Annotated in this window: 97 protein-coding genes and 4 pseudogenes (2 of these 101 running past the window's edge); 65 read left to right on the top strand and 36 right to left on the bottom strand. The window is 70.2% G+C overall.

Annotated features, from left to right (window positions below; translation table 11 throughout):
* The 4 genes in view from OG194_RS11530 to OG194_RS11515 are tightly spaced (at most 45 nt apart) and all read left to right on the top strand, a layout consistent with a single transcriptional unit that may run on beyond the window.
* Positions 1-948: the final stretch of a sensor histidine kinase KdpD gene (locus OG194_RS11530; RefSeq protein WP_327400780.1), read on the top strand. The gene continues 1,605 nt to the left of window position 1, outside the view; the window shows 948 of its 2,553 coding nt (coding positions 1,606-2,553); the start codon falls outside the window, past its left edge; the stop codon is at positions 946-948.
* Positions 945-1,628, top strand: coding sequence for a response regulator (locus OG194_RS11525; RefSeq protein WP_327400779.1), 684 nt, complete (start codon positions 945-947; stop codon positions 1,626-1,628). Before OG194_RS11530 ends, OG194_RS11525 begins: the two co-directional genes overlap by 4 nt.
* 45 nt (positions 1,629-1,673) lie before the next feature.
* Positions 1,674-2,072 (top strand): OB-fold nucleic acid binding domain-containing protein, encoded by a 399-nt coding sequence (locus tag OG194_RS11520; RefSeq protein ID WP_327400778.1) that lies wholly within the window; start codon positions 1,674-1,676, stop codon positions 2,070-2,072.
* 3 nt (positions 2,073-2,075) lie between these two features.
* Positions 2,076-2,855: a DUF3159 domain-containing protein gene (locus OG194_RS11515; protein ID WP_327400777.1), complete on the top strand. Its 780-nt coding sequence runs from the start codon at positions 2,076-2,078 to the stop codon at positions 2,853-2,855.
* A gap of 78 nt (positions 2,856-2,933) precedes the next feature.
* Here OG194_RS11515 and OG194_RS11510 read toward each other — a convergent pair whose 3' ends face one another.
* Positions 2,934-3,611 carry a potassium channel family protein gene (locus OG194_RS11510; protein ID WP_200716254.1) on the bottom strand — a complete coding sequence of 226 codons (678 nt, stop codon included), beginning with the start codon at positions 3,609-3,611 and terminating at the stop codon, positions 2,934-2,936.
* Positions 3,611-4,282: a potassium channel family protein gene (locus tag OG194_RS11505; protein ID WP_019061075.1), complete on the bottom strand. Its 672-nt coding sequence runs from the start codon at positions 4,280-4,282 to the stop codon at positions 3,611-3,613. The genes OG194_RS11510 and OG194_RS11505 overlap by 1 nt, the downstream gene beginning before the upstream one ends.
* Positions 4,283-4,663: 381 nt before the next feature.
* On the opposite strand from OG194_RS11505, the gene OG194_RS11500 reads away from it, so the two are divergent.
* The 9 genes from OG194_RS11500 to OG194_RS11460 all read left to right on the top strand — a co-directional run bounded on the left by OG194_RS11500 (position 4,664) and on the right by OG194_RS11460 (position 13,697).
* Positions 4,664-6,715: an APC family permease gene (locus OG194_RS11500; RefSeq protein WP_327400776.1), complete on the top strand. Its 2,052-nt coding sequence runs from the start codon at positions 4,664-4,666 to the stop codon at positions 6,713-6,715.
* Between the two features lie 98 nt (positions 6,716-6,813).
* Positions 6,814-8,142, top strand: a complete 1,329-nt coding sequence (locus OG194_RS11495) for a class I SAM-dependent RNA methyltransferase (protein WP_327400775.1) — start codon at positions 6,814-6,816, stop codon at positions 8,140-8,142.
* 438 nt (positions 8,143-8,580) lie between these two features.
* Positions 8,581-8,778 carry a hypothetical protein gene (locus OG194_RS11490; protein ID WP_327400774.1) on the top strand — a complete coding sequence of 66 codons (198 nt, stop codon included), beginning with the start codon at positions 8,581-8,583 and terminating at the stop codon, positions 8,776-8,778.
* Positions 8,732-9,139: a hypothetical protein gene (locus tag OG194_RS11485; RefSeq protein ID WP_327400773.1), complete on the top strand. Its 408-nt coding sequence runs from the start codon at positions 8,732-8,734 to the stop codon at positions 9,137-9,139. The genes OG194_RS11490 and OG194_RS11485 overlap by 47 nt, the downstream gene beginning before the upstream one ends.
* Positions 9,140-9,230: 91 nt before the next feature.
* Entirely contained in the window at positions 9,231-9,773 is a 543-nt protein-coding gene (locus OG194_RS11480) for an RNA polymerase sigma factor (protein ID WP_442811533.1), read from the top strand.
* Positions 9,770-10,441, top strand: coding sequence for a hypothetical protein (locus tag OG194_RS11475; RefSeq protein WP_327400772.1), 672 nt, complete (start codon positions 9,770-9,772; stop codon positions 10,439-10,441). The genes OG194_RS11480 and OG194_RS11475 overlap by 4 nt, the downstream gene beginning before the upstream one ends.
* 36 nt (positions 10,442-10,477) lie before the next feature.
* Positions 10,478-10,720 carry a hypothetical protein gene (locus OG194_RS11470; protein WP_327400771.1) on the top strand — a complete coding sequence of 81 codons (243 nt, stop codon included), beginning with the start codon at positions 10,478-10,480 and terminating at the stop codon, positions 10,718-10,720.
* Between the two features lie 125 nt (positions 10,721-10,845).
* Positions 10,846-12,057 carry an AAA family ATPase gene (locus OG194_RS11465; protein ID WP_327400770.1) on the top strand — a complete coding sequence of 404 codons (1,212 nt, stop codon included), beginning with the start codon at positions 10,846-10,848 and terminating at the stop codon, positions 12,055-12,057.
* 20 nt (positions 12,058-12,077) lie between these two features.
* Positions 12,078-13,697: a vWA domain-containing protein gene (locus OG194_RS11460; protein ID WP_327400769.1), complete on the top strand. Its 1,620-nt coding sequence runs from the start codon at positions 12,078-12,080 to the stop codon at positions 13,695-13,697.
* A gap of 315 nt (positions 13,698-14,012) precedes the next feature.
* On the opposite strand, the gene OG194_RS11455 is transcribed toward OG194_RS11460, so the two are convergent.
* Both OG194_RS11455 and OG194_RS11450 read right to left on the bottom strand, forming a co-directional pair.
* The gene (locus OG194_RS11455; RefSeq protein ID WP_327400768.1) at positions 14,013-15,782 is read right to left on the bottom strand and encodes a thiamine pyrophosphate-dependent enzyme; all 1,770 of its coding nucleotides are present in this window, start codon (positions 15,780-15,782) and stop codon (positions 14,013-14,015) included.
* Positions 15,783-15,819: 37 nt separating this feature from the next.
* A complete protein-coding gene (locus tag OG194_RS11450; RefSeq protein WP_442811788.1) occupies positions 15,820-17,388 on the bottom strand; it encodes an FMN-binding glutamate synthase family protein in 1,569 nt (522 codons plus the stop codon).
* Positions 17,389-17,764: 376 nt separating this feature from the next.
* Here OG194_RS11450 and OG194_RS11445 point away from each other — a divergent pair, with 376 nt between their 5' ends.
* From OG194_RS11445 to OG194_RS11420, 6 genes and pseudogenes are all read left to right on the top strand, one after another.
* Entirely contained in the window at positions 17,765-18,115 is a 351-nt protein-coding gene (locus OG194_RS11445; protein ID WP_327400767.1) for a PRC-barrel domain containing protein, read from the top strand.
* A 196-nt stretch (positions 18,116-18,311) separates the two neighbouring features.
* Complete coding sequence (locus OG194_RS11440) at positions 18,312-18,560, top strand: hypothetical protein (RefSeq protein WP_327400766.1); 249 nt, start codon at positions 18,312-18,314, stop codon at positions 18,558-18,560.
* 219 nt (positions 18,561-18,779) lie between these two features.
* Positions 18,780-19,124, top strand: a complete 345-nt coding sequence (locus OG194_RS11435) for a hypothetical protein (RefSeq protein WP_327400765.1) — start codon at positions 18,780-18,782, stop codon at positions 19,122-19,124.
* A 52-nt stretch (positions 19,125-19,176) separates the two neighbouring features.
* Positions 19,177-20,142 (top strand): LLM class F420-dependent oxidoreductase, encoded by a 966-nt coding sequence (locus OG194_RS11430; RefSeq protein ID WP_327400764.1) that lies wholly within the window; start codon positions 19,177-19,179, stop codon positions 20,140-20,142.
* A gap of 16 nt (positions 20,143-20,158) precedes the next feature.
* Entirely contained in the window at positions 20,159-20,830 is a 672-nt protein-coding gene (locus OG194_RS11425; protein ID WP_327400763.1) for an HAD family hydrolase, read from the top strand.
* Between the two features lie 550 nt (positions 20,831-21,380).
* Positions 21,381-22,046, top strand: a pseudogene (locus OG194_RS11420) (SDR family NAD(P)-dependent oxidoreductase); the annotation flags it as partial.
* Between the two features lie 24 nt (positions 22,047-22,070).
* On the opposite strand, the gene OG194_RS11415 reads toward OG194_RS11420, so the two are convergent.
* Positions 22,071-22,559, bottom strand: a complete 489-nt coding sequence (locus OG194_RS11415; protein ID WP_327400762.1) for a flavin reductase family protein — start codon at positions 22,557-22,559, stop codon at positions 22,071-22,073.
* Positions 22,560-22,639: 80 nt separating this feature from the next.
* Between OG194_RS11415 and OG194_RS11410 the strand changes: the two are divergent.
* Positions 22,640-22,980, top strand: a pseudogene (locus OG194_RS11410) (iron-containing redox enzyme family protein); the annotation flags it as partial.
* A gap of 23 nt (positions 22,981-23,003) precedes the next feature.
* Positions 23,004-24,182 (top strand): AI-2E family transporter, encoded by a 1,179-nt coding sequence (locus tag OG194_RS11405; RefSeq protein WP_327400761.1) that lies wholly within the window; start codon positions 23,004-23,006, stop codon positions 24,180-24,182.
* A 379-nt stretch (positions 24,183-24,561) separates the two neighbouring features.
* On the opposite strand, the gene OG194_RS11400 is transcribed toward OG194_RS11405, so the two are convergent.
* The 4 genes from OG194_RS11400 to OG194_RS11385 form a co-directional block, all read right to left on the bottom strand.
* A complete protein-coding gene (locus OG194_RS11400; RefSeq protein ID WP_327400760.1) occupies positions 24,562-24,792 on the bottom strand; it encodes a DUF5133 domain-containing protein in 231 nt (76 codons plus the stop codon).
* 155 nt (positions 24,793-24,947) lie between these two features.
* On the bottom strand, positions 24,948-25,397 hold the full coding sequence (locus OG194_RS11395; RefSeq protein WP_327400759.1) for a response regulator: 450 nt from the start codon (positions 25,395-25,397) through the stop codon (positions 24,948-24,950).
* A gap of 813 nt (positions 25,398-26,210) precedes the next feature.
* Positions 26,211-27,167 carry an LLM class F420-dependent oxidoreductase gene (locus tag OG194_RS11390; RefSeq protein WP_327400758.1) on the bottom strand — a complete coding sequence of 319 codons (957 nt, stop codon included), beginning with the start codon at positions 27,165-27,167 and terminating at the stop codon, positions 26,211-26,213.
* An 81-nt stretch (positions 27,168-27,248) separates the two neighbouring features.
* Positions 27,249-27,929 (bottom strand): anti-sigma factor antagonist, encoded by a 681-nt coding sequence (locus tag OG194_RS11385; RefSeq protein WP_327400757.1) that lies wholly within the window; start codon positions 27,927-27,929, stop codon positions 27,249-27,251.
* 209 nt (positions 27,930-28,138) lie between these two features.
* Between OG194_RS11385 and OG194_RS11380 the strand changes: the two genes are divergently transcribed.
* On the top strand, positions 28,139-28,510 hold the full coding sequence (locus OG194_RS11380; RefSeq protein WP_327400756.1) for a helix-turn-helix transcriptional regulator: 372 nt from the start codon (positions 28,139-28,141) through the stop codon (positions 28,508-28,510).
* 555 nt (positions 28,511-29,065) lie between these two features.
* Here OG194_RS11380 and OG194_RS11375 read toward each other — a convergent pair.
* From OG194_RS11375 to OG194_RS11355, 5 genes are all read right to left on the bottom strand, one after another.
* Positions 29,066-29,707 (bottom strand): hypothetical protein, encoded by a 642-nt coding sequence (locus OG194_RS11375; protein WP_327400755.1) that lies wholly within the window; start codon positions 29,705-29,707, stop codon positions 29,066-29,068.
* A gap of 241 nt (positions 29,708-29,948) precedes the next feature.
* A complete protein-coding gene (locus tag OG194_RS11370; RefSeq protein ID WP_266732075.1) occupies positions 29,949-30,077 on the bottom strand; it encodes an LPFR motif small protein in 129 nt (42 codons plus the stop codon).
* Positions 30,078-30,183: 106 nt separating this feature from the next.
* Positions 30,184-30,750, bottom strand: coding sequence for a DJ-1/PfpI/YhbO family deglycase/protease (locus OG194_RS11365; RefSeq protein ID WP_327400754.1), 567 nt, complete (start codon positions 30,748-30,750; stop codon positions 30,184-30,186).
* Positions 30,751-30,804: 54 nt separating this feature from the next.
* Entirely contained in the window at positions 30,805-31,131 is a 327-nt protein-coding gene (locus OG194_RS11360; RefSeq protein WP_327400753.1) for a plasmid stabilization protein, read from the bottom strand.
* Positions 31,132-31,313: 182 nt separating this feature from the next.
* Complete coding sequence (locus OG194_RS11355; RefSeq protein ID WP_327400752.1) at positions 31,314-31,889, bottom strand: TetR/AcrR family transcriptional regulator; 576 nt, start codon at positions 31,887-31,889, stop codon at positions 31,314-31,316.
* A 74-nt stretch (positions 31,890-31,963) separates the two neighbouring features.
* On the opposite strand from OG194_RS11355, the gene OG194_RS11350 reads away from it, so the two are divergent.
* A complete protein-coding gene (locus tag OG194_RS11350; protein ID WP_327400751.1) occupies positions 31,964-33,013 on the top strand; it encodes a zinc-binding dehydrogenase in 1,050 nt (349 codons plus the stop codon).
* Between the two features lie 575 nt (positions 33,014-33,588).
* Positions 33,589-33,909 (top strand): hypothetical protein, encoded by a 321-nt coding sequence (locus tag OG194_RS11345; protein ID WP_327400750.1) that lies wholly within the window; start codon positions 33,589-33,591, stop codon positions 33,907-33,909.
* A 254-nt stretch (positions 33,910-34,163) separates the two neighbouring features.
* Here the strand turns inward: OG194_RS11345 and OG194_RS11340 are convergent, their stop codons facing one another.
* Entirely contained in the window at positions 34,164-34,454 is a 291-nt protein-coding gene (locus tag OG194_RS11340; RefSeq protein ID WP_327400749.1) for a hypothetical protein, read from the bottom strand.
* A gap of 36 nt (positions 34,455-34,490) precedes the next feature.
* Positions 34,491-40,721 (bottom strand): DNRLRE domain-containing protein, encoded by a 6,231-nt coding sequence (locus OG194_RS11335; protein ID WP_327400748.1) that lies wholly within the window; start codon positions 40,719-40,721, stop codon positions 34,491-34,493.
* Positions 40,722-41,876: 1,155 nt separating this feature from the next.
* On the opposite strand from OG194_RS11335, the gene OG194_RS11330 reads away from it, so the two are divergent.
* The 10 genes and pseudogenes from OG194_RS11330 (at position 41,877) to OG194_RS11285 (ending at position 51,533) form a co-directional block, all read left to right on the top strand.
* On the top strand, positions 41,877-42,269 hold the full coding sequence (locus OG194_RS11330) for a hypothetical protein (protein WP_327400747.1): 393 nt from the start codon (positions 41,877-41,879) through the stop codon (positions 42,267-42,269).
* A 353-nt stretch (positions 42,270-42,622) separates the two neighbouring features.
* Positions 42,623-43,570, top strand: coding sequence for a sensor histidine kinase (locus tag OG194_RS11325; protein ID WP_327400746.1), 948 nt, complete (start codon positions 42,623-42,625; stop codon positions 43,568-43,570).
* A gap of 57 nt (positions 43,571-43,627) precedes the next feature.
* The gene (locus OG194_RS11320; RefSeq protein WP_327400745.1) at positions 43,628-44,293 is read left to right on the top strand and encodes a response regulator transcription factor; all 666 of its coding nucleotides are present in this window, start codon (positions 43,628-43,630) and stop codon (positions 44,291-44,293) included.
* Positions 44,294-44,401: 108 nt separating this feature from the next.
* Positions 44,402-44,509: pseudogene (locus OG194_RS11315) on the top strand (VCBS repeat-containing protein); the annotation flags it as partial.
* 419 nt (positions 44,510-44,928) lie between these two features.
* Positions 44,929-45,771 (top strand): helix-turn-helix domain-containing protein, encoded by an 843-nt coding sequence (locus OG194_RS11310; RefSeq protein WP_327400744.1) that lies wholly within the window; start codon positions 44,929-44,931, stop codon positions 45,769-45,771.
* Complete coding sequence (locus OG194_RS11305; RefSeq protein ID WP_327400743.1) at positions 45,753-45,962, top strand: DUF397 domain-containing protein; 210 nt, start codon at positions 45,753-45,755, stop codon at positions 45,960-45,962. The genes OG194_RS11310 and OG194_RS11305 overlap by 19 nt, the downstream gene beginning before the upstream one ends.
* A 481-nt stretch (positions 45,963-46,443) precedes the next feature.
* Positions 46,444-46,689 carry a hypothetical protein gene (locus OG194_RS11300; RefSeq protein ID WP_327400742.1) on the top strand — a complete coding sequence of 82 codons (246 nt, stop codon included), beginning with the start codon at positions 46,444-46,446 and terminating at the stop codon, positions 46,687-46,689.
* 83 nt (positions 46,690-46,772) lie between these two features.
* The gene (locus OG194_RS11295; RefSeq protein ID WP_327400741.1) at positions 46,773-47,375 is read left to right on the top strand and encodes a restriction endonuclease; all 603 of its coding nucleotides are present in this window, start codon (positions 46,773-46,775) and stop codon (positions 47,373-47,375) included.
* Between the two features lie 64 nt (positions 47,376-47,439).
* Complete coding sequence (locus OG194_RS11290; protein WP_327400740.1) at positions 47,440-47,838, top strand: hypothetical protein; 399 nt, start codon at positions 47,440-47,442, stop codon at positions 47,836-47,838.
* Positions 47,835-51,533, top strand: a complete 3,699-nt coding sequence (locus OG194_RS11285; protein ID WP_327400739.1) for a caspase, EACC1-associated type — start codon at positions 47,835-47,837, stop codon at positions 51,531-51,533. The genes OG194_RS11290 and OG194_RS11285 overlap by 4 nt, the downstream gene beginning before the upstream one ends.
* Here OG194_RS11285 and OG194_RS11280 read toward each other — a convergent pair.
* From OG194_RS11280 to OG194_RS11270, 3 genes are read right to left on the bottom strand one after another with little or no spacing between them, the layout of a single operon-like run.
* Entirely contained in the window at positions 51,520-53,691 is a 2,172-nt protein-coding gene (locus tag OG194_RS11280) for a hypothetical protein (protein WP_327400738.1), read from the bottom strand. The genes OG194_RS11285 and OG194_RS11280 overlap by 14 nt on opposite strands.
* 3 nt (positions 53,692-53,694) lie before the next feature.
* Positions 53,695-54,516: a hypothetical protein gene (locus OG194_RS11275; RefSeq protein ID WP_327400737.1), complete on the bottom strand. Its 822-nt coding sequence runs from the start codon at positions 54,514-54,516 to the stop codon at positions 53,695-53,697.
* Positions 54,513-55,349, bottom strand: coding sequence for a vWA domain-containing protein (locus tag OG194_RS11270; protein WP_327400736.1), 837 nt, complete (start codon positions 55,347-55,349; stop codon positions 54,513-54,515). Before OG194_RS11270 ends, OG194_RS11275 begins: the two co-directional genes overlap by 4 nt.
* 343 nt (positions 55,350-55,692) lie before the next feature.
* Between OG194_RS11270 and OG194_RS11265 the strand changes: the two genes are divergently transcribed.
* The 4 genes from OG194_RS11265 to OG194_RS11250 are packed head-to-tail and all read left to right on the top strand — an operon-like array spanning position 55,693 to position 64,104.
* Positions 55,693-57,381 carry a TIGR02677 family protein gene (locus OG194_RS11265; RefSeq protein WP_327400735.1) on the top strand — a complete coding sequence of 563 codons (1,689 nt, stop codon included), beginning with the start codon at positions 55,693-55,695 and terminating at the stop codon, positions 57,379-57,381.
* The gene (locus OG194_RS11260; protein WP_327400734.1) at positions 57,378-58,613 is read left to right on the top strand and encodes a TIGR02678 family protein; all 1,236 of its coding nucleotides are present in this window, start codon (positions 57,378-57,380) and stop codon (positions 58,611-58,613) included. Before OG194_RS11265 ends, OG194_RS11260 begins: the two co-directional genes overlap by 4 nt.
* Before the next feature lie 8 nt (positions 58,614-58,621).
* Positions 58,622-62,833 carry a TIGR02680 family protein gene (locus OG194_RS11255; protein ID WP_327400733.1) on the top strand — a complete coding sequence of 1,404 codons (4,212 nt, stop codon included), beginning with the start codon at positions 58,622-58,624 and terminating at the stop codon, positions 62,831-62,833.
* Positions 62,830-64,104: a TIGR02679 family protein gene (locus tag OG194_RS11250; RefSeq protein ID WP_327400732.1), complete on the top strand. Its 1,275-nt coding sequence runs from the start codon at positions 62,830-62,832 to the stop codon at positions 64,102-64,104. The genes OG194_RS11255 and OG194_RS11250 overlap by 4 nt, the downstream gene beginning before the upstream one ends.
* A gap of 58 nt (positions 64,105-64,162) precedes the next feature.
* Here OG194_RS11250 and OG194_RS11245 read toward each other — a convergent pair whose 3' ends face one another.
* Both OG194_RS11245 and OG194_RS11240 read right to left on the bottom strand, forming a co-directional pair.
* Positions 64,163-64,834, bottom strand: a complete 672-nt coding sequence (locus OG194_RS11245; protein WP_327400731.1) for a TetR/AcrR family transcriptional regulator — start codon at positions 64,832-64,834, stop codon at positions 64,163-64,165.
* Complete coding sequence (locus OG194_RS11240; protein ID WP_327400729.1) at positions 64,831-65,526, bottom strand: DUF998 domain-containing protein; 696 nt, start codon at positions 65,524-65,526, stop codon at positions 64,831-64,833. Before OG194_RS11240 ends, OG194_RS11245 begins: the two co-directional genes overlap by 4 nt.
* Before the next feature lie 200 nt (positions 65,527-65,726).
* On the opposite strand from OG194_RS11240, the gene OG194_RS11235 reads away from it, so the two are divergent.
* From OG194_RS11235 to OG194_RS11220, 4 genes are all read left to right on the top strand, one after another.
* Positions 65,727-66,308 (top strand): hypothetical protein, encoded by a 582-nt coding sequence (locus tag OG194_RS11235; RefSeq protein ID WP_327400728.1) that lies wholly within the window; start codon positions 65,727-65,729, stop codon positions 66,306-66,308.
* A gap of 99 nt (positions 66,309-66,407) precedes the next feature.
* Positions 66,408-67,118, top strand: coding sequence for an alpha/beta fold hydrolase (locus tag OG194_RS11230; RefSeq protein ID WP_327400727.1), 711 nt, complete (start codon positions 66,408-66,410; stop codon positions 67,116-67,118).
* Positions 67,119-67,213: 95 nt separating this feature from the next.
* A complete protein-coding gene (locus tag OG194_RS11225; protein ID WP_327400726.1) occupies positions 67,214-68,620 on the top strand; it encodes a carotenoid oxygenase family protein in 1,407 nt (468 codons plus the stop codon).
* Between the two features lie 213 nt (positions 68,621-68,833).
* The gene (locus OG194_RS11220) at positions 68,834-69,796 is read left to right on the top strand and encodes an RNA polymerase sigma factor (protein WP_327400725.1); all 963 of its coding nucleotides are present in this window, start codon (positions 68,834-68,836) and stop codon (positions 69,794-69,796) included.
* Positions 69,797-69,804: 8 nt separating this feature from the next.
* Here the strand turns inward: OG194_RS11220 and OG194_RS11215 are convergent, their stop codons facing one another.
* The 4 genes from OG194_RS11215 to OG194_RS11200 all read right to left on the bottom strand — a co-directional run bounded on the left by OG194_RS11215 (position 69,805) and on the right by OG194_RS11200 (position 73,319).
* The gene (locus OG194_RS11215) at positions 69,805-70,401 is read right to left on the bottom strand and encodes a cysteine hydrolase family protein (RefSeq protein WP_327400724.1); all 597 of its coding nucleotides are present in this window, start codon (positions 70,399-70,401) and stop codon (positions 69,805-69,807) included.
* Between the two features lie 44 nt (positions 70,402-70,445).
* Positions 70,446-71,867, bottom strand: coding sequence for an MFS transporter (locus tag OG194_RS11210; protein ID WP_327400723.1), 1,422 nt, complete (start codon positions 71,865-71,867; stop codon positions 70,446-70,448).
* Positions 71,864-72,334: a MarR family winged helix-turn-helix transcriptional regulator gene (locus tag OG194_RS11205; protein WP_327400722.1), complete on the bottom strand. Its 471-nt coding sequence runs from the start codon at positions 72,332-72,334 to the stop codon at positions 71,864-71,866. The genes OG194_RS11210 and OG194_RS11205 overlap by 4 nt, the downstream gene beginning before the upstream one ends.
* 67 nt (positions 72,335-72,401) lie before the next feature.
* Entirely contained in the window at positions 72,402-73,319 is a 918-nt protein-coding gene (locus OG194_RS11200) for an alpha/beta hydrolase (RefSeq protein WP_327400721.1), read from the bottom strand.
* A gap of 155 nt (positions 73,320-73,474) precedes the next feature.
* Between OG194_RS11200 and OG194_RS11195 the strand changes: the two genes are divergently transcribed.
* Positions 73,475-74,359 carry a helix-turn-helix transcriptional regulator gene (locus OG194_RS11195; protein WP_327400720.1) on the top strand — a complete coding sequence of 295 codons (885 nt, stop codon included), beginning with the start codon at positions 73,475-73,477 and terminating at the stop codon, positions 74,357-74,359.
* Between the two features lie 10 nt (positions 74,360-74,369).
* On the opposite strand, the gene OG194_RS11190 is transcribed toward OG194_RS11195, so the two are convergent.
* Both OG194_RS11190 and nac read right to left on the bottom strand, forming a co-directional pair.
* Entirely contained in the window at positions 74,370-75,362 is a 993-nt protein-coding gene (locus OG194_RS11190) for a 2-hydroxyacid dehydrogenase (protein WP_327400719.1), read from the bottom strand.
* 121 nt (positions 75,363-75,483) lie between these two features.
* Positions 75,484-76,398 carry a nitrogen assimilation transcriptional regulator NAC gene (nac, locus tag OG194_RS11185; protein ID WP_327400718.1) on the bottom strand — a complete coding sequence of 305 codons (915 nt, stop codon included), beginning with the start codon at positions 76,396-76,398 and terminating at the stop codon, positions 75,484-75,486.
* Positions 76,399-76,706: 308 nt separating this feature from the next.
* On the opposite strand from nac, the gene OG194_RS11180 reads away from it, so the two are divergent.
* The 9 genes from OG194_RS11180 (at position 76,707) to OG194_RS11140 (ending at position 84,949) form a co-directional block, all read left to right on the top strand.
* Positions 76,707-77,486: a LamB/YcsF family protein gene (locus OG194_RS11180; protein ID WP_327400717.1), complete on the top strand. Its 780-nt coding sequence runs from the start codon at positions 76,707-76,709 to the stop codon at positions 77,484-77,486.
* 5 nt (positions 77,487-77,491) lie between these two features.
* Entirely contained in the window at positions 77,492-78,283 is a 792-nt protein-coding gene (locus OG194_RS11175; protein ID WP_327400716.1) for a 5-oxoprolinase subunit B family protein, read from the top strand.
* The gene (locus tag OG194_RS11170) at positions 78,276-79,262 is read left to right on the top strand and encodes a biotin-dependent carboxyltransferase family protein (protein WP_327400715.1); all 987 of its coding nucleotides are present in this window, start codon (positions 78,276-78,278) and stop codon (positions 79,260-79,262) included. Before OG194_RS11175 ends, OG194_RS11170 begins: the two co-directional genes overlap by 8 nt.
* A gap of 193 nt (positions 79,263-79,455) precedes the next feature.
* The gene (locus tag OG194_RS11165; protein WP_327400714.1) at positions 79,456-80,766 is read left to right on the top strand and encodes an MFS transporter; all 1,311 of its coding nucleotides are present in this window, start codon (positions 79,456-79,458) and stop codon (positions 80,764-80,766) included.
* 76 nt (positions 80,767-80,842) lie between these two features.
* Entirely contained in the window at positions 80,843-81,586 is a 744-nt protein-coding gene (locus OG194_RS11160) for an SDR family oxidoreductase (RefSeq protein WP_327400713.1), read from the top strand.
* Between the two features lie 5 nt (positions 81,587-81,591).
* The gene (locus tag OG194_RS11155; protein WP_327400712.1) at positions 81,592-82,806 is read left to right on the top strand and encodes an aspartate transaminase; all 1,215 of its coding nucleotides are present in this window, start codon (positions 81,592-81,594) and stop codon (positions 82,804-82,806) included.
* 16 nt (positions 82,807-82,822) lie between these two features.
* Positions 82,823-83,497: a 4-carboxy-4-hydroxy-2-oxoadipate aldolase/oxaloacetate decarboxylase gene (locus OG194_RS11150; protein ID WP_327400711.1), complete on the top strand. Its 675-nt coding sequence runs from the start codon at positions 82,823-82,825 to the stop codon at positions 83,495-83,497.
* Between the two features lie 94 nt (positions 83,498-83,591).
* Positions 83,592-84,227, top strand: coding sequence for a hypothetical protein (locus tag OG194_RS11145; protein ID WP_327400710.1), 636 nt, complete (start codon positions 83,592-83,594; stop codon positions 84,225-84,227).
* Positions 84,228-84,349: 122 nt separating this feature from the next.
* Positions 84,350-84,949 carry a sigma-70 family RNA polymerase sigma factor gene (locus OG194_RS11140; protein WP_327400709.1) on the top strand — a complete coding sequence of 200 codons (600 nt, stop codon included), beginning with the start codon at positions 84,350-84,352 and terminating at the stop codon, positions 84,947-84,949.
* 7 nt (positions 84,950-84,956) lie between these two features.
* Here the strand turns inward: OG194_RS11140 and OG194_RS11135 are convergent, their stop codons facing one another.
* A complete protein-coding gene (locus OG194_RS11135) occupies positions 84,957-85,448 on the bottom strand; it encodes a MarR family winged helix-turn-helix transcriptional regulator (protein ID WP_327400708.1) in 492 nt (163 codons plus the stop codon).
* Positions 85,449-85,570: 122 nt separating this feature from the next.
* On the opposite strand from OG194_RS11135, the gene OG194_RS11130 reads away from it, so the two are divergent.
* Positions 85,571-86,086, top strand: a complete 516-nt coding sequence (locus OG194_RS11130; protein WP_327400707.1) for a YceI family protein — start codon at positions 85,571-85,573, stop codon at positions 86,084-86,086.
* Positions 86,087-86,105: 19 nt separating this feature from the next.
* Here OG194_RS11130 and OG194_RS11125 read toward each other — a convergent pair whose 3' ends face one another.
* Together OG194_RS11125 and OG194_RS11120 are read right to left on the bottom strand one after the other, a co-directional pair.
* Positions 86,106-87,782: a hypothetical protein gene (locus OG194_RS11125; RefSeq protein WP_327400706.1), complete on the bottom strand. Its 1,677-nt coding sequence runs from the start codon at positions 87,780-87,782 to the stop codon at positions 86,106-86,108.
* Positions 87,783-87,980: 198 nt separating this feature from the next.
* Positions 87,981-92,003, bottom strand: coding sequence for a bifunctional nitrate reductase/sulfite reductase flavoprotein subunit alpha (locus OG194_RS11120; RefSeq protein ID WP_327400705.1), 4,023 nt, complete (start codon positions 92,001-92,003; stop codon positions 87,981-87,983).
* Positions 92,004-92,202: 199 nt separating this feature from the next.
* On the opposite strand from OG194_RS11120, the gene OG194_RS11115 reads away from it, so the two are divergent.
* The 4 genes from OG194_RS11115 (at position 92,203) to OG194_RS11100 (ending at position 95,042) form a co-directional block, all read left to right on the top strand.
* Positions 92,203-92,598 carry a cell division protein SepF gene (locus OG194_RS11115; RefSeq protein ID WP_327400704.1) on the top strand — a complete coding sequence of 132 codons (396 nt, stop codon included), beginning with the start codon at positions 92,203-92,205 and terminating at the stop codon, positions 92,596-92,598.
* Positions 92,599-92,696: 98 nt separating this feature from the next.
* Complete coding sequence (locus tag OG194_RS11110; protein ID WP_327400703.1) at positions 92,697-94,034, top strand: ATP-binding protein; 1,338 nt, start codon at positions 92,697-92,699, stop codon at positions 94,032-94,034.
* Positions 94,031-94,357: a nucleotide pyrophosphohydrolase gene (locus OG194_RS11105; protein ID WP_327400702.1), complete on the top strand. Its 327-nt coding sequence runs from the start codon at positions 94,031-94,033 to the stop codon at positions 94,355-94,357. The genes OG194_RS11110 and OG194_RS11105 overlap by 4 nt, the downstream gene beginning before the upstream one ends.
* 211 nt (positions 94,358-94,568) lie before the next feature.
* The gene (locus tag OG194_RS11100; protein WP_327400701.1) at positions 94,569-95,042 is read left to right on the top strand and encodes a DUF6099 family protein; all 474 of its coding nucleotides are present in this window, start codon (positions 94,569-94,571) and stop codon (positions 95,040-95,042) included.
* Between the two features lie 85 nt (positions 95,043-95,127).
* Here the strand turns inward: OG194_RS11100 and OG194_RS11095 are convergent, their stop codons facing one another.
* Positions 95,128-95,292: a hypothetical protein gene (locus tag OG194_RS11095; protein ID WP_327400700.1), complete on the bottom strand. Its 165-nt coding sequence runs from the start codon at positions 95,290-95,292 to the stop codon at positions 95,128-95,130.
* A gap of 211 nt (positions 95,293-95,503) precedes the next feature.
* On the opposite strand from OG194_RS11095, the gene OG194_RS11090 reads away from it, so the two are divergent.
* Positions 95,504-96,427 carry an LLM class F420-dependent oxidoreductase gene (locus OG194_RS11090; RefSeq protein ID WP_327400699.1) on the top strand — a complete coding sequence of 308 codons (924 nt, stop codon included), beginning with the start codon at positions 95,504-95,506 and terminating at the stop codon, positions 96,425-96,427.
* Between the two features lie 106 nt (positions 96,428-96,533).
* Here the strand turns inward: OG194_RS11090 and OG194_RS11085 are convergent, their stop codons facing one another.
* On the bottom strand, positions 96,534-98,012 hold the full coding sequence (locus OG194_RS11085) for an MFS transporter (protein WP_327400698.1): 1,479 nt from the start codon (positions 98,010-98,012) through the stop codon (positions 96,534-96,536).
* 174 nt (positions 98,013-98,186) lie between these two features.
* Between OG194_RS11085 and OG194_RS11080 the strand changes: the two genes are divergently transcribed.
* The 3 genes from OG194_RS11080 (at position 98,187) to OG194_RS11070 (ending at position 100,789) form a co-directional block, all read left to right on the top strand.
* Entirely contained in the window at positions 98,187-98,852 is a 666-nt protein-coding gene (locus tag OG194_RS11080) for a TetR/AcrR family transcriptional regulator (RefSeq protein WP_327400697.1), read from the top strand.
* A 160-nt stretch (positions 98,853-99,012) separates the two neighbouring features.
* On the top strand, positions 99,013-99,684 hold the full coding sequence (locus OG194_RS11075; protein ID WP_327407037.1) for an ABC transporter ATP-binding protein: 672 nt from the start codon (positions 99,013-99,015) through the stop codon (positions 99,682-99,684).
* Positions 99,685-99,784: 100 nt separating this feature from the next.
* Complete coding sequence (locus tag OG194_RS11070; protein ID WP_442811532.1) at positions 99,785-100,789, top strand: ABC transporter ATP-binding protein; 1,005 nt, start codon at positions 99,785-99,787, stop codon at positions 100,787-100,789.
* 22 nt (positions 100,790-100,811) lie between these two features.
* On the opposite strand, the gene OG194_RS11065 is transcribed toward OG194_RS11070, so the two are convergent.
* Together OG194_RS11065 and OG194_RS11060 are read right to left on the bottom strand one after the other, a co-directional pair.
* The gene (locus tag OG194_RS11065) at positions 100,812-103,670 is read right to left on the bottom strand and encodes a hypothetical protein (protein WP_327400696.1); all 2,859 of its coding nucleotides are present in this window, start codon (positions 103,668-103,670) and stop codon (positions 100,812-100,814) included.
* Between the two features lie 177 nt (positions 103,671-103,847).
* The gene (locus OG194_RS11060; RefSeq protein WP_327400695.1) at positions 103,848-107,237 is read right to left on the bottom strand and encodes an ABC transporter permease; all 3,390 of its coding nucleotides are present in this window, start codon (positions 107,235-107,237) and stop codon (positions 103,848-103,850) included.
* 211 nt (positions 107,238-107,448) lie between these two features.
* Between OG194_RS11060 and OG194_RS11055 the strand changes: the two genes are divergently transcribed.
* Both OG194_RS11055 and OG194_RS11050 read left to right on the top strand, forming a co-directional pair.
* Positions 107,449-108,912, top strand: coding sequence for a 3' terminal RNA ribose 2'-O-methyltransferase Hen1 (locus OG194_RS11055; protein ID WP_327400694.1), 1,464 nt, complete (start codon positions 107,449-107,451; stop codon positions 108,910-108,912).
* A complete protein-coding gene (locus OG194_RS11050) occupies positions 108,909-111,458 on the top strand; it encodes a polynucleotide kinase-phosphatase (RefSeq protein WP_327400693.1) in 2,550 nt (849 codons plus the stop codon). The genes OG194_RS11055 and OG194_RS11050 overlap by 4 nt, the downstream gene beginning before the upstream one ends.
* 68 nt (positions 111,459-111,526) lie before the next feature.
* On the opposite strand, the pseudogene OG194_RS11045 reads toward OG194_RS11050, so the two are convergent.
* Together OG194_RS11045 and OG194_RS11040 are read right to left on the bottom strand one after the other, a co-directional pair.
* Positions 111,527-112,389 (bottom strand): annotated as a pseudogene (locus tag OG194_RS11045) (hypothetical protein).
* Positions 112,386-113,432, bottom strand: a complete 1,047-nt coding sequence (locus OG194_RS11040) for an SPFH domain-containing protein (RefSeq protein WP_327400692.1) — start codon at positions 113,430-113,432, stop codon at positions 112,386-112,388. The pseudogene OG194_RS11045 and the gene OG194_RS11040 overlap by 4 nt, the downstream one beginning before the upstream one ends.
* Before the next feature lie 186 nt (positions 113,433-113,618).
* Between OG194_RS11040 and OG194_RS11035 the strand changes: the two genes are divergently transcribed.
* Complete coding sequence (locus tag OG194_RS11035; protein ID WP_327400691.1) at positions 113,619-114,842, top strand: arginine deiminase; 1,224 nt, start codon at positions 113,619-113,621, stop codon at positions 114,840-114,842.
* A 73-nt stretch (positions 114,843-114,915) separates the two neighbouring features.
* Positions 114,916-115,343, top strand: the 5' portion of a protein-coding gene (argF, locus tag OG194_RS11030; protein ID WP_327400690.1) for an ornithine carbamoyltransferase. Its footprint extends 580 nt past the window's final position; the window shows 428 of its 1,008 coding nt (coding positions 1-428); it begins with the start codon at positions 114,916-114,918; its stop codon lies beyond the right edge, outside the window.

The raw sequence follows: 115,343 nt of genomic DNA, 5'->3' as shown, positions 1-115,343 counted from the left end.
TGGACCTGCGCCGGACGCGTGGGTGTGGGGGCGCCGCTGGAGCGGCCCGAGGACGGTGATGTGGACATGCCGGTCGGCGACCACATGGCCCTCGCGCTGACCGGCCGCGTGCTGCCCGCCTCCGACCGTCGGGTCCTCGCCGCCTTCGCCGCGCAGGCCGCCGTCGTACTGGACCGCAGGCGCCTACGGGAGGAGGCCGACCAGGCCCGTGCGCTCGCCGAGGGCAATCGGATCCGTACGGCCCTCCTGGCGGCCGTGAGCCACGATCTGCGGACCCCGCTGGCCGGCATCAAGGCGGCCGTGTCGAGTCTGCGGTCCGACGACGTGGCGTGGTCCGAGGAGGACCAGGCCGAGCTGCTGGAGGGCATCGAGGACGGTGCCGACCGGCTCGACCACCTCGTGGGCAACCTGCTCGACATGTCCCGCCTCCAGACCGGTACGGTCACGCCGATCATCCGCGAGATCGACCTCGACGAGGTGGTGCCGATGGCGCTCGGCGGGGTCCCCGAAGGCAGCGCCGAACTCGACATCCCGGAGACGCTGCCCATGGTGGCCGTCGACCCCGGGCTCCTGGAGCGCGCGGTGGCCAACCTGGTCGAGAACGCGGTCAAGTACAGCCCGCCCGGCGAAACCGTCCTGGTGTCCGCCAGCGCCATGGCCGACCGCGTCGAGGTACGGGTGGTCGACCGGGGCCCCGGAGTCCCGGACGAGGCCAAGGACCGCATTTTCGAGCCCTTCCAGCGCTACGGCGACGCCCCGCGCGGCGCCGGAGTCGGACTCGGGCTCGCCGTGGCGCGTGGCTTCACCGAGGCCATGAACGGCACCCTGAACGCCGAGGACACGCCAGGCGGCGGCCTCACCATGGTGCTCACGCTCCGCGCGGCGGACGGCACCGTAGAAGACGCGCGTGACGTGTTTGACGTACAACCGGAAAGGCAGGCCTCATGACCAGGGTCCTCGTGGTCGAGGATGAGCCGCAGATCGTGCGCGCCCTCGTGATCAACCTCAAGGCGCGGAAGTACGAGGTCGACGCGGCCGCCGACGGCAAGAGCGCACTGGAGCTCGCGGCCTCCCGCCACCCCGACGTGGTCGTCCTGGACCTGGGCCTGCCCGACATGGACGGCGTCGAGGTGATCCGGGGGCTGCGCGGCTGGACCCGGGTGCCGATCCTGGTGCTGTCCGCGCGGCACTCCTCCGACGAGAAGGTCGAGGCGCTGGACGCGGGCGCCGACGACTACGTCACCAAGCCGTTCGGCATGGACGAGCTGCTGGCCCGGCTGCGGGCCGCCGTGCGCCGGGCCGAGCCCACCGGGGGCGGCGAGGACGACGTCCTGGTCGAGACCGAGGAGTTCACCGTCGACCTGGCCGCCAAGAAGGTCCACCGGGACGGGCGGGACGTACGGCTCACCCCCACGGAGTGGCATCTGCTGGAGGTGCTCGTGCGCAACACCGGGCGGCTCGTCAGCCAGAAGCAGCTGCTCCAGGAGGTGTGGGGGCCGTCGTACGGGACCGAGACGAACTATCTGCGCGTGTACATGGCACAGCTGCGGCGCAAGCTGGAGGCGGACCCCGCGCATCCCAAGCACTTCATCACGGAGCCCGGCATGGGCTACCGGTTCGAGCGCTGAGGCCGTGGGTACGTTGCTGTCAGTGGACCCCGGTACGCTTCAGATATGAGCGCTGTCCCTCGTTCCGAAAAGCCGGCCGGACGGTTCCGGCGCATGCTCGACCGGCTCTCCACCTCGCAGGAGGAGCTGGAGTCGGAGGAGCTGCGTGAGGACGCCGAGACAGAGGGCTGTGTCCGGATCGGCGACTGCCACGACCGACAGATCGTGACGGTTACTGGTACCTTGCGCACGGTCACGCTGCGCCCCCGGGCGGGAGTTCCGGCCCTGGAGGCCGAGCTGTTCGACGGTTCGGCCGCCCTGGACGTGGTGTGGCTCGGCAGGCGCTCCATCGTGGGGATAGAACCGGGGCGCAAGCTGATCGCGTCCGGCCGGATCTCGATGAGCAGAGGCCGCCGGGTGCTCTTCAACCCCAAATACGAACTGAGACCCCTCGGACGGGAGTAGCCGGTGACGTCGCTCGACAAGCCGACCGCGGACACCGTGGACGCCGACGACAGCGAGCAGGATGTCCGGGCGGTGACCGAGGCGGCCCTCTTCGAGGCGTTCGGCGGACTGCGCGGCATGATCGAAACGGTCCTGCCCGGCCTGCTCTTCGTCAGCATCTTCACCGTCAACAAGAACCTGCACTGGTCGGCGATCGCCGCGCTGGCCGTCGCGCTGGCCCTGGTCGTGGTCCGGCTGGTGAGCCGGGACACCGTCAAGCACGCCTTCAGCGGTGTCTTCGGCGTCGCCTTCGGTGTCGTCTTCGCGATGATGACGGGCAACGCCAAGAACTTCTACCTTCCCGGCATGCTCTACACGCTGGGCCTCGCGCTCGCGTACATCATCACGACGCTCGCGGGCGTCCCGCTGATCGGCCTGATCCTCGGTCCGGTCTTCAAGGAGAACCTCTCCTGGCGGACCCGCAACCCCGGCCGCAAGAAGGCCTACGCGAAGGCCAGTTGGGCCTGGGGTCTGATCCTGCTCGCCAAGTGCGCGATCCTCTTCCCGCTCTACTGGTGGGCCAACACCGCCCAACTCGGCTGGGTCCTGGTCGCGTTGAAGATCCCGCCCTTCCTCCTCGCCGTCTGGCTCACCTGGGTCTTCCTCGCGAAGGCGCCCGCGCCGATCGACGTGTTCGCGGAGATGGAGGCGGAGGAGCAGGCCGAGAAGGACCGCAAGGCCGCGGCCGAGGCCGCAGGCGAGACAGAGGACGCCACGTCGGGACGTCACCGGCGCGACGCATAACCTTCCCGATACTCCGCTACGACGAAGAGGGCGCCCTGAGATCTCAGGGCGCCCTCTTCGTCGTAGACGTCAGACGAATCAGCTCGCCGCATCGTCCCGGCGTACCGACAACAGGTCCTCCAGCTGCTCCTCGCGTGCCTGAGCCGCCACGAACAGCAGCTCGTCGCCCGCCTCCAGCGAGTCCTCGCGGGACGGGGTCAGGACGCGGGTGCCGCGGATGATCGTGACCAGGGACGTGTCCTCGGGCCATTCCACGTCGCCGACCTGGGTGCCCGCGAGGGCGGACTCCTCGGGGAGGGTGAGTTCGACGAGGTTGGCGTCGCCGTGGCTGAAGCGGAGGAGGCGGACGAGGTCGCCCACCGACACCGCCTCCTCGACCAGGGCCGACATCAGGCGGGGGGTGGAGACGGCCACGTCGACGCCCCAGGACTCGTTGAAGAGCCATTCGTTCTTGGGGTTGTTGACGCGGGCGACGACGCGCGGGACGCCGTACTCCGTCTTCGCGAGGAGGGAGACGACGAGGTTGACCTTGTCGTCACCGGTCGCGGCGATCACGACGTTGCAGCGCTGGAGCGCCGCCTCGTCCAGGGACGTGATCTCGCAGGCGTCGGCCAGCAGCCACTCCGCCTGGGGGACCCGCTCGACCGAGATCGCGGTCGGGGCCTTGTCGATGAGAAGGATCTCGTGACCGTTCTCCAGAAGCTCTCCGGCGATCGAACGTCCGACCGCGCCGGCTCCGGCAATGGCGACCCTCATCAGTGACCGCCCTCCTCTTCGGGACCCTTGGCGAACGCCGCCTCGACCTTGTCGATCTCGTCCGTACGCATCATCACGTGCACGAGGTCGCCTTCCTGCAACACGGTCTGCGAAGAGGGCAGCATGGCCTCGCCGAGCCGGGTGAGGAAGGCCACGCGGACGCCTGTCTCCTCCTGCAACTTGCTGATCCGCTGGCCGACCCAGGCGGCCGAGGCGTGCACCTCGGCGAGCTGCACCCCGCCGGTGGGGTCCCGCCACAGCGGCTCCGCGCCCGAGGGCAGCAGCCGGCGCAGCATCTGGTCTGCGGTCCAGCGGACCGTGGCCACGGTGGGGATGCCCAGGCGCTGGTAGACCTCGGCGCGGCGGGGGTCGTAGATACGGGCCGCGACGTTCTCCACGCCGAACATCTCGCGGGCCACGCGCGCCGAGATGATGTTCGAGTTGTCACCGCTGGAGACGGCCGCGAACGCGCCCGCCTCCTCGATGCCGGCCTCGCGCAGGGTGTCCTGGTCGAAGCCGACCCCGGTGACCCGGCGGCCGCCGAATCCGGGGCCCAGCCGACGGAAGGCGGTGGGGTCCTGGTCGATCACGGCGACCGTGTGCCCCTGTTGCTCCAGGGTCTGGGCGAGAGCGGAACCCACTCTGCCGCAGCCCATGATGACGATGTGCACGACCGTCCTTCCGGTGTCCTGAAATCAATGCTCAGCCCCATCAGGGTCTCAGACCGAGGCCAAAGTACACACGTCCGGTCCTTTGGGGGCACCCCTGTGCGTCAGCGGCGGCCGATGCTGCGCACGCTGGCCAGGGTGAGGATTCCGAGGCCGACGAGGGCGGCCAGGCCGCCGATCAGCTCTGCGGTCGCGGGCATGGGACCTCCAGGAGGCGGTGGGGAGCGGGGTTTTGTCATATAGACACGGAGTCGGCGATCTTGACGGAATCCGCGACTCCACTCGCCCCTCGTTTCACTCGTGAGGCAGATGACAGGGGTCAAGACGAGGTCAAGCCGGTGGCGAGTAGAGGATCGCCTGTTCGAAGGCCTACGATCCTCTGTTGTGTCCAAACTGACCGACGTGCCCAAGCGCATCCTCATCGGGCGCGCACTGCGCAGCGACCGGTTGGGCGAAACGCTCCTGCCGAAGCGCATCGCACTCCCCGTCTTCGCCTCCGACCCGCTGTCCTCCGTGGCGTACGCGCCCGGCGAGGTGCTGCTGGTCCTCTCCATCGCGGGCGTGTCGGCGTACCACTTCAGCCCCTGGATCGCCCTCGCGGTCGTGGTGCTGATGTTCACCGTGGTCGCCTCCTACCGGCAGAACGTGCACGCCTACCCCAGCGGCGGCGGCGACTACGAGGTGGCCACCACCAACCTCGGACCCAAGGCCGGTCTCACCGTCGCGAGCGCCCTGCTCGTCGACTACGTCCTCACCGTCGCCGTGTCGATCGCCTCCGGCATCGAGAACCTCGGCTCCGCGATCCCGTTCGTGATCGAGCACAAGGTGATCTGCGCGGTCGCCGTCGTGGTGCTGCTCACGCTGATGAACCTGCGCGGGGTGAAGGAGTCCGGCTCGCTGTTCGCGATCCCGACGTACGTCTTCGTCGCGGGCGTCTTCGTCATGATCGCGTGGGGCGCCTTCCGCGGCCTGGTCCTCGGCGACACCATGCGCGCGCCGACCGCCGCCTACCACATCAGGGCCGAGCACCAGGGCCTGGCGGGCTTCGCCCTGGTCTTCCTGCTCCTGCGCGCCTTCTCCTCCGGCTGTGCGGCGCTCACCGGTGTCGAGGCGATCTCCAACGGCGTCCCGGCCTTCCGCAAGCCCAAGTCGAAGAACGCGGCGACCACGCTCGCGGCGATGGGCATCCTGGCCGTCACGATGTTCTGCGGGATCATCGCGCTGGCCATGACGACCAAGGTCCGCATGGCCGAGAACCCCGGCACCGACCTGCTGCACAACGGCGTCGCGATCGGCTCCGGCTATGTCCAGAACCCGGTGATCTCCCAGGTCGCCGAGGCCGTGTTCGGCAAGGGCAGCTTCCTGTTCGTCGTGCTCGCCGCGGCCACCGCGCTGGTGCTGTTCCTGGCCGCCAACACGGCGTACAACGGCTTCCCGCTCCTCGGCTCGATCCTCGCCCAGGACCGCTACCTCCCGCGCCAGCTGCACACCCGCGGCGACCGCCTGGCCTTCTCCAACGGCATCGTGCTGCTCGCCGGCACGGCCGCACTGCTGCTGGCGATCTACGGCGCCGACTCGACCCGGCTGATCCAGCTGTACATCGTCGGCGTCTTCGTGTCGTTCACCCTCAGCCAGACCGGCATGGTCCGGCACTGGAACCGCCACCTGGCCACAGAGAAGGACCAGGCCAAGCGCCGCCACATGGTCCGCTCCCGGGCCATCAACACCTTCGGCGCGTTCTTCACCGGCCTGGTGCTGGTCGTCGTCCTGGTCACGAAGTTCACCCACGGCGCCTGGGTGGCGCTGCTCGGCATGTGCATCTTCTACGCCACGATGACCGCGATCCGTAAGCACTACGACCGGGTCGCCGAGGAGATCGCGGCCCCCGAGGGCCCGAGCGACGACAGCCTCCGCCCGTCCCGCGTCCACTCCGTCGTCCTGATCTCCAAGATCCACCGCCCGGCTCTACGGGCCCTGGCCTACGCCAAGTTGATGCGCTCGGACACCCTGGAGGCGCTCAGCGTCAACGTCGACCCGGCGGAGACCAAGGCGCTGCGCGAGGAGTGGGAGCGGCGCGGGATCGACGTACCGCTGAAGGTGCTCGACTCGCCGTACCGGGAGATCACGCGGCCGATCATCGAGTACGTGAAGGGGCTGCGGAAGGAGTCTCCGCGCGACGCGGTGTCCGTGATCATCCCCGAGTACGTGGTCGGCCACTGGTACGAACACCTCCTCCACAACCAGAGCGCCCTGCGCCTCAAGGGCCGGCTGCTGTTCACGCCGGGCGTGATGGTGACGTCGGTGCCGTACCAGCTGGAGTCCTCCGAGGCGGCGAAGAACCGGGCGCGGAAGCGGAGCGAGTGGAGTGCGCCGGGGGCGGTGCGGCGAGGGCCTGCGGAGGAGCGGCACAGCGAGTCCTCCAAGTCCAAGCTCTAACGTCGGTCGCTTTGTGGTGAGCGGCCGGGCGGGGTCCACGTAGACTGGTGGGCTGTTGTCCGGCCGTACCCCCTTTGACGTTGTGGAGTCACCCCGCCATGCAGGCAGAACCGAAGAAATCGCTGGTGGGGGAGGAGTACGAGGTCGAGGTGGGCCCCGTTGCCCATGGCGGGCACTGCATCGCCCGTACGTCCGAGGGGCAGGTGCTGTTCGTCCGGCACGCGCTGCCCGGTGAGCGCGTCGTCGCGCGGGTCACCGACGGCGAGGAGGGCGCGCGGTTCCTGCGTGCCGACGCGGTGACGATCCTGGACGAGTCCAAGGACCGGGTCGAGGCACCGTGTCCGTACGCCGGCCCCGGCCGCTGCGGCGGCTGCGACTGGCAGCACGCCAAGCCCGGCGCCCAGCGTCGCCTCAAGGGCGAGGTCATCACCGAGCAGTTGCAGCGGCTCGCGGGGCTCACGCCCGAGGAGGCCGGCTGGGACGGCACGGTGATGCCGGCCGAGGGCGACAAGCTGCCCGCGGGCCAGGTGCCGCGGTGGCGCACGCGCGTCCAGTACGCGGTGGACGTCGACGGCAACGCCGGTCTGCGCAAGCACCGTTCGCACGAGGTCGAGCCGGTCGAGCACTGCATGATCGCGGCGCTCGGCGTCAGCGAGCTGGGCATCGAGGAACGCGACTGGTCCGGCATGGCCTCGGTCGAGGCGATCGCGGCGACGGGTTCCCAGGACCGGATGGTCATCCTGGAGCCCCGCCCCGGCGCGCGGCTGCCCCTGGTCGAGCTCGAACGCCCCGTCTCCGTCATGCGCGTCGAGGAACACGACGGCGGCATCCACCGGGTCCACGGCCGCGCGTTCGTCCGCGAGCGGGCCGACGGCCGTACGTACCGCGTCGGCAGCGGCGGCTTCTGGCAGGTCCACCCGATGGCCGCGGACACCCTCGTCAAGGCGGTCATGCAGGGCCTGCTGCCGCGCAAGGGCGACATGGCCCTCGACCTGTACTGCGGCGTCGGCCTCTTCGCGGGCGCGCTGGCCGACCGCCTCGGCGACAAGGGCGCGGTCCTCGGCATCGAGTCCGGCAAGCGCGCGGTCGAGGACGCGCGGCACAACCTCGCCGGGTTCGAGCGGGTGCGGATCGAGCAGGGCAAGGTCGAGAGCGTGCTGCCGCGGACGGGGATCAGCGAGGTCGATCTGATCGTCCTTGATCCGCCGCGGGCGGGGGCGGGCAAGAAGACCGTGGAGCATCTGTCGTCCCTCGGGGCGCGGAAGATCGCTTATGTAGCTTGCGATCCGGCTGCGTTGGCTCGGGACTTGGCGTATTTCCGGGATGGGGGGTATCGGGTGCGGACGCTTCGGGCGTTCGATCTGTTCCCGATGACGCACCACGTGGAGTGCGTGGCGATTCTGGAGCCGGTGGCGAAGCTGTCCTGAGCTGCGGTTTTGTGGGTGCGTGTTATGTACGGTGTGGGCGTTACGGGCGATATCTTGACGCTCGTTTTGATGGGTCGTCAGGCGTCTTTGGATGCTGGTCAGGCCGTCTGTAGCGACGGGGAAATGGGTGACTCCTCAGTGAAAAGGCGGCCCCAGCGGGGCCGGTGGACGGCACGTGTTGGAGCGCGGGTCGGCCGCGGTGGCGCCTTCGCCGCAGCGTTCCACGGGCTATGAAGGATTGGCGCGGTGGCCCGACCTCACCACGTTGGCGACCTGGCTGACGACGCCACTCGGTCGAGTCGAGAGATCGAAGAGTCTCCAACAGCCCTCCTCGTGAGCCCACGTACGGCCATCCTGGAGGCATGACTCAGGCCGAACCCTTGTTGGCACCGCATGGCACGTCGAAGATCACGGCGGTGACGCGACATTTTCGACTACTTGCGCGGCGAAGGTGGCCCGTCGTGGGGACGGCTCGACGAGATCGCCTTCCTGGAGAGCCTGTACGACCTGGATGGGCTGGCGTCGCAGGATTCCCGGTTCACGACGGCACGCGGCGACATAGGTCCAGCACCGGGTCAACAACCTGGACTTGCCGGACGACTGGGTCTTCGAGGACTCGCGCTTCCAACTCCTTGATGGCCCCGACGCGGTGCTTCTCACCTTCCTGGCACGGCTCGTTCATCCAGAGGCGCAGCCTGACGGCGACCAGTCATTCCGACGTGTCGAGGAGCTGAACCGTCTTCTCGGGCCGGATGGCTGGATCTTCCGCGCCTTCGAGTTCGTATCGAGCCGGCCGATTTACACGGCGGTTCCCACGCAGCCCACGGGCCCCGTGGTCTCGTTGCCGCTCGCCGACGACGACGCCGGCAAGCTCGACCTCGTTCTCGGACAGACCTACAGCCTCCTCGACCGCGACGGCGAGGAGATGGCTCGCGACTTGCCCATGCCGCGCGACTGTCGGCGGACCCGAGCATCGCGGAGGACGTGGTGTCCCTGACCTTCCTGGAAGCCTGGCGGCTCGGGGAGAAGCTGAGACCCGAAGCCGCGGCCCACGACGAAGACGACGAAGACGACACCGTAACGCCGACGTGTCCGACGGCGACGGACTGCGCCCCTGGTTGTACGGCATCGCCACCAACGTTCTGCGCAACACGCGTCGCGCCGCCCGTCGGCACAACGCCGCGCTCGCCAGGCTCCCCGACCGCCCGACGGACCGTGACACCCTGCCCGACTTCGCCGACGACGTCGTCGGGCGCATGGAGAAGGCCGAGCGGCTCGCTGCCGCGCAGACCGCGCTCGGTCGGCTGCGCAGAGCCGAGCGGGAAGTGTTCGCACTCTGCGTCTGGTCAGGACTGGGCTACGCGGCCGCGGGAGAGGCCCTCGGCGTGCCGGCGAGCACCGTACGGTCGCGGCTCGCCCGGGCGAGACAGCGTCTACGGACGTTGTCGGAGGCGGAGTTGGCCCGGCGCACGTCCGCCGGGCGGCCGGCCAGGTATCCGGGGGAGCCAAGTGCCGCCGCGACACCCGATGTTCCACCTCGGCAGGAAAAGCCGAGACGCGGCCCGCGCACCGGACAGGTACCGGGTGGCCGTCCCGAAACGGCCCGGTCGACTCAGGAGAAGCACCGATGAACCTCGAAGAGCGCGAGGAACTGGCCAGGCTGCTGCCGAGCCCGGGTGAGCCGGTCCTGACGAGCGACTGCCACGACCTGCTGAAGGACCATCTGATGAGAGAACTCACCGAGTTCAGAGACTTCACCGAGCCGGCCGCCCCGGAACTCCCGGACGTCGCGACAGCCCCCCGCTGGCGAGCGCGCGCCACCCGCCGCCGGTTCGCCGTCATCGCCGTACCACTTGTCACGGCGGCGGCGATCGTCCCCGCGGTCCTTGCCGGCGCCGTCGGGTCCAGGACCGCCACGACCGACGCGGACGCGATCGACCTCCTCCATCACATCGCCGAGGTCGCCGCCGCGAAGAAGTCCGTGCCTGTCAGGGACGACCAGTACGTCTACGTCCGCACTCAGGGCTCGATGAAGTTCTCGGACAAGGACATCCGGGTCCTGCGTGAGGCGAGTTGGACCGCCGTCGACGGCAAGCTCGGGGGACTGAGCCGGGTCACGGTGCTGGTGGGGCCGCCGTTCCGGCCCCGGGATCCGTTCTCCTCGTACTCCAAGGGCACGCACGACACGAGGCTGAGCCCCGACCCGAACGTCACCACGTTCCGTGAGCTTCAGGCGCTGCCCACCGACCCCGACGCACTGCTGGCGAAGACCTATGCCGGCACGAAGGGGGAGGGGTAGACCAGGGAGAGCGCGGCGCTGGAGAAAATCGGCGACATGCTGCTGCCCGAACTGGACGCCGTGCGCTACCGTGCGGCCGCGAAGATCCCGGGCGTCTCGGTAGTCACCGACGCCCAGGACTACACCGGCCGTTCGGGCGTCGGCCTGAGTTTCAAGGAGCGCGACGGCCGCACGGTCTGGGTCTTCGACAAGAAGTCCCTCGACTTCCTGGGCTCCGCGGACGAGGCGCTGCTGGATGTCGGGGTCGCGGACAAGGCGGCCGAGACGCCGGCCGCATGACTCCCTGTTCCTGGAGAGCGGTCCCGTCCGGCAGTTTCTCCCTTGGCCGCCTCGCACCTCGTCGTAGCCTCGCAGGAAGGGTCGTCTCTTCAGCCCAACAGGGCATCACAGGCTAGGAGTTGACAATGGGCGAGCTGGGCACTCAGGGCGGCGTGCAGGACACCGCCAAGAGGCTGCGGGCGATCGGCGACGAGTTGTCGGACCGCTTCTACGAGCGGGCCGACGTGGTGCGGACGCTGATCGTGACGCTGCTGGCCGGACAGCACTCGCTGCTGCTCGGCCCGCCCGGAACGGCGAAGTCCGAGCTGGCCCGGGAGCTCACGGGCAGGTTCGAGGGGGCGTCCTACTGGGAGATCCTCCTCTCGAAGTTCACCGCGCCGACGAGGATGTTCGGCCCCGTCGACGTCGCGGCGCTGGCCCGGGGCGAGTACCGCCAGGTCTACGACGGCCGCGCCACGACCGCGCACATCGCGTTCATCGACGAGATCTTCAAGTGCTCCACGGCCGCGCTGAACGAGACACTGGGCTTTCTCAACGAGCGGATCTACCACCCCGAGAGCGGCGGCGAGCCGATCAACTGCCCCCTGATCGGAGCCATCACGGCGAGCAACGAACTGCCCAGCGGAGACGACACGGCCGCGATCTACGATCGACTGCTGGTGCGGATCGAGGTCGGGTACCTGGAAGACCCCGCCCATTTCGCCGCGCTGGTCCGCTCCGCCGTCAGCCGCCCGGCGCCACCGACCCGGACCACGGTCGAACTGGCCGCGTTGCAGCAGGCCGTGACCGAGGCCGTCCCGGCCGTGGACGTCCCCGACGTGATCGTCGATGCGGTGTGCACCCTGCGGGCCGCCCTGCGCCGCAAGGAACTCGTCGCCTCCGACCGCCGCTGGCGGCAGGCGGTGGGTCTGCTCCAGGCGTCCGCGTACCTCGACGGGCGCCCGGCGGTCGCCGAGACCGACCTGTCGGTGCTGACCCACGTGCTGTGGGACTCCCCGGCCCAACGCCCCACCGTCGAGCGCGAGGTGCTGCATCTGGTCAACCCCGATGCCAAGGAGGCACTCGACCTGGCCGACGCCATCGATGAGCTGGAGGCCCAACTCGACGCCATGGCAGGGCAGTCCCGCGAGGCGCTGAGCGAGTGGGTCATCAAGAAGGCCCACAACCAGCTCGCCACAGCCGGCAAGCGACTGGAGAGGCTACGCGTGGAGGCGGCGGGCGCCGGCCGCTCCACCGCCGCCATCGACCGGGTCACCGGCCGCCAGCGCGCCGTCCGCGCCCGCGTTCTCACCGAGGCGCTCGGGATGGACGCGAGCATGGTGCAGGCGCAGCTCTGAACACCGGGGGATCAGGACCCATGGACGAGACACGGGGCAGGCTCGACGAACTGACGAGCCGGGCCGGGAGGGGGCTGGGCGGATCCGCCGTCGCGTCCGAGCAGCACACCACGGCGGTGGTCGCGGACCGGTTCGACCGGTTCACCTGGCAGGACACCTATGGGCAGTCGGCCGGACTGCGGGACCTGGCCGAGGAGTTGAACCAGCGCTACGACCACACCACCGACCTCCTCGCCGACGCGTTCCTGGCCGCCTACAAGGTCGTACCGCGGTTGCGCGAGTGCGCGGAGATGGACCCCTCCCGGCTGGTCAACCACCAGGTCATCACCTCGCTCCTGGACTCACCGGAGTTCGCCGAGCTGCACCGGGAGACGGCCGGCGACCCCTACGCCGCCGCCATGGCCGTGCTCGCCCAGGCCGCCGCGCTGCGCCGGATACTGGAGCGCTCCCGGGACGCCCAGGAACAGGCCGAGCAGGCGAAGAGGGCCCGGCAGGCCGCCGAAGATGCCGCGACCGCCGTGGGCGAGGCGCTCCAGGAGGCCATCGACCAGGCCGACGAGGACGGCACCGTGCCGTCCCCCGCCGACGACGCCGTACGACAGGCGGTCGAGGCCGCCGGTGCCGCCGAGGCCACCGCACGGCAGGCCGCCCGGGACGCCGCGCAGATCCTCACGGCGGCGGCCCCCGGTATCCGTGCCGCCGCGCGGAACGCGGTGGCGAAGGCCGCCGAGGCCGCGCGGGAGGGTGGCACACTGATGCGGGCATGGGGAGTCGGTCCCGGCCAGCTGGAGCGGATGCCGTTCGGCCAGCGCGCCCGGCTCGCCGAGCGGCTGCGCACCGGCCGGCTCGCCGAGTGGGCCGAACTGATCGGCCGTTTCCGGCAGATGGCCGATGGCGAGCGCGCCCGCAAGGTCGAGAACGCCACCGGAGAACTGGTCGGCGTCACCCTCGGCAACGACCTCTCCCGCGTCATCCCCTCCGAACTCGCCAACCTCGGACTGCCCGCACTGCGCGCGGTGTTCGCGGCGCGCTACGCCGCCGGAGAGCTGATGCTCTACGACAGCCAGGGCGAGCAGAGCACCGGCCAGGGCGCCGTCATCGCGTGCGTCGACACCTCGCACTCCATGTACGAGGCGGGGCCCGGCGGAGTCACCCGGGAGGCGTGGGCCAAGGCGTGTGCCCTGGCGCTCCTCGACCAGGCCCGCCACGCGGGGCGCGACTTCGTCGGCATCCTGTTCTCCGCCGCCGACAAGCTCCAGGTCTTCCGCTTCCCGGCCGACCGGCCCGCCGACATCGCCCAGGTCCTCGACTTCGCGGAGACCTTCCTCGGTGGCGGCACCAGCTACCAGAGGCCCTTGTCGGCGGCCGGCGAACTGCTGGAGGAGGAGTTCGACGACACCACCCGCGCCCGCGGCGACATCGTGATGCTCACCGACGACGACTGCGGCGTCACCGAGACATGGATGCGCGGCTGGAACGAGGCCAAGCACCGGCTCGGCTTCCGCGTCTTCGGCGTGGCCATCGGCGCCCCACGCGTCGCCGAAGCCGACTCGGTCCTGGACGCCCTGTGCGACAACCTGCGCTCCATCGAGGACTTCACCGACGTCCACGCGGCCGCCGACCTCTTCCGCGTGATCTGACCCGGGGCAGACTGCGAGCACGCAGCCGGCCGGCACCGGCGCTTGTCCCGCCGGAGCGATCGACACCGGGAGCGCCGCCGATACCGCGACAACCTTCCTTCGCCTGGAAGGCCCGGATTCGCTTCCCTGCATCCCCGGGCGGGCATGGTCTCGTACGCGTGCGCCCGACCGGAGCGGCGCGGGAACTCCACGACCTCGTGGTCGGAGTGGGCCGGGCAGTTGGTCCCACTCGCCCGACGACCGGACGACCGCCTGTCTTGAGTACCCGACCCGCACGACTGCCGGCGCCCTCGCCGCTTGACGGACGGCACGTGGTCAGTGCTGGGTTTCGTCGCCGTGGCTGCGCAGGAGTTCCTTCATCTTGGCGACGGCGAAGCCCCAGCCCTGTTCGACGGTGGGTTTGGCGGGTACGGCGATCTCGTCCGGGTTGGTCAGGACGTCCAGGAGAACCGGGCCGGGGGTGGCGAACGCGCGCTGTACGGCGTCGTCGAGGTCGGCGGGGTCGGTGACGCGGATGCCGGTGATGCCGAGGGCGGTGGCGACGGCGGCGAAGTCGGGGTTGTCCAGGACGGTACCGAACTCGGGGAGACCGGCTTGTTCCTGTTCCAGCTTGACCATGCCGAGGCGGCGGTTGTCGAAGACGACGAGTTTGACCGGCAGTTGGTAGGACTTGAGGGTCATGAGGTCGCCGAGGAGCATGCTCAGGCCGCCGTCGCCGCAGAAGGCGACGACCTGGCGGTCCCGGTCCAGGTACTGCGCGCCGAGGGCCTGCGGCATTGCGTTGGCCATGGAGCCCAGGTTGTAGGAGCCGAGCAGGCGGCGCGTACCGCGCATCTCGACGAAGCGGGAGAGCCAGACGGTGGCCATTCCGGTGTCCGAGGTGAAGATCGCGTCGTCGGAGGCGCTGCGGTCCACGGCGGCGGCCAGCGACTCCGGGCGGATGCCGTGCTCGCGGTTGTCGAGTGCGGAGCGGACCTTGCCGACCAGACCCTTGTCGTGTGCGGGGTCGGCGAGGCGTGCCTGGCCCTCGCGCCAGCTCAGGAAGTGCTTCCGGGCACCCTCCAGGTGTCCGCGGTCGCGCGCGCCACCCAGGTCGCCCAACTCGCCCGGCTCGGCGGCCAGGTGGTCGAGCAGGTCGCGCACGGTGGCCCCCACGTCGCCGACGAGGCCGATGTCCACCGGGACGCGGCGGCCGATGTGCGCGGGTTCGGTGTCGACCTGGACGACCGTGCGGCCCTCGGGATACCAGTCGCGGTAGGGGAAGTCGGTGCCCAGCAGGAGCAGGGTGTCGGCGGAGTGCATGGCTCCGGCCGCCGCCGGGTTGCCGATCAGGCCGGTCTGGCCGACCTGGAAGGGGTTGTCGCCCTCGAAGCCCTCCTTGGCCTTCAACGTCAGCACCATCGGGGCCGCGAGACGGTCGGCCAGTGCGAGCACGTCCTCGCGGGCGGCGCGGGCGCCCTGCCCGACCAGCAGGGTGATCCGGTCCGCAGAGGAGAGGAGGTCGGCGGCCTGCCGTACCGCGGACGCCTCGGGGCGGGTGGTGGGCGTGGTGAGGGAGAAGCGGGCGGGACGGTCGTGGTGCAGTTCGCGGTCGCCGAGGTCGCCCGGCACGGTGAGGACCGCGACGCCCTTGTGGCCCAGGGCGTTGCGCACCGCCGTCTCCAGGAGCTGCGGCAGCTGGTCGGGGGCGGTGATGGTGGCGCGGAAGACCGCCACGTCTCGGAAGAGCAGGTCGTTGTCGACCTCTTGGAAGGCGTCGCTGCCCAGCTCGGACAGGGGGACCTGGCCGGCGATGGCCAGGACGGGCGTACGGCTCTTGGCCGCGTCGTAGAGGCCGTTGAGCAGGTGGACGGAGCCGGGGCCGACCGTGCCCATGCACACGCCGAGGCGGTCGGTGAGCTGGGACTGGGCGCTCGCGGCGAAGGCGGCGGCCTCCTCGTGGCGGCAGCCGACCCACTCCACGTCGTCGGTGGTGCGGATGGCGTCGGTGAGGGGGTTGAGCGCGTCCCCCACGACGCCGAACACCTGGCGGACGCCGAGTTCGCTGAGGGCGTCCACGATGACGCGGGCGACTGTACGTGCCACGGAGTTCCTCCAGGTCGGATCGTGCAGCGGGTGCGGGTCAGATGGTGAAGTGGTCGGGGTCGGCGGCTTTCCAGTCCGCTGCCCAGTCGGGCGGGGGCTCGGCCAGCAGTTGGCCGGGGGAGAGCCACTCGTAGAGCACGTCGTAGGAGCGCACGGTCTGCGGGTCGACGCGCCGGCGCAGCATGTGCGGGCGGAGCTGGGAGGGGTCGGTGACTCCCATGGAGGCCATGATCTGTAGGGCGCTGCCCACGGTGGCCTCCTGGAGGCGTCGTACGCGCGCGGCCTTGTCGCCGACGTCCAGCGCGCGGGCCCGGCGCGGGTCCTGGGTGGTGACGCCGACGGGGCAGGTGTTGGTGTGGCAGCGCTGGGCCTGGATGCAGCCGACCGCGAACATCATGGCGCGGGCCGCGTTGCCGTAGTCGGCGCCCTGGACCATGCGTTTGACGAGGTCCGCCCCGGTGGCGATCTTGCCGCTCGCGCCGATCCGGATCCGGTCCCGCAGACCCGCGCCGACCAGCGCGTTGTGGACGGTCATCAGACCCTCGGTGAGCGGGGTGCCGACGTGGTCCGCGAATTCGAGCGGGGCGGCACCGGTGCCTCCCTCTCCGCCGTCGACGATGATGAAGTCGGGCGCGGTGCCCTCCTCGATCATCGCCTTGCACACGGCGAGGAACTGCCGCCGTGAACCCGGGCACAGCTTGAAACCGGCAGGCTTGCCGCCGGACAGCTCCCGCATCCGCGCGATGAAACGGACGAGTTCACGAGGCGTGGAGAACACCCGGTGATACGGCGGTGAGATGACCGTCTGTCCCTCGGGGACGTCCCGCACCTTGGCGATCTCCGCGTTCACCTTGGCGCCCGGCAGCACGCCCCCGATACCGGGTTTGGCGCCCTGCGACAGCTTGAGCGACACGCACCTGACGCTGTCGCCCGACGCCTTCTCGGCGAACTCCCCGGCATCGAAGTCCCCGTCCCGGGTCCGGCAGCCGAAGTAGCCGGTGCCGATCTCCCAGACCAGGTCGCCGCCCGGGCGCAGGTGGTACTCCGAGAGCCCGCCCTCACCGGTGTCGTGCGCGAAACCGCCCGCCGCGGCCCCCTGGTTGAGGGCGAGTACGGCGTTGGCGGAGAGCGAGCCGAAGCTCATCGCGGAGACGTTCAGCAGGGCCATGTCGTAGGGCCGGGTGCAGTCCGGGCCGCCGATGCGTACGCGCGGCGGTTCTTCGGGCACCGGGCGCGGGGCCATTGAGGGAACCAGGTATTCGTATCCCGCCTGGTACACGTCGCGTTCGGTGCCGAACGGCTCCTCGGCGGCGGTGCCCTTGGCCCGCTCGTAGACGATGCTGCGGATGTCCCGGTCGAAGGGGCGGCCGTCGAAGTTCCGCTCGACGAAGTACTGCTGCAACTCGGGACGGATGCGTTCCAGCAGGAAGCGGGCGTGCCCGATCACCGGATAGTTGCGCAGCACCGAGTGCCGCCGCTGGGCCAGGTCCCACACGCCGATCACGCCGAGCGCGGCGAGTGGCGCTGCGGCCGTCCACCACCAGGGCGACACGGTCACGGCCATACCCACGCCTGCGAGGGCGGCGCCCACGACCACGGCGATCATTCCGATTCTCAGCACGGCCCACGGGTAACCCGCTCGGCCCGTCTCATGCGGACCGGCCGTGTCTGCCTGGCGAAAGGTCTCGGTCGGGACGGTCGGCGACGTGCCGTGGAAACGAGGCCGAAAAACACCCGCATGGCATACGGCACAGAGGGCACAACTGCCTTCCGGAAAGGGGAATCGACATGGCTGTGTTGATTCTTGTACTTCTCCTCGCGCTGATTTTGAGTGACGCCGGATTCGCGATCCATTGACGCGTAGTCGACATTTCAAATTGTGTGGGACCGAAAACGGTGGGCACTCGACCCGCCGAGGGACGCCCACCGAAATTCCGGACGGGCTTCCTCGGTATTTCACGCGCCGCAAGGGGAGGTTTTGTATGACGGACAACATGTGGGGCTACCAGGCCGAGTCGGGTCACCAGACGGGGACGGACCTGACCGGGTTCAAGGTCGAGGCGAGCGACGGCTCGATCGGCAAGGTCGACAAGCACTCCGAGGACGTCGGAGCCGCGTACATCGTCGTCGACACCGGAGTGTGGATCTTCGGCAAGCAGGTTCTGCTCCCCGCCGGTGTCATCTCGACCATCGACGTCGCGGACCGTACGGTCCACGTCGGCCGCACCAAGGAAGAGATCAAGAACTCCCCCGAGTTCGACAAGGACAAGCACATCGGTGACGCCGGCTATCACGAGCAGGTCGGCGGCTACTACGGAGGCCACCGAGCCTGACGGTCACCACAGCGCACAGGGGCGGGTACCGGCGTTCTGCCGGTGCCCGCCCTTCGCCGTGCCCGGGCAGTCCCACCGATGCCCTGGACCTTCGCACGGCCCGGCCCCCAGGTCAGGGGTGCCGAGGCCGGATTTGTCGTCGGCCGTCGGGGTACCCGCCCCTGACACCCACCCCGCGCGAGGAAGCGAGAACGCCGTGAGCGAGCGCCGCCCGGAAGCCCCGGGAATCACCGGAGGGCCGAAACCGAAGCCGATACCGAGGGACCTGCCCGATCAGCAGGCCGGCGCCGACGCCGACGAGCAGCGCGAGCCGGAGGGCCGTGATCCGGGGAACCCCGACCCGACGATCCCCGACACGGACGAGGCCGGCACCGGGAAGAGGGGCGCCGCGCATTCCGGGAACGCACGTCCGGGGCACCCCGTACCCGACGAACCGCCCGGCTGACGCTCCGCGCGACGTGGGAGCCGAGGCGGGCGACGCTGGAGGGGACGCCCCGTGACCGTCACCGCAGGACGGGTTGCCGGCGAGGACACAGGGTGGATGCGCGTGCCCGGCCCAGTGACCGGCCCGTCTCTCGACAGCCCGCCGGACCCGCCCCGCCGCCACCGTGAACGCGTGCGTCTGATCATCCACGCCCCGTCCGACCCAAGGAGAGTGAGCCCGATGGCCACTGTGAATCTCACCGGAGCGTCCAAGGAGGACGCCGCCACCGTCTTCGGCGTCCTGCGGACCGCGTTCCCCACCGACCGGCCCTCCGACGACGTGCCCCAGGAACAGCCGGGCGACCGATCCGCCGTGTGGAGTGCGGAGTTCGAGCCGACGCAGGAGTGGATCCCGACCGATCCGATCCCCCTGGAGGGCTCGGTCTCCGCCACGCTGCAGGGCGGTTACGTCGCCGTGGACCAGTTGTTCGAAGCCCTGAGCACCGCGTTCGCCGTGGACCACTGGGGCGCGGCGTCGGGTGACCAGGAGAAGGAGGTCGATCTGCGGCTCAGCAGCAAGCGGTGACGAGGCGGGAAGCCGTCCCGGAACCACCCCGACCCACGAGGAGATGAGCGGCATGGTGCAGATCGGGTACACGATGATGACCGAGCAGGCGGGTCCGCGGGAGCTGGTGGGCCATGTGGTCGGCGCCGAGCGGGCCGGTTTCGACTTCTCCGTCACGTCCGACCACTACTTCCCCTGGCTGGAGTCCCAGGGCCACGCCTCCTACGCGTGGAGCGTCCTCGGCGCCGCCGCGCAGGCCACGGACCGCATTCCGCTGATGACGTACGTGACGTGTCCGACGACCCGCTATCACCCGGCGGTCGTCGCCCAGAAGGCCGCCACCCTGCAACTCCTGTCCCAGGGACGGTTCCGCCTCGGTCTCGGCTCCGGGGAGAACCTCAACGAGCATGTGGTGGGCGGCGGTTGGCCCGCCGCGCACGTCCGGCTGGCGCGGCTGGAGGAGGCCGTGGAGATCATCCGCGCGCTCCTCGCGGGAGAGAACGTCAACCACCACGGCGCCCACTTCGACGTGGAGAACGCCAAAGTGTGGGACCTGCCCGACACACCCCTGCCGATCGGGGTCGCGGTCTCCGGCGACAGCTCGTGCGAACTCGCGGGCCGCCTCGCCGACTTGCTGATCGCCACCGAACCCAGGCCGGAGTTGACCTCCGCGTTCGACGGATACGGGGGTGCGGGCAAGCCCAAGGTCGGCCAACTGCCCATCTGCTACGACCCCGACCGCGACGCGGCGATCGCCCGCGCCCACGACCAGTTCCGCTGGTTCGGCGGCGGCTGGCCGGTCAACTCCGAACTTCCCGGCCCCGCCGCGTTCGAGGGCGCCACCCAGTTCGTACGGCCCGAGGACGTCGCCGAGTCCATTCCGTGCGGCGACGACGTGCAGGCGGTCGTAGAGGCCGTACGGCCTTACGTGGACGCGGGGTTCACCGAGGTCGCGCTCGTCCAGATCGGCGGCGACCACCAGGAGCCGTACCTGGAATGGGCCGAACAGAAGCTGCTGCCCGCCCTCCGCGAACTGTGAGCCGGAGGAGACCGGGATGAGCACGAGACGCGCCGCGATCTTCGACGTCGACGGAACCCTCGTCGACACCAACCACCTCCACGTCGTCACCTGGTGGGAGGCGTTCAGACAGGGCGGCCACCACGTCCCGATGCGGGAGATCCACCGGGCCGTGGGCCTCGGCGGCCACGACCTGATCGAGCACCTGCTCGGCAAGGACCGCGACCCGGAGGACGACGACCAGTTCGTCGCGGCCCACCACGCCCTCTACGCCACCTACTTCGACCGTCTGCCGGCCCTGGAGGCGGCGGGCGACCTGCTGCGCGCCCTGGCCGGCCGGGGCTGGACGATCGTCCTGGCGACCTCGGCGAGCGGCGCGGAACTCTCCGCGCTGCGCCGCGCGATCGACGCGGACGACGTCATCCTCGGCGCGGCGAGCGCGGACGACGTCGCCGACGGCAAACCCGCCCCCGACCCCGTCCGACAGGCCAGGAAACTCGCCGACGTTGCGAGCGAACGGGCCGTGTTCGTCGGCGACACCGTGTGGGACATGAAGGCCGCCGTACGGGACGGAGTGGTCCCGGTGGCGGTGCTGTCCGGCGGAATCCCGCGCGCGGACCTGGAGACGGCCGGCGCCCACGCGGTGTACCGGGATCCCGTCGACCTCCTCGGACGCCTGGACTCCAGCGTCTTCGCCGACAGGGAGTGACCGAGGTCGCGGTGGGACGAGGTGGGGGCGGGCGCCGGGCAGTTGACGACACCGTTGGCGGGACTGCCGTTCCCGGCGTGGTGCTTACCGACGTCGCGCAAGAATCGCGACCGTGGGGGTCATCGCCCTCCCAGTCACCAGAACTTGACGCGGGCTCGTCCGCGCGGCGCGTGGGAGTTCCGTTGCCCCCTCGTGGAGGCTCCATCTCCTCACGCGTCGGGTACCTCGTCCGCACTGTTCCGGCTCCGCCGTCGGATCTGCCGCTCGCTCGCCGCGCGCTCTTCGGTGTGTGCGTCAGCAGGACGACACCCATGCCTGCCGCCGCGATCTGTGTGGATGCGGCCATCCCCAGGAGGGGTACGGCTCCGAGCCCGCCCAGGGCGCCGGTCCCGGCCGCTCCCACCGCGGCCGCCGTGCTCTTCAATCCGGCGCCGAGGGTGAAGATCTGGGTGCGCAGCGGCCGCGGCACGCGCCTGCGCCGTTCTCGTGACGCCGACAGCGCCGTGACCGGACGGGAGAGGGCGCAGACAAGAGGGCGCGAGGAGTGGCCGACGAGTGCAGGCGGGTCACCGAGGTCAGCTGTCTGGGCTTCGTGCACGGCACCCGGGCCGCGCTCCGGCGCATGATCCCGCGGAACGCCGGCGTGATCGTGCAGGTCGGCTCGGCCCTCGGCGACCGGTCCATCCCCTTGCGGTCCGCCTACTGCGGTGCCAAGCACGCCGTCAACGGCTTCACGTCGAGCGTGCGCACCGAACTCATGCACCGGGGCAGCCACGTGCACATCACCGTGGTGCGGATGCCGGCGGTCAACACCCCGCAGTTCTCCTGGGTGTTGTCCCGGCTGCCGAAGCAACCCCAGCCCGTACCGCCCATCTACCAGCCCGAGGTGGCCGCCCAGGCCGTGGTCAACGCGGCGGACCATCCGCACCGCAAGCAGTACTACGTGGGCACGTCCACCGCCGCGACCGTCCTCGCCAACAAACTGGCGCCCGCCCTGCTGGACCGCTACCTCACCCGCACGACCAACCTCTGGCTCCCCGCGGACGAAGCCCCGGAGCACGACTACGGCGCACACGGTCCCTTCGACGAGACGTCCCACCCCCGCTCGGCGCAGGCGGCACTCGCGCGGCACCCCGGCCTGGTGGCGGCTGCCGCGACGGGTGCGGCGGCGGCAGCGGTAGGGCTGGGAGCGGCGGCTCCACGGCGCAGGCGCTGAACCTCGTCGACGGTGGCCGACGGCTCAGTCCGCCGGGTGGCCCGGGGTGATGTCATGGGTGTCGTTGAGCGTCAGCAGAGGGGTTCGGTCATCCGCGCGGCTCTCCGCCGCCTCCGGAGCGAGCAGGAAACCGACGTGGTCGCCGCCGTCGACCCGGTTCTCCACCCGGCCGACGAACCAGGCGGGAGCCTCGTCGAGGATCAGTGATCCGCCCGGTCCCGGATGCCACGGCAGGTCCGTGAACTTGTCGGTACGGTCGCCGGTCTCGCCGCCGAAGTGCCGGGCCAGCCGGTCCTGGTCGTGACGGAGGAGGTGGACCGCGAGGCGTTCGGCGTGCTCGGCGATCCGGTACGTCCGGTTGGCCTTGGACAGCCAGACCATGAACCGGGCGGGCCGGATCGAACACTGCGAGGCGAATCCGACCAGACAGCCGGCGCGTTCCCCGTCGGCCTCGGCGGTCACGACGTACATCGGATAGTCGAGCAGGTCGGTGAAGGGATCGAGATCGGTCACGGTGCCTGGCTCCCGCCTCAAGAGATCGGATGTCGGTGGGCGGCTGCGACGCCCGCATGATCGTGGAAGTGTCCGTCCACGCGGCCGGCGCGGAGACGCTGACCAGCGTCAATCTCATGTCGCTGGTCGGACTCCATCGTGCGTTGCGCGGAGCGCTGGTGGGCGTTTCGCGGCCGTGGAGATCATCTCGTCGCCCGGCTCACGGTGTCTCGCCCCGGGACTGCGACGGGTCGATGCGGGCTCTGCCGCTGTCCACTTCCACGGGAATCACCTCCTCACCGCCTGGCGAGGCGGCCGTAGTTCACTGCGCACTCCGTTGCGACCTGCCCTCGACACAGAGGCGGGACAGGCGGGCCCCGTGTGTACGCGGTACGAGCGGTCGGCCTGGGTACCCGGGACGGGTGGCCACCCACCCGGGTGAGGCAGCCGAGGAGAGGCGTCGCGATGTCTGCGCAGTCCGAGTCCGGGTCCGCCCGGGACGAGCACGGCGGGCCGGAAAGGGCGGACGTGAACGGCTCCGACGGCGGACCTGCCGACGCCGTACAGGACTTCCGGAAGGCGCCGCAGCGGCCCCCGCAACGAGATGCACGCGGCGGGCGCAAGCGGTCCTGGGTGACGGTCGGTTTCGCTCTGGGGCTGGGGGCGAGTCTGGCGTGGCTCGCCGTCCAGACGGTTCTGCGGGTCGGTTCGATGCTGACCCTGATCCTGCTGGCCGTGTTCATCGCGATCAGCCTGGAACCGCTCGTCGTCTGGTTCACGGGCCGGGGTCTGCGGCGCGGCTGGGCCGTCGCGATCGTACTGACGGGGTTCGTCGTCGTGCTCGCCGGATTCCTGGCGCTGGTCATTCCGCCGGTCGCCAAGGAGATCAGCGCGCTGGTCGACGCGGTGCCGGGCTGGCTGGAGCAGGTCCACAACCACCAGTCCACGATCGGGCGCCTGGAGGACCGCTATCACGTGGTCGAGAGGGCCAAGGAGCAGATCGGTTCGGGAGGCGGAGCGTCCGGTCTGGCAGGAGGCGTCCTGGGCGCCGGCCAGCTGGTCCTGAGTACGGTCACGTCCACGGCGATCGTGATCACGGTGACCCTGTACTGCATGGCGGCCCTGCCGACGGTCAAACAGTTCGGCTACCGCTTCGTGGCGGCCAGCCGCCGTGAGCGCGTCGAGGGCGTGGCCGAGGAAGTCATGAACCGGATCGGCAAGTTCATGCTCGGCAACCTCGTCACCTCGGGGATCGCCGGCGTGGCGACCTTCGGCTGGTGCGCGGCCACCGGTGTCCCGTACGCCGCCGCGCTGGGGATCTTCACCGCGCTGATGGACCTGATCCCGATCGTCGGCTCCACGCTCGCCGGGATCGTCGTCAGTCTTGTCGCGCTGTCCGTGTCGCTGCCCGTCGCGATCGCGACCGCGGTCTTCTACGTCGTCTTCCGGGTCGTCGAGGACTATCTCATCGTGCCCAGGGCGATGAAGTTCGCCGTGGACGTGCATCCGCTGGTCACCGTCCTCGCGGTGCTGGTCGGCGGGGCGCTGCTCGGCATCATCGGCGCGCTTGTCGCCATTCCGGCGGCCGTTGCCGTCGGCCTGGTCCTCGACGAGTACGTCTTCCCGAAGAAGGAACGGAAATGACGCGGACCTCGCCTCCGGTGACCCGCCGGGACCAGGCTCGGCACGTGGCCTCACCGACGCGGTGAGCCGGCGCAGCCCGGACGCCCCTGGGCAGGCATCAGGGAGGCCGAAACCGGAGCCGATACCGCGCCATGCTCGGCTCGACGTCCATCCGGTCCGCCACGATCGGATCCTCGCCGGCGAAGGCAACCCGACCCCCGGATCCGCCGTCGTGCTTCCCTCCGATGCTCACCCGCCACCCGCTTTCAGCGGTTCCGTAAGCAGACGTGATCGACGGAAAACACCGATGGCCGCGCGGGAGCGACGGGACGCACCGTTTCACGGGAAATTCGAGCAGAAATACTTCCCACGGAGGGCCGAAGGCCTTGGGAGTACGAGGTCAGCCGGCGCTGAGTACGGAGTCGTCCTGGGGGCGGGCGCCGGGCAGTTGGTGGCGGGCGGCGATGAGGGCGACGTCGACGTCCTGCGTGCCGGTGGAGACGCACAGCGTGTAGGCGATGTCGTCCATCCGGCGCTGTGCGGCAGGGCTGCCGTTCTCGGCATGCAGTGCGAGCAGGGTCTCGTACTGCTCGATCAGGTCCTTCAGCACGGCGGGGTGAGCCATCAGCACCAGGAGCCTCCTTTCTTGTGAACCTGTCGTTCGCGAGGCGAATACCCCCGGCCCGCTCGCCCATGCGGCTGTGATCGGCAGGTGACGTGTTGGTCGTCGCGTAGGCGTCCGGCATGGCGTCCACGAGATATCCGGCTCGCTCGGCGTGAGCGGATTCAGACGCCGCTGCGGGGCAGGCGTACGACCTGGACGAAGAAGTTGTCGATCTGGCGGATGGCGGCGATGAACTGGTTCAGGTCGACGGGTTTGGTGACGTAGGCGTTGGCGTGCAGTTTGTAGCTGCGCAGGATGTCCTCCTCGGCCGCCGAGGTGGTGAGGACGACCACCGGGATGTGGGTGAGCTCCGGGTCCGACTTGATCTTCTCCAGTACCTGGCGGCCGTCGTATTTGGGCAGGTTGAGGTCGAGGAGGATGAGGCCCGGGCGAACCGCGTGCGTGTGCGTGCCGCGCCGGTAGAGGAAGTCGAGTGCTTCCTCGCCGTCCCGCGCGACGTGCAGGGTGTTGCCTATCTTGTTGTCCTCGAACGCCTCGCGGGTCATCAGCTCGTCGCCTGGGTCGTCCTCGACGAGAAGGATGTCTATGGGGGTGGCGGCAGCGGTGGTCATGTCAGGGCCTTCTTCTCGGTACGGGCGTCGGAGCCGTTCGCCGGAGGGTCGGCGGCCGGGAGAGTGAGGCAGAAGCATCTGCCCTTGATACGGCCGGTGTTGAGCTGAATGCAGCCGTGCTGCTCGACGATCTTCTTGCACAGGGCGAGTCCGGGCAGGGGAACTTCCGGACGTTGCCACCGGGTTCTGCCACAGCATGGCCAGCGCTGTGGGGTCGTCGACGATCTCGGACATGCCGTGCGGCCGACCGACGCGGGCGCCGTACACCTCGACGGCCGGAGTCGTTGCACAGGAAGCGAGATCCGCTGTGCGGTAAGAATCTTTCCTGAGTGCTGCCGTCCGGCGGCCAACTCCGGCTGAGAGCAGGAGAATTGGCGATGGCAGTCGCCGTCAGCGGTCGGCGATGACGGCGGGCGCCGGCGCGGGGATCAGTGTTCTCCCGGTCGCGAGATCCTCACGTGGGATCGTCCTCACGGCGCTTGGAGCGTGCGGGAGCCGTTCCAACTCGAAACCGCCAAAGGATGAGGCCGGGGCCCGTAGTGGTTCCTCAGCCGGAGGGGCGGGCCCCGGCTGGCGGCGGTTGTGGTCCTCGCACTCGCCCATGAGCAGCCCGGTGAGGAAGCCTCATCGGACAGGCTCTCGTGTTCAGTGCGCGATGGTGCCGGCGGCCTGGGAACTCATAGTGGGTAGTCGCAGCATCCGGCAGCGGGTCGATCGCCGGCTCGGAGGCGGCCACGGCTTCCCGGCGTCCTGTGGGGAGGTGACGCGGGGTGCCGACCGTGATCGTCCCTGTCCGCAGGGTGTGGGGGCTTGTCAGTCTCCGAGTCGGGGCAGCACCTTGGTGCGGTAGAAGTCGAAGAAGCCCTGTTGGTCCGGCCCGATCTGGTTGACGTAGACGGTGTCGAACCCGGCGTCGACGTACTCCTTGACCGCCTGGACGTGGGCGTCCGGATCATCGCCGCAGGTGACGTTCGCCTCGACGCGGTCGGGGCCGACGAGCTCCGATGCCTGCTCGAAGTGGCGGGGGGTGGGCAGGAGTTGGGCGAGTTCGCCGGGGAGCTGTTCGTTGGCCCAGAGATGGTGTGCCGTGCGGACGGCTTCGTCCTTGTCGGTTGCCCAGCAGACCTTGAGTCCCGCGGAGACGGGTTTGGTTCCGCCGCCGCTGCGCCGGAACCGTTCGATGGCGGGGGCGTCCGGGGCCATGGTGATGAATCCGTCCCCGATGCGGCCGGCGACCTCGGCGGCGTGCGGGCCGAACGCGGAGACGTCGATGGGCACCGGCTCGTCGGGCACCGTGTACAGGCGGGCGTTCTCCACCGTGTAGTGCTTGCCGCGGTGGCTGATCTGGTTCCCGGTGAACAGCTCCCGCATGACGTGGACGGCTTCTTCCAGCATTTCCAGGCGTACGTCGGCCTCGGGCCAGGCGTCACCGAGGATGTGTTCGTTGAGCGCCTCGCCGCTGCCGATGCCGAGCCGGAAGCGGCCGTCCAGCTGTACGGCGCTGGTGGCCGCCGCCTGGGCGACGACGGCCGGGTGCGTACGGATGAGGGGGCAGGTCACGGCGGTCTGCACGGGCAGCGAGACGGCTTGCGAGAGGGCGCCGATCACCGACCAGACGAAGGGGCTCTGCCCCTGGTTGTCGTTCCAGGGGTGGTAGTGGTCCGAGATCCACAACGACGTGAACCCGGCCTGCTCCGCCATCCTGGCCTGCTCCACCAGCTCGGCGGGACCGTGTTCCTCGCAGGACAGGAAGTAACCGAACTCCGTCATGGCGCTCTCCTCACGGGTGGTGGGTCGTCCGTCCTCCGGGTGGCCGTGGAGCGCACCGGGAAACGTCCGTCCCGCGCCGGTCTATGCCGGGCGTGAGATCTCGGTGATCGCCGTGGTGATCCGCTGGTGCAGGTGGTCGGGCAGCGGTGGCCCGTTGACCGAGTCGACGAGGTCCTCGGCGAGCTGGTGGAGTTTGGTGTTGGTGTGCTGGGAGACGTCGACCAGGACGCTCCAGGCGTCCTCGGGGCTGAGGCCGAAGGAGGCCATCAGGACTCCGCGGGCCAGGTCGATGACCGGCCGGGTCAGCATCGCGCGCTTGAGTTGCACAACCTCGACGCGAAGCTCCTCGGCCTCGTCGGACACCCCGTTCTCCTCCATCAGGTCGTGCGTCGCGGCCAAATGTTCGTGCCACTCGTGGGCAAAGCCGTTGACGGGCGCACGCGCGTGGGTGAACAGCGACGACGTGTCAGTCAGAGCGAACAGCCTCTCCACCCACGGACTGAGAGCCCGCACGCCGATCGTCTTGCCGTCCTCCAGCGCGAGCCGGCGGACGCGCAGCAGGACGTTGAGGCCGGAACAGTCGCAGAATCCGACTCCGGTCAGGTCGAGATCGACGCCTGCGGGAGACCGGGCCAGTGCCAGGCGGAGAGCCTGCTGCATGGTCTGTTCCGTGTCGATGTCGATCTCTCCGGAGACCGTCACGACCGTCCGGTTCCCGGCGGGGTGCGTCACGATCTCCAGGAAGGCCGACGGGGCAACCACCGCTGGGACGCGCGTCGTTGCACAGACGGCTCGGCTGCTGCTCCTGGGCGGAGCGGAAGATCCGTGTTCTGACATGGCAGTCGCTCCCGAAGCGTTCGCCTGTCCTCTGCCGCTACAAGTTTCATCCGGCCATGGAAGCCCGTCAAGATATACCTGAAATCTATTTCGCGCCTTTGAATACGCGAATGTTACGCCCTAGGCTGGGGTGTATGGGTGGAGTATCCGAGACACATGCCGGATGGACGTTTCTCACCAGCCATGCCCGGGTGCTGGCCACGATCGCCGAGGATCACCGCATCCGCATCCGTGACATCGCGGCGCGGTGCCGGCTCACCGAGAGGGCCGTCCAGAAGATCATTTCCGATCTGGAGGAGGACGGTTATCTCACCCACACCCGGGAGGGGCGCACGAACGCGTATCGCATCGAGCCAGGGACCATCCTGAGGCATCCGGCCGAGGCCGGGATGCCGGTCGAAGCACTGCTGTCCGTCCTCGCGCGGCATGACGCGCAGCGTGACGAGCGGCCGCGGCGGTCGCCGCCGGCACCGCGGCGTGCGCGTGATTCCGAATCCGCCGGGTGACGGCGGCGACCTGACCGCTGGAGTGCCTCCGCACCTACAGGCGGGTGGTCACATCGCACGCGGAGCGTGAGCGGCGCTGTCTGAAGCGTGCGGCAGGGGGATTCGGGTGTGGCTGAGTGGCCAAGGGGACTCGGTCCGCGGAGTCGCCTTCCTGGCCGATTCGGTGACACGGGATCCGTGGCCCAGGGACCGTCTGTCTCACGGGTGCCCACAACCTCGCCGGTTTTGAGAGGCGTCCATGGCAGAACTGCCGGTGCCTTTGCGAGGCTTGGACGATGAGCGGTCACTGGGCGGTCACTGCGGCAGCTCTCCGAGTCCGGGCTTGGCCCACTGCCGTTCACGGACATCCGGAAGGCGTACCACCGGGCCGGTGATGTCGGTCGCCGGCCGGGACCGGCTCCCGCGCCAGTCGCAGGCCCGCTCTCCCTTCGGGGATGCACCGTTGGTGGATCCAACCCCCGCCCGTCACCACTGTCCTGCGGTGAATACCTCCTCGGCGGAGGAGTACGCAGGCTCCGCATCGCGGGGTTCGCTGGTGAGCGGGCCGGAACAGCTTCAGTGCAGGATGCTGACCGCGCGGGCGATCACCAGGAGCGACGTCACCAGAGCGGCGACGCTCTCCACGCTCATCAGGAACTTGGCGCGTGAGGAGAGCGGCATGGTGTCCGTGGGGCTGAAGGCCGTGGAGTTGGTCACCGACACGTAGAGGTAGTCCATCAGCGTGGGCACCCAGTCGGATGTCTTGCTGGCGCCGTCGGAGACCTCCTGGACGGCGTCGTCGTTCTCGTCCTGCGAGAAACGGAAGTCCGCCAACGGCAGTGATTCACGGGGCACTTGGGTCCGGCTGACCGGGCCGCCGCGGTCCAACTCCCAGTAGGCCAGACCGAAGACGATGATGTTGGTGAGCCAGATCTGCAACGAGGCCAGCAACAGTGCCCGGCCGTCCTTCACTTCGGCGGACACCAGCTCATGGATCAGAGTTCCCAGCGCGAGGAGGTTGCTCGCCCCGATCATGGCGACGAGCGTCAGTGACAGGACGCGGAACGTCCGCGTTTGTCGAGTCAGCCGCCGCGGGTTGATCGCCACGAGAGGTACGAGCAGCACACACTCCAGGGCGGGCAGTACGTAGCGGGGGGCGACCAGGAGCCGCTGGGGCAGGAAGAGGTACAGCGCGATGGCGACGAGTGTCGCTGCCACAGCCGGTAGCCGAGCCTCTCCGCGGCGCTCGTGCCGAGGATGTCTGAAACGGGCTTCTTCACGCGCTCGCGGCATGACTCGTCCTCAACCTCGTCCTCACCTGGGGCATGAAAATCGGCACATCGGTCCGCAGAGGCCCGGCGCCGCTTCCGTGCGAACGCCTGCCCGCAAGGACGCCCAGCGGTTCCGGACCACTGGGCGCATGGCCCCCGGCGCAGGCAGGCGGTGCGCACCGGTGTTCTCAGTGATGGCCGTGTGCGCTGTCGGAGGCGCCCCCGAAGAGCCGGGCGACGGCGCGGAAGGGCAGGGTGACGACGGTGGCGATCGCGCCGCCGATCGAGCGCAGTACGTCAGCGATGGCCTTGAGCATGGAGGATCCAATCTTCGAGAAGGGCGCCCCCGAGCTGGGGAGCGCCGTCCTGGACAGGGCGGTATGGCACGGAGTACGGCTGCCCTCCGCGGGCGGGGTTTGTCGTTCAGGACCCGATGAGGGCCTTGTTGATCGAGTCGAGGAAGGCGTCGAGATCCTTGGGCGTGCGGGAGGTGATCAGGGTGTAGCCGCCCGCGGTGTCGCTGACCACGGGTTCGTCGACCCAGGACGCGGCTCCGGCGTTGCGGATGTCGGTGCGCAGTGAGGCGTAGGACGTCATGGTCTTGCCCCGGACGGCGTCCGCTTCGACCAGGGCCCAAGGGCCGTGGCAGATGGCGGCGATCGGGCGGCCCGAGGCGACGAACGCTTTGACGATGGCGAGCGCCTTGTCGTCGAGGCGGAGCTGGTCGGCGTTGAGGGTGCCGCCGGGAAGCAGCAGGAGCTGGTGGTCGCCCGGGTCCACCACGTCGAAGGTGGCGTCGGGCTCCACGGTTTCGCCGGGGTCCTTGTCTCCCACCAGGGTCTGGACCGGGTCCGCCGTGGCGGCGGCGACGGTGACGTCCGCGTCGTCCGCCCGCAGCCGCTTGAGCGGCACCAGCAGTTCGTCCTGTTCGACTCCGTAGTTGGTGACGAGCGCCAGTACGCGGTGGCCGTCGAGGGGCTTGTCAGCCATGGTGACGCGCCTTTCTTCGGGACGATGTCGCGGGTCTGCGGCGTGTGGGACGGGTCAGTGGCCGAGGGCCTTGTGCAGCTGCTGCTTGTTCATGGAGGAGCGGCCATGGATGTCGCGCTTCCTCGCCTCCTCGTAGAGCTGGTCCCTGGTGGGACTCACGGGGCCACGGTGCGAGCGCTCGCCCCCGCGCCGCGAGGCGGATTTCTTGTCCTGGGTGGAGGTCTTGCTCGCCTGGTGTGCTTCGCCCGAGCGGGCCCGCTCCTTGTTGACGGTCCGCGCGGCGATCTCCTTCGCGCGTCCGGTGGAGGCTCCCCGTTTCTCCGCGCTGTCCTTGACGTGCTCGTACTGTCGCTTCCGCTTGGGGCTGGAACCTGCCGGCATGACTGCTCTCCTCGCCTCGGAATCAACGCGGGGGATATGCGCGTCCCCACTCCTCGGGTGCTCAGTACGGCGCGAGTCACACTCACTCCCGCCTCTTCCAGTGCACGTTGTCCCGCCGCGCCTCGCGACCGAGAGCGCGGCGAGCGGCGGAGGGGGCCGGTGCCCGAGGTAACGAAGCACTGCTAGTGGCGGGGCGATGTGCCGGCTTGGACCAGGGCTCGTGCCAGGGCAGTGCTCTGCGGGAGGGTGTCGAGGGGGAGAGGCTGCATGGCGATTGCACCCTCGTGCAGCACGAGGAGTCGGGTGGCGAGGGTGGCCGGGTGCGAGCAGCCCGCAGCGGCGGCGAGTTCCTTGAACAGGTTCAGCAGCCAGAGCTTCTGGTTCGCGGCGACGCGGTGTGCGGGATGGGCGGGGTCGGGGAGTTCGGCGAGTGCGTTGATGAAGGCGCAGCCGCGGGTGTTGGTCTCGCTCCAGGTCCGCAGTGCCTCGAAGGGTGCGGTGACGGCCTCGGCGGGAGTGTCACTGGCGTCGACAGCGGTACGGACGAGTGACCGCCAGCGCTGGTCGCGGCCCGTGAGATAGGCCGCCACGAGGTGGTCTTTCGAACCGAACTGGTTGTACAGGGTCCGCTTGGTCACCCCTGAGTGCTCAGCGATCAGGTCCACGCCGACCGCCGTGATGCCGCGCTGGTAGAACAGCTCCTCGGCCGCCGCCACGATCCGGCGCCCGGCCGGCGTCAAAGGCCGCGTTTCCTGCACGACGGGCCCCTTCACTGATCGGTGTACGGTGAGAGATGTTCACAGATCAGTATACCCGCGAGGAGGTTCAGGCAATGAGTGCGTCCCAGGTCATGCGAGCGGTGCGCATCACAGGGCACGGAGGGCCGGAGGTTCTTGAGCCGGCGGAGGTCGCCGTCCCCACTCCGAGGGCGGGAGAGGTGCTGGTCCAGGTCCGGGCCGTAGCCCTGAACAACACCGACCTGTGGACCCGGGAGGGCGCCTACGGTCGTCCGGGAGACCCGAAGGCGCTGTCGGGGTGGCGCGGCCCGATCGTCTTCCCGCGTATCCAGGGCGCCGATGTGGCCGGTCGCGTCGTGGGCGTCGGGACCGGAGTGGACGGGAGCCTCGTCGGACGCCGGGTGGTCGTCGACCCCGCGATCTACGATACCGACGGGCCGGACGCCAACCCGGTGGGCCTGATGGGGAGCGAACGCGACGGCGGATACGCCGAGTACGTGACAGCGCCGGTGGAGCGGGTGCACGACGTGACGGAATCCCCGCTCACGGACGACCGGCTCGCGGCGTTGCCGACCGCCTACGGCACGGCGCTGGGCATGATCGAGCGGGGCCGGCTGCGGAAGGGGGAAACCGCCCTGGTCTCGGGAGCGTCCGGCGGCGTCGGTCTCGCGCTGGTGCAGATCGCCCGGGCGCGCGGTGCGAGGGTGCTCGCCATCAGCAGCAGGGCCAAGACCGACGCGGTGCGCGAAGCGGGCGCGCACGAAGTCGTCGACCGTGCGGGAGACGTCGCCGAGCAGATCCGCGCCGCCGCCCCGGAGGGCCTCGACATCGCCCTCGACGTCGTGGCCGGCGAACTGGTGAGTGAGAGTCTGCCGTTACTGCGCGAAGGGGGCCGGTGGGTCATCGCCGGCGCACTCGGCGGCCACGACGTGACCTTCGACGTACGCCGCCTCTACCTGCACAACGCCCAGGTCATCGGGTCCTCGATGCACACACCCACCCACTTCGACCTCCTCATGGACCTGGCCCGCCGGGCAGAGGTCCACCCCGTCATCGCCGCGACCTTCCCCCTGACCCAGGCCGCCCTGGCGCAGCAGGAACTCTCCCGCAGGGAGCACGTGGGAAAGATCGTCATGCACCCCTGAACGCCATCCGGCGGATCACGGACTGAGCCTATGAGCGGACCAGCGTGACGGCGACGGCTCCTTGGAAGACCGCAGGCCCGAATCCGGATTCAGGACCGGCTGTGCTGAGAAGCACGGTCCGCTCGACGGGATCCGGGTCAGATTTTGATCATGGTGGCTCATCTGCCAGGGAGCGGTCATCGATGACACCGGCGAACTGCCACAAGGAGTATGCAATAGAGCCGGTGCTTAGAAGGCGCCTGCTCTGTTCGGTCGTTTCGGGTACGTGGCGAGGGCTGTTGAAGCGCCTTCGCGAGCTTGCGGACATCAGGATGGTTCGCCGACGGCAGACACGTTGAGGTCGGAACGGGCTGGAATAGAGGGCCCAGTCCAAGTCAACCTAAGGCGGTTCCCGAAGGCCGCGATACCCTACCGATGACTCTCTTGACGTGAACCTGATCCGCAGCGATGTAGGGGCCCGCAGCGCTATAGCACGGGATCCCCGGTTACCGAAACCGGGGATCGTGCGGGATTGAACCTGCCGCACGGATCCCTGTGTGGCGCATTCCGTCCTTTTTTCCGAGGAGTTGAGAGCTGTGCCTGTCGAGGTCATGGAAGAAGAATGGCTGCTTTCCGCCGAGCAGGCTCTGCTCCCGCGTGAGGCTCGCGCGCTGCGTGTGAGTGATGTGGTGCTTCCGGCGAGCGGCGGGGGTAAGTTGACGGCCTGTCGCAATGGGATGGTGAGGGAAATACCCCTCCAGCCGCACTCCTTCGAGTTCCTCCGCGACTGGATCAGCGACGCTGGTTTGATGGAGAACGATCTGCTGTTTCCCGGTAGGCGAGGCGGGCTGCGCTCGGCTTCCGACTACAAGCAGATCTGGGAGGCAGGCCCAAGAGGCCGTCCTGCCGCGGGATGAGCTGTACCTGTGGCGCCTGGGGGAGCCCATCTCCATCCTCCGTTTTGGCTCCCGCAGAGCGAGGTGTGGCCATCAGGTGACGTATGCCGCTTGAGGCGCTCGAGTTGGTGTTCCGGCTGTTCGGTTCGTCTGTAACGTGGCTGGTCGGATCAAGGCCAGGGTCTGTTTATTGGTCCATTGCCCGGAGGCGTGAAAGGGGGCCCGATCCGAAGGTCCGGCCGAGCCCCCTGTGTGCGAGTGGAGAAGCCTCTGAATCAGTTCTGTTCAGTCACGAACTGCTCCACGTTGAGGTTGGTGAGCGAGTCCATCGCATCCAACTGTTGGGCCGCGGCGACGAGTTGATCGTATTCAGCGCGGTGGACGGAGATGCGGAAGTACTCGATCACGTGCGCGAGATCGTCCAGAGCCTCGTCGGCCTCGTCGTTCTCGGCAAGCTTGACAACCGATGCCAGTGACCTCACTGGTCTCGTCTGGTCGGCGATACGTCGTGCGATGCTCTCGGCGACGGAACGGATGAGCGAGTCGGGTGAGTTGGGCGAGTTCATGTGAGGGGACCCTTCTCCCCGCGTGGAGATCGCATGTCAGCCCGTCCTGTTGATGTAGGCGGTTGTCACGCCGAGCGGCTTCCCGTCCGGTGCGGCAGTGGTGCGGTAGTGAGCCGTGACGGTGTACTTCTTCTTCCCGCGGCACCCGCAGCCGGTCCAATAGGAGTACGTGATGTCGTACTTGCCGTTGTAGACACCGCCCCAGGCGTTCCTCCACTTGCCGGAGATGAGTGTCTTCTTGAGGTCGCTGAGCATGGTCGAGCTGGAACGCCAGGCGGATCGCTTTCCGCTCCCGACATGCTTGTCCTTGATGTGCCGGAGGCCGAACTTTCCGTACTTGACCCCGTTCACCGTGACGTTGGACGTGCTGCCCTCGCGGATGGTCTTCCAGTGGCTTCCGGGAGAGCGCGACCACATGATGATGCGCCATTTGTCGCACTTCTTGAACGGATTTCCCCAAGCGCCGCACCGGCCGTCGAGGTCGGTTCCGTTGACCGGGTCCGCGCAGACGAAATCGTAGGCGTTGCAGTTGCCGCCGAAGACCGGGTCGGTCTGCAGGAAGCGTGCGGTGCCCGGATCGTAGAGGCGTGCGCCCATGAGTACGAGTCCGGTGAGGGTCTCGCCCGAGCGCTGCTTGCCGCCGAACCAGCCGTAGCGTGTCGTGGCCTTGTTCGCGCGGGGCGCGCCGTTCTCGTCGTTGTCGAGCACCGTGGGTGCGACGGCTGTGTCGAGCGGCAGTTGCAGGGCGATGTCTCCGTGGATGTTGGACAGTCGCAGGACCGTGCCACCGGTCTTGCTCGTGGTGGCGCTGAACGCGCCGGTCGCGGAGGTGACGTTGCGGGTGACTGTTCCCTGTGCAGTGTTCTCCACGATCCAGCTGGGGTCGTCGGAGTCGCCGCCGTAGTGGTTGGTCTTGGCGGACGTCTGGGTCCAGGCGCCTGCGCTGTTCGTCTCGACGGTCCATGAGCGGGAGCGCAGGGCCGCGTCGAGCTGCCAGGTCTGGCGCCGGGTGCCGGCGGTCTGCTGGCGGGCCAGATCGTTGGCGTAGTAGGTGAGGGTCGAGCCCGGCAGGGCGGTGGTGCGGCCGAACGCGTCGTAGGTGTAGCCCGAGTCGACGATTCGGTCTGCGGTGTCGAAGGCGCGGGAGGTGGTACTGCCCGTGCTGGTCGGGCAGTTGAGCCCGGTTTCGGCCGAGGCGCTCGTGGTACCGGTCCGGTTGGAGCGCTTGTCCAGGGTGTAGGTGCGCAGCACACAGGTGTTGTCGCTGGTGTCCTCGACGCGGGTCAGGCGTCCGGCGGCGTCGTAGCCGTACCGCTGGTGCGACCAGCCCACGTGTGAGGAGGTTCGGCCCTGGATCGTGGAGGTGACGGCGTCGCTGTAGACGGCGGTTCCGTCACTGTCCCTGGTGTAGGTGCGTTCTGTGACGGCGCCTGTGGCGTCCTTGGCCTGCTTCAGCGTGTATCCGCCGGGCAGTTTTTCGGACGAGACCGCACCGTCTGCGTCGTAGGCGGCGGAAAAGTCGCCTGCGATCGAGTCCGTGGCCTTGGTGGCGAGTCCACGTGCGTCCGCTGTGGTGTCGTAGGTGTATGTGATGGTGCTGGGCACGCTGTTGCTGACGCTGACCGTGCGGTCGAGGAGGTCGTAGGTGGTTGCGGTGGTCCCTCCGTCGGCATCGGTGTACGAGATCTCCCGGCCGAGCTTGTCGTAGGCGCGGGTGATGGTGCCGCCGGTCGGCGCGCTGGTCTTGGTCGTGCGGCCTGTGGCTGGGTCGTAGGTGGTTGTGGTCGCGGGGACGTCCGCTCCGATGCCGCCGGTGACGGTCACGGTGGTCGGCCGGCCGGCCGCGTCGTGGCCGTGGGTGATGGTGCGGGTCGTAGTGCTGGCCTTCTCGGCGGTCTTGGCCGTGTTGCCCCAGCGGTCGTATTCGGCGGTCATCGTGGGCAGTTGGGCAGAGTTGCTGCCGCCGCCGGTGATGTCGCCGGCCGGGCCGCTGGTGCACAGCCGGCCGGCCCATTCGGGTCGCCCGGCGCAGGTCCCGGTGCCTGTCGCGGACCAGTAGGTGCTGACCTGTGTTCCCGCGTCGGTGCCCGAGGTGCCCGGTGCGCCCTGCTTGGTCACACGGCCCTGGTTGTCGTATTCCGTCGTGGTCGTGATGGCGAGCCCGCTGGGGTCCTGCACGATCTTTGTCGGAAGGCCCTTCGTCCAGTCGTAGTCGACGGTGGTCAGCTCGGCGTCGGCCATGACGGCCGGGTGCTCGCGCACCTGTGCGCCTTGCGTGGTGCTGGTGACCTGGTTGCTCGTGCTCACGCCGGCGTCCGTGGGACGGCCCTCGTCGTAGCGCGTGCTGGTCCAGCTGCGGGCGATGACGGAGGAATCCGCCGCCACGAGGGTGGTGCTGCCCGACTTCAGGTCCTTGGCGAGGTCGACACGGCCCAACGGCCCGAACTTTTCGAGTTCCCTGGTGCCCGTTTCGTCGTACACCGAACGGGTGGACAGCAGCTCGGCACGCTCAGCGCTGGGCAGGCTGCTCAGCCCCAGTTCAGCGAGGGCGTCCTTCCCGTCCGCCGTTGTCGCGAGAGCCGTCTCCCGGTTCCCGGCCGACAGGACACGTACGGTGTTGCCGAACCGGTCGTAGTCGGTGCTGTCGATCCGGCTGCCGGGCTCGGCGGTGTTCGTCTGCTGCCCCGACACATTGAGGTAGTGGACGGTGGCGCGCCGGTAGTCGGACGGCACCAGAGCCGATCCGGAGTGCGAAGCAGGTACCGAGTCGGCCGGGAATACCGCGGCGGCGTCGGCGGGGATGTCGCGCTGGCCCCAGGCCCCGACCGATGCGGCGTTCATCTGATGGGGCGCGGTGGACCCGGACAGGGGCACGTCGTAGACGACGCTGGTGGTCGCCGTGCCCTCCGTGGTGTCGGCCGTGCCCTGCTTCAGTGCGGCGCGGGAGACCTTGAGCAGCATTCCCTCGCCAGCTGCGGGGTCGTTGCCCGCTTTGCCGTAGGTGAAGGTCCAGGGCAGTTCGCCGGGCGGCGTCAGCGAGACGATCCGTCCTGCCGAGTCGTAGGAGTACTCGGTCACCAGGAGCGGGGCGATCTGCGGGTTCCAGGCACGGCGGAGTCGGCCGGCGTCGTCGTACTCGTATGTCTGGACGACCTTGGACGTGGCGCCGGCGGCTTCGGGCTCGGTGGACCAGAGACGGATCTCGCGTACCTGTCCGGCGAAGTCACCGAACGCGGACGAAGTGGCCTTCGTGGTGGAGGCGTACACGTACTCCAGCAGACGGCAGCCCTTGGTCGACGGGTCGGCCGCGCAGGCCGACGCGGTGGCGGCGGAGGTGGGGGCGATGATCCGGGTGGGCCGGGCCAGTTCCTTGTCGCCGACCTTGACGGTCTCCGACATGACCGAGGTGACCGAGTTGGCCAGTCCGTCGATCAGGGTGCTGCTGACCTGCCACGCTGACGACATCGGGTCGGCCCTGGTGAACTCGGTCACCGTGCCGGAGCTGTCGGAAAGGGTGAAGGTGGCGGTGACGCTTCCCTTCAGCACCATCTCCTCGGCGCCGGGTTCGGGTATCCAGCCGGTACGCGCGGCATTGGCCGTGAAGTGGATCGGGCTGGCGTCGGCAAGGACCACGCTGATGGCCGTGTCGGAGATCCTCTCCAGGTGCGTGTAGTCCGACTCGTTCAACTGAGCCTCGAAGCCCGACACCCACTGCGGCCCGAAGATCGCGGCCTGGTCGTCCTGTTGTGTGCCGGCCTCCGGGCGGCGTGAGAAGGCGGTACGGGACACGGAGAGGTCGAAGTAGGAGGCGTCCTCCTCGGAGAGCGTGAAGTCGCCGGTGAGCAGGTTGACCGACCCGGGGCCGATGTCCTCGCTCGCCGCGTCGTCGGCGTTGCGGTCCACCACCACAGTGATCGGATCCGTGCTGCCCATCGCGCCGTTGGGGCCGGTGAAGTCGGCTTTGAGCTCGACGCTTCCGTCAGGTGCGACCGTGGCCGACGCGTTCCATGCCAGCGGCGCGTTTTTGCCATTCGTCAGCGTCACCGGCCACTGCGTGAGCGCAGTGCCGTCCAGTGTCACGTGCGCGGCGGGGACGGGCTGCCAAGAGTCCGCCGCGGAACGCCGCCAGGAGAAGGAGGCCGCGTTGTACTTGCCGCCGTCGGTCTCGGCTTCGAGGGTGAGACGGCGCGCGGTCCGCTCCCCGGAGGCGGGACGAAGAAAGCCCCCGGCTCCCACGTTGAACGTGTACTCGACCGTCGAGGACCGGTTGTCCGCCTTGTCGACGGCACGGACCAGCAGCGACTGCGGTCCGTTATCGGACGGGGCGACGGAGACGGTCTTGTTCCCGGTCGCTCCTCCGGTGGAGACCTTGGTCCAGGTCACGCCGTCGAGCGACCACTCCAGCCAGTTGTGGTCCGCGGCCGGTGGCGTGATCGTGAAGACGCCGGTCTGTCCGGCACCCTTGCTCCACTTCCCGGACGGGTAGTCGGTCGAGACCACCTTGGTGGGAGCGGCCGGGGCCTTGGTGTCGACCGTGAACGTCTTCCACGCCGACCAGCCGTTGTTGTAGTGCGTCCCGTCATAGGGAGATGTACGGAACTTGTACGTCTTGCCGTCGGCCAGTACCCCGGACGGCACGGTCACCGAGGCAACCTTCCCGGAAGGCACGTACTTCGACACGATGACGTCGCCGACCTGAGTGTCGGTGGCGCTGTCGAAGATCTGGAAGGTGCCGTTGACCTTGTCACCGTCGGCGTCGACGAAGGTGTCGCGCAGCGTGGGCGTGGTGGTGTTGACCGTGTAGGCGCCGCTGTAGGAGAAGTACGGCGGCCCGGCCTCCTGCTTGGTGCCGGTCCGTGGCCGGTAGTTGTAGTTGACCACCAGCTTCGGCGGGTTGGACGCGGCGTTGGCGGAGTTGACCCGCTTCCACTGCGCCAACACGCTCTCACTGGAGGCCCGCAGACCCATGTGACCGTGCGTGGCACTGGCCGACGCCCACTCCTGTACGAGCGTCGTCACATCGGCGCTGATCCAGCCGTCGGGCGCCGAGGTGCAGTCCGCGTTGCCCCGGGTCTCGGTGGAGGTGGCCTTCTTCGCGGTCCAGGACGGCTGTGCGGTCCAGCGGGACGCCGTCGAGGCCGCTCCGGAGGACCACACCTCCCACGGGTACACCTTGCAGTCCGTGTTCCCTGAATGGAAGTTCCACAGGTTCAGCTTCGCGTCCAGGACCAACGCGTTCTGGACCGGCGTGGTGTTCCAGGAGACGAAGGACCGCGCGATGCGCGCCGTCCCGTCAGCGTTGGTCGTGCCCGGGTTGCCGAGGTCCAACTCGGTGTCCGTGGACCAGTCGACCGTCTCACCCTGCTGCACATATGTGTCGAAGACGTTGCTCAGCGAGGACGTGGACGGATCGACGGTGACGGGATACGTGGTGCCGGGGTCGGCAAGGAATTTCGCGTCCGGCGTGACCACCAGGTCGACGGAGGAACCTTTCTGCACGACCTTCAGGCCGACCTTGGCCCGGTTCGTGTGCTCGCCCGACCGCTTGTCGACGGACGCGTCCCACATCACCGGGGCAGGCATGACGGCCCGCCGCTTATTCTTCCGATCGGTGAACTGCACGCTGCCGTCCGGCAGTTGCTTGGCCTTCAGCCCCTTGGCCTTCAGAGGCAGCGTGTACGAGTAGGCGCCCATGCCGGGCCGCTTCTTGATCTCGACGTACTGCTCGAAGCCGGTACGGGTGGCCTCGACAACCACATCCGCGTCGGGCACGGCGTTGACGTACTCCGCCCGGGTCCCCTCCAGCCTCGGTTTCGGCAGCCCGCCCTTCCACTGAAGGGTGATCTGCTGCTCGCCCTCTCCGAGCGTCACCAGGTCGGTGGCCTTCGCCTCACGGGCCGCCTTCAGCGACTTCGCCGGTGCACCCGTCTTGCCTGCGAGCCGGAGTCCCTCCGGGTGGGCGAGCGGTTCCACACCTGAGCCGGATTCCCGCAGCCGCACATCGACGTCGACCCACTTGCCGTCCCGCTCGAACCGGACGGGCCCCGCTGAGAGTTCGGTCGTCAGGCTGCCGTCTTTGTTCGCCCAGGTCGTGGATTCCTCGGTGCGCTCCGAGAGTGCCTCGACCCGACTGCCGGACAACCTGGCCGCGACACGGGCCGAAGGTATGTCGGCCGCCTGCGTCGCCGTCGGCTTCTTCGGAGCCTCCGGAGTTCGCGAGGGTGGGGCCGCCGCGGAACTCGTCACGTCGAGGAGGGTGATGGCCATCGTGAGAGCTGCGCCGCCCGCTGTCCAGCGAACGATCCCCCTGCGCTGAGGCCGCCCGCGCCGTCGCGGCGTGGGTCTGTGAGCCGTCATCATCCCGACCTTTCATGCTTCACATCGACATCACCCATGTGATGCCAAAGTGAAGGTATGCAACAGGTAAAGATCATGAATGATCGCAAAATCACAGAACTCAGACAGGTTGTGCACAGTAAGTTCCAGTGATTCGTGTCACCCTCGTGGGGATTTCTGTATCAACTAGGGCGAAGTGGACCCTCGTGTCGCGAGCCGTCGCGCCCCTAGGGTCTGTAGATCCGGTGTCGCCTTCTCGTCCTGCGGCGCGACGTCCGCCGTCGTCGTTTGGACCTATCGCGCGTCCAGTGATGCCCTCGGCGAGATCTGCGCCAAGGGGAAATCGACTACCTCTGCGACCGGTTGGGATTCTCGGCCATCACGATCGACGGCATCGTCACCTCCGGGTGCAGGCGAGGCGGGAGGCCGCCGAAGAGTGGCCCGTGGCCGTGACGCTCGTTTGACGCTCTGGGTGCATCGCGGCCCGGTTTGGTGGCGGGGAAAACCTATCTGACCTGCACGTTCTCCTGGCATCGTCCCTCGTGACAACTTTCCGATGACTCGTCACGTGGAGTGTGTCGCGATCCTTGAGCCGGTGGCAAAGGTGTCCTGACCTGCTGTTTTGTGCGTGTGCGGTGTGGGCGTTACGGGTGATGTCCTGACGCTGAAATGACGCTCATTTGATGCACCTGCTGATGGAGTGTCAGGCGCGCTATGCCGCTGGTCGGGCGAGCCGGTACGGCGCAAATATGTGCAAATGTACCGGGGGTTCGACTCCCCGGTCGCTGCCCGCAGGAGTTCCAGGCGTCGGTTCAGAGCCAGGTCCTCAGATCCCGCTCCCGCTCCCGGGCGCACACCGCGGGAGCCTTGGGGGACCCGGACGGGGACGGCGAAGGCGGCGTGGACCTGTTCGCGGCGTACGGCAGGGTCGTAGTCGTGCGTGCCCTTTCAGTAGGGAGGACGTGGGGGGATACGAAAGTCGGGGGTGGGGTTCCTCGTTCAGGGCGACGATCGGCGCGAAGTACCGGAAGAGACTGCTTGAGCGACGTCGAAGGACGTCGAATCCCATAACCAAGGAGTTCTTCCATGGGCGTCGTCGGAAAGATTCTGTTCGGAGTCCTGGGACTCGTCATGCTCGTCGGAGCCGGTCTCTGGTTCGGCATCAGGCACGTCGCGAGTGACATCACCTCGCATACGATCACCGCAGCCCAGTTCAAGGACGTTCACGTAGGCGAGAAGCAGAGTGCTGTGCGCGATCGTCTCGGCAAGCCCGGCGGTCTCCAGCCGCAGGACAAGCCCAAGGTTCCGGCCGGCACCACCTGTGACTACTACCTCCAGAAGCATGTGTCCCTGGAGAAGAAGCAGACGTTTCAGATCTGCTACCGGGACGGACAGGTCGCCGCCACGAAGACCCTGCCGTCCGCCGAGGACGAGGCCACGCAGGTCAATGGCAAGAGCAGTGCGAGCGCCAAGCCCTGAACTGCTCGGGCTCACGCCGGCCCACGGGCACATGCTCCGCCCCGCCGGGGCAGCTACTGCGGGCCGACAGGAAGGGTCCCCGGAACGATCAATCGGAGGGTCTTCTACCGTGGCACGCGTGTCCGTTTCCCCTGTGCCCGCCTCGGTGGTGGCTCTCGCTGACCGCATCCGGTGGCCCTCCGAGCCGTTCGCCTGGGTGCTGGCGGCGCTGATCGGTGTCGGCGGACTCCTGCCGCCCGCCTCGGATCGGTGCCTGCTGCCGCTTCCGTTCGCCGTCTCCGCCGTGCTCGACCGGAGCCCTGCTGGCCTGGCGGCGCGACCGGCCCACCTTGGTGGCAGCTGTGGTCGCCGTGGTGAGTCTGCTGACGGTTCAGCCGGCCTTGCCGTTCGCGGTGTACTCGCTGGCCAGACGGCGGGTGACGAGCCCTCTGCGGTACGGCGTCTACGCCACCGCGGTGCTCAGCCAGTTCACCACGGGCGCCCCGGCGTCGGGCGTCATCGCGGCAGCCCTGCTGGTGGGCGCGCCCGCTTGGCGTGGCACGGTGATCCGCTACCGGCACGCCAGGCTGGAGGAGCTGGCCGAGCGTGCCGAGCAGGCCGAGCGGGAGTCGTTGCTGATCGCCCGCCGGGTCCGTGCGGAGGAACGGGCCGCGCTGGCGCGTGAGATGCACGATGTGGTGGCCCACGAGGTCAGCCTGATCACGCTGCACGCGGGCGCGTTGAGCGTGGACCCGCAGGAGTCGGAGCGAGCCCGCGAGATAGGCGAGCTGGTCAGGGTCACGGGCAGGCGCGCACTGGCCCAGTTGCGCCAGATCCTTGATGTGCTGCGTGATCCGGAGACGGTCGAGAGTTCCTTCCGACCCGGCCCGGCACTGCGGGATCCGCCCCGGTTGCTGGCCGACTCGGAGGCGGCGGGCGTGCCCGTGGACCGGGCACCCTGGTCAGCGACGATTGCCGAAGTCCGGGGCGGGGCAGGGTCGTTGCCGCAGGCGGTGGAGCACACGGTCTTCCGTATCGTCCAGGAGGCATTGACCAACGTCCGCAAACACGCCTCCGGTGCCCGCGCCGTGCTGGGGCTGCGGGTGAACGGGGAGCACCTGGAGTGCGAGGTGAGCAACCCGGTGACCGGACTGCGCGGCGGCCGGGGACGGCGCGGGCATGGGCCTGCGCGGCCTGCGCGAGCGGGCGGCACTCCTCGGTGGCACCCTGGACGCCGAGAACCGGGACGGCGTGTTCCGGCTACGGCTCCGGCTTCCCCTCGCGTCATCCGCACCGAACCCAAACCCGAACCCGAACCCTAACCCGGAGCAGGAGCAGGAACGGGAGACGACGAGGGCACAACCTGTTGGGGAAGTCCGGTGATCCGGGTCCTGCTCGCCGACGACGAGGCCCTGGTCCGGACTGGGCTACGGCTGCTGCTGCAGACCGCACCCGACATCACAGTGGTCGCCGAGGCCGACGACGGACGGGCCGCGGTCGAGGCGTGCGTCCGTGTGGCGCCCGACGTGGTGCTGCTGGACGTGCAGATGCCCGGCCTGGACGGTGTGGGCGCCGCCAGGGAGCTGTCCGCGTTGCCCGCACCGCCACGGATCCTGATGCTGACCACGTTCGACGCCGAGACCTATCTGCTGCCGGCGCTCCGGGCCGGTGCCCACGGCTTCCTGCTCAAGGACGCCCAGCCGAGCCAGGTCCTCGATGCGGTGCGGAACACCGCGGCCGGCCTCCACGCCCTCGCTCCCGAGGCGGTGAACCACCTGGTGGCCCGTGCGGCCGCCGAGCCGTCCTCGGCCGGGCCGCCCCGGCTGCCCTCGCTCACACCGCGCGAGCGGGAGGTACTGGCGGCGATAGCGGACGGGCTGAGCAACGCCCAGATCGGCAGGCGGCTGGACCTGCGGGTACCGACCGTGAAGGGCCATGTCTCACGGATCATGGAGAAGCTGCACTGCGAGAGTCGGGTACAGGCCGGGCTGCTCGCCATGCGCGCAGGGTTGGGCGGAGCGGCGAGCCGCACGGACGAGGTGTGACCCCGTGGCCGGGATGTTCCTGTCGTGGTTCCGTCCGCCCCCTGTACGTCCGCGACGGCTTCGGGTCTACCAAGGGTTGAGCTCGGCCGAGGAGCACCCCCGGTTCCTGCCACCCCCCGATTCCTCGCCGACATCACCGGCGACGGACGCGTCGACATCGTCGGCTTCGGCGGCCCGGGAGTGTACGTGGCCCGAAACCTCTTCCGCGGCTTCCGAAACCCGTCAGTCCGACCCGACATGCGGCCTGGCACGCCTTCGCCTGCGAGACCGCACTGGATCCACCCTCCACCTCGACGCCCGCGAATGGTCGGGGTCTTGAACACCTGGGCTCGCGCAGAGTCGACTCCATCACGGGGTGAGCGAGCAGCCAACCGTGCGGAACGCCTCCGCTCACGCGGAGATCGACCTGCCGGCCAGGGCTTTGAGAGGCTTCCCCGGTCTTGGGAGGGTGGGGAGCGCGAGGTGTGGGGGTCATGTTGGTCCTCGTCTGCGTGGTCAGTGATGCGGTTGCGCTGATCGCATGACCCGGCCGTTCTGGGTGAATTACGCTGCGTAGTCCGGTCGTTACGAGGGTGCGGCCGGAGGTGGTTCCACGTGTTCCACATCGCTCACGCGCATGTCCCGGAGGGAGTGGTATGCCGCAACGGCGCGTCATCACCGACCGCAGTCAGGAACCCCGCCAGCGGTTCGCCGAGGAGTTGCGGAGGCTGCGCGAAGCGAGCGGGCTGAGCCTGCGGGCGCTTGGTGAACGGCTCGGCTGGGACTGGTCGTTGTTCGGCAAGATGGAGAACGGCGAGACGCTCGGCAGCCCGGAGGTCGTCCAGGCGTTGGACACGCACTACGGGACGCCGGGGCTGTTGCTGGCGTTGTGGGAGTTGGCCGCCGGGGACCATACGCAGTTCCGCGAGCGGTACCGGCGGTACATGGCGCTGGAGGCGGAGGCCGTGAGCTTGTGGCACTTCGCGGTGAGCGTCCTGCCTGGGTTGTTGCAGACGCCAGGGTACGCACGGGAGATGCTGGCGGCGGGCGGGCTTGAGGGCAAGGAACTTGAGCAGCAGGTCGATGCCCGGATGGGGCGGCGGGAGTTGTTGGAGGGGGAGGGTGCGCCCCGGTTCCGGACCATTCTTTCTGAGGCGGTCCTGCGCACGGCGTTGCTGAACTCCCTTGAGTGGCGGGGGCAGTTGGAGCACCTGGCGGAGATGGCGGAACGCCCGAACGTTGCCGTTCATGTGCTGCCCTTCAGCGCCGGCCCTTACGGGCTTGACAGCACTGACGTGTGGTTCCTGCGTCTGCCGCAGGGACGTACGGTGGCATACACGGAGAACGCGCACCGAGGCGACCTGATCGAAGACGGTGCGGCGGTCGAGAAGCTTCAAGGTGCTTACGATGCAGTTCGTGACCTGGCGCTGTCCCCGGCCGAGTCGCGGAAGTTCGTCCTGCGCATGTTGGAGGAAGTGCCGTGCGATCCATCGACCTGAGCGTCATAAACTGGCGCAAGAGCTCATACAGCAACTCGGACGGTGGCGCTTGCGTCGAAGTCTCTGACGACTTCGCCGCCGTCGTCCCGGTACGGGACAGCAAGGTTTCCCATGGGCCGGTGCTCGTGTTCCCTGCCGATGGGTGGAACTCCTTCGTTTCGGCAATCGGGAACGGGCAGTTGAGCGACTGATCGGGCAAGGCGACGGCCCCACGATCTGTCCCGATCGAGGGGTCGTCGGCGTAACTGGCGGACTATTTCTTGCTGGTACGGCGTCCTCTGGTCGCGGCGAATGGGGAAGCCCCGTCTAGGCCTCCGCCCGCGAGTTGCTTTGCGCAGTTCCGACAGCAGGCCCTCGATCAGGTCCGCGAACACCTCCCACGGCTCCGGCCGCGCGAACAGATGATCCATCCCACCCAGCAGGACAGCCAACTCCTCAGCCCACTCGCCGAGTTGCCCCGCCATCACATCCACGTGATCTGCCGCTGTAGTACTCGCCGTGGCCGACGACAGCGGGTAAGTCGGGCGTTACGCCACTACCGCCGTCGCGGGGGCGTGCGCAGGAGACACACCAGTGGAGAACGGTGCCAGCGCTCCCATGCGCCCCCATTTCGGCTGGATCGGCTGAAGATGCACTGGCCGGGACGGAGGTTTTCCCGCTACTCATGGAGGCTTGGGTCGGGGGACGGGGGATCCGGTGCTGCTCGTCATGGTGTTACTGGTGATCGGCGGCACCGCACTGGTGTCGCGTTGCGGAGGTCCGACAACGTTCCACCGGCCGTGTCGCCGCAGACGCAGGGGACTGTTCGCACGGTGCCGGGACCACACCTTCACGTTGATCACGGTCACCGACCTGGCGGGACTCGCGCTGTTCGGGCTGGCCTTCGGCATGTGGGCGCTCTTCGGCCCGGCCGCCTGATGCGGCGCAGGCGGAGCCAAGGAGGCTGGGCGGCGGTTCCCTGGTGGGTGTGGGGGTTGGGCGTGCTGGCCGGGGCGAGTGGCTTGTGGAGGGCGGCCGAGCAGTGGCCGGCGCCCGCCGGCGTCGCGCTGACCGCCGTGGCGGTGGGACTGGGCGTGAAGCCGGGGCGGCTGGCCGTACAGAGATGGACCGGCCGCTCAGCGCTTCCCGCGGGGCCCGTCCGTTATTCGCTGGCGCACCTCGATGCGCTGGACCCCCGGGCGTTCGAGCTGGCGGTCTGCGCCTTGCTGCGTCGGGACGGCCTGACCGCGGAGCATGTGGGCAAGGCGGGGGACAAGGGTGCCGACGTACTCGTCGTCGACCGCTCACGGCGACGGGTCGTCGTGCAGTGCAAGCGGCTGCGACCGGACCGGAGGGTCGGGGACCAGGACGTGCAGCGCGTCAACGGCACATACCGCCATGATCACGGCGCTCAGTTCGCGGTGATCGTCACCACCGGTGGCTTCACGGCAGCCGCCAGAGCCAGCGGCCCACGCTACGGGATTCGCCTGGTGGACCGGGACGCATTGGAGAGGTGGGCGGATCTGGGGGAGCCGCTGTACAGAATTTTGCGGGTTCCGGACGAGGGCGCACAACGCAGACGCTGGGCGCCCGGATCATGGCGGCGGGCGAGAACACTAGGGTGAGGGTGTATCAATGACGCCCTTAACTCTGGCCCAGGACAGGCGAGTTGACGGTATGAGGGGGAACATGTCCGACGAGATCGAGTCAGCGCGGATCCAGGTGTTCGGCGCCGACCCGCAGCATGCGGAGTTCGAAGCGCGGGAACTCCGCGAGCTGCTGCGGGAGTTGGACGGCACTCAGGTGCGCTTCGCCCCGCCTGAAGTGCCGCACGCCACGACGGACGGCGCCAAAGGGTCGGAACTGCTGACCCCGGAGGTCGTGCTGGTCCTCACCACGGGCACCCTCGCGCTGGCGAGAACCGCCATCAAGGCGTGGGTCGAGGTACGCAAGAGCCGCAAGGTGCGTGTGGTGGCCGCCGACGGATCGGTCACGGAGTTCGAGGGCGGAGTGTCCGGGCGCGAGGTGAAGGTGCTGCTGGACGGCCGGAGCGACAGGTCGGGCACCGGACCGGTGGATGAGCGATGAGCCGTAACCATGCCTTACTCGTGGGCACCGCCACCTATGACGACGCCGCCTTTCCGGCCTTGCCTTCCGTGCGTGCGGACGTTCACTACCTGAGCCAAGTGCTGGAGATGCCGGCGGTCGGCCGGTACGAGAAGTGTGTTCGGGTCGAGGACTCCTCGAAGGCGGCGATCAAGCAGGCCGTCGAACGGTTTCTGGGGGACCGTGAGCCGGACGAACTGGTTGTGCTCTATCTCAGTGGCCATGGCGCGTACGACCGTGAGGACGGTCAGCTCTATTACGTCACCACGGACACCGAGGCGGACCGGTTGCAGCAGACCGCGCTCGAAGCCTCGTACGTGACCGACCAGTTGGAGAAGTGCGCCGCTCGGCGCAAGGTCCTGCTGCTCGACTGCTGTTTCAGCGGCAGCGCGGTGCAGGGCTTCCGCAGCAAGGGGGCCTCACACTCGGACACCTCACCTGTGGTCGAGGCCAGCGGCGTGTACGTCATCACCGCGTCGCAGCACTGGGAGCAGGCCTTCACCACCGATGCGGACCAGCCCTCGCAGTTCACCAGAGCCGTCGTCGAAGGCCTGCACTCGGGACAGGCGGACCTGGACGGTGACGGGAAGGTCTCGGCGAACGACCTGTTCCGGTACATCGGTCGTGACCTACGGAAAGCACCCGACGGACGCCGGCAGACACCGACCCAGTCCAGTCTTCAGGTGACCGGCGACATCTATCTCGCCGTTGCCTCCGCCGGCCGTCAGATCCCCGCCCTCAAGCCGCTGCCCGCCGGGCTCAGCGCGGTCACCGACGGCACCGGAGGGATGACACCGGCACCGGCCAAGGCCACCCCGGCGATGTTCGACGACTCCGCCTTCACCGACACCGACTGGGCAGGGCTGCTGACGTACTACCAGCACTGTCTTGAAGCGGAGAACTCCACCGACGAACTGCTGCCGTTGATGGGCAGCGATCCGCCGCGTGTGGTCTGGCCGGCGGGGGAGGAAGTCCTGCTCTCCGGCACGGAGGCCACGGTGCAAGCACCGGATCGCGTCGCGGATCTCGCCGAGCGTGCCCACACGGACGGCACCGACCTCTGGTACGGATACCCCGTCGCCGTCCTCTACGACGGCAAGCGACAGGTGTGCGCCCCGCTCGCCATGCGCCAGATCGAGGTCGAACGCGATCCGCAGGGACGCGGTGTGGTGACACCCACAGGACCGATCGTCCTGCATCCCAAACTCGTGCTCGACCGGTTGGGCAAGGACGAAGGCAATGAACTGCTCGCCGCTTACCAGCCCAACTGGCGGCCGGGCTTCCGGGAGGACATGGTCCGCGATCTGCGCAGCCTGATGCAGGAGTTGGGGCTCCCCGACACGGAGCACCTCGATCCGGGATCGCTCGGCGACGGCAGTTCCCTGTACGCGGCGCACGAAGGCGCTCGCAATGTCGCGATCGTCTTCGCCGCGCGGTCGGACTCGGCGGCCACCGCACAACTGATGAAGGACTACAGAACTCTGCAGAAGAGCGTCGGGCAGTTCGCCGGCACCGCGCTCGGGGCATTCACCGGGCGTGCGGACCCAGGAGTGGACGAGAGCGCCGAGCAGGACGTGCAGGTCGTCGCCCCCCTGGAACTCAACGAAGGGCAGGAAGCGGTCATCCGCGCCGCCATGGTCCGCAGGCTCACCGTCGCCACCGGACCGCCCGGGACCGGAAAGAGCCAGCTCATCGTCAACGCGGTCGCCACGGCCAGAGCGGCCGGCCAGACCGTGCTCGTCGCGTCGACCAACAACAAGGCGGTGGACGAGGTCTGGGAGCGCTGCGAAGCCCTGGCTCCGGGCCTCCTCGTACGTACGGGAAACCAGACAGCCGTCGAGCAGGAGTCGCGGACGCTGGAACAGCTGACCCGCAGCGTCCGGCCCCACCAGTCGTCCCAGACGCACCGGGGCGAACTACGGAACCACCTCCGGGAGCAAGAGGCGCTGCGCCGCCGACTCGCGGAGATCGCCCGGAGGGAGCGGGAGTTGGCAGACCTCGGCCGACTGCGTTTCTCCTATGCCGAACAACACCATGGTGACCCTGGGACGCTCGCCACGGCTCTGGGGGACGATGTCTCCCTCGGCCGGTGGCTGCGCCGGGCGCACATGGCAGTGCGCCTGGGTGTCTTCGGCGGATGGCTGCGCAGCCGGTGTGTGCGCTCTCTCGCCCCGCTGTCCGTACAGGCCGTGGGCCGTGGGGAGTTCGCCGGCCTGGTGAACTTCGCGGAAGCCGAGGCCGTCTGGCGGCGGAAAGGCACCGAAGCCGACGCGGTGGCGGACGACACGCAACTCCTGACGATGCTCCGGGAGACCGACCGACGGGTCCGGGAGACGGCCGCAGCACTGTTGCAGGCGTCGGTGGCGGAGCAGGCGACGACCGCGCGTGCGGCCATCCATGACCGCATCGAAGCCGTGAAATCGCGGTCGCCGCGGCAGTGGTCGTCCTTGGAGCGGATCCTGCCGCAGGTGTCCGGCTGGGCCGTCACCGCGAGGTCCCCACGGCGGTTCCGGGACCGGGCCGCTCTCTTCGACCTGGTCATCGTCGACGAGGCGAGCCAGTGCTCCACGCCGGACGTGCTGCCTCTGCTCTTCCGCGCACGGCGGGCCCTCGTGATCGGTGACCCCATGCAGTTGCAGCACATCACCACACTTCAGCCCCGGCAGGAGGCCGAGGCGCACCGCGGGGCGGGGCTGCGGGCGAGCTGGCTCGATGAGCACCGGCTTGAGCACCGTCGTTACTCCTCGTTCCACGCGGCAGCCCACGCGGCCGGGAAAACCCTGCTGCTGGACGAGCACTTCCGCTGTCACCCGGACATCGCCGGTATCTCCAACCGGCATTGCTACGGGGACCGGCTGACCGTTCTCACCGAACCCCGGTCGTTGCGACGCCTTGAAGGCGTCGACGCGGTTCAGTGGCTCGATGTGGTGGGAACGGCGCGCAGAGGTGCCAATGGCTCGTGGACGAACGAGGAGGAGGCGGATCGTGTCCACCTTTCGGTGGAGCGACTGCTCAAGCGCCTGCCTCAGGGCTCGACGGTAGGGGTCGTCACCCCCTTCCGGGCCCAGAAGGACCTGATCGCCAAGCGCTGGGAGCACGAGTCGCGCGTACGGGTCGGTACGGTGCACACCTTCCAGGGAGGACAACAGGACGTGATCCTGTTGTCACTCGTCGCGGGCGCGAGGATGCGCCCCAGCGCGGTCAACTGGCTCTGCCGCGAGGTGAACCTGTGGAATGTGGCCATCACTCGGGCTCGTTCGCATCTCATCGTGCTCGGCGACCGTGATTTCTGGTCGGTCCGCGCGGGGATGCCGCACGCACTGCTGGACGTGGCTGAGGCCAAGGCCGCGCCGACTCCGCCCGGTGCGGAACCCGGACAGGACCATGAGCTGGTCGGCGACCGGCTTCAACTCCTGCTGACGGACGAGATCTCCGGAATCCTGCTCGACAGAAACGTCACGGCCGACGGCTATCCCTACGACTTCGACGTCCGCCGGGGTACGGACGCGGCCCAGGTCCAGTTGGACTACGGGGCGTCCGTGGACATGGAGGACGCACGACACCTGAGGCTCGCCCTCAGCCACGCCGCGCTCCTGCCGAACGGTGTACGGCTGCCTGCCTGGCATGTGTGGGCTGGCCGAGCGGAGAGAGTGACGGGGCGGCTCAGCGGCCGGTGAGGGCGAAGCGCAGATACCGGAGCGAGGACAGTGCCCGCGCCGACCGTCTGGCCGCCGCGATCTCGGCCTCCACCGCCGCCAACCGGGCGTGTGGATCGCCGAGTTGTCGGGCTCGTTGGGCGAACTGCTGACGCTGCTGAGAGGCGTGCCTGGCCGCGAGTTGGTCTTCGCCGGTGAGCCGGGCGAGCTCCGACCTCAGTTTCCTGTCCGCGTGCTCGCGCGCCGTCCTGGCTGTCGTCTCCGCCTCCAGACGCCGACGTGACAGGTCTGACTGACGCCGCGTGAAGTCGGCCTCGATGGACTGGCGCCTGGCCGTGGGCAGGCTCGACGGTGCGCGGGAGGAGGCACGTGCGTGCTGTCGTAGGCGCCACGCCTCCAGAGTCCTGGCGCGGTTCTCACCGATGCCTTTGATGTCGAGTCTGCGTCCGTCGGCCGCGTTGATCAGCCCTGTGACGTTGTTGTACCGACCACCTGCACTGACCAGGGTGATGCCCGTGAAGTCCGCGGCCGTCCGGACTCCTTGCGCGGCGAGGGCCTGGACGAGTGACCGCCCGATGCCGGTCAGCTCCTTCTCGTGCAGACGGGCCTTGCGCAGTTCGCCGTCGATGAACTCCTTGCGGTGGTTCGCCAAGGCCCGGTCCAGACCCGTGCGGCGCTGCCCTGCGAGGGAGGCGATCTCTCTGTCGATGGCCTGCTGGTCCTGGACCTTCTTCTTCTCCGCCGTTTTGACGGCCTTCTGCTGGGCGCGCTCCAGCTTTGTCTGGGCGGCCGTGAGCTGACTCTTGCGGTCGGCCTCCGACGCGTCGAACTCCTGCTGTTCTCGCCGCAGTTGATCAGCTGTCCGGACAGGCCCGAGCGTGGCATGCCGCTTCTCCCGGAGCTGACTCAGGTGGGTGCGCACAGCCCTGGTCTCCTGACGTGTGCCACGGGTCCTGCGGGTGGTGAGCGCTGTGACGCCCAGCGTTCCGCCGTAGGTCACCGCCGTGGCGAGGGGAGAGACGAGCTCGACCAGAGCGAGGGCGGCCGGGGCGAGCACAGCCAACGGCAGCAGGAGTCCGAGCAGTACGTCAGCCATACGGCGGTGGGTGTACCTGCGCGGAAGCGAGCCGGGGGACGGCACAGACGTGACCGGGCCTGGAGCTGTGGTGGCGGTGACATGGCCGTCGAGCCAGTCGGGCCGGCGTCCCGCACCAGCCGTGCGGGGGCCCGGGACGTGTGCCCCCGTCGTGGTGGCCGCCGTGACCGAGAGTCGTGGGACGTGCGGCAACGGCTGCCAGGACAGAACTTTGATCTGCTCTGCCAGGTCACGCACGGTGCTGTCGGTGTGGCTGAGCAGGGTGCTGAGGCGGACGGATCCGGCAGGGTTCTTGAAGTCGTCCTCCGCCAGCAGGAGATACTCGCCGTCCGGCTCGTGGAGACGTGTCCAGAGGGAGGGGTCGGCGGCGACAGCACGCAGCGCCAGATAGATGACCCAGTTCGAGAAGTGGTCGAGTGTGCCGTCGAAGTCGTCGTCGCCCCGGGCCGGGGACTGGTAGTTGCGGTGTCCACGCTCCGTGCTGTGACGTCCGCGCAGGGCCGGAACGAACATTCCGTCGTAGTCGACCAGTCGGAAGGTGCCGTCCCGAGCGACGAGCAGATTTCCGTGCTGCAGATCGCCGTGCGCGATGTCGTGTCTGGCGAGATCCGTGGTGAGTTCGGCGAACCGCTCGGCGAGCGCCCGCACCGCCGCGCTGTCCGCGTAGTGATGGTCGAGCCAGTTGGAGAGCGTCACGGCCTCCACCCAGTCCATCTTCAGGACCGGGAAGCGTGACCCGTTGACGAGAATGCCGTCCGGAACGTACTCGAATCCGATCCGCCATGGCTGCGAGAGCGAGTGCGGAGCGATGACGGACAGCTTGTCGCTGATCGCCTCGTAACGGTCCTGCTGATCACGCACATGGGAGGTGAAGCACTTCAGAGCGTAGCGACGGCCGAGGGCGTTCGTCAGCGAGAAGACGCTCGCGAACTGCCCGGAAATGGGGCGGGGGAGGCCGAGCTTGTTGGTCTGTGGCAGGGCTCCGCGAAGGTCGCGATCCAGAAAGCACACCGTGGTGTTCTGCAGAGCTTCCTGGTACTCCCGGCCCGAAGGAAAGGGCAGCGGCCCTTGCGCGGTGCTCATGCCTCACTGCCCTTCGACGTCAATGCGCACGACGGCCACGTCGTCGTTGTGGAGGGCGCCCTCCGCGCGAAGTCCCCGGAGCCAGTCCGAGAAACGAGGCCCGTCGTGGGGGCCGGCGAAGTCGGACAACTCACCCAGAACACGCGCGTGATCCGTGGCGGAGAGGAACCAGTGGGCGAGCGCGTCGGTCATGAGAAGCAGGCGGTCCCCGGCCTCACAGCTGCCTTCGGCGAACAGGGTTCGGGCCGCGAGCAGCGAGCTGTCACGATTGAGGCTGTTGAACAGATTCGGAGTGACGCCGAACTCGTCCGCGTTCTCCACGGGGAAGGACCTGAGTACCTTCCCGTCACGAATGTGAAAGAGGCAGCTGTCGCCCAACGCCGCACATAGCCAACGCCAGTTGCCGCCGGATATCGGGTCCATACGCAGCATCAGCAAGGTGGCGGAAGCTCCGGCTGTCAGTTTCGTCTGCTCGTACCACTTCAAGGGATTGCCCTGCGCTGCGCGTGCCGCGGTGTACGTTTCCAGCCATGGTTCCCAGCACGAGACCGTGGTCTGGGTGAACGATTCGAAAGAAGGCCCATCGCGGAAGACCTGTTCGTTCTCCCAGGCGTTCTGGGCGGCGGACCGGGCCAGCATGTGAGCCCAGTCCTTGGCCAGGACGCTTTCTGTCGCCCCGTCGGACATGCCCACGGCCAGCGGGGAAGTCACCAGTTCGTCGAAGGGCACAGAGGGGACGACGTGGGCAGCGTCCTCGCACTCGGCTTCGGTGCTGCCGGTCTTGGGCGTGAGAAGCCGAGTGACGTAAAGGCCGCTCGAAGTCACCGGAGTTCGGTGGCGCGGGTGCCGATGTCGAGGAACTGGACCACGGACGTGACGTCGGCGTTGTAGACGAAGCCGCGGGTGTTCTCACTTACGCGCTGTCCCTGGGAAGCGGCGTAGGAACGCATGTGCGTGGGCAGGGGACTTGACATGGCGAACAGTGCGCGGGCGTAGTCGTCGGGCAGATCGGCGTCCGAGTCGGGGAACGCGCTGGGAGCGCCGCCGGCCGCGGAGACGTGCAGGTTGAACAGAAGTACAGCGCCGTCGGCCGTCGCATGCGCGGTGATCGCAGCCGCCGACGCGGCCGGATCACCGTCGGTCGACTCTCCGTCGGTCAGGTTGAGGACGATGGGCGGAAAGCTGCCGGGAAAGCGCTCGGTCCAGCCGGCCACCAGGGTTTCGGCGTACTTCAGGGCACGATTCATCGGGGTGCCGCCCTGCGCGACAGGGTCCATCCAGAGCGGGAACTGCACGGTGGTTTCGACCAGTCCGCCGGCGCCGTCCGGAACCTTCTTCGCCCGAGTCTCGATTCTCGCGGGTGCGTCGGCGACCTCACTCAAGGGCACCAGGTCGCGACCGGTGAGTTCGCCCTGGAAAGCGGATCCCACTGCGGCCCCGTAACCAATCACCGCGATATGGAAATAGTCGCGTACGCCTTCCTCTTTGGCGCACTTGACCGACAGCTCGGTCAGCAGCCGATTGATGGCGTCGGCCACCACATCGGCCTTCTTCTTGGGGTCCTCACCACCGATCGGATCGGTCATGGAGGTGGACTGGTCGACCAGGAAGATGAAGCAGGTCGGACTGGTGCGGCTGATCTCGGCTGTGTAGGGCATGCCGATGGCCCCTTCCCCCATTGTTGTGAAGGGCTTCGCCGGGTGCTGATGAGCAACTCGCCGGACTTGGCCCCCGTGACCAGGGGCAGACTATCGGTCCCGGCGCAAGTGTCGCAGGAGATAGGCCCTAACTCCGGTCGCCTGACGGCCACTTGTGTGACCTCGCCGACGAATTCCGGCCAGCGGTTGTTGAGGGACGCAGGTCAAGTCGGTGCCCTCCGGCTGATGGCGCTTCAGCGCTGAAGCGGTCCGTGGACTCGACGCTCTCTCCTCCTCGCCAGGACGGGCGAAAATCAGACATCACACGTGGTGAGCGGTGCCCGTCGGGGAGGATGGACCGACGATGACTGCCCAGACTCCCGGCCCGGACCCCGTCGACTACGCCCCCTTCGCCCACCTGACCGTCCCCAACGCAGCCCTCTACCGCCAGGTGATGCACGCCTTTCTCGTCGCCAAGGAGCGGTTCGCGGTGCATCTGCGGCCGGAGGACGTGTACGCCGTGCTGGACGCGGGGAGTCGGCCGGCTGATGTCGAGGCGGTGGTGAAGGCGCTGGACAGTCTGGTCAACTGGGGAAATCTGCGGGCCGATCCGGACACCGCGCGGGTGACGGCGGTCGAGGACTTCTACCGTAAGCGGTTCATCTACCAGCTCACGCGGGCCGGCGAGGCGGCCGAGGCGGCGCTGGGGACGTACGACGAGGTGTTGGGGCGGCGGGGCGAGCTCCAGGCGGTCGCCCTGCACGACATCGTCACGCAGTTGCGGGCGCTGCTCGTGATCGCTTCGGAGGACGAGCCGGACCCGGCCAAGGCGTACCTCGCCCTGGCTGTCCTGACGGCGCGTTTCACCGACCTCGCCGACAACGCCCGTGCCTTCATGGGGTCGCTCCAGCGCACCATCGACCTGCACGACATCGAGGTGGAGGCGTTCCTCGCGTACAAGGACCGGCTGATCCAGTACCTGGAGCGGTTCATCCAGGACCTCATCACGCTCGGTGGCCGGATCGCCCTGCTGATCGGGGAGTTGGAGGAACAGGGCAGGGTCGGGCCGCTGCTGCGACTCGCCGCCGCCCGCGAGGCTGCCGACGCCGCGCCCGAGGACGCCGAGCACGCGGAGTCCGTGGCGTACGAGAGGTGGGTCGGCCGGTGGTCCGGGCTCGCCCAGTGGTTCGTGTCGGCGGAGGGGCGTGAGTCGCAGGCCAGGCTGCTTCGTGGGCGGGCGCTCGGGTCGATTCCTCAACTGCTCGCTGTCGTTCGGCAGTTGAACGAGCGGCGGGCCGGGCGTTCCGATCGCTCGGCCGACTTCCGGGTGCTGGCGCGCTGGTTCGCCCAGGCGCCGGACGACGAGACGCGGCACCGGCTGTGGCGGGTGGCGTTCGGGCTGTACTCCTCCCGGCACCTCACCGTCGACGCCGACATCCTCGCCGAACGGGCGGCCGGGCCGGAGCCGGCCGCGACCCCGTGGGGTGAGGCGCGACCGCTGCGGATCAGTCCTCAGCTGCGCCGCACCGGCAGTTACGAACGGCGCGGCAAGCCGCGCAGGGTGGCGGACCGGGGCGAGGCGAAGCGCAGGCTCGCCGAGATCGCCGCACAGCAGGCGGGGCAGGCCAGAGAGGCGCGGGACCGTCTTGTGACAGGCGGGCCGGTGCGACTCTCCCGGCTGGGGGAACTCGACCCGCTCGCCTTCCAGTTGTTCCTGCGCCTGCTCGGTGACGCCCTCGCGGGCTGGCGGCCGGGCATGACGACCACCACGGCCACCAGCGGGGACGGCTCGATGGAGATCCGGCTGACCGTGCTCGGCGACGGCTCGACGGCTGAAGTCCGCACGCCCGACGGGGTGTTCACGGGACCCGACCACGTGATCGACATCGTCGACCTCGCTGCGGGAGAGGGCGGCGAGGCCGACATGCCCGCCGGACCGTTGCCCCACGTACCGGCCGAGCCGGGCACACGGAACGGGACCGGGTCCGTCCCCCGACAGGGCACCGCCTTCCAACCTTCCCCGCCCACCCGACAGTTGACGGAGGACCGATGACCGGCCCGCTGGCCGAAGTACTGGACGGCCAGCGCGGGGCCGACCTCCAACGGGCCGCGCGTGCCCTGCTGAAGGAGCCGCTGCTCACCGCCGACGGGCCGTACGCCGACGAGTTCCGGCTGGTGCGCCGGCACACCGCCGAACTGCGGGAGTGGTTCGAGCGCAACGTCGGCTGGACCCTGCGCACGGACTCCGACGCGGCACGGCTGCGCAAGACACCCGGCACCCTCACCGACGCCACACACCCGGCCCGCGAGGCCGCCCGGACCGCGCTGCCCTTCACGCGCCGCCGCTATGTCCTGCTGTGCCTGACGCTGGCCGCGCTGGAGCGGGGCGAGTCGCAGGTGGCACTCGGACGTCTCGCCGAACAGGTCGTCCTGGCCGCGGCCGATCCCGAACTCGTCGCCGCCGGGATCACGTTCACCCTGGAGCGGCGCGACGAGCGCCTCGACCTCGCGGCCGTCGTACGACTGCTGCTGCGGCTCGGGGTGCTGCGACGGGTGGCCGGCGACGAGGAGGCGTACGTCAGCGGATCGGGCGATGTGCTGTACGACGTGCGGCGGCGCGTGCTGGCCGGGATGCCGACGGCCCGGCGCGGCCCCTCCATGGTCGAGTCCCAGGGCTTCGAGGAACGCCTGGTGGAGATGACGGCGCAGACCGCCCTCGACAGCGACGAGCTCAGGTTCCGCGCGATCCGCTGGAAGCTGACCCGCCGTCTCCTCGACGACCCGGTGCTCTACTACGACGACCTGACCGACGACGAACTGGCCTACCTCACCCGGCAACGCGGCTTCATCACCGCGCGCATCGGCGAACTCACCGGACTGGTCGCCGAGGTGCGGGCCGAAGGCATCGCCATGGTCGACCCGTTGGACGACCTCACCGACGTACGCATGCCGGAACAGGGCACCCACGGTCACATCACCCTGCTGCTCGCGGGACACCTGGCGCGAGCCGCCCGGCCCGTCGAGTCGGCGGAGTTGGCAGCCCGAGTGCGCGAACTGGCCGTAGAACACGGTGGTTTCTGGTCGAAGTCGGCGCGAGAGCCGGGAGCGGAGCCCGAACTCGTGGAGCGGGCGCTGGCCAAGCTGGTGGCGCTGGGGCTGGCCGTGCGCACGGAGCGCGGTGTCCTGCCACGACCGGCTCTCGCGCGGTACGCGGTCGGTGAGCCCGTCGTCAGGGAACCGGGAGTCGCCCACCACCCGGACACGATCGTGACGGACGAAAGGTGAACCACGCCGTGACCGCGCTCCCCACCCCCGCCCCCGGGCGGTGGCGGCCCCTGCGGGTCGGGCTCGTCGACCTGTTCCACTACGACGTCGAGGAGTTCTGGTTCCGCGACGGCCGGTTGCTGCTGCGCGGCAACAACGGCACCGGCAAGTCGAAGGTGCTCGCTCTCACCCTGCCGTTCCTGCTGGACGGGGATCTCTCCGCCCGCCGCGTCGAGCCCGACGGTGACCCGGGCAAGCGGATGGAGTGGAATCTGCTCCTGGGCGGTGAACACCCGCATCCGGAACGGCTCGGCTACACCTGGATCGAGTTCGGACGGCTCGACGGGGCCACGGGCGAGCAGCACTTCCGTACGCTGCTCTGCGGGCTGAAGGCGGTCGCCGGACGAGGCATCGCCCGCCACTGGTTCGCGCTGACGGACCAGCGGATCGGCGCCGGACTCGACCTGGTGGACGCCACCGGTACGGCCCTGTCCCGGGACCGTCTCGCGGAGGCGGTCGGTGGCCGCGGCATGGTCTACGACACCGCGAAGACGTATCGCAGGGCCGTTGACGAGGCGCTCTTCGGTCTTGGCGAGCGGCGGTACGCGGCACTCGTCGACCTCCTGATCCAACTGCGCCAGCCGCAGCTGTCCAAGCGCCCCAACGAGGCTGCCCTGTCAAGGGCGTTGACGGAGGCGCTGCCGCCGATGGACCAGGCGGTCATCGCCGACGCGGCGGAGGCGTTCAGGTCACTGGACGAGGAGAAGGAGGAACTGCGCGCGGCGCGCGAGGCCGAGCAGGCGTCATCGGGATTCCTCGACCACTACCGGCGCTACGCCCGCATCGCCTCCCGCCGCAGGGCCCGCCTGCCCCGCAGCGAACACGCCCGCTACGAACACCTCCAGCGTGAACTCCTCACCGCGCAGGGCGACCGGGAACAGGCCGTGACGGACCGGAAGGAGGCCCAGGAGAGGGCGGTCGCGCTCGACGAGCGGGCCGCGCGACTGAGCGCCCAGGACGCCGCGCTGCGGACCGGGCCGGAGATGCGCGACGCCCGCGAACTCGACCGGGCGGCGGTCGAGGCCGCTCGCACGGCGGGGGAGGCGACGCGTGCCGAGGCGGACCGCCGGACGGCGTCGGAGGCACATACCCGAGCCCTGGGCCGGCTCGCCACCGCGGGCAATCGACTCACGGCCGCGCAGGAGGCGTTGGGCATCGTCCAGGGCCGCGTGGAGGAGAGTGCCGCGGCAGCCCGGCTCGATGTTCCCCGGACGCAGGGAGCCCCCGACGCGGTCCTGCGCCGGGAGGCCGACGAGGCGACGGCCCGCAGGCGGCGCGCGGTCGAGCATGTGGAGGAACTCGCCACGCGGGCCGAGCGGACCGAGGAGGTGCGCAGGGTCGCCCGGCTGCGCGCCGACGAGGCCGACGAGGAGGTCGTGCACAGCGGGGAGCGGCTGGCCGAGGCCGAGGAGGACGTCGCCGAGGCGGGCCGTGCGCTGGTCGTGGCTGTGAAGCAACACCTGTCCGGATGCGTGGAGTTGCGGGTGTCTGGGCTGCCCGGAATCCTCGACGCGGTGCAGGACTGGGTGAGCGGTCTCGACGGCCCTCACCCGGCGCGCACGGCGGCGGCCGCAACCCATCGTGCTCTCGCCTCCCAACTCGCCGACCGGGCAGCCGTTCTGGCCCACCGCGAGGTGGCACGGGCGGAACGGCAGCGGCTGGCGGCGGGGGAGTTGACCGCTCTCGAAACGGGCGGGCAGCGCGGTCCGTCGGCTCCGTACACCCGCACCTCCGACGTCCGGGACCGAGGTCTCGGCGCGCCGCTCTGGCGGCTCGTCGACTTCCGCCCCCACGTCACCGAGCCTGAACGTGCGGGACTGGAAGCCGCGTTGGAGGCGGCCGGGCTCCTCGACGCCTGGGTGCGGCCGGACGGTTCCGCGCTGGCGGCGGACGGCCACGACGTGCTGCTCGACCCGGTGGGCCCGCCCGGAAGAGGCGGCCTCGACCGCGCGCTGTGTCCGGCGGTCAATCACGCGGACGTGGGGGCCGCCGCCGTGGGGGAACAGACGGTCGGGCGTCTGCTCGCCGCGATCGGGCTGGCGGGAAAGAACGGTGACACGCCCGAAGACGCTTCCTGGGCGGTCGAGCACACCGACGCCACCTGGGTGTCCACGGACGGGAGTTACCGCGTCGGCGCGCTGACCGGAAGCTGGGCCAAGGACAGTGCCCAGTACGTGGGCGAGGGCGCACGGGAAAAGGCACGCCGTGCCCGGATCGGCGAACTGCGCACCGAACTCGGCGCGTTGGAGGCGGAGCGGCAGCAACTGGCCGATGCGTCGCGTGCGGTGGCCGAGCGCCGTGGCGTGCTCGACGCCGAACTCGCCGCGGTACCGGGCGACGACGACCTGCGCCGTGCCCACGCGCGCGTCACCGCCGCGGCCGACGCGGTGCACCGGGCCCGTACCCGGCAGAGCGACCGGGCCGCGGAACTGGCCCGGGCGGCCGGGGACGCAGACCGCGCGGCGGCCGAACTGGGCGAGGCGGCGGCCGACATGAACCTCCCCGCCGACCGGCCAGGACTGGCATCCGTGCGCCAGGCGCTCGCCGACCACACCGCGTTCCTCGCGGCGCTGTGGCCGGCCCTGCGTGAGCGCGCGGAGGCCGAGCACGCGGTCACCGGAGAAGAGGCGGAGACCGGCCGGGCCGAACTCCTCGTCGTCGAACTCGCGGAGCGCACGACAGAAGCCGTCCGCCTCGCCGCCGCCGCGGACGAACGCCTCACGACCCTCCGCTCCACCGTGGGAGCGGCCGTCGCCGAACTCCAGCGGCGCCTGGAGGAGACGGCGGCGGCCCTACGCGACTGCGAGGGCGAACAGCGGCGCGCCCGAACGGACTTCGGCGACGCGGACCGGCGCGCGAGCCACGCCGAGGGGCGCATCGAGCGACTCGGCGAGGACGTCACCGACGCGACCGCCGCCCGCGAGCGAGCCGTCATGGCTCTCCAGCGGTTCGTCTCGACGGGACTGCTGGCCGTCGCCCTTCCCGAGGCTGTCGTACCGGACAACGACGGCGGCACCTGGGCGGCGACCCCCGCCGTGAACCTCGCTCGCGCCATCGAGTCCCAGCTCTCCTCCACCGACGACTCCGACGCGGCCTGGGAACGCGTACAGAAGCGACTGAGCGAGGAGTTCGGCAGGCTTCAGGACGCGCTCTCCCGGCACGGCCACACCGCCACCGCCCGTCCGAGTGAGGACGGCATGCGGGTCGACATCGTCTACCAGGGCCGTGAACGGGCGGTCCCCGAACTCGCCGCGGCCCTCGCCACCGAGGTCGCCGAACTGACCCGCATCCTGTCCGCACACGAGCGCGAGATCCTTCAGACCCATCTGATCACCGAAGTCGCCGGCACACTCCAGGAGTTGATCGGCGCCGCCGAACGACAGGTGCGGGCCATGAACAGGGAACTGGAGGAGCGCCCGACCTCGACCGGCATGAAACTGCGGCTGGTGTGGCGCGCCTCCCGCCGGGCCCCACAGGGACTGGCGCAAGCCCGTGACCGGCTGCGACAGTCCGCCGACGCATGGTCGCCCGAGGACAGGGCCGCGGTCGGGGCGTTCCTCCAGGAGCAGATCGCGCGCCGGCAGGCCGACGACAGCGCCGGCAGCTGGCTGGAGGATCTCACCGCGGCCCTCGACTACCGGGCCTGGCACGAGTTCGGCGTCGAACGGCACCAGCACGGCAAGTGGGTACCGGCCGCGGGGCCCGCCTCGGGCGGTGAACGGGTGCTGGCCGCGTCCGTACCCCTCTTCGCCGCCGCGTCCTCCCACTACGCGAGCGCGGGTGGCGCCCACGCCCCACGTCTGGTCACCCTGGACGAGGCGTTCGCCGGAGTGGACGACGACTCCCGTGCCAAGTGTCTTGGTCTGCTACGGGCGTTCGACCTCGACGTCGTGATGACCAGCGAACGGGAATGGGCCTGCTACCCGCAGGTCCCCGGCATCGCCATCGCGCAGCTCTCCCGCGTCGACGACATCGCCGCCGTCCTGGTGACCCGGTGGGAGTGGGACGGCAGTGACCGACGGCGGGGCGCGGAGCCGGGCGGACCCGTGGAAGCGATGCCGGTGCCGGGCCAGGGCAACGGCCTTGACGAGACGGCCGGTTGGGCCGAGCGCCCGTCCGCCGGGCCGGGAGCCGCTGCCGCCGCGGACGACATCGGCGAACAGGAGTCCCTGTGGACATGAATCCTCCGGTGACTCCGTCCGCGACACCGCGGGCCGGCGAACAGATCGACGCCGAACGCCTCGGCCGGTTGCTCGGTGACCCGGGCCTCGCCTGGCTCGTGGAGCGCGTTCGGCAGCGGATGTCACGCGACCGGCCGCTCACCGGTCCGATCACCCTGGCCACCCCCGACGCATCCCAACGCCGGGCCGCGGAAGGCCTGTTGGGCCGGGTGCCACGTGCAGGTCGCTCCCTCACCGTCCGCCTCGACACGGTGGACGCGATCCTGCGCCGCTCCGGTGTCAGCGGCGCGGGGCTGGCCGCCGCGGTGGTGGCACTCACCGGCCCCGTCACCCTGCGCGCCGAGGAGCGGGACAGCCAGGAGCGCGCGTGGGAGCAGGCGTGCGCCCCGCTCGGCACCCTTGACGCCGCGCTGGCCGACTGGGCGGAGCGGATACGCAAGGACGGTCTCGTACGACGACTCGCCCGCACACCGGAAGCCGCCGGACCCATGGTGGACGCCGCCGTACGTGCGCTGCGCTCGCTGCCCGTCGTACCGCCGACGTCACGGGCGACCTTCGCCGCCCGGCATCTTTCGAACGCCCACGCCCTGGACGAGGGGACGCCGCTCGCCGCTCTCGTTCTGTCGGGACTGCGCTGCCTCACGGCGTTTCCCGACGGCGAGGGTGCCGAATGGCGACGCGAGGCCTGGGCGTCGGCGGGTCTGCTCAAGGACGACGTGTCATCGACCGTCCTGTCCCTCAACCTCCGGGGCACCCCCTCCCTGGACTGGATGGCCGATTCCGGTGAGCCCGCGGTCCTGACGCTGCGCTTCCTCACCCGCCGCACACCGGTTCCCGTCAGCGCGCCGACGGGAACCGTCCACGTGTGTGAGAATCCGGCGGTGCTGTCCGCCGCCGCCGACGCCTTCGGCCCGGCCTGTCCGCCCATGGTGTGCCTCCAGGGGCAACCCTCGGCCGCCGCGCTCACCCTGCTGCGAGGTCTCTCCGCCCAGGGAACCGACCTGCTCTATCACGGTGACTTCGACTGGGGTGGTGCGCGTATCGCCGTGACGCTGCGGCGAAGCGTCCCGTGGCGGCCGTGGCGCTACACGGCGGCCCACTATCGGGCGGCGGCGGCCAAGATGGCGGAGGCCCCGGCGCTGACGGGTTCGCCCGCCGAGACTCCGTGGGATCCGGCCCTGGCCGTCGCGCTCGCCGAACGGGGTGTTCGCGTCGAGGAAGAGGCGGTGCTCGACGATCTGCTGGCGGACTTGGAGACGCAGACTCGTTGAAGTGGGTGTGGCCGATGTCCGCGCTTCGGCGCCGTCGACGGGCCACTGCGCCGCACCCTCAGCCGCCTGCCCCCGGCTGCTCGCCCAACGGCTTCGGCCAACTCTCCAACAGCTGCTCGTCCGTCAACGCCGACGTACCGTCCGCCGTCGCCCCCTCCAGCCCGAACCCCACCATCAACACCTCCGCATACCGCCGCCAGGCATCCGGCGCGACCTCGTGCGTGCGGTCCGCGACCGCGCCGATCATGTTCAGGAAGGCGTACACGTCGGCGCTGGCGAAGTCCTTGCGGACGGCGCCCGCGGTCACCGCTCGTTCCGCCAGGCCGTCGACGAGGCGGCCCAGCCGGTCGCGGGTGCGGGCGACCGGGCCCGTGTCGACGCTCGCGTTGGCCAGGACGACCTCCAGGGCGCGGTCCTCGGAGCGCCACCGGGCCGCAGCCAGCAGGTAGTGCCGTAGGGCCTGGGCCGGGTCCGGCAGTTCCGCGGCCCTGGTCGCCAGGTCCAGGAACATCGTGAAGCGTTCCGTGAACAGGGCGTCCACCAGGGACTGGAGGTCCGGGAAGCGGCGGTAGACCGTGCCTACGCCGATCCCGGCCTCGCGGGCGATCTCGTTCAGGGGGACCGTCGCCCCCCGCCGGGCGAACAGGCGGTCGGCCGTCGTCATGATCAGGCGGCGGTTTCGTTCCGCGTCCGCTCGCAGCGGGCGTTGGTACGGGGTATCCGGGCTCACGCCGGGACATTCTCCGGCATCGTCGGCTCGGCGGCCCGGCGCGTCTGCCTGACCAGGAGGGATACGCCCGTCACGACGCTCCACAGCAGCCATGAGTAGACACCGCCCCGCTCGAAGATGCCGGCCGTGCTCGTCGAGACGCCCACGCCCGCCTCGCTCAGCAGACCCAGGGTGCCCACGGCGATGCTGAACACGCGGTACGCGCGCGGCAGTCGGAGGCTCTTCAGCGCGCCCGCCATGATCACGATCGTGTTCGCGCACAGGATGGCGACCGACGCGCCCCCGACGTGCAGCCCCAGGCTGTAGCTCGCGCCGTTCGCGGAGCCGTGGAACAGGCCGACCAGCAGGAAGCCCACCGCGTGCGCGCCCGCCAGGGCGATGACCACGCGGCGTACGCGGCCCGTGAGCAGGGGCACCGCCAGCAGGATCACCCCGGCGGCGAACAGGATCCCCTGGACGATGAACGACGTGTTCATCAGCGTGTGATCCGGTGAGCAGATGACGCGGTCCTGGAACTTCGTGCCGCAGTCCGTGACGCCCAGGTCGCTGATGTAGTTCGTGGCGTAGCTGTACGGCGGGGTGGCCCAGGCGCCGGCGGCGACCGCCTCGGACACCACCCACTGCACCGCGTTCAGCACCAGGACGGCGGCCCCCAGGGGCAACCACTTCTTGCGGGACATCTCGGTTCCCATTACAGCTCCCATCACCACTCCCATCACCGGTCCTCTCGACAGGTCGTGCTCACCACCCTACATTAAGTGGATAGATCTATCCGGTTAGCGATCGCGAGTGCTCGCCAGTCGTGTGATTGGCATCACATTGAGAGGTTCGAACTTCGAGGGCCGCCGTGCATCTAGTCGGCGTCCACTCCCATCCACCGAGGAAACAATCAATGTTGGCTTATCTGCCCGGATTCGCCCCCTGGATCGTCGCCGGCGTCCTCTCGTCCTTCGACTGGCGCTGGGGCGCGCTCGGCGGTCTCGTCACGGGGCTGCTGATGATGCTGAACGACCGTCGCCGCGGGATCGGCTTCGACGCGCTCGTCCTGGAGATCAGCACCCTCGCGTACTTCGTCGTGATCGGCGCCGTCTCCGTGGCCAGGCCGGACTCCTCGCTGTCCGGCCACACCGACGTCATCTCGTTCGTCTGGCTGGCCGCCACCGCGTGGGGCAGCCTGGTGGTCTGGAGCCCCTTCACGCTGGGGATCGCCAAGCGGCAGACACCCCGCGAGTACTGGGACACGCCGGGATTCCTCCAGGTCAACAACTACATCACCAGCGCCTGGGGAGCCGGCTTCACCTTCATCGCCGTCAGTCTGGCCGTCGCGGGCGCGGTGGACGCTCCGGCCTGGGTGGGCATCACCGCCCATGTCGTCGGGCTCGTCGGCCCCGCGATCTTCACCAAGGTCTACCCCGCCCGGGTCCAGGCCCGGCTCATGGCGCTGGCCCAGCCGCCGGTGACGGCCGTTCCATAGTCCCAAAGGCGGGCAACTCCCGTCCCTGTCGCACGACTTCGAGAACCTTCAGGACCTATCGGCACCAGAACACTCACCCCACGAAGGAGTTGGCGCATCGTGAGCACCACACCGGAAGCAGCCGCGGCGAAGAACGTCGTCCTCGTACATGGCGGATTCGTCGACGGATCGGGCTGGCGGGGCGTCTACGACGCACTCCGCGCCGACGGTCACCACGTGAGCATCGTCCAGAACCCCACGCTGTCGCTCGAAGGCGACGTCGCCACGACCAAACGGGTCCTCGACGCCCAGGACGGCCCGACCGTACTCGTCGGACACTCCTACGGCGGCGCGGTGATCACCGAGGCCGGCACCCACGAGAACGTGTCGGCGCTCGTGTACATCACGGCGTTCGCGCCCGACAAGGGCGAGTCGGTGAACACCCTCATCGCCGACCCGCCGCCCGGCGCTCCCGTTCCGCCGATCCTGCCGCCCGTCGACGGGTTCCTCTTCCTCGACCGGGAGAAGTTCGCCGCGTCCTTCGCCGGGGACCTGCCCGACGCCGACGCACAGTTCCTCGCGGACTCCCAAGTCCCTTGGGGCGTAGAGGCGTTGGCGGGCGCGGTCACCGAACCCGCCTGGGGGACCAAGCCGAGCTACTACCTCGTCGCCACCGACGACCGCATGATCCCGCCGCCCGCCCAGCGCCTCATGGCCGAGCGGGCCGGCGCGACCGTCGCCGAGACCGGCGGCAGCCACGCCGTGTACGTGTCCAAGCCCGACGAGGTCGCCGCGTTCATCAAGAAGGCGGCCTCGGGCACCACCGCCTGAGCCGCCCGAACCCTCTCCGCCGCCGCGCGGCCAACTCCGGCCCGGACCAGAGGTGTTCGGGCGCGCGGAGCCACAGAACCTCTAAGGAAAACAGCATGACGAACGAGACCGACACACCTGCCCCCCTCTACCTCCAGGGCCGCTTCGCACCGGTCCCCGAGGAGTACACCGCCGCCGAACTCACCGTACGGGGCACCCTCCCGCCCGACCTGGACGGCCGCTATCTGCGCAACGGCCCCAACCCGCTGCCCGGCGAGGACCGGGGCCACTGGTTCACCGGCCCCGGCATGCTGCACGGCATCCGGCTGCGCGGCGGCCGTGCCGAGTGGTACCGCAACAGGTGGGTCAAGACCAGGGAGTTGGAAGGTCACCCCTTCGTCCGCGAGGACTTCAGCGTCGACCTCGCCGCGGTGCCCGCCAACACCCATGTGATCCGGCACGCCGACACCGTCCTCGCCCTGTGCGAGGTCGGCCTGCCCTACTGGGTCACCCCGGAGCTGGAGACCGTCGGCCCGTACGACTTCGGCGGGAAGCTGACCACCGCGATGACCGCGCATCCCAAGGAGGACCCGGTCACCGGTGAACTGCACCTGTTCGGGACCGGGTTCGCGCCGCCCTACCTCACCTACCACCGGGTCACCCCGGAGGGCGAGTTGCTCGACAGCCGGCCGATCGACGTGCCCGGGCCGACGATGATGCACGACTTCGCCATCACCGAGAACCACATCGTGTGGATGGACCTGCCCGTCGTCTTCGACCACACCCTGGCCGGGCGCGGCGGCATGCCGTACCGGTGGGCCGAGGCGTACGGCGCGCGGATCGGGATCATGTCCCGCGAGCACGGTTCCACCGACGTGCGCTGGTTCGACGTCGACCCCTGCTACGTCTTCCATGTGGGCAACGCCTACGAGGACGCGCAGGGGCGTGTGGTGCTGGACGCGGTGCGCTACGACGACGCCGGGTTCCGGAAGGTCTGGGGCGACATCGGCGGACCCACCGGCGCGAGTGTCCCCAGCGTGGCGAACGGTCAGGTCGGGGTGCGCGAACCGGGCCACACCCAGGCCCCCTCCGTCCTGTACCGGTGGACCCTGGACCCGGTGGCCGGCCGGGTCACCGAGACCCAACTCGACGACCGCGAGGCCGAGTTCCCCACCCACAACGAGACCCTCACCGGGCGCCGGAACCGCTACCTCTACACGGTCAACGGCGACGGCATCGCCAAGCACGACCTGGAGCGCCAGACCGGGGACGTCCACAAGACACCCGGCAGCCGCTACTCCGGCGAGGCCGTCTTCGTACCGGCGTCCGACGGCACCGACGAGGACGCGGGCTGGCTCATGTCGCTCGTCTCGGACGACAACGGCACGGCCGGTGAACTCCTCGTCCTCGACGCCGGCGACCTCTCCGTGCAGGCGGTCGTGGAACTGCCGTACCCCGTCCCGTCCGGCTTCCACGGCAGCTGGCTGCCCGAGCCCGGGCCCGGGTCGGCCGAACAGGGCTGATACCGGGGCGGGTTGACCGACGGGTTGACCGATCCGGCCGAGGGGGCCCGACGAGGAGCCGTAGCGGCGTATCTTCGTCGACAAGGGTCCCCTCGGTCCGACATGTGGGGTCCATCTCCTGTTCATCGGCGGGTGGGAGAAGTGGGTCCCCGGAGCATGAGCCCAACTCCCCGGAGTGGCCCAGGGCTTGTGATGTGTGCGCATGGAGGCTTCATGGTGTCCCTCGACCACCCCACGGATGAGGAACTCACCCTCAGGGCCCAGGCCGGCGAGTCCGACGCCCTGGGCTTGTTGCTGACGCGCCATCAGGCGCCCATGCGTGCCGTCGCGTTGAGCCTGCTCGGCTACGGCCCCGACGCCGAGGACGCCGTACAGGACGCCGCGTTGACCGCGCTGCGGCGCATCGGTGACGTGCGGGAACCTGCCGCCGTGGGGGCGTGGTTGCGGGCGATCGTGCGGAACGCGGCCCGGATGCGGCTGCGGGCCGTGCGGGAGGTGCCGGGTCTCGACGCGCTGGAACAGTTGCGGGTGCGGGAGGACGAGCCCTCGCATCCGGAGCGGGTCGTCGAGCAGCACGCGATGCGGGACTGGATCTGGGACGCGGTGGCGGAACTGCCGCAGCAGCAGCGGCTGGTGCTGATGCTGCGGCACTTCAGCGGGATCACCTCGTACCAGGAGATCGCCGAGGTCTGCGAGGTGCCGGTCGGCACCGTGCGCAGCCGGCTCAACCAGGCCCGGGCGAAAATGGCCAAGGTGCTGCTGTCGACCGCGGCCGGGGGCCACGACGACGCCTCCGCGCTCACCGAGGACAGCCGGCAGGAGGCCGAGGTCACGCTGGACGGCGCCATGCGCGGCCAACTGCCGCCGGAGATCCTGGAGTTGTGGCCCGCGGAGACCGAACTCGTCGGCGTCCTCAACAAGGACGGCGGACGCCGCCACCCCTTCCCGGCGATGCGCAGCACCCGGGACAAGGGCGTGACCCAGCATCTGCGCCATGTCGTGGCCAGCCGGGACATCGCCATCTGGGAGATGGAGGTCGTCAACCCCGCCGGTATCCCCGACCCCTGCCCGCCCACCCTGGCCTGGCTGATGTTCCGCCAGGGCGGGCGGGTGCGGAAACTCCGCGTGGTCTTCCCCGGGACGCCGCCTGGGACGCCGCCCGGGGCACCGGCGTGAGCCCTGTGTCAGGCGGAGCGCAGCAGCTGTCGTAGGACCGTGGTGTCGATGACGTGGGCCCGGGACGGGAACACCTTCTCGACCAGCACCCGGTGGGTCTCGGCGTCGGGGTCGGCGACGCCGTCGGACAGGACGAAGACGCGGTAGTCGCGGTCGGCCGCGTCGATGACCGTGGACAGGACGACGCCGCTGGTGCTGATGCCGGCGAGCACCAGGGTGTCGATGCCGCGGTCGCTCAACCGCTCGTGGAGATCGGTGGTCGAGCCCGAGCCGTAGCGGATCTTGCGGACGACGATGTCGCCGTCCTCGGGCGTGATCCGCCCGTCGATCTGCGTGGCGTCGTCCTCGTGGTGCAGCATCTTCGCCGCTGCCAGCGCGCTGAAGGACTTGTTGGTGTCCGGGACCGCCGACCAGTCGTCCTCGGTGAAGGCGACGCGGACGTAGCCGATGGCGCCGCCGGCCGCGCGGACCTCGGCGATGGTGTCCTTGACCCGCTCGACGAGGGCGTCGGAGTCGGGGGCGACGGGGACGATCCCGTTCTGGAAGTCCATGACCAGCAGGGCGGTGCGCTCGGGGGTGATCGTGGGGAGGGAGGGGGTGCTCACGCGAGGTTCTCCTTGGTGGGGTTCTGCATAGGGGAGTTGGTCGGTCAGGTGGTCGTGGTGGTGCGGCCCATCAGGCGGCGGTCCAGGACGGTCAGGAGGAGGACCGCGAGGCCCGCGCCGACCAGGACGAGGCCGAGGATGTGCAGGCCGTGGTCGGTCACGCCGGTGCGGAAGACGATGCCGCCGATCACGGCGGAGGTGATCGTCCCGAGGTAGCCGAAGGTCCTGAACAGGCCGGAGGCGGTGCCTATTTGGGCGGGCGGCGCCTCCAGGTAGAGGGCGGTCTGGTTGCCGACGGTGGTGGTGGCCGAGACGACGCCGAAGATCAGGGACACCAGCACGATCGTGATCACCGGGCCGTGCGAGCTGAGCAGCATGATCCCGGCCGAGCCGATCAGCATGGACACCGCCGAGACGATCAGCGGGCCGCGGATCAGATTGCGGCGGGCGAGCGGGCGCGAGAGGAGTGCGGAGACGGCGCCCATCGGGAGCAGCAGGAGTCCCGCCGTCACGGTGGAGAAGCCGTGCGCGGCCTCCATCCACTGCGTGACGCCGTACATCACGGTGTAGGTGCCGAGCAGGGAGAGCGCCTGGCGCAGATAGGTGCGGGTCAGGGCGCCGTTGGCGGCGAGGCCGCGGAAGTCGAAGAACGGTGCCGGCTTGCGCAGCTCCCACCAGACCGTGGGCACCGCGGCCAGAACGAAGACGGCGAGCGCGGTCCACCCGAGGTGGGGGAGGCCCATCAGGAAGATGACCAGCGCGCTCATCGACACGGCGAAGCCGATGATGCCGGGGAGGTCGATCCGGTCGGCGACCCTGCGGAAACCGTTGTCCGCGCGGTCCAGCGGCGGGTCCTTGGGCAGCCAGCGCACGGCCATCACCATCGCGGCCAGCGTCACCGGGATGTTGATCAGGAACGCCCAGCGCCAGCCCGCCGCGCCGACCAGGAGTCCGCCGATGGGCGGGCCGATGGCGGCGGTGGCCATGCCCGCGATCGCGATCCCGCCCAGCACCGCGCCCGGCGGGGCGTCGAGACCGGCGTCCTGGGCGCGGCGCCGGATCAGCACCATCGCGCAGGGGAACGCGGCCGAGGTGCCGATGCCGACCAGTACCCGGGCCACGGTCAGCATCGCCAGATTCCGGCCGAGGCCGCCGACGACCCCGCCGAGCAGCACCAGGACGATGCCGAACAGGAAGACCCGGCGCGCGCCGAGCACCTCCGCGAGCTTGCCCGCGGTGGGCTGCGCCACCGCGCTGGCCAGGTAGAGCGAGGAGACGAGGACGGCGGTGCTGCCGACCGCGACATGCAGCTCGGTGGCGATCGGCACCAGCGCGGTCGCGATGATGGAGCTGTTGACCGGGTTGAGCCCGGCGCCCACATAGAGCGGGGTCGTGAAGGTCCACGCGAAGGGCTTGCGCACGAGATCGCGCGCCGGGCCGGTGGCCTTGCCGGTGTCGGTCCTCATATGCCGCCGCCGTTCAGCTCGGCCGTGGCGAACCGCTCCAGCAACTCGATGGCCTTCTCCACGTCCGCGCGCTCGTCCGGGGCCACCAACTGGTCGATGGCCCGCGCCAGGAAGGAGGCGCGTCCGGTGAGCAGCTTGTCGATCAGCTCGGTCGCGGACGCGTCGGCGCTCATCAGCTTCTTGCGGCCGTCCCGCTCGTCGGGCGCGCTGTGCACCAGCCCGGCGGCCTTCAATACCGCCAGGCTCTGCGCGATGGACTGCGCGCTGACCCGCTCCAGCGCGGCCAGCCGTGCCGCGGTGACGGGCCCCTCCCGTACGACACTCGCCAGCACGCCGAGCTGCGTCGGGGTCAGGCCGGTCGCATGCTGCCCAGACTCCGTGCGCAGCCGTGCGCGCAGCCGGATGATCGCGTCGTTGAGCCGCTGCGCGGTCGCGACGGACTGCTGTGGCGCGGGGTTCGTGGTCATGGTCCCAATGTAGAACTACACAAGTAACTTTGCCAAGTTACTTGTGTAGTTTTCCCTGTCTACTGAATCACACCGCCAAGTGCGCGGCGAAGAAGTCGTCCAGCTTCTCCACAGCGGGCGTCACGTACTCGTCCCTGTCGTACAGATCGACGTGCGAAGCGCCCTCGATCCACGCCAACTCCTTTGTCCCGTACGCCTTTTGGTACGCCTCCACGCTCATCCAGGACGTCACCGCCTCGCGCCCGACGATCAGCAGCAGCGGTCGCGGGGCGATCAGCGCGACGGACGCGAACGTGTCGAAGGCGGCGATGTGGTCGACGCTCGTCCAGGTCAGGGACTTGGCCGAGCGGGGGTGCCGGGCGCGCGGAGTGCAGTAGTACTCCCAGCCCTCATAGACATGCTGGCCGCCCGCGCGCGCCTCCTCCTCGGTGGCGGGGAAGACCGGGAACAGCTGGACGTCCGCGCCCTGGGCCTCGGCGGTACGGGCCGCGGAGGCGGCGGCCAGCATGCCCGCCACGACGGCCGGGTCCTGGGCGCCGTCCGCGCCGAGCCGGAACTGCCGTGACATGTCTACGGCGCTGACCGTGCCCACGGCCCGGATGCGCGGGTCGGTCGCGGTCGCCGCCAGGGCGTAGCCGCCGGAGGCGCAGATGCCGAGCGCCCCGATGCGGCCCGGGTCGACCTCGTCGAGGGTGCCGAGGAAGGAGACGGCGGCCTTGAGGTCCTCGACCCGCTGGCCCGGATCCTCCAGGCTGCGCGGCTCGCCCTCGCTCTCGCCCTGGTGGGCGGCGTCGAAGGCGAGCGTGACGAACCCGCGCTCGGCCAGCAGGCGGGCGTACAGACCGGAGGCCTGTTCCTTCACCCCGGTGCCGGGATGCCCGACCACGATCGCGGGACGCGGCACCCCCGGCGTCCCCCCGTCCGGGGTGTAGAGGTGACCGGCGAGCTTCAGGCCGGCACTGAGGAAGGTGACATCGGTACGCATGGGATGCACTCCAGTCGGAGGTGGGGGAGGAGACGGAAGCCGGTCTACGGCCAGGCCCCCACCGTCACTCCACCCCACCCGGCGCCACCAGGGACGGCTCTGCCTATGCGGTTCTGTACCAGGCACGCCCCCGCCGACCCGAGGACACTGGAGCCATGGCAGACCGTGACGCGCCGCCCCCCGCCGGCCCCGCCGGCAACGAACTGGGCGACTTCCTGCGCGCCCGCCGCGCGGGCCGCGACCCGCGGCAGGCGGGCTTCCCCGACGACGGCCGACTGCGGCGCGTGCCCGGGCTGCGCAGGGAGGAACTGGCGTATCTCGCGCACGTGAGCGTCGACTACATCGTCCGCCTGGAACAGGGCCGTACCCGCCGGGGTTCCCGAGCCGTCCTGGACGCCCTGGCCGACGCGCTGCACCTCGCCCGGGACGAGCGTGCCTACCTCTTCACGCTGGCCGAGGTCGCGCCGGGAGCGTCCACCCGTCCGCCCGGCCGCTCCGAAGTCGCCCCGCGGCTACGGCAGTTGCTGGACACCATGCACGACGTCCCGGCGATGGTGCTGCACCGGGGCATGGACGTCCTCGCCTGGAACCGCGCGGCCACGGCACTGCTCACCGACTTCGGCGCCGTGCCCCCGGCCGAGCGCAACCTGATCCGGCTCACGTTCCTCGATGCCGACTTCCGGGCGCTGTACGCGGATTGGCCCCGGGCCGCCCGCGAGTGCGTGGCCGTGCTGCGCATGGAGGCGGGCCGCACCCCGCACGACCCGGCACTTGACACTCTGATCGCCGAACTCGCCGCCCGTGACCCGGACTTCCGCACCTGGTGGGCCGAACATCAGGTACGCGGTCCGCGGCAGCTCACCAAGACGTACGTCCATCCGGTCGCCGGTGAACTCACCCTCGATGTGCAGCAGTTCACCGTCGACACGCACCCGGACCAGTTCCTCGTCGCGTACACGGCCCCACCGGACTCGCCCTCGCAGGACGCGCTGCGGTTCCTGTTGCAGTGGGCCGGTCTCAGCAGCAGTCCAGCGGGGTGAACCGGCGCGTTCAGTTGCCGACCGGCGCGCCCGCCACCGCCGAACTCCCGGGCAGGGGCGTACGAGCGGGCCGTTCGGCCAGCACGTCGAGGATGTTGTCCACCGCCAGGTAGACCATCGCGGCCCGGGTCGCCTCGGTCGCCGAGCCGATGTGCGGCAGCGTGACGATGTTCGGCTCGGCCACCAGCGGGGACAACTCCGTACCCATCGGCTCCCGTTCGAAGACATCGAGCCCGGCGGAGTGCAGCCGCCCCTCACGGACGGCGTCCAACAAGGCCTCTTCGTCCACGACCCCGCCGCGCGAGGTGCTGACCAGCGTGGCCGTGGGCTTCATCGCGGCCAGTTCGCGGGCCGAGATCAGATGGCGAGTCTCGTCCGTGAGCGGCACGTGCAGCGACACGACGTCGGAGTCGGCGAGCAGCGCGGCCAGGCCCACCGAGGTCGACAGGTCGTCGTCGGGCGCGTACGGGTCGTGGTGGATCACGCGCATCCCGAAACCGTGGGCGCGGCGGGCGACCGCGCGGCCGATCTGGCCGTAGCCGACCAGGCCGAGGGTGGCTCCGTGGACGTCCAGGCCGAGGTAGTCGTGCATCCGGAACAGTCCCCAGGAGCCGTCCGCGAGGCTCGCGGAGGCCGCGCCGAGGCGGCGGCGGGCGGCGAGGATCAGCGCGAAGGTGAGGTCGGCGGTGGTCTCGGCGAGCACGCGGGGCGTGTGCGTGACGACGATGCCGCGCTCGGCGGCGGCGACGCGGTCGACGTTGTCGAAGCCCATGCTGGCCAGCGCGATGACGCGCAGCGAGGGGCCCGCCGCGTCCATGAGGGCGGCGTCCACGGGGTCGTTGCCGAGGGCCAGCACACCGCTCACGCCGGGGGCCAGCGCGGCGAGGTCGGCGGGTTCGGGCTTGGCGGCACCGGGCCAGGCCACCAACTCCGCGCTCTCGGAGAGGCGTTGCAGGCCTTCGCCGGGCAGGATTTCACGGGTGGCGAGGACACGATTCTTCATGTTCTTCTCCAGTGACGAGCCGCGTACAGCCATGTACAGCCGTGCATTACCGGCCGGGCGGATTATTCGAAAGACGCTAGCCGCGGCGGTCACCGGAGACAAATAGCGGATTCGTGTGACGCTATTGGTCGTCCTTATTCCTGTCGGTGTCGATCAGCTCCAGGAACAGATCGTGCACGGCCAGCGCGGGCTCCGAGAGCGGCTGATTGTCCGAGGTGACCACGGAGAGTTTCACCGTGATGACAGGTTCCACGATCCGCCGCACGGACAGCTCGCGGACGTCGAGGATGGCCCGCGCCGCCGACCACGGCAGGACCGTCGCGCCGATGCCCGCGTCCACGGCGTTGACCAGAGTCAGCGCGGACTCGACCTCGCCCACCACGTTCAGCCGGAGCGAGGCCTGCTGGAAGGCGGCGTCCACGACCTGCCGGATCGTGTGGATACGGCTGGGCAGCAGCAGGGGCAGGCTCGCGAGCTCCGCCAGCCGCACCTCGCCCTTCCCCGACGGTGCCGTGTCGCCGGGCGCGCCGATCAGGTACAGGTCCTCGGTGCGGACGGGCTCGAACTGGACACCCCGGAGCGGCCCGGCGCCGTAGATGAAGGCCATGTCCATGCGGCCCGTCATGATCGCCTCGCTGATCACGCCGCCGAAGTTCTCGTTGATGTGCAGCAGGATGTCCGGGTAGCGCTCGCGGACGCTCTTCAGGAGGGGTAGCGCGAGGGCCGCGCCCAGGCTGTACGGGGCGAGGCCGACCGAGACGCTGCCCGCGGGGGCCCGGCCGGAGACGTCGACGGCGGCCTGGGCGAGGTCCACCTGGCGGAGGATGAGCTGGGCGTGCAGGTACAGGGCGCGGCCCGCCTCGGTCGGGGCGACCCCGCGTTTGCTGCGGATCAGCAGCTGCTGCCCGAACTGTGCCTCCAGGGCGGACAGCTGCTGGCTCAGCGCCGGCTGGGCGATGTGCAGGATGTCGGCCGCGCGCGTGATGCTCCCCGCGTCGATGATCTTGATGAACGAGTAGAGACGCCTGGTGTCCATTGCGCGGGGCCTTCCAGATGGAGCGAAGCCTCATCGTAGGGAGGGATCAGCCCGAAGCACAGCCCAGGTGGGCGGGGGGTGTGAGGGGAGTCATAGCCGTTCGCGATAACGCCAGACCGAACGCATATTGGCGATCACGCGACCGGCGGAATAAGTTGAGCGGAACATCCAGTCCGGAACATTCAGACCGGAACACCCGCCCCGGAACATTCTCCGTTCCCGGTGTCACGAAGACGTGCTGGCAGCTGTCATCCAGAATTCCCCGCCCCGGAATTCCCCCTTTCCGGCATTCCCTCCCGGAGGACGTCATGACTCCCATGGTTGATCTCGTCGCCGATCTCGGCGAGGGATTCGGCGCCTACACAATGGGCGACGACGCCGCCCTTCTGGAGTTGCTGACGTCCGCCAATGTCGCCTGCGGATTCCACGCCGGTGATCCACGCATCATGGACGCGACCGTGCGGACGTGCGTGGAGAAGCAGGTCGCCGTGGGCGCCCACCCGAGCTTTCCCGACCTGGTCGGCTTCGGCCGCCGCGCGATGGACCTCACGCCGGAGGAGGTCCGCACGGACGTGCTCTACCAGATCGGCGCCCTCCAGGCCTTCGCCGTCGCCTACGGCACCCGGGTGCACCACGTCGCCCCGCACGGCCGCCTCGGCAACCTGGTCGCCGTCCGCGCCGACTACGCCCGCGCCGTCGTGGACGCCGTGGCCGCCCTGGACGAGTCGCTGATCGTCCTCGCGCAGGACGGCGAGCTGGCCGACGCGGCCCGCGCCCGTGGCCTGCGCGTCGGCATCGTCGGCATCGCCGACCGCGCCTACCGCGCCGACGGCACGCTCGTGCCCCGCTCCGAACCCGGCGCCGTGATCCACGACCCCGACGAGGTCGCCCGACGCACCCTGCGCATGGTCACCGAGGGCGTCATCCGCAGCGTCGACGACACGGACATCCAAGTCGCCTGCGACACCGTCCTGTTGCACGGCGACAGCCCCGGCGCGATCGCCCTCGCCGCGCGCATCCGCGAGCAACTCCTCGCCGCCGGGGTCGAGATCACCTCCCTCGACAAAGTCCTGAGCGGCAAGGAGTGACTGACATGAACAGCCTCCTCGCGGACAGCCCTGTCGTGAACGGGCCCACTGCAAAAGCCAGTTACGGCACCGCCCACGTGACCATCGCCGACTGCGGCGACTCCGCCCTGGTCGCCAAGGCCGTGGGCCTCGCCGCCGAACCGGCCTGGCAGCTCGTCCACGCCCTCGCCGCCGCCCTGAACGCCGTCCAACTGACCGGCGTCCACGACGTGGTGCCCACCTACGACGCCCTGCTCGTCGAGTTCGACTGCGCCGCCACCGACCACGACACGGTCCGCCGCGTCCTGGCCCACGAGGCGGCCCGCCTCGGCCCGCACCCCGCGCCCACCACACCCCCGCGCCACTTCGTCGTCCCCGTCGTCTACGGCGGCGAGTACGGCCCCGACCTCCCCGAGGTCGCCGCCCAACTCGGCCTGACCGAGGGCGAGATCATCGCCCTGCACTCCGGCTCCGACCTCACCGTGCGCTGCCTCGGCGCACCCGCCGGAGCCCCGATGACGGACGGCCCGCCCTTCCCGAAACCGGTACCGCGCCTCGCCTCCCCCCGCACCAAGGTCGCCCCCGGTTCGGTCGCGGTAGCCGGACGCCAGGCCGTCATCTGCCCGATGCCCTCACCCGGCGGCTGGCCGCTCCTGGGCCGCACCCCGGTACGCGTCCTCGACCTGCACAGCGACCCGATCACCGCGTACCGCCCCGGCGACACCTTCCGCTTCCGGCCGATCGAGCCCCAACAGTGGGACGACTACGCCGACTTGAGCCTCGCGGACTGTACGGACCCGGCGGTGCGCCATGGCTGACACCCTCACCGTCCGCACCCCCGGCATCGTCACCGTCCAGGACCTCGGCCGCGTCGGCCGCTCCCGCTACGGGCTGCCCGCCAACGGAGCCGCCGACCAGCACTCGGCGCGCGTCGCCAACGTCCTGTGCGGCAACCACGACCGTGCCCCGCTGCTGGAGATCACCGCCCTGGACTTCGCGTGCGTCCCCTCGGGCGACATCCTGATCGCGGTGACCGGCGCCCCGGCCGACGTAACGGTGGACGGAGTCGTACGTCCGCAATGGGAACCCATCCCCGTCAGGGCAGGCGAAACCATTCGCGTGACCGGCATCCACAGGGGCCTCCGCGTCTACCTGGCCGTACTCGGCTCGTTCGAGGCCGACTACCTCCAGGGCAGCTGCGCCCCCGACACGATCCTCGGCTTCGGCCCCGCTCTGAGCGCCGGTGACGAACTCACCCTGCGCACGGCCTGCCCGCCGATCGACCACCCCTTCTCGCGGATCCCGCTGTTCCGCCTGAAGGCGCCGGTCCCTCCGTTCCCCACCAGCTGGACCATCGACGTCACCGACGGCCCCGACCGGGCCGAGTTCGGCGACACGGGCCGGCGCCTGTTCGACGCCCCCTTCACGGTCACCCCGCGAAGCAACCACATCGGCCTGCGCCTCCAGGGCGCGGTACCCCGCCGTGTCACCCAGGGCGAGGTCCTCTCCCGCGGCGTCCCCATCGGCGCAGTAGAAGTACCCGCGGGAGACGAACTCCTCGTCCTGCACCGCGGCCGCGGCGTCACGGCCGGCTACCCCGTCCTCGCCGTGGTCACCGCCACCGGCCTCTCCGCCCTGGCCCAGGTCCGCCCCGGCCAGACCATCCACTTCCGCCACCGCACCCTCACCGAGGCGGTAACCGCCCACCGAGCCCAACGCCAAGCGATAGACGCCCTGAGAACCAGAGTCCACACGGCTTTCGAGGCCCTACGCATCCGCGCCCCCGCACCTGCTTAACACGGGCCCGCTCAAGAAGGGGCGCGGGGAACTGCGCGACAAGCCCCCACCGACCCGCACGAAACCCACAACCGCTCCCCACCCGCACACAAGACCCACCCGCACCCGCTCCCCGCTCACCCGCTGGAAGCACCCCGCACGGAGCCGTCGTAACGCCCCTCATCCCACGCCTGCTGCCCAGACAGGAGACGCCATGAGTACCGTGGCCGCTCAGCCAGTCCCCAACACGGTCGACCCCAGAACCGCCCGCAAGGTCACCCTCGCGGGCTGCGTCGGAATCTTCGCCGAGCTCTACGACAACGGCATCTTCGGCTTCATGGCCGGATCCCTCGCCGCCGTCTTCTTCCCCGGCTCCGACAACGCCGTCCAGCTCGTCTTCCTCGGCTACGCCGTCTCCTTCTTCTTCCGCCCCCTCGGCGCCGTCATCTGCGGCCACCTCGGCGACCGCATCGGCCGCCAGCGCATGCTGGTCTTCGTCATCATGCTGATCAGCGCCGCCACCGCGGCCATCGGCGTCCTGCCCAGCTACGCGAGCATCGGCATCGCCGCACCCGCCCTGCTGATCCTGCTCCGCGTCGCCCAGGGCTTCTCCGTCGGCGGCGAGGCCTCCGGCGCGATGAGCTTCCTCGCCGAGCACGCCCCGGAGGGCAAGCGCGGCCTGTACACCAGCTACGCGCAGATCGCCTCGTTCCTCGCCCTGCTGACCGGCACCCTGGTCGCCGCCGCGATGACCAGCGGCCTCGGCTCCGCGCGCATGGAGTCGTGGGGCTGGCGCATCCCGTTCCTGCTCGCCGTGCCGCTCGGCATCGCCGGCATCTACATCCGCAAGCGCATCAGCGACACCCCCAACTTCACCCGCCTGAAAGAAGAGGACGGCCTCTCCAAGAACCCGCTCAAGGAGGCCTTCGCCTCCGCCGAGCACCGGCGCGCGATGCTGCTGGCCCTCTTCATCCCCCTGATGAACGGCTCCGGCTACTACGTCCTGTTCAGCTACATGCCCACCTTCATGAGCAGCGAGCTGCACTTCGGCAAGGTCCAGGGCCTCCTCGTCACCGCCTCCAGCCTGGTCGCGATCTGTATCGCCATCCCCTACATGGGCCGCCTCTCCGACCGCATCGGCCGCAAGAGGGTCCTCGCCGGATCCGCCGTCGCGATGGCCGTCGTCGGCATCCCCTGCTACCTGCTGATCGGCACCGGCAACGTGGCCCTCGCCGTGATCGGCGCCTGCATCATGGCCGTTGTGTTCGCCGGCCACACAGGCGTCATCCACATCCTGCTCGTCGAACTCTTCCCGACCCGGGTGCGCTACTCCGCCTACGGCCTGGGCTACAACGTCTCCTCCGCCCTCTTCGGCGGCACGGCCCCCCTGCTGATGACCTACCTGATCGACCGCACGGGCAACGTCAACATGCCGGCCTTCTACGCCGTGATCACGGCCCTGGGCACGCTCATCGCCGTGTCCCGCGTGACGGACCGCGCCCACCTGCCCCTGCGCGACGCCTGACCCCGCCCCGCCTCACGCATCTCCCGCACCCGCACGTCCGCACACCCCCACCCCCGCACAGCAAGGAGCCCTCAGCATGCCCATCTCCGACTACAGGACGGCCCTCGTCACCGGAGCGTCGACCGGCATCGGAGCCGTGGTCGTCGAACGGCTCGCCAAGCGCGGCCTCGAAGTCCACGCCGTGGCCCGCAACGCCGACCGGCTCAACACCCTTGCCGACCAGACCGGTTGCATCCCGCACGCCGTCGACGTCACCGACACCGCGGCCCTCACCGCCGCACTCGACGGCCTGGAGATCGACGTCCTCGTCAACAACGCGGGCGTCTCCCGGACCGGCAACATCCTCACCGCCGACGAGTTCGCCGTCGACGAGCAGGTCGCCGTCAACATCCAGGCCGTCCTGCACCTGGTCCGCCTGCTGATGCCCGGCATGGTCGAGCGCGACCGCGGCCACATCGTCAACATCAGCTCCATCGCCGCCGTCTACAACTTCGGCGGCAACACGATCTACCACGCCACCAAGGCCGCCGTGCACACCCTCTCCCGCCAGCTCCGCGTCGACGGCTACGGCAAGCGCCTGCGCGTCACCGAGATCTGCCCCGGCCGCGTGGAGACCGAGATCTTCGGCCGCCTCCTCGGCGACATGGAGGCCGCCCAGCGCGAGTTCTACGACGGCTACGAGTCCCTGAAGCCCGAGGACATCGCCGACTCCATCGAGTTCGCCGTCGACTCGCCCCGGCACGTCAACATCGGCCACATCGAGATCCTGCCCACCTTCCAGGTGCCCGGTGGCCTCAACTTCGAGCGCAGGGAGGGCTGATCACCGTGAAGACGGCAGCACGGCTCGGCCGTATCAAGCCCTCGCCGAGCACGGCGGCGGCGCAGCGCGTCCGCGAGCTGAAGAGCCAGGGGCTCACCATCCTCGACCTGACCGTGGGCGAGCCCGACTTCGACACCCCGGACCACGTCAAGGCCGCCGCGATCAAGGCGATCGAGGCGGGTGAGACCAAGTACACGCCGGTGAACGGCACTTCGGCCCTGCGCGCCGCGATCACCGGCAAACTCCGTGAGCGCCACGGCCTGGAGGTCACCGACGCGAACATCACCGTCGGCGGCGGCGCGAAGCAGGTCATCTTCCTCGCCCTGATGGCGACTTTGGACGAGGGCGACGAGGTCGTCGTCCCCGCCCCGTACTGGGTGTCGTACCCGGACATGGTCCGCGCCAACGACGGCACCCCGGTCATCGTGGACTGCCCCGAGGCGGAGGGCTTCAAGCTCACGCCGGAGCGGCTCACGGCGGCGATCACCGAGAACACCCGCTGGGTCGTCCTCAACACCCCGGGAAACCCGACCGGATCGGCCTACACCACCGCCGAACTCCAGGCCCTGGCCGAGGTGTTGCTGGCCCACCCGAACATCGGCGTCCTCACCGACGAGATCTACGACGAGATCTGGTACGGCGACGAGGAGGCCCCGTCGCTCGCGGCGGTCGAACCCCGCCTGGCCGACCGGGTGTTCCTCACCAACGGCGTCTCCAAAACGTACGCGATGACGGGCTGGCGTATCGGCTACGGGGTCGGTCCGACGGACCTGGTCACCGCGATCAACACCCTCCAGTCGCAGACCTCTTCGTGCCCCTCGTCCGTGAGCCAGGCCGCCGCTGCCGCCGCGCTCACCGGGCCGCAGGACTTCGTCCAGGACACCGTGCGCGTCTACCGCGCCCGGCGCGACGAGACCGTGAAGCTCGTCAACGACGTACCGCAGCTGAGCTGCACGGTGCCGGACGGCGGCTTCTACCTCCTGGTCAACTGCCAGGACGCGATAGGCCAGTTCACCCCTGCCGGCGCCCGGATCGAGAACGACGAGGACTTCGCCCGTCACCTCCTCGACAGCCGGCAGGTCGCGGTGATCCACGGAGCCGCGTACGGCGCCCCCGGCTACTTCCGTATCTCGTTCGCCACGTCGACGGACGTCCTCACCGAGGCCTGCGAGCGCATCGCGGCGGCGTGCGCCGAACTGACCTCCGCACCCACCGCCTGATCCCTGAAAGGTCATCATGATCCGCGTCAGCACGAAGTTCGACCGCCCGGAGCCCGCCGTGGTCAAGCAGCTGAGTGCCTTCTCCTCGGCCACCATCCACGAGGCGCAGGGCCGCCTCGGTGCGCTGGACTCGGCCATCAAGCCGGTCGACCACACCATGTCCCTGTGCGGCCCGGCGTTCACCGTGCAGTGCGCCCCGCGCGACAACCTCATGCTCCAGACCGCCATCGCGTACGCGCAGCCCGGTGACGTCGTGGTCGTGTCCGCCGGGAACTACGAGGAGGCGGGCTCCTTCGGTGACGTCCTCGCCAACGCCTGCCAGTCCAAGGGCCTCGCCGGTCTGATCACCGACACGGGCGTCCGCGACACCGAGGACCTGCGCGCCCTGGGCTTCCCGGTCTTCTCCCGCAGCGTCTGCATCAAGGGCACGGTCAAGGAGACCGTCGGCCCGATGTGCGAGCCGATCACCGTCGGCGGTGTGCTCGTCCGCCCCGGCGACATCATGCGCGCCGACGCCGACGGCGTGGTCGTCGTCCGCCGCGAGGACGCGGCCGAGGCCGCCACCCTCTCGCAGGAACGGATCGACGCCGAGGCCGGGTTCATCGCCGCGTACCGCGCGGGCAAGACGGTCGTCGAGATGTGCAACCTCGCCCCGGTGCTCGCCGCGAAGGGCCTCGTCATCGAGGAGTAGGAACGGCCCGCCGCGACCAACACCACTGAGCACCGAGCCGGGAAATACCGTACCCACGGCTGAGACCCAGGTTCGGATGCCAGGATGAGGCGCCATGACGGCAGGGTGGTGTGCGCGCACGGTACGGGCCGCGATGTTCGCGGCCGTCTGTGTGGTGCTCGCCGCCCTGGCCCACGTCCTGATGTCCGGCCACCACGTACCGGCCTGGGCACTGGCCACCGGCCTGGCCGCGACCGGCGCGGCCGGCTGGTCCCTGGCGGGCCGTGAACGCGGCCTCCCGCTGATCGTGACCCTCGTGGTCGCCACCCAGGCCGCCCTCCACTCGGCGTTCTCCTTCGCGGAGCCCGCGACAGGACACCCGGTGTCCATGGACATGGGGTCGGCCGACATGGGCTCCATGCACATGAGCGCAACGGACTCCATGGACATGGGCCATATGTCGGCCACCACCACCGGCACCGCCTCGCCCGGGATGCTCACCGCCCACCTCCTCGCCGCCCTGCTCTGCGGCCTGTGGCTGGCCCACGGCGAGCGCGCCGCGTTCCGCGTCCTGCGGGCCGTAGCCGGACGACTGATCGCTCCGCTACGACTGCTGCTCGCGCTCCCCGTCCCACCGCATCGCCCGCGTCTGCGTCGGCGCCGCCCCCGTTCCGAGCGGGCGCCGCGGCTTCTCCTTCTCGTCCACGCGATCACCTCTCGGGGTCCGCCCCCGGCGACCGCTGTCGCCTGACGACAGCCGGCACCCCGGGCCGCGCCTCCGCGCCTCGGGCCTGGGCCGTACCCCGCGCCACGCCTCTTCCGGGCGGCGCGGGACGGCCGATCCCCTTTCACGGTGACCGAGAAGGACCTCAGGTGAGCACTCCTACCCTGCCCGCATCGCCCGACGTGACGGAGTCGAGCGACGAGTCACTGACCAACTGGGCGCTCGCCGCCCGCCACGGCGACTCCGTCGCCGTCGACCACCTCGTACGCGCCCTGCACCGTGACGTCCTGCGCTACGTCTCCCACCTCTGCGCCGACCCGCAGGCGGTCGACGACCTCGCGCAGGACACGTTCCTCCGGGCGCTCGGCAGCCTGCACCGTTTCGAGGGCCGCTCCTCGGCCCGTACCTGGCTGCTGTCCATCGCCCGCCGCGCGGTGATCGACAGCTACCGCCGCGCCGCCGTCCGCCCCCGCCTGTCCGACGTCCAGGACTGGCAACTGGCCGTGGAACTGGCCCAACCCCGGGGCCTTCCGGGCTTCGACGACGGGGTGGCGCTCCTCGACCTCCTCGCCGTCCTGCCGGACGAACGCCGCGAGGCGTTCCTTCTCACCCAACTCCTGGGCCTGCCCTACGAGGAGGCGGCGGAAATCGGCAACTGCCCTGTGGGGACGGTCCGTTCGAGGGTGGCGCGGGCCCGGGCGACACTCCTGGACCTGCTGGCGGACGGTGGTGCCCCCAACGCCCTTTAGAGCGGTGTCAGTTGGCGGCGCGATCCGGGAACAGCGCGTTCAGCGCCTCCCGTTGCTCGCGCCCCACGAACTGGGTGAGCCCGCGCCTGACCGTCTCGGCGAGTGACTCGGAGGCCTCGCGCAGGAGTTGGGTCGCCTTGTCGGTGAGGGCGACCTCGATGCCGCGCTTGTCGCCGCAGACGGACTTGCGGGTGACCAGGCCCGCGTGCTGGAGGCAGGCGATCTGATAGGTCAGCCGGGTCTTGGGCCGGCCCAGCAGCTCCGCGATCCGGGTCATCCGCAGGCCCTCCTTGGGCTGCTCGGCCAGCAGGCACAGCACCAGGAACTCGTCGTGCGAGACGTCGAGGTTCCCCTTCACGACCGAGCGCAGCTCCTGCTCCACCGCACCCGTCGCCGCCAGCAGCAGCATCCAGGCGCGCAGCTCGGGCGGGAGCAGCCCGTCGCCCCGCATGGAGGGGCATTGGGGCTGGTCGGCAGGGTGCTCAGCGGGGTCGGCCATGGTGTCGAGTCTACCTGTTGTCCAATTTTGGAGTAGGTGGTTGTCCAGATTTGGATAATGGGCTAGCTTGAGGCTCGTAAGGCTCATTCAAATTTGGACTACCGGAACCAGTGGGAGAGATCATGACCGTCGCCGTCGAGACCGGGGTGTGGCAGCTCGACCAGGCCGCCTCCACCGTGGGCATCAGCCACAGGACGATGTGGGGCCTGGTCAATGTGAAGGGCGTCTTCGGCACCGTCAGCGGTCGGGGCGAGGTCCAGGGCGACGGCTCCGCGATCGGCACGCTGACCCTGGACGCCGCCTCCCTGGACACCAAGAACGCCAAGCGCGACAAGCATCTGCGGTCCGCCGACCTGTTCGACACCGACAAGTTCCCGGAGATCACCTTCGCGGTGCGCAGCGCGGAACTGCGTGACGGCGACACCGTGCACGTCGTCGGTCAGCTGACCGTCCACGGCATCAGCCGCCCGCAGACCTTCACGGCCCGCCTCAAGGACACGACCGGCGAGGCGCTCACACTGGACGCGGAATTCACCGTGGACCGCGACCAGTTCGGCCTGGGCTGGAACCAACTGGGCATGCTGCGCGGCCTGACCACCGTCACCACCACGCTCCGCTTCGTGCGTACGGCCGCCTGACGGACCGTCAAGCAGACGGTCAGTCCTTGGGCCGCAGCTGGATGTCCGAGCTGGACAGCGTCTGCGGGGTGGCGGTGAAGGCACGCACCCGGATACGGACCTTCTTGTGCGGCAGGGTGAACGTCCCGTCGGGCGGCCGGAGTTCGATGGTCTCCGTGCTGTGCGCGGGCAGCGTCGCCGGGCCGCCCACCTGGGACCAGTACCTGCTCATGCCCTGGCCCGTGGTGAGCGTGTAGTGGGGGGTGAGGGCGGTACCGGACGAGTTGGTCACCTGGACCGTCAGCCGGGTCACGACAGTGGGCACCGCGCGCCGAACTCCCGCGAGTTTCATGGTCATCGGCGGTGCCCCCGTCGCCGCCACGGCCGCACTCGCCAGCGCGGGCGTGACCAGCAGCACGGCCGCCGCGACCCGGGCCTGCCGGCGGTGCGGGCCGGACAGTAGCCGGGGGCGCGGCTGCCACGCGGCACGGAACTCGGCGATCGGCGCCGTCACGGCCGAGGCCAGCCACAGCGGCGTCATCAGCAGGTAGTAGCCGTCCTGCGAACGCGTCGCCAGATAGAAGGCGCACCAGGGCAGCACGGTCGCCGCAGGACCCAACCGCCGTACGAACAGCACGAACACGGCGAGCAGACCCGCCGCCAGCAGCATGCTCGCGTGGGAGTACCAGTCGAGCCGGTCGCTGCCGTTCGTGAAGTACAGCGAGATGTCCACCAGGCCCTGACCGTGCACCACCGCGCCCTGTGTCAACGGCAGCGCGATGCCGCGCAGCCAGGTGCTCGGCTCGTGCACGATGAAGTACGTGTTGATCAGCAGCCACACGGTGACGGCGACCCCGACGATCCGCAGCAGCACCGACGCGGCCTGCCGGGCGCCCAGTTCACCGCGCCGCACCGCGTAGATCCCGGCGAGCAGGAACGGCGTGAGGAACCAGGGGAGTTGCTGCGCCGCGCAGGCCGCCCCCAGGCACGCGGCCTGGGCGATCCCGGCCGGGCCGAGCCGGCCGCCCCTGCCGATCCGGGGCCAGCGGATCACCACCGGCACCAGCAACGCCAGGGCGAGCACGGCGGGATAGCCCTGACGGCCGTAGGTCGGCAGCAGGCCGAGGCCGAGGCACGCCATGGTGGCCGCCGACCGCCACTGCGTGGGCAGCAGTCGCCACATGAGGACCGCGGCCGCGATCAGCGCGCCGGTCGCGACGGCCGTCGCGGGGGCGCCCCCGTGGCCGATCCACAGCAGGGGCGCCGTCAGCAGCGTCTCCAGCGGGGGATAGCCGTAGGTGTAGTCGTAGCCGCCGGTCACCGTCGGGGTGAGGGCGACGCCCTGGCTGGGGTGGAACAGCCAGGGCCAGGGCCGGCCGTAGATCGGGTGGCCGGCGACCAGTTCCTTGGCGGCCTGGGTGGTGAGGACCGCCTCGTCGCCGCCGGTGTGGAACACCGACCACGCGGACAGCGCCAGCAGGACGGCGGTCACCAGGACGGCGAGATCGATCCGGGCCAGCGACCGCGTCCGGCGGACCACCAGGGCGAGCACCCCGCACACCAGGATCGAGGCGTAGCAGAGGCAGACGACCGCCGCCACGACGAGCCGGTGGCTCGCGGCCTCCGTCCACACCGGGCGGACGCCGATGAACAGACTGATGTCGGCGAGCAGGGTGAGGATGCGGTGCCACTGCGCGGGAGGTTCCGGGGCGGACACCGCCGACTGTGTCCGCCGACCGGGTGTCACCTGTTGTGTTTCTGCCAAGTGCACGACACGGGACGCTAATCCCGCCTGGTGAGCGAGGTGTCGGCAATCGAGAAGATTCCGGTGTGAGATGGGTAAGAAGGCCTCGTTGTGGCCTAAATGGGGCAAACTCGAACGGCGTTGTTCAACTCGCCGTGGCCATCAGTTCATTCAGTAAACATCGCGCACATACCGCTTCGCCGCCGCCAGTTGCTTCACGTACAAGGCCGCCTCGCCCTCGTCCAGTCCGCCGTGCGCGACCGCGATGTCACGCAGTGCGCGATCCACGTCCTTCGCCATCCGCGAGGCGTCCCCGCACACATAGAAGTGGGCCCCGTCCTGCAACCAGTGCCACAACTCCGGCCCGTGTTCCCGCATCCGGTCCTGCACATACACCTTCGCCCGCTGGTCCCGGGAGAACGCCGTGTCGAGTCGGGCGAGCGAGCCCTCGCCCAACAACTCCGTCAGCTCCTCCTCGTAGTAGAAGTCCGTCGCACGATGCTGCTCCCCGAAGAACAGCCAGTTCGGCGCGGGATGCCCGAGCGCGCGCCGCTCCTGAAGAAACCCGACGAACGGCGCGACACCGGTACCGGGCCCGACCATCACCATCGGCGTCGCCGGATCGGCGGGCGGCCGGAAGTGCGGCGAGCGCTGCACGAACACCGGGACCTCGGTCCCCGCCTCGGCGCCGGCGCCGGCGTCGGCATCGGCGAGGAACGGCGAACAAACCCCGCCGCGCGGACGCCCGTTGAGCCCCTCGTACCGCACCACCGACACCGTCAGCGAGACGCTGTGCGGGTCGACGAGTGGACTGGACGAGATCGAATACAGCCGCGGCTGAAGCCTCTTGAGCACCCCGGCCCACTCCTCGGCCCCCGCCTTCACCGGAAACTCGGCCAGCACATCCACCGCCTGCCGCCCCCAACTCCACTGCGCCAGCCCGTCCTTGTTGTCAGGTCGCAGCAGCCTGCGCAACTCCCGGTCGTCCCGCGCCCGTTCGGCCACGAAGCGCAGCAGGTCCGGGGTGACACGGGTGATGTCCAACTGCCGATGCAGCGCCTCGGCGAAGGGAAGCTCTCCAAGACCTTCCAGTTCTACGACCGTTGAGGCATCGGTGCCGGTGGCGGTGAGCCATTCATCCACCAGGGAGGGGGAGTTGACCGGGCGGACACCGAGTGCGTCACCGGTCTCGTACGTGAGGTCGGTACCGCTGGTGTCGAAGGTGAAGCGGCGGACCTCCTTGCCCGCGCCGGGGAGGCTGAGCAGGCGATTGCCGACGAGCCGGGCGGCGGCGGGGGCGGGCTTGGTCACCCGGGGCGGTGATGCCGGGGCTTCTGTGTCGGTGCCGAGTGCCGTGATGACCTGCCCCAGCCACGCGTCCGCCGACGGCTCGAAGTCCGGCTCGCAGTCCGTGCGCGGGGCCAGCCGCACCCCGCCCAACTCGTCGAGCCGCGCGTCCAGTCGGCGCCCGTGCCCGCAGAAGTCGTCGTACGACGAGTCGCCCAGGGCGAGCACCGCGAACCGCACTCCGTCCAGCCGTGGCGCCTGTTCACCGGCGAGCGTGTCCCAGAAGCCGGAGCCGTTGTCGGGGGCGTCGCCGTCGCCGAAGGTGCTGGTGATGAAGAGGAGATCGGCGTCGGCGGGGAGCGTGCCGGCGTCGGCCTGGTCCATGCCGAGCAGGGTCGCCCGGTGCCCGGCAGAGCCCAGCCGTTCGGCGGTGGCCGCCGCCAACTCCTCGGCGTTGCCGGTCTGTGAGGCCCAGAGGACGACGATCTGCCGCCCGGGCCGCGGCAGTTGCACGGGAGCGGCCGTGGACCTCGAATACATCCCGGCGAGAACACCGTTGACCCACAAGGCGTGTTCGGCGCCGAAGGGCGCGTCCGGCGGTAGCGTCGGCACCCCCGGGGTGCCGGACTCGATGCCCGCGAGGAAGCCGGTCAGGTAGAGACGTTCGCGTGCGGTGAGGACGGGCGGCGGGGCGGGATCGAGTCCGAAGGGATTCCCGACCGGGGTCGTGGCGGTCGGCACGACGACCTCCGGCTGTGCCGGTGGGGCACTCGCCACCTTCGTCAGCGCCACCGCGCACACCTTGAACTCCGGCTGGAACGACACCGGATCCACCGCGTCGCTCGTCACCGCGTTGACGCTCAGATACTCGCCGAAGAGGTCGTTCCAGTGGAACGGCGCGAAACAGCCCCCGGGCCGCACCCGGTCGGTCACCACAGCCGGCAGCACCGCCCGCCCCCGCCGCGAAGCGACCTCCACCGAGTCGCCCTCGGCGATCCCCAACTCCCTTGCGTCCAGCGGATGCAGCTCCACGAACGGCCCGGGGTTCAGCTTGTTCAGCTTGGCGACCTTGCCCGTCTTCGTCAGCGTGTGCCACTGGTGCTGCAACCGCCCGGTGTTCAGAACGAACGGGTAGTCGTCGTCGGGCAGTTCGGCGGCGGGCATGTGCGGGCGGGCGTGAAAGGCGGCTCGTCCACTGGCAGTCGGGAAGCGCAGCTCGCCCCCACCCATGTACCGGATGGGGTTGCGGTCCGGCCCGTCCTCCGCCGCCGCGGGCCACTGCACGGGCGTGGACCGCAGCCGCTCGTACGTCACCCCGCGCAGATCCCAGCCGGTCACCGGGTTCCAGAACTGCCGTATCTCCTCGAAGACCTGCTCGGCGCTGTCGTAGGAGAAGCCCTTCTCGTAGCCCATCGCGCAGGCGACGGCCGCGATGATCCGCCAGTCGGGCATCGCCTCGCCGGGTGGGGCGACGACGGGGCGGGCCAGCGTGAGGGTGCGTTCGCTGTTGACGAGGACGCCCTCGGACTCGGTCCACAGTGCGCCGGGGAGGACGACGTCGGCGTAGGAGTTGGTCTCGGTGTCGGTGAAGACGTCCTGGGTGATGACCAACTCGGCTGCTTCCAGGCCCTCGATGACGGTGCGTCGGTTGGCGACCGAGGCGACCGGGTTGGTGCAGATGATCCAGCAGGCCTTGATGTCGCCGTCGGCCATCTTCTGGAACATCTCGACCGTGCCCCGGCCGACCCCGTCCGCGCGGATCGAGCCCGGCGGCAGACCCCACACCTCCTCAGTGAACTCCCGTTCCGCGTCGACGAGTACGGACCGCTGGCCCGGCAACCCCGGTCCCATGTAGCCCATTTCGCGGCCGCCCATCGCGTTCGGCTGGCCGGTGAGGGAGAACGGGCCGCTGCCGGGGCGGCAGATGGCGCCGGTCGCGAGATGAAGATTGATCAGGGCGTTGGTGTTCCAAGTCCCGTGCGTGGACTGGTTGAGGCCCATCGTCCAGCAGCTCATCCACTCGCCCGCCTCGCCGATCAGCCGGGCCGCCGTACGGATGTCGTCCTCGGCGAGGCCGGTGAGGGCGGCGACGGCGTCCGGCGCGTAGTCGGCTAGGAAGGCGGGCAGCACCTCCCAGCCCTCGGTGTGCGCGGCGATGAACTCCGGGTCGGTGTGGCCGTTCTCGTGCAGCAGCCTCAACAGGCCGTTGAGCAGGGCGAGATCGGTGCCCGGTGCGATCTGGAGGTAGAGATCCGCCTTCGCCGCCGTTGCCGTCCGGCGCGGGTCGACGACGATCAACTTCGCGCCCGCCTTGACCCGTTCCATCATCCGCAGGAAGAGAATCGGATGGCAGTCGGCCATGTTGGACCCGATGACCAGGAACACGTCCGCCCGCTCGAAGTCCTCGTACGACCCCGGCGGCCCGTCCGCGCCCAGCGACGACTTGTAACCGGCGCCCGCACTCGCCATGCACAGCCGGGAGTTGGACTCGATCTGGTTCGTGCGCACGAACCCCTTGGCCAGCTTGTTCGCCAAGTACTGCGCCTCCAGGCTCATCTGCCCGGAGACATAAAGGGCGACCGCGTCCGGCCCGTGCTCGTCGACGATCCGCCGCAGGCGCCGCGCGGTCTCCGCGATCGCGTCGGCCACGGGTGCCCGCACCAACTCCTCGCCGCGCTCGCCCCGCACGAGCGCCCCGGTCAGCCGGCCCGGTGCGGCGAGCATCTCGGCCGTGGTGGCGCCCTTGGTGCAGAGCCGGCCGCCGTTCGCCGGGTGCGCCTTGTCGCCGGACGCCCTGAGGACCGTAGGACTGCCGTCGGGGCCCGCGCCGACGTCGAGCAGCATGCCGCAGCCCACACCGCAGTACGAGCAGACCGTCCGTACCTGTCGCGTGGGGGGCTTCGTCATGCCGTAGACCGTACGAATTGCCCGTTACGCCGAGGTCACGCGGCCCGATCATGAGGGGTTACGCCCGGTGCACAACCGGCCGGGGTCCACTGTGAGATGCGGCCCGATCTTGTCGCGGAGTGTGTCGCAGTTGGGCCGAACGGGTGACAGTGCGCAACAATTGCCGGATGCAGACTGCCAGCGCGACCCAGGACGGAGCATGCCGGTGAACAGCCACGATGTCACCGACGAACAGTGGGAAGGGCTCGCCCAGGTAGTGCCGCTGCGGGGGCGCGACGCCTGGCCGTCCGCCGTGGGCCACCGTTCGATACCCGAGGCCCGGACCGAGCCGCGCCGCCGCTTCGTCGTCCTCCGCGTGAATGTGTTCGGGGACGCCCGCGAGGTCGCGGAGACCCTGATGGCGGGCATCCCGGTGCTGCTCGACCTCACCGGCGCGGAGACGGAAGTCGCAAGGCGGGTGCTGGACTTCAGCACGGGCGTCGTCTTCGGCCTGGCCAGCGGGATGACCCGCGTCGACCGGAACGTGTTCCTGCTCACCCCGCCGGGGACCGAGGTGCAGGGGCTGATGGAGGGGGCGGGGGTCCCGGGCGTGTGAGCCGTCCCGGTGACGGGGGCGGTGGGGCGGTCCCTCGATCGTAGGAAGGTCTCCAGGGCGGAACGGTTCGCCTGGCGGCGGAGGCCTACGGTCCGGATATGACCGTGTCAGCACAGTCGCCCCAGTCGTCCCAGCCGTCCGGCTCCTCCCGGGTTCCCGGGCCGCCCGCGTCCTCGCGGTCGTCCGAGTCCGTGCCGCCGCAGGGGCGGTCGCCCGAAGCCGCCTCGCGCCGGGCCCGGCCCGCGCCGGAGCCGTCGGCCGGCGTCGCCCCGCCGTCGTCGCGGACGCCCGAGCCGACGGGCCCCGGACGCGTCGAGGCGCACCCCGACCGGCCGCACCTCACCGAGCTGCGGCTGTCGGCGTTCGCCACGCACCGGGGTGCCGGATTCCCGCTCGGTTCGCTCACCCTCTTCGCCGGGCCCAGCGGCTGCGGCAAGACGAGCGCGCTGCGCGCGTACGAGGCGCTCGCGCGGCTCGGCGGCGGGAGCGAGGTGGGGGAGGTGTTCCCGGACCCGGTCGCCTGTGTCCCGGAGCGGGCCCGGCCCGACGCCCAGCGCCGACGCGGGTTCAGGATCGGCTGCACGGCGGACGGGCCCGAGGGTCCGGTACGGCTCGACGTCGCGGTCCAGGCCGAGCCCGAACTGCGCATCGTGGGCGAGCGGTTGACGTCGGGCGGCCTGGTCCTCCTGGAGACCGCGCTGCGCGACCCGTCGCGCCGCTTCGTGCAGGCCGCCTGGCATACGGCGGGTTCGTCGCCGGTCACCCGCGCACCCCTGCCGGACGACCGGCTCGGCACCGCCCTGCTGCCGTTACGGGTCGCGGGCAAGACCGACGGGCAGCGTCAAGTCCTCGCCGCCGCCGAGCAGATGGTGGTCGCCCTGCGCTCCGTCTTTGCCTGCGATCCGGTACCCGAGCGGATGCGCGATGCCGTGCCGATCGGTGACGGGCGGCTGCTGCGGGACTGCGGCAACCTCGCCGACGTGCTGTGGCGCACCCGGTCCGAGTGCGGGCGACGGCACGGGCAGCTCGTCACGGCGGTGCGCACGGGGTGTGCCGGGCCGGTGGTGGACGTCCTCGCGGAACCGCTGGCCGACGGCATGCTCCGCGCGGTGCTCGACCGGGGCGACGGACTGCGCACCACCTTCGAGCGGCTCGGTGACGGTGAACTCCGGTACGCGGCACTGGCGTTGGTGCTCCTCACCGGTCCCGGTGTCCTGGAGGTCGACCCGCCCGGCGAGGTCCCGGCCGCGATGCAGACCTTGACCGTCCTCGCCGACGGCCTCGACCGGGGAGTGGACGTTCGGCAACGGGCCGAACTGCTGCGGCTCGCGGCGCGGATGTGCGAGCGCGGGCACATCCGGCTGGTCGGCGCGGTGAGCGACGCGTCCTGGGCGACTCAGATCGATGGCGTCACAGTGGTAGACCTGGACCCGTGACAGAACATCTCGACGTGGCGAAACTGCAGCGCAGACTGGCCGAGTTCGCGGCCGCGCGGAACTGGCAGCCCTACCACACCCCCAAGAACCTTGTCTCCGCGCTCAGTGTGGAGGCCTCCGAACTCGTCGAGATCTTCCAGTGGTTGACCCCCGAGGAGTCGGCGCGGGTCATGGACGACCCGGACAGCGCACACCGGGTGCGGGACGAAGTCGCCGACGTCCTCGCGTACTTGCTCCAACTGTGCGAGGTGCTCGGCATCGATCCGCTGGCGGCGCTGGACGCGAAGATCGACCGGAACGAGGGCAGGTTTCCGGCGCCGTAGCCGACAACTCGTAGTCGTAGCCGACCGTTTGTTGGAGTCGGGGCGTCCATTTTCACTCTCCGGAGTCGTTCATCTGTCCGCAACCGATTTGTTGTCCACAGATTTCCGCCTTCCTCTGGCTTTTCGTCTCAGGGACTCTCACTCTGGGTAGTGGACAGGGGAGTTCGGGCGGACGTGCGAACAGCACGTCGGGATATGACAGGGGCAGCGCATGGACGCGATGCGGCTCATCGTGACGAGCAGGCGCGCCCTGGCCGGAAGCGGTGACGTGCCGGAGACCCTGACGGAGGTGTGGCAGGCGCAGGCGCTCGCCCAGGCGATAGGCAGCCGCCTCGCGGTCTTCGGGCCACCCGAACTGCGGGGCGAGGCACTGGGGTTGACCGAGTTGGCGGGCCGGGGCTGCGGAGTCCTCGACACTCCGGTACTCGCCATCGAGGACTTACGTGCGGCCCAGCTCACGGAGCTGGGCGACGCCCGGCTCGCCCTGCTGTGTCTGGGCGGGCTGCTCGGGGAGGTCGGTATCGCCCTCGTGGGGATCGCCTGCGCGGCGGACGACGAGGGGACGTACTGGCAGTGCATGGAGGCGATCGACGCGGCGGACGAGTCCCGGGACCGGGTGTTGGAGATGCTGCGCAGACTGGCGGACCGGGAAGCTGCGGCGATACCGGAGCGGGAGGCGGGGTGACGGTGCGGGGGAGCGCCTTGGGGGTTGAGGTTCGTAGGGTCTGCGCGACGCCGTCGTGGCTGGTCGCGCAGTTCCCCGCGCCCCTTTAAGGGCGCTTCACACGATCCGTGTCGTCCATCGACGTCGACTGTAGGTCCGCGTCCAGGGCGGACAGGTCCGCGTTCAGGGACGCCATCAGCTCTTCCATCTGCTGCAACAACCCCTTGGGTTGTGCAGGTCCACCCTGCTGCGGCACGGCTTCTTCGGACATGACGGCCTCCTCGGCCCGTTGCCTCCCCGGCGAGGAGGAGGCGGGAATCCGGGCGGTCCGGCTCCGCCCGAGCCAACGATCATCAACGGGGCCGGTCACTGGCGCGGGCGCCCCCCGTGCGCACGGTTGACGCAATTTCACCCGACCGGGCACGAGATGGGCCGTAGGGACCGATGGGGTTGACCGGGACCCGAGCGTGCAGGATGGAACCATGGATCTGCGCATCTTCACCGAGCCCCAGCAGGGGGCGACCTACGACACCTTGCTCGCCGTGGCCAAGGCCACCGAAGACCTCGGGTTCGACGCCTTCTTCCGCTCCGACCACTACCTCGCCATGGGCTCCGGCGACGGGCTCCCCGGTCCCACCGACGCCTGGATCACCCTGGCCGGACTCGCCCGCGAGACCAAGCGCATCCGCCTGGGCACCCTGATGACGGCCGGCACCTTCCGGCTCCCCGGCGTCCTCGCCATCCAGGTCGCGCAGGTCGACCAGATGTCAGGCGGCCGGGTCGAACTCGGCCTGGGCGCGGGCTGGTTCGAGCAGGAGCACACGGCGTACGGCATCCCGTTCCCGAAAGAGAAGTTCGCGCGCCTGGAGGAGCAGCTGGCGATCGTCACCGGCCTGTGGGCGACCAAGCCCGGCGACACCTTCGACTTCCACGGCACGCACTACGACCTCACCGACTCGCCCGCGCTGCCCAAGCCGACGCAGGCGAAGATCCCCGTGCTGATCGGCGGCCACGGCGCGAGCCGTACCCCGAAGCTGACGGCGCGGTTCGCCGACGAGTTCAACATGCCGTTCGCCTCGATCGAGGACAGCGAGCGGCAGTTCGGCCGGGTCCGCGCCGCCGCCGAGGCGGTCGGCCGCAAGGCCGACGACCTCACCTACTCCAACGCCCTCGTGGTCTGCGTCGGCAAGGACGACCAAGAAGTCGCCCGCCGCGCCGCCGTGATCGGCCGCGAGGTCGACGAACTCAAGGAGAACGGCCTGGCGGGCACCCCGTCCGAGGTCGTCGACAAGATCGGCGGCTACGCCGGGATCGGCGCCCAGCGCATCTACCTCCAGGTCCTCGACCTCGCCGACCTGGACCACCTGGAGCTGATCTCGGCCCAGGTGCAGACGCAGCTGTCGTAGACGACGTACGTGACGCGGGCGGGGTGTGGAGCCCCGTCCGCCGCACCTACCCCTCTCTGAAAAAGTGTGACACTTTCGGCGAAACTGACACACTTTTTCAGGACACCTAGCTCCGTGCCCCCGCCCCGGCGGAGGCCGCCGCAGGCACCCCCGCATCCACCGGGACCCGTCGCCCCGGCAGGAACGCGGCCAGCGCCAGGGCCGCGAGCGAGGCCGCCGAACCGATGCCCATGATCACGCGGAAGCCGTTGTGGGAGGGGACGGTGAGGGAGCCGAAGCTCGTCGTCATGTGGGCCAGGACGACTCCGGCGACGGCGCTGGAGGCGGACGTACCGATGGACCGCATCAGGCTGTTGAGGCTGTTCGCGGCGGCCGTCTCGGACAGCGGCACGGCGCCCATGATGAGCGCGGGCATCGCGCCGTAGGCGAAACCGACCCCCGCGGAGATCACGCAGCACACCACCACGACCTGCCAGACCGCGGCCATCATGACGACCCCCAGCCCGTAACCGGCGGCCACGATGAACGCGCCCAGCATGAGGGTGATCTTGGGGCCTGCCGTCGCCGAGATCCGGGCGGAGAGCGGTGCGGTCGCCATCATCACCAGGCCGGAGGGGCCGAGCGCGAGCCCCGCCGCGAGCACGGTCTGGCCGAGGCCGTAGCCGGTGGACGTGGGGAGTTGGAGGAGTTGCGGCACGGCCAGCGACATCGCGAACATGGCGAAGCCGAACACCACGGACGCGAGGTTGGTGAGCAGCACCTGGCGGCGCGCACTGGTGCGCAGATCGACCAGCGGCCGTACGGTACGCAGCTCCCACCAGCCCCACACCAGCAGCACCACAACCGCCATGGCGAGCAGGCCCGTTGTCGTACCGCTGCCCCAACCCCAGTCCGCACCCTTGGAGATGGCCAGCAGCAGACACACCAGACCGATGGACATCCCGACGCCGCCGACCACGTCGAACCGGCCGCCGCTGCGCACCGCCGACTCCGGTACGAGGGTCACGACGAGCGCGGCCACGACGGCACCGAGCACCGCCGCCGTCCAGAACAGCACGTGCCAGTCCGCCTTCTCGGCGATGAACGCGGCCGTCGGCAGCCCGAGCGCACCGCCCACACCCAGCGACGCGCTCATCAACGCCGTTGCCGATCCCAGCCGTTCGGGCGGCAGTTCGTCCCGCATGATGCTGATGCCGAGCGGGATGACGGCCATCGAGACGCCCTGGAACGTGCGCCCGACGATCATCGGCACGAGTGTGTCGCTGAGCGCGCCGATCACGGACCCGACGATCAGCAGCACCAGGCTGAGCAGCAGCATCCGCCGCTTGCCGTACATGTCCCCGAGCCGCCCCACGACCGGGTTGGCGACGGCACCGGCGAGCAGGGTCGCGGTGATGGCCCAAGTGGCGTCGGACGGCGAGGAGTTCAGCAGCTTGGGGAGTTCGGGCACGATCGGGATGATCAGCGTCTGCATCAGCGAGACGGTGATCCCGCCGAGGGCCAGGACCCAGACGACGGCGCCGGAGCGCGACGGTCCGACCCCCTCGACGGGAACGGGTGGGGAGGGAGAGCTGGACGCGGACATGGCGAAGCCTCCGGCTGATGCGTGCTGGTGCGTGCGACACGGGGCTGAACGAAATGAGTCTGGCATATTTTTCGTATGACGTACGCAAAATAGGCGGAGGCGGGTTCGGGAACTGTCGGAGCGGTAGCCTTCCCCTGTCCGGGCACCGCTGTCGCGGACGGAGAGGTACGGCGGATGACGCAGGTGGCGACGGGTTCCGGCCGCAGGGGCAGGGGGCGCCCGCCCCGGCTGTCGCGGGAGCGGATCGTCGAGGGCGCGGTCGAGGTACTGCTCGCCGAACCGGCCGTCTCCCTCACCATCAAGCGCGTGGCCGACGTCGTCGGCGCCGCCCCCATGGCCCTCTACCGCTACTTCCCCGACCGCGACGCCCTCCTCCAGGCGACCGCCGACCACGTCCTGGAGGCCATGGAGCGCGCCCCGATCGCCGACGGCCCCTGGCCGGACCGCCTCCGCGCCTGGATGCGGGCGGCCCAGGCCAACCTCCGCCCCTACCCCCAGCTCATGCCGTACATGACGACCACCCGGCACCCCGCCTGGCTCCCCGGCCTGACCCGCCTGCGCGAGATCCTCACCCCGGCCGGCCTCTCCGCCGAGGACCTGGCCCTCGCCGTGGCCCTCATCTCCTCGACGATGCTCGGCCACGCCGTCTATGACGGCTACCGCAGACCGGACGAGGAGATGACGGCCCTGCTCGACGAACTCCCCGGCCCCGACCCCACGGCGGACGCCCTGCGCCCTCTTCTCGCCGGGCTTCCCGCCGCCCACGCGCGTCTCTACGACACGATCCTCGACCAGACGGTCACGACGGTGGAGCGGCTGGCGGGCGGGGCGTCGGGCTGAGATCGGCGGGTCGTTCCGCCGTGCGGATACGGGGACTTGGGCGGTCGGCGTACCGTACGGTGCGGTTGCAGGACCGGTGCGGGGTGGGGGAGGGCGTGTGAGCGAGCAGTTCGGTGGGCGTGGCGCTGTCGCGGATGCCGGGGCGGCGGCGGGCGGCGCGATGGTGGTGGTCGAGGATCTGCGCCGTACCTACGGCAGTGGCGACACGGCTGTTCATGCCCTGCGCGGTGTCTCCTTCAGCGTGCCGCGCGGTGAACTCGTCGCGCTCCGGGGGCGATCCGGGTCCGGGAAGACCACCGTGCTCAATCTGGTCGGGGGCCTCGACACTCCGGACGGCGGCCGGATCACCCTGGACGGCACGGACTTGGCCGGGCTCGGTGACGACGGGCTGCTGGCGCTGCGCCGGGACCGGATCGGCTTCGTCTTCCAGTCCTTCGGGCTCATCCCGATCCTGACCGCCGCCGAGAACGTCGGGGTGCCGTTGCGCCTGCGGAAGGCCCCGACCCGTGAACGCGAGGCCCGCGTCGAGCTGTTGCTGTCCCTGGTCGGCCTCTCCGACCACGCGGACCAGCGCCCCGGCGAACTGTCCGGCGGCCAGCAGCAGCGGGTCGCGATCGCCCGCGCGCTCGCCAACAACCCGGCCCTGATCATCGCCGACGAACCCACCGGCCAGCTCGACGCGGACACCGGTCTCACCGTGATGGACCTGCTGCGTGCGGTCGTCCGCAGTGAGTCCGTCACCGCGCTCGTCGCCACCCACGACACGCAACTCCTCGCGCTGGCCGACCGGGTGCTCGAACTTCGGGACGGACGGATCGTCGAGGACGACTGACCGCGTCGTCGGTCTTCCGCACTACCCTGGCGGCTGCCCGACATCGTTATCGGCATCCGCAGACTTCACTTCATCGCCTCTCATCTCCTCGGGGGACCGTGTGGCAGTTCACCAACAGCCCACCGGGGCACCGGACTTGGACGAGCTGCGTCGGCGGGCCGCCGAGGCCGCGGTGCCGCGACGTGAGGAGGGGCTGGTCGTCTGCGAGAACCTGGTGCGGATCTACCAGACCGAGGGCGTCGAGGTGCAGGCCCTCCAGGGGCTCGATCTGGCCGTGGCCCAGGGCGAGATGATCGCGGTGATCGGTGCGTCCGGTTCCGGTAAGTCCACCCTGCTGGGCATCCTCTCCGGCCAGGACGTGCCGACCGCGGGTGCGGCCGAGGTCGCCGGGCACGACCTGCTGGCGATGAAGCGCCGGGAGCGGCTCGCCTACCGTCGCGGCACCGTGGGTTTCGTCTGGCAGCAGACCTCACGGAACCTGCTGCCGTACCTCTCGGCGGCCGAGAACGTGATGCTTCCGATGACGTACACCGGGATCAAGCGTTCCCAACGCCGGGCGCGCGCGGAGGAGTTGCTCGACCTGCTGTCCGTGGGCCACTGCCGGGACCGCATGCCCGACACGCTCTCCGGCGGTGAGCAGCAGCGGGTCGCCGTCGCCGTGGCCAATGCCAACGAGCCCCGGGTGCTGTTCGCCGACGAACCCACCGGCGAACTCGACACCGCCACCAGCGACGAGGTCTTCGCCGCGCTGCGCCGGGCCAACGAGGAGTTGGGCGTCACCGTGATCGTGGTGACCCACGACGCGTTGGTGTCCGAGCAGGTCCAGCGGACGGTACGGATCCGCAACGGCCGTACGTCCACCGAGGTGTTGCGCCGGGTCGCCACCGGCGACGACGGTGTCGAGGTGCTCACCGCCGAGGAGTACGCGGTACTGGATGCCAGCGGGCGGCTGCAACTGCCGAGCGAGTTCACCGAGCGGCTGCATCTGCGCAAGCGGGTGCGGCTGGCTCTGGAGACCGACCACATCGGCGTATGGCCCGACGAGGCGGCGCGGCGGGCGAAGTCCGAGGCGGACGGCGCTGACGGCACGGAGAGTAGGCGGTAACCGGCTTGCCCCCAGCGGGAGTTCAGGGCAGCCGAAGCACGGCTCCCAGGCGGCGCCTGCGGGCGAGCACCGTCTCGGTCGCCGCGGCCGCCAGGATCAGCGCGGTCACGCCGGCGACGAGGGCCAGGGTCAGTGAGTAGTCGGTGTGCAGGGCCGGTTGGGCCGGGCCGCCGGTGAACTGTCGTAGGTCCAACGTCCCTGCCAGCAGCCGGGGTTCGAGCAGGCCGAGGAGTGTGCCGCCCACCGCTGAGGCCACGGCCAGCGGCAGTAGTTGCAGGAAGTGGATCGCCCCGGCCTCCTTGCCGCCGAGTCCGAGTGTGCGCAGGAACGAGGTGGTTCGGCCGCGTTCGTGGGAAGTGAGGGTCAGTTCCAGGGCGAGCGCGAGCAGGCCGGACAGCGCGGCCAGGATCGAAGTGATCGTGTAGATCGTGCCGAGGCCCTGGGTGAGGCCGTCCGCGCGCAGGGTGCTCAGCGTCTCCGTGCGGACGCGGATCTGGGCCAGCGGCCCGAGCGTTTTGGCTGCCGCCGACCGCAGTGCCGCGGGACCGTCGCCCTTGAAGAGCAGGACGGTACTGCCCGAGTCCTGCTTGGGCAGGAGGTGGTCGGCGCCGGCGGTGGTGATCAACAGCGGTGTCCCTGGGGGGAGTTGCGCCGTGATCGGGCCGAGGAGGGGGTCGCGCAGTTCGGCGGTGGTGAGGGTGCCGACCGGTTTGAGGGTCAGGTTCACCGGGGGATGTCCCTGGGTCACCACGGTGGTGGTGAAGCCACCGGCGCGCTCGCGCGTCCGCAGGTCGGGCGAGAGGAGGGACGGCAGCGGGACACTCGCGTCCACCCGGGTCCCCGACGGGATGGTCAGTCCGGACAGCAGGACAGCGGCCAGCGGTGACTTCGGGGCGACGGCGGCCAGTTGACGAGGATTGACGGTGACCACGGCGACCTGCGAGGCCACCGCACCGTCGGCCTGCCCCGCGAGGTCGAGGGTGCGCAGATGCTGGAAGGCGGTCCGGATGCCGGTCGGGGCGACAGTGATGGACCCAGCCGGCGTCACCGTCCCCGCCACCGTCGCGCTCGCGTCAGCCCCGGTGGTCCACGCCGCCCCCGCGGTCAGCCCCTCGTCGACCGTACGCTGCACCAGGCCCCCGAACACCGCCGTGCCCAGGGTCAACACCAGGACGAACAGGGCCAGTCCGGTCGCCGGGGCGTCATGCGCGGCCCGGGCCGCGCCCACGAAGCCCACCACGCCCCGGCCGCGACGGGTCTGCCGTAGCACCATGCGGAGCACGAACGGGTAGACGCGCAGCAGGATCAGTACGACGGCCAGTGCCACCAGTACCGGTACCGCGCCCAGGATTCCGTCGGGGCCCTGTGAGCGGAGCGCGAGCACACCCGCCGCAGCTGCCAGCAGCACCGTCAGTTCCAGGACCACGCGTCGGCCCACGGCGGTTCTGCGGCGCGTGCGGCGCAGGCGGCCGGGGCGGCGGGGTTCGCGGACCGCCGGCCAGGTCATCAGGGGCACCGTCAGCAGCACCACCGCGGTGACGAGGGCGGCGGGCGACGGTTGCGGTGATCCGGATGTGCCGGTGGGGGCGAGGGCCCGGCCGGTCGCCCAGCCGAACAGCGCGGCTACCAGCACCACCGGCCAGGCCACGGCGCAGCGCAGCAGTACCAGCCGGGCGGTGGACGCGCCCCGCGCGCGCTGCAACCGCAGGTGTGGCCGGCGTCGGCGCAGCAGCAGCCGTACCGCTACGGCGACGGTGGCCAGCGCGACCGCGGCGAGCGCGTCGACGGCGTATGTCGCGAGGGCTCGGGCCTGTTGGTCCTGGGCCGTGAACGTGGTGAGCAGCGGGGTCAGGGAGTCGGTCACCAGCAGGGACTGGGTGGACTGGCCGCCGACCTGGCAACTGATGTCGCCGGTGACCCAGTCACTGCCCCGGCACAGGGCGGCGCTCAGGTCCGCGCTGTAGTGGGACAGGGGGCCGGTGAGTGCGCGGGCCCGGTCGAGCGCGGCCCCGGACAGGTCGGCGCGCAACTGCCAGGTCACCCGGGGGCCGCCCACCCCGACGCCGGCCAGCAGGTCGGCGGCGTCGCGACCGACGAGGCCTCGGACGGCGAGCACGGTGCCGGTGGAGCGTTCCGCCGGGTAGCGCGAGGGCTGGTCCAAGGTCTCGCGGCCGGTCCAGAAGCCGTCGGTCGCGGTCGTGGTGCGGTAGACGCCGCTCACCACCAACTCCGCTTGTGGGGCTGAGATTTGTGCCCCCGGCGTCTTGGCGAACTCCAGGCTCAGCCTGCTGCCGACCCGGACGCCCAGCGCCTGCGCGGTGGCCTGCGAGAGGCCGATCTGGGGTGCGGTGGCCGGCGGTGTGTGGTCGGCGGGCGCGTGACCGCTGACGTAGCGGAGATGGGTCCGCGCGGACGGCAGGTAGCCGGCCGTCAGTTGGGTGCTGGTGTTCGCCGGGCCCGGCGGGCGGGGCGAGAGCAGGGACGCCGGGTCGTAGTCGTAGCTGCCGCCGCCGGTGAAGGACAGGTGCCGCGCGGCGGCGCCGCTGAGCGGGTGGGTGAGGGTGCGGCCGGCGGCGAGCAGGGCGGCCATGTCCAGAGTGGGCGGTGAGGTGTTGAAGATCTCCGGTGTGGTGCTCAGGCTGATGAGCGGGGCTTGGGCCTGCGCGGCTTCGACGCGTTGCCGCAGCGCCCGGTCCTCCTGGCGGCCCGCGAGGGCGGGGGCCCATGCACACAGCGCGGTCAGCACCAGGACAAGTACCGCCAGGCAGACCAGCATCGGCAGGTCCCCGCGGGTCTCCTTGCGGATCAGACGCCGGGTTACCGCCGGGCCCGGCTTCACGGGTCGTGCCACCACCGCGTCCGTGTCCATGGTTCGGGTCACCGTCTGCCCATTCCTGTCGCGCTCGGTCCCGTGGGTCGTGTCAACGCCGCGTCTGTAGCTGCAAGTTGGGTCATCGCCCGGTCTCTCCGGCGATGCCCGGCTCCACGGGGCGCCTCAACTCCCCGTGTGTGCACGCGGGTCGGGTCACCGTCCGCGCTCTCCGATCGGGCCTACGACTCAACGGTCCTCCCCCGCCCGCAACACCCGCACCAGATCCACCCGGGCCAACAACCGCGCCAGCCCCAGCACAACCGCGCTGATGGCCAACGCGGTTGCCACCGCCGTCAGGGCCACCGTGCCCCAGGGAATGACCTGTGGCAGCGGCGGGTACGGGGCCTCTCCGCTGTCGTCCACGGTGACCAGTGGCAGTACCGCCGACGCCAGCGCCATCCCCATCAACGCCCCCGGCACCACCGCGAACAGCGCCAACCCCACCTGTTCGGCGCCCAGGAGCGCGGACAGGCTGGTGGCGCGGACGCCGATCGCGCGGAGGAGGGCGAACTCCTTGCGGCGCTGCCTGGTGGAGACCACCGCGTGGACGGTGAAGGCGATGACCGCGAAACCGGGGGCCAGGTAGCGGACCAGTTCCAGTACCCGGCGCAGGCCGGCGCGGAACGGGTCGGCCTGCAAGGACGCGGCGGTGCGTGCCGTGGTCGTGACGCTGCCCAGCGCGGGCTGTGCCTCGGCGGCAGCGGCCGTACGCGCACTGTCGGTGCTGTTCAGCCACCAGAACGCGGGGTCGTGCTGATCGGCACCGGCCAGGGTGAGCGCGGCGGCGAGTTGGCGCTGGTCGGCGATCAAGTGGCCCTGTCCGCGGCCCAGTCCGGGCGGTGAGTCGACGCGGCCCACGATCTTGGCGGTGATCCGGCCGCCGCCCAGGTCGAGTGTCGTGGTGCTGCCCAAATGCAGGCGGGCGGCGCGCAGCGTCGAGGCGTCGGCGCGTACCGGAAGCGGTGCCGGACCGCCCGCCGGGCCTGCCACGAGCCGTACCTGGCTGCCGGGTTGCGTGGCGTAGTCGCTGTCGGCCAGGCCGCCGAAGGCGTCCGAGGTCGCCTGGGAGGGGTGGATGCCCGTGCTGACCGTGGTCCGGAGCACGGCCGAGCCGCCCGGCACAATCGCGCACACCCCGGGGGTACCGGGGTTGTAGGTGTCGGTCAACTTCCCTTTGCACGCCCCCTCGGTGGAGTCGGCGGCGTGATCCGTACCGTCGAACCAGGCCTGCCCGCCGGGCAGTTGGGAGGCCCAGGTGTCCGCGGTGTCCGAACTGCCCGCACTGCCGCGCGCACCGACCCGCATCACGTCCAGGTCCAGCCGCGCGGGACGGACATTCGGCTGCGGCAGGACACTGACCGCCGTCACCGTCAGCGGATACGCCCGCGGATGGCCCCCGCTCAGCGCCACGGCCAGCGGGACCACGACCGTGCGTCTGGCCCCGTCGGCGCTGGGCAGGCGCGCCGACACGACGCTGACCAGGCCGGACGCGTCCTGGACGGCGAGTTCGAGGCTCGGCGCCACGCGGCTACCGTCGCTGCTCAGCCGCTCGTCCAGCAGGAGTGCGGTCGGCCGCCCGGGGAGCCGTATGCCGGGGACGACCGGTGACGGGGTGCGGGGCGCGGGTCCGCCGATCGTGCCGACCAGGTCCTCGGTGGCGCCGCCGGGCAGGTTCACCGTCGACCGCGTCACCGGTGTCACGCCGGTCACCCCCGGCAGCGCGCGATAGGCGGAGCCCAGCACGGCGGAGGGGTAACCGTCGTCCGCCGACGGGTCGATCCGCACATCCGCGCCGACGGTGAACGCGGCCTCCTCGGACGCCAGTCCGCCCAGACAGGCCAGCGCGGTGGTGGCGAAGGCGCTCACCGACACGGCCAGGCACATCAGCACCACCGGTCCCGCGTTGCGCGCGGCCCGCCGGCTCAACTGCCAACCGGCCAGGGCGAGTACGAGCCCTTTGCTACGCCGCCCGAACGCGTCCAGCAACAGCGACGTCAGCGGCAGCAGCCGGAGCAACAGCAGTGCGGCGGCGCCGGCCACCAGCGTCGGCACCAGGACCAGCACCGGGTCCGCGGACGCGCTGCCGGTGCCCACGTCGGCGATCAGCGAGTGGTGCCGCCGCAACTCCAGGTACCCCAGGGTCGCCACGGCCAGCAACGCCAGGTCGGCGCCCAGCCGTTGGGCGGCGGCGGCCCGCGCGCCGCGCGCCGGCCGCGACCGCGCCGACGGCAGCACGGGCAGCAGCACCGCCGCCGCGTGCACCAGCAGAGTCAGTCCTACGGCCGCCCACGCGTCGGCGCCCCGGGTGCCGGGGTGCAGCAGCCCGGCCAGGAAGGGCGCGGCCACGGCGGCCGGTACGCCGGTGAGCGCCCACTCGGCTGCCGCGCCGCGCAGCAGCCTCAACGTGCCCGCGCCCCGGGCCTGTTGGAGGGCCAGTTCGTCGCGGCGGCGCTCGGTCAGTTGGCGGGCGGCCAGGACCAGGGTGGCCAGGGCGAGGACCGCGAGCAGCACGCTCGGCAGGTACAGCGAGGAGCGGGCCGCGACCGTCGGGACCGTCAAGTCGTCGATGGCGCCGGGCAGTCCGGAGGCCACGGTCAGGTCGTCCAACGACGGCTGCCGGCCGCCGAACACCGACACCCCGCTCTGGCTGCCGGAGAAGGCGCGCAGCCGGTCGTGCAGTCCGGCGAGGCTGTCCGCGTCGAGCCGGGAGAGGTCGGGCTGCACGCTCCAGTGGGCCGTCAGATGGCCGTTGAGGACGGCGCTGCCGTTGAGCGCCGACGCCGAGACCACCAGCAGGTCCTGGTCGGCGGTCTCGCCCTCGGTCAGGTCGCCGGCCATCGCGGGCCAGAACCCGACGGCACCGGTAGCCCGGAAGACCCCGGTGACCCGCAGCGTCATGGGGCGGTTGAAGGCGTCCTGCACCCGAAGGCTCGAACCGGGCCTGATACCAAGGCGTTTGGCCAGGGGCTCGGGAATCGCCGTGTCGACCGGCGCGGTGGACCCGGTGGCGACCGGGACATCCGGCAGCGAGGTGAAGGCACCGGCCGGGGCGTCGCCCGTACCGGCGGGCCACCGCCCGGCCACCAACTCCCCGAACCCGCCCCCGTCCTGAACCGCGACCGGATGCAACCCGCTGCCCCCAGGACCACGCGGCGGCCCCACGACCCCGTCGATCCCCGTCACCGAGACCGGCGACGTACCGAGCAGCCCCACATACGTCCGCTGCGGCACCCCGGCGAACACCCGCTCCGCGGCGGCCCGCACATCCCGGTCGGCGACGGCCATCCCCCCGGCCCGATAGGCCGCGTTGACGTTCACCTGTGCACCGAGATCCCCGGCCAGCCGCCGTACGGCCCCGGCCTGCACCGAACTCCCCGCCAGCGCCGCGAGCGCGGCCAACGCCGTCGCACACAACAACACGGTCACCGAGACAGCGGCCAACACCAGCCCGTGCTGCCCGGCCCGCCGGGCAACTGCCGGGACCCGCCGCCGAGTTGGGCCCGGAACATCCGGCCGACGCCGCGGCGAGGACGTGAAGGCCGTGGCGACCACATGAACCCCCGCAGAATCGAACATGTGACGGTGACGGCGCGCCACAGTCCTACCAGCCGTGCCCCGACGCCGCAAGAAACGCTGATCGTCACGGCTGCCCGGCGGGGGGAGTACACGAGGAAAATGCCTGAGTACGCCAGGGACGTTCGCTGTACGTTGGGCGGGCGCCCCGAGTTCCGCGGTGGCGCGCTTCCCCAGCTCAGAGGCCCAGTAGACGTTACGAGGCAGGCCCACCGTGTTCCTGACGATCAGTACCACCGGCACCCCCGAACGCCCCGCCACCGACCTCGGTTTCCTGCTGCACAAGCATCCCGACAAATCGCAGGCGTTCTCCACGTCCTACGGCAAGGCGTACGTCCTCTACCCCGAGGCGGATTCCGTGCGGTGCACGGCAGCGCTGTTGCTGGAGGTCGACGCGGTGGCGCTGGTCCGGCGCGGCAAGGGCAAGGGGCGCGGTGGCGCGCCCGACGCGGCGCTCGCGCAGTACGTCAACGACCGTCCGTACGCGGCCTCTTCGCTGCTCGCCGTGGCCCTGAGCGCGGTCTTCTCCAGCGCCATGCGGGGCGTGTGCAACGCCCGCCCCGAGCGCGCCGAACAGCCGCTGCCGCTGCGCATCGAGGTGCCCGCGCTGCCCGCCAGGGGTGGTCCCGATCTCGTCCGGAGCCTCTTCGCGCCGCTCGGCTGGACCGTCACCGTCGAACCGGTCGCGCTGGACGCCGAGTTCCCCGAGTGGGGCGACTCGCGGTACGTCAGCCTCGTACTGGAGGCGGAGACGCTGACCCTCGCCGAGGCGCTGCGGCACCTGTACGTCCTGCTGCCGGTGCTCGACGACGCCAAGCACTACTGGGTGGCGTCCGACGAGGTCGACAAGCTGCTGCGCGCCGGTGAGGGCTGGCTGCCCACGCACCCGGAGCAGAAGCTCATCACCAGCCGCTATCTGTCCCGGCGTTGGTCCCTGACCCGGGAGGCGATGGAGCGCCTGGAACTGGTGCGGCTCGCCGAGGCCGACGACAGCGAGGTCGAGGAGATCGACAACGCCGTCGAGCCGGAGACCGAGGCCGAGGAGAAGCCGACACCGCTCGCCGTGCGGCGCCGGGACGCGATCGTCGAGGCACTCAAGACGTCCGGTGCCGGCCGCGTGCTCGATCTCGGGTGCGGGCAGGGGCAGTTGGTGCACGCGCTGCTCAAGGACACCCGGTTCACGGAGATCGTCGGCACCGACGTGTCGATGCGCGCGCTCACCATCGCGAGCCGCCGCCTCAAGCTCGACCGCATGGGGGAGCGGCAGGCCTCGCGCGTCCAGCTCTTCCAGAGCTCGCTCGCCTACACCGACAACCGCCTCAAGGGCTACGACGCCGCCGTGCTCAGCGAGGTCATCGAGCACCTCGACCTGCCTCGGCTGCCTGCCCTGGAGTACGCGGTGTTCGGCGCCGCCCGCCCGCGGACGGTCGTCGTCACCACCCCGAACGTCGAGTACAACGTCCGCTGGGAGACCCTCCCCGCCGGACACGTCCGGCACGGCGACCACCGCTTCGAGTGGACGCGCGCCGAGTTCGGGGAGTGGGCCGGGAAGGTCGCCCAACGGCACGGCTACGACGTCGAGTTCGTACCGGTCGGACCCGACGACCCCGAGGTGGGACCACCCACCCAGATGGCCGTGTTCAGCGTGAGCACCGTGAAGGAGGAGAAGGCCGCATGACGAACGAGACCCCCGCGAAGGTACGTACCCTGCCCGTCACCGACCTCTCCCTCGTGGTGCTGATCGGCGCCTCCGGCTCGGGCAAGTCCACTTTCGCGCACCGGCACTTCAAGCCGACCGAGATCATCTCCTCGGACTTCTGCCGGGGCCTGGTCGCGGACGACGAGAACGACCAGAGCGCCAGCCGGGACGCCTTCGACGTCCTGCACTACATCGCCGGCAAGCGCCTCGCCGCAGGCCGCCGCACGGTCGTCGACGCGACCAACGTCCAGCAGGACGGCCGACGCCAACTGATCGACCTGGCAAAGCAGTTCGACGTGCTGCCCATCGCCATCGTGCTCGACGTACCGGAGGAGGTCTGCGCCCAGCGCAACGCCTCCCGCGTCGACCGCGCCGACATGCCGCGCCGCGTCATCACCCGCCACACCCGCGAACTCCGGCGCTCCCTGCGGGGTTTGGAGCGTGAGGGCTTCCGCAAGGTGCACGTCCTGCGGGGCGTCGAGGAGATCGACCACGCCACGATCGTCACCGAGAAGCGCTACAACGACCTGACCCACCTCACCGGCCCCTTCGACATCATCGGCGACATCCACGGCTGCGCCGCCGAACTGGAGACCCTGCTCGGCAAGTTGGGCTACGACGACGGCGTCCACCCGGCGGGCCGCACGGCCGTCTTCGTCGGCGACCTCGTCGACCGCGGCCCCGACTCGCCCGGCGTGCTGCGCCGCGTGATGTCCATGGTCGGCTCGGGCGACGCGCTGTGCGTACCGGGCAACCACGAGAACAAGTACGGCCGTTACCTCAAGGGCCGCAAGGTCCAGCACACCCACGGCCTGGCCGAGACGATCGAGCAGATGGAGGGGGAGAACGAGGAATTCCACGCCCAGGTACGGCAGTTCATCGACGGACTCGTCAGCCACTACGTCCTCGACGGCGGCAGGCTCGTGGTCTGCCACGCCGGCCTGCCCGAGAAGTACCACGGCCGCACGTCGGGCCGGGTCCGCTCGCACGCGCTCTACGGCGACACCACCGGCGAGACCGACGAGTTCGGCCTGCCGGTGCGCTACCCGTGGGCCGAGGACTACCGGGGTCGCGCGGCCGTCGTCTACGGCCACACCCCGGTCCCCGAGGCCAGCTGGCTCAACAACACGATCTGCTTGGACACGGGTGCCGTCTTCGGCGGCAAGCTGACCGCCCTGCGCTGGCCGGAGCGGGAGTTGGTCGACGTACCGGCCGAGCAGGTCTGGTACGAGCCGACCCGCCCGCTGCGGACCGAGGCACCCGGCGGCCACGACGGCCGCCCGCTCGACCTGGCGGACGTGCACGGCCGCCGGGTGGTGGAGACCCGGCACGCCGGCCGGGTGTCGGTCCGCGAGGAGAACGCGGCGGCGGCCCTGGAGGTCATGAGCCGCTTCGCGGTCGACCCGCGCCTGCTGCCGTACCTCCCGCCGACGATGGCCCCGACGGCGACCTCGCACGTCGAGGGTTATCTGGAGCACCCGGCCGAGGCGTTCGCGCAGTACGCCGACGACGGGGTCGCGCGGGTCGTGTGCGAGGAGAAGCACATGGGTTCGCGGGCGGTGGCGCTGGTGTGCCGGGACGCGGAGACGGCGGCCAAGCGGTTCGGTGTGGACGGCGGGCCCACTGGGTCCCTTTACACGCGTACGGGCCGTCCCTTCTTCGACGACGCGGCGGTGACCGAGGAGATCCTGGGGCGGCTGCGGACGGCGCTCGACGAGTCGGGCCTGTGGGCGGAACTGGACACCGACTGGGTGCTGTTGGACGCGGAGTTGATGCCGTGGTCGCTGAAGGCGTCCGGGTTGCTGCGCGGTCAGTACGCGGCGGTCGGCGCCGCGGCCGGTGCGGTGTTCCCGGGTGTGCTGGGCGCGCTGGAAGGCGCCGCGGGGCGGGGGGTCGACGTGGACGCGCTGCTGTCCCGGCAGCGTGAACGCGCCGCGGACGCCTCGGCGTTCACCGACGCCTACCGTCGCTACTGCTGGACCACGTCCGGCCTCGACGGTGTCCGGCTCGCCCCGTTCCAGTTCCTCGCGGTCCAGGGACGCAGCCTCGCCGACCTCCCGCACGACGACCAACTCGCCCTGCTGGACCGGCTCGTGGAGCACGACAGCACCGGCCTGCTCCAGACCACCCGTCGGCTGTACGTCGACACCGGTGACCCCGAGTCGGTACAGGCCGGTGTCGACTGGTGGCTGGAGATGACCGGGCGGGGTGGCGAGGGCATGGTCGTCAAGCCGGTCGGCGCGGTCGTGCGCAGCGAGGCGGGCCGACTCGTCCAGCCCGGTATCAAGTGCCGGGGGCGGGAGTACCTGCGGATCATCTACGGTCCGGAGTACACGCGTCCCGACAACCTCGCCCGGCTGCGGGGGCGCTTCCTCAACCACAAGCGGTCCCTGGCGATCCGGGAGTACGCGCTCGGTCTTGAGGCGCTGGACCGGCTGGCCGAGGGCGAGCCGTTGTGGCGGGTGCACGAGGCGGTGTTCGGGGTGCTGGCGTTGGAGTCGGAGCCGGTGGATCCGCGGTTGTGACGGTGCGGGTGGGGGTGGTCGTCCTGGGGGCTCCGCCCCCAGCCTCCCGTTTCCCACCCACCCACCCGTTAGCCCACCAACCGCAACCGTCCCTCACAAACCCCCACCCGAACCCCCTGCCCCCAGGTCAACTCCACCGCATCCCCCTCCATCCCGTCCCCGAACACAACCAACCCCTCCGACTCAACGGTGAGTTGAAGCCCAGCCGATCCGCTCAGCTCACCCGCCACCAGCGACGTCCCGGTGACAGGCGACGGCCACGCCTCCCGTACGAACCACACCAGCCTGTCCTCCGAAGGGTGTGGCAGGGACAGGGAACTGCCCCGTTCCTGCCACACCGACCGGAGCCAACCCGTGGCCCCGGTGCCCGTTCCCACGAGCACCCCGGAGGACGCCTGGGCCTCGACGACACCCCCGTCGCCCTCCAGACCCAGGCGGTATCGGGCCGTCTGATGACCGACGGCTCCCAGATAGATCTCGTTGAGCGCGACCAGCCGCTGTGTGTCGTCGGCGACGGCCTCGACCATGGTCAGTTCGTCCACACCGGTGCCCGGCGCGTGCGCGGAGGGCAGCAGCGAGGCCGCGGCCGACGGACGGTGTCGAAGCCCAACACCGGTTGCCCGGCGAGGTACTTGGCGACGTTCGCGACCAGCCCGTCCTGCCCGACGACCAGCACCACGTCCTCCGGAGCGAACAGGAACCGGTCCAAGTCGCCCCGCTCGACCTGGGTCTGACGCCAGGTCAGGGGGATCGCCGACGACACCTCGGCCAGCGCCCGCCGGGTCCGGCGGTGCCGTTCGGCGACCTCCTCGATGTCCCGGCCCCGCGACCGGAGGAAGTACGCGGCCTGGCCGTGCGTCCCGTGCCGGGCGACCAACTCCTCGTACTCCGTGGTCCGGTGGACGAGGACGGCCCGCGGCGCGAGGCTCACGCGCCGACCTCGCCGCCACCGGCACCGAGCCTGCTGAGCAGCCCCGTCAGCACGTCCGGCGAGATCGTCACGCTGTCGATGTTCGGCAGGTTCTCCGCGAGCCGGGTCCCGGTGAGCGCGTTCAGGGTCGCGACGTCGACGTCGGAGTGCACCCGCAGCCACGCCGCCTGGGCGTGGGCCCGCGCGTCACCGACCTCGCGCGCACCCTCGGCCTCGGCCCGAGCGAGCCGTACGGAACGTGCCGCCTCGGCGTCGGCGAGCCGTACCGTACGGGTCGCCTCCGCCTCGGCCCGTACGCCGTCCGCGGCCGCGTGCTCCTCGGCCTCGCGGCGGGTGTTCGTGCCGCGCTGGTCGACCAACTGCTCCTCGCGGCGGGCGAGTTCGATCTGGCTGTCGAGTTCGTTCTCGGCGATCGCGCGCTCGCGTTCGACGGCGACGGCCCGGCGTTCGTAGGTGGCCTTGTCCGCCTCCTGCTGGATCTGTTCGCGGGCCGGGGTGCGCAGTGCCCGTTCCACCTCGGGCTCGGGGCGGATGGCCATCACGCGGACGGCGACCACCTCGATGCCGGTGGCCGGGAGGCGGGGTTCGGCGCCGAGGCCCGCCGCGATCCGTTCCCTTACCGCCGTCACCCCGTCGACCAGCGCCGCCGCGAGGGGAGTTCGGGCGAGCACGGCCAACGCGTGCTGCTGAGCCGTCTCGGTCAGCAGGGTGCCCAACTGCTCAAGAGGTGCCCCTCGCCACACGCCCGTGTCCGGGTCGACGGAGAAGTCGAGGCGGGCGGAGGCCAGGGCCGGGTCGCTGATGCGGTAGGTGACGGTCGCCTGGACCGCCACGTCCTGGAAGTCGGAGGTACGGGCGTGGAAGGTCATGGCCAACTCCCGGTCGTCGACCGGCACTTCGGAGAGCGCGGCGGTCAACGCGCGGAACCAGAAGCTGAGTCCGGGCCCGTCGTGCAGCAGCGTGCCCGAGCGGTGGTGTCGGATGTGCGCCGTAGGAGCCCCGCGCAGGTGGCGCCAGCCCAGGCGCCGGGTGATGTCGGCCATCAGAGTCCCTCAGATCCCGTCAATTCCCGTGGGATCCGGTCAGATCCCGCATCGATCTCGTCAGTAAGACGATAATCGCCCGGCCCACTTGTCGTCAAGGGGACGAAAACAAGGGGCGGCAAGTGAAGTGGTGGCGGTAGGTGAAGTAAGGGGGTGAACTCGGCCGTAGATGGTCAGGATGGAGACATGGCACTCCATGTCGACTCCGAGACCGGGCGGCTCCGCCGCGTCATCCTGCACCGGCCGGATCTGGAGCTCAAAAGGCTCACCCCCAGCAACAAGGACGCCCTTCTCTTCGACGACGTGCTCTGGGTGCGCCGGGCGCGCGCCGAGCACGACGGCTTCGCGGACGTGCTGCGCGACCGGGGCGTCGCCGTCCACCTCTTCGGCGACCTGCTCGCCGAGTCCCTGGCGATCCCGGCGGCCCGCGCGCTCGTCCTGGACCGCGTCTTCGACGAGAAGGAGTACGGCCCCCTCGCCACCGACCACCTCCGCGCCGCCTTCGATGCCCTGCCCGCACCCGAACTGGCCGAGGCGCTCGTCGGCGGCATGACCAAGAGGGAGTTCCTGGAAGCCCACGCGGAACCGACCTCCGTCCGCTTCCACGTCATGGACCTCGACGACTTCCTCCTCGCCCCCCTCCCCAACCACCTCTTCACCCGCGACACCTCCGCCTGGATCTACGACGGCGTCTCCGTCAACGCCATGCGCTGGCCGGCCCGGCAGCGCGAGACCGTCCACTTCGAGGCGATCTACCGGCACCACCCGCTCTTCCGCAGCGAGAAGTTCCACGTCTGGTCCGAGGGGCAGGCCGACTACCCGTCCACCATCGAGGGCGGCGACGTACTCGTCATCGGGAACGGCGCGGTGCTCATCGGCATGAGCGAGCGGACCACCCCGCAGGCCGTCGAGATGCTCGCGCACAAGCTGTTCGCCGAGGGCTCCGCGCAGACGATCGTGGCGCTCGACATCCCCAAGCAGCGCGCCTTCATGCACCTCGACACGGTGATGACGATGGTCGACGGCGACACCTTCACCCAGTACGCGGGGCTCGGCATGCTCCGGTCGTACACGATCGAACCGGGCGTCGGCGACAAGGAGTTGAAGGTCACCGACCATCCGCCGGAGCACATGCACCGCGCGATCGCCGCGGCCCTCGGGCTTGACGCGGTCCGCGTCCTGACCGCCACCCAGGACGTGCACGCGGCCGCGCGCGAGCAGTGGGACGACGGCTGCAACGTCCTCGCCGTCGAGCCCGGCGTCGTCGTCGCCTACGAGCGGAACGCCACCACCAACACGTATCTGCGCAAGCAGGGCATCGAGGTGATCGAGATCCCGGGGAGCGAGCTGGGCCGGGGGCGGGGCGGGCCGCGCTGTATGAGCTGTCCCGTCGAACGAGATGCCGTATAGAAATTCTATGCATCGTATAGAATTCCAAACGTAAGCATCTGATCCCCTGTACCCGCACCGATGGAGCGCCCCCATGGCGACAGTCCCGACCGCCCTCGCCGGCCGCCACTTCCTCAAGGAGCTGGACTTCTCCGAGGAGGAGTTCCGCGGTCTGATCGAGCTGGCCGCCGAGCTGAAGGCCGCCAAGAAGGCCGGGGGCGAGACGCGGTACCTGTCGGGGAAGAACATCGCGCTCATCTTCGAGAAGACCTCGACGCGCACGCGCTGCGCGTTCGAGGTCGCCGCGGCAGACCAGGGTGCCTCGACGACCTACCTCGACCCGTCGGGCTCGCAGATCGGGCACAAGGAGTCGGTGAAGGACACCGCGCGCGTGCTCGGTCGTATGTTCGACGGCATCGAGTACCGCGGGGACAGTCAGGCGGCCGTGGAAGAGCTGGGCGCGTACGCGGGTGTGCCCGTGTACAACGGCCTCACCGACGACTGGCATCCCACCCAGATGCT

Origin of the sequence: Streptomyces sp. NBC_01288 (genome assembly GCF_035982055.1) — a bacterium.
Taxonomy (GTDB): Bacteria; Actinomycetota; Actinomycetes; order Streptomycetales; family Streptomycetaceae; genus Streptomyces.
The sequence above is the reverse complement of the archived record's forward strand: the minus strand, read 5'-3'. Positions and strand labels throughout refer to the sequence as shown.

Coding starts and splice junctions, on each gene's coding strand:
- OG194_RS11525 (WP_327400779.1), top strand. CDS start 945: ATGACCAGGGTCCTCGTGGTCGAGGATGAGCCGCAGATCGTGCGCGCC.
- OG194_RS11520 (WP_327400778.1), top strand. CDS start 1,674: ATGAGCGCTGTCCCTCGTTCCGAAAAGCCGGCCGGACGGTTCCGGCGC.
- OG194_RS11510 (WP_200716254.1), bottom strand. CDS start 3,611: ATGAGGGTCGCCATTGCCGGAGCCGGCGCGGTCGGACGTTCGATCGCC.
- OG194_RS11495 (WP_327400775.1), top strand. CDS start 6,814: ATGCAGGCAGAACCGAAGAAATCGCTGGTGGGGGAGGAGTACGAGGTC.
- OG194_RS11475 (WP_327400772.1), top strand. CDS start 9,770: ATGAACCTCGAAGAGCGCGAGGAACTGGCCAGGCTGCTGCCGAGCCCG.
- OG194_RS11470 (WP_327400771.1), top strand. CDS start 10,478: ATGCTGCTGCCCGAACTGGACGCCGTGCGCTACCGTGCGGCCGCGAAG.
- OG194_RS11465 (WP_327400770.1), top strand. CDS start 10,846: ATGGGCGAGCTGGGCACTCAGGGCGGCGTGCAGGACACCGCCAAGAGG.
- OG194_RS11460 (WP_327400769.1), top strand. CDS start 12,078: ATGGACGAGACACGGGGCAGGCTCGACGAACTGACGAGCCGGGCCGGG.
- OG194_RS11450 (WP_442811788.1), bottom strand. CDS start 17,388: ATGATCGCCGTGGTCGTGGGCGCCGCCCTCGCAGGCGTGGGTATGGCC.
- OG194_RS11445 (WP_327400767.1), top strand. CDS start 17,765: ATGACGGACAACATGTGGGGCTACCAGGCCGAGTCGGGTCACCAGACG.
- OG194_RS11435 (WP_327400765.1), top strand. CDS start 18,780: ATGGCCACTGTGAATCTCACCGGAGCGTCCAAGGAGGACGCCGCCACC.
- OG194_RS11430 (WP_327400764.1), top strand. CDS start 19,177: ATGGTGCAGATCGGGTACACGATGATGACCGAGCAGGCGGGTCCGCGG.
- OG194_RS11425 (WP_327400763.1), top strand. CDS start 20,159: ATGAGCACGAGACGCGCCGCGATCTTCGACGTCGACGGAACCCTCGTC.
- OG194_RS11405 (WP_327400761.1), top strand. CDS start 23,004: ATGTCTGCGCAGTCCGAGTCCGGGTCCGCCCGGGACGAGCACGGCGGG.
- OG194_RS11395 (WP_327400759.1), bottom strand. CDS start 25,397: ATGACCACCGCTGCCGCCACCCCCATAGACATCCTTCTCGTCGAGGAC.
- OG194_RS11390 (WP_327400758.1), bottom strand. CDS start 27,167: ATGACGGAGTTCGGTTACTTCCTGTCCTGCGAGGAACACGGTCCCGCC.
- OG194_RS11380 (WP_327400756.1), top strand. CDS start 28,139: ATGGGTGGAGTATCCGAGACACATGCCGGATGGACGTTTCTCACCAGC.
- OG194_RS11370 (WP_266732075.1), bottom strand. CDS start 30,077: ATGCTCAAGGCCATCGCTGACGTACTGCGCTCGATCGGCGGCGCGATC.
- OG194_RS11365 (WP_327400754.1), bottom strand. CDS start 30,750: ATGGCTGACAAGCCCCTCGACGGCCACCGCGTACTGGCGCTCGTCACC.
- OG194_RS11360 (WP_327400753.1), bottom strand. CDS start 31,131: ATGCCGGCAGGTTCCAGCCCCAAGCGGAAGCGACAGTACGAGCACGTC.
- OG194_RS11350 (WP_327400751.1), top strand. CDS start 31,964: ATGAGTGCGTCCCAGGTCATGCGAGCGGTGCGCATCACAGGGCACGGA.
- OG194_RS11340 (WP_327400749.1), bottom strand. CDS start 34,454: ATGAACTCGCCCAACTCACCCGACTCGCTCATCCGTTCCGTCGCCGAG.
- OG194_RS11335 (WP_327400748.1), bottom strand. CDS start 40,721: ATGGCCATCACCCTCCTCGACGTGACGAGTTCCGCGGCGGCCCCACCC.
- OG194_RS11330 (WP_327400747.1), top strand. CDS start 41,877: ATGGGCGTCGTCGGAAAGATTCTGTTCGGAGTCCTGGGACTCGTCATG.
- OG194_RS11310 (WP_327400744.1), top strand. CDS start 44,929: ATGCCGCAACGGCGCGTCATCACCGACCGCAGTCAGGAACCCCGCCAG.
- OG194_RS11290 (WP_327400740.1), top strand. CDS start 47,440: ATGTCCGACGAGATCGAGTCAGCGCGGATCCAGGTGTTCGGCGCCGAC.
- OG194_RS11285 (WP_327400739.1), top strand. CDS start 47,835: ATGAGCCGTAACCATGCCTTACTCGTGGGCACCGCCACCTATGACGAC.
- OG194_RS11280 (WP_327400738.1), bottom strand. CDS start 53,691: ATGAGCACCGCGCAAGGGCCGCTGCCCTTTCCTTCGGGCCGGGAGTAC.
- OG194_RS11270 (WP_327400736.1), bottom strand. CDS start 55,349: ATGCCCTACACAGCCGAGATCAGCCGCACCAGTCCGACCTGCTTCATC.
- OG194_RS11265 (WP_327400735.1), top strand. CDS start 55,693: ATGACTGCCCAGACTCCCGGCCCGGACCCCGTCGACTACGCCCCCTTC.
- OG194_RS11260 (WP_327400734.1), top strand. CDS start 57,378: ATGACCGGCCCGCTGGCCGAAGTACTGGACGGCCAGCGCGGGGCCGAC.
- OG194_RS11250 (WP_327400732.1), top strand. CDS start 62,830: ATGAATCCTCCGGTGACTCCGTCCGCGACACCGCGGGCCGGCGAACAG.
- OG194_RS11240 (WP_327400729.1), bottom strand. CDS start 65,526: ATGGGAACCGAGATGTCCCGCAAGAAGTGGTTGCCCCTGGGGGCCGCC.
- OG194_RS11235 (WP_327400728.1), top strand. CDS start 65,727: ATGTTGGCTTATCTGCCCGGATTCGCCCCCTGGATCGTCGCCGGCGTC.
- OG194_RS11225 (WP_327400726.1), top strand. CDS start 67,214: ATGACGAACGAGACCGACACACCTGCCCCCCTCTACCTCCAGGGCCGC.
- OG194_RS11220 (WP_327400725.1), top strand. CDS start 68,834: ATGGTGTCCCTCGACCACCCCACGGATGAGGAACTCACCCTCAGGGCC.
- OG194_RS11210 (WP_327400723.1), bottom strand. CDS start 71,867: ATGAGGACCGACACCGGCAAGGCCACCGGCCCGGCGCGCGATCTCGTG.
- OG194_RS11205 (WP_327400722.1), bottom strand. CDS start 72,334: ATGACCACGAACCCCGCGCCACAGCAGTCCGTCGCGACCGCGCAGCGG.
- OG194_RS11200 (WP_327400721.1), bottom strand. CDS start 73,319: ATGCGTACCGATGTCACCTTCCTCAGTGCCGGCCTGAAGCTCGCCGGT.
- OG194_RS11195 (WP_327400720.1), top strand. CDS start 73,475: ATGGCAGACCGTGACGCGCCGCCCCCCGCCGGCCCCGCCGGCAACGAA.
- OG194_RS11190 (WP_327400719.1), bottom strand. CDS start 75,362: ATGAAGAATCGTGTCCTCGCCACCCGTGAAATCCTGCCCGGCGAAGGC.
- nac (WP_327400718.1), bottom strand. CDS start 76,398: ATGGACACCAGGCGTCTCTACTCGTTCATCAAGATCATCGACGCGGGG.
- OG194_RS11180 (WP_327400717.1), top strand. CDS start 76,707: ATGACTCCCATGGTTGATCTCGTCGCCGATCTCGGCGAGGGATTCGGC.
- OG194_RS11175 (WP_327400716.1), top strand. CDS start 77,492: ATGAACAGCCTCCTCGCGGACAGCCCTGTCGTGAACGGGCCCACTGCA.
- OG194_RS11170 (WP_327400715.1), top strand. CDS start 78,276: ATGGCTGACACCCTCACCGTCCGCACCCCCGGCATCGTCACCGTCCAG.
- OG194_RS11165 (WP_327400714.1), top strand. CDS start 79,456: ATGAGTACCGTGGCCGCTCAGCCAGTCCCCAACACGGTCGACCCCAGA.
- OG194_RS11160 (WP_327400713.1), top strand. CDS start 80,843: ATGCCCATCTCCGACTACAGGACGGCCCTCGTCACCGGAGCGTCGACC.
- OG194_RS11150 (WP_327400711.1), top strand. CDS start 82,823: ATGATCCGCGTCAGCACGAAGTTCGACCGCCCGGAGCCCGCCGTGGTC.
- OG194_RS11145 (WP_327400710.1), top strand. CDS start 83,592: ATGACGGCAGGGTGGTGTGCGCGCACGGTACGGGCCGCGATGTTCGCG.
- OG194_RS11135 (WP_327400708.1), bottom strand. CDS start 85,448: ATGGCCGACCCCGCTGAGCACCCTGCCGACCAGCCCCAATGCCCCTCC.
- OG194_RS11130 (WP_327400707.1), top strand. CDS start 85,571: ATGACCGTCGCCGTCGAGACCGGGGTGTGGCAGCTCGACCAGGCCGCC.
- OG194_RS11120 (WP_327400705.1), bottom strand. CDS start 92,003: ATGACGAAGCCCCCCACGCGACAGGTACGGACGGTCTGCTCGTACTGC.
- OG194_RS11115 (WP_327400704.1), top strand. CDS start 92,203: ATGCCGGTGAACAGCCACGATGTCACCGACGAACAGTGGGAAGGGCTC.
- OG194_RS11110 (WP_327400703.1), top strand. CDS start 92,697: ATGACCGTGTCAGCACAGTCGCCCCAGTCGTCCCAGCCGTCCGGCTCC.
- OG194_RS11100 (WP_327400701.1), top strand. CDS start 94,569: ATGGACGCGATGCGGCTCATCGTGACGAGCAGGCGCGCCCTGGCCGGA.
- OG194_RS11095 (WP_327400700.1), bottom strand. CDS start 95,292: ATGTCCGAAGAAGCCGTGCCGCAGCAGGGTGGACCTGCACAACCCAAG.
- OG194_RS11090 (WP_327400699.1), top strand. CDS start 95,504: ATGGATCTGCGCATCTTCACCGAGCCCCAGCAGGGGGCGACCTACGAC.
- OG194_RS11085 (WP_327400698.1), bottom strand. CDS start 98,012: ATGTCCGCGTCCAGCTCTCCCTCCCCACCCGTTCCCGTCGAGGGGGTC.
- OG194_RS11080 (WP_327400697.1), top strand. CDS start 98,187: ATGACGCAGGTGGCGACGGGTTCCGGCCGCAGGGGCAGGGGGCGCCCG.
- OG194_RS11075 (WP_327407037.1), top strand. CDS start 99,013: ATGGTGGTGGTCGAGGATCTGCGCCGTACCTACGGCAGTGGCGACACG.
- OG194_RS11060 (WP_327400695.1), bottom strand. CDS start 107,237: ATGTTCGATTCTGCGGGGGTTCATGTGGTCGCCACGGCCTTCACGTCC.
- OG194_RS11050 (WP_327400693.1), top strand. CDS start 108,909: ATGACGAACGAGACCCCCGCGAAGGTACGTACCCTGCCCGTCACCGAC.
- OG194_RS11040 (WP_327400692.1), bottom strand. CDS start 113,432: ATGGCCGACATCACCCGGCGCCTGGGCTGGCGCCACCTGCGCGGGGCT.
- OG194_RS11035 (WP_327400691.1), top strand. CDS start 113,619: ATGGCACTCCATGTCGACTCCGAGACCGGGCGGCTCCGCCGCGTCATC.